This window comes from Chromobacterium haemolyticum DSM 19808 (genome assembly GCF_000711885.1).
Taxonomy (GTDB): domain Bacteria; phylum Pseudomonadota; class Gammaproteobacteria; order Burkholderiales; family Chromobacteriaceae; genus Chromobacterium; species Chromobacterium haemolyticum.
In genome coordinates this window covers 1-80,919 of the sequence record NZ_JONK01000028.1, presented here as the reverse complement: position 1 = coordinate 80,919, position 80,919 = coordinate 1, and the positions used below count along the sequence as shown (strand labels likewise).

88 protein-coding genes are annotated in these 80,919 nt (G+C 64.0%); 55 read left to right on the top strand and 33 right to left on the bottom strand.

The genetic code is table 11. The annotated features are described in order from the left end of the window. On the top strand, nt 1-642 hold a 642-nt coding region (locus BR71_RS15605; protein WP_043639458.1), incomplete at its 5' end, for a TolC family protein. A gap of 67 nt (nt 643-709) precedes the next feature. Here BR71_RS15605 and BR71_RS15600 read toward each other — a convergent pair. The 12 genes from BR71_RS15600 to BR71_RS15545 all read right to left on the bottom strand — a co-directional run bounded on the left by BR71_RS15600 (nt 710) and on the right by BR71_RS15545 (nt 10,064). Continuing rightward, on the bottom strand, nt 710-946 hold the full coding sequence (locus BR71_RS15600; RefSeq protein ID WP_052370667.1) for a tail fiber assembly protein: 237 nt from the start codon (nt 944-946) through the stop codon (nt 710-712). A gap of 2 nt (nt 947-948) precedes the next feature. Beyond that, nucleotides 949-1,587, bottom strand: coding sequence for a hypothetical protein (locus BR71_RS15595; RefSeq protein WP_043639455.1), 639 nt, complete (start codon nt 1,585-1,587; stop codon nt 949-951). 252 nt (nt 1,588-1,839) lie between these two features. Continuing rightward, a complete protein-coding gene (locus BR71_RS15590; protein ID WP_205422962.1) occupies nt 1,840-2,112 on the bottom strand; it encodes a hypothetical protein in 273 nt (90 codons plus the stop codon). A gap of 13 nt (nt 2,113-2,125) precedes the next feature. Next, nucleotides 2,126-2,926 (bottom strand): hypothetical protein, encoded by an 801-nt coding sequence (locus BR71_RS15585; protein WP_043639452.1) that lies wholly within the window; start codon nt 2,924-2,926, stop codon nt 2,126-2,128. 194 nt (nt 2,927-3,120) lie between these two features. Then, complete coding sequence (locus BR71_RS15580) at nt 3,121-3,807, bottom strand: phage tail-collar fiber domain-containing protein (RefSeq protein ID WP_043639449.1); 687 nt, start codon at nt 3,805-3,807, stop codon at nt 3,121-3,123. After that, complete coding sequence (locus BR71_RS15575; RefSeq protein WP_052051867.1) at nt 3,804-4,460, bottom strand: phage tail protein I; 657 nt, start codon at nt 4,458-4,460, stop codon at nt 3,804-3,806. The genes BR71_RS15580 and BR71_RS15575 overlap by 4 nt, the downstream gene beginning before the upstream one ends. Then, the gene (locus BR71_RS15570; RefSeq protein ID WP_043639445.1) at nt 4,453-5,598 is read right to left on the bottom strand and encodes a baseplate assembly protein; all 1,146 of its coding nucleotides are present in this window, start codon (nt 5,596-5,598) and stop codon (nt 4,453-4,455) included. The genes BR71_RS15575 and BR71_RS15570 overlap by 8 nt, the downstream gene beginning before the upstream one ends. Nucleotides 5,599-5,704: 106 nt before the next feature. Next, entirely contained in the window at nt 5,705-6,292 is a 588-nt protein-coding gene (locus tag BR71_RS15565; RefSeq protein WP_156039003.1) for a hypothetical protein, read from the bottom strand. A gap of 29 nt (nt 6,293-6,321) precedes the next feature. Next, nucleotides 6,322-7,878: a phage tail protein gene (locus BR71_RS23030; RefSeq protein ID WP_052370664.1), complete on the bottom strand. Its 1,557-nt coding sequence runs from the start codon at nt 7,876-7,878 to the stop codon at nt 6,322-6,324. A gap of 30 nt (nt 7,879-7,908) precedes the next feature. Then, nucleotides 7,909-8,538, bottom strand: a complete 630-nt coding sequence (locus BR71_RS15555; RefSeq protein WP_043639442.1) for a phage tail protein I — start codon at nt 8,536-8,538, stop codon at nt 7,909-7,911. Beyond that, complete coding sequence (locus BR71_RS15550; protein ID WP_043589406.1) at nt 8,535-8,918, bottom strand: GPW/gp25 family protein; 384 nt, start codon at nt 8,916-8,918, stop codon at nt 8,535-8,537. The genes BR71_RS15555 and BR71_RS15550 overlap by 4 nt, the downstream gene beginning before the upstream one ends. Before the next feature lie 333 nt (nt 8,919-9,251). Further along, nucleotides 9,252-10,064: a nucleotidyltransferase domain-containing protein gene (locus BR71_RS15545; RefSeq protein ID WP_052370662.1), complete on the bottom strand. Its 813-nt coding sequence runs from the start codon at nt 10,062-10,064 to the stop codon at nt 9,252-9,254. Nucleotides 10,065-10,279: 215 nt separating this feature from the next. Between BR71_RS15545 and BR71_RS15540 the strand changes: the two genes are divergently transcribed. From BR71_RS15540 to BR71_RS15490, 11 genes are all read left to right on the top strand, one after another. Continuing rightward, nucleotides 10,280-12,262, top strand: a complete 1,983-nt coding sequence (locus BR71_RS15540; protein WP_052370660.1) for a methyl-accepting chemotaxis protein — start codon at nt 10,280-10,282, stop codon at nt 12,260-12,262. 148 nt (nt 12,263-12,410) lie between these two features. Further along, nucleotides 12,411-12,788: a DoxX family protein gene (locus tag BR71_RS15535; RefSeq protein WP_043639439.1), complete on the top strand. Its 378-nt coding sequence runs from the start codon at nt 12,411-12,413 to the stop codon at nt 12,786-12,788. A 110-nt stretch (nt 12,789-12,898) separates the two neighbouring features. Beyond that, on the top strand, nt 12,899-13,378 hold the full coding sequence (locus BR71_RS15530; RefSeq protein ID WP_043639436.1) for a nuclear transport factor 2 family protein: 480 nt from the start codon (nt 12,899-12,901) through the stop codon (nt 13,376-13,378). Nucleotides 13,379-13,473: 95 nt separating this feature from the next. Further along, complete coding sequence (locus BR71_RS15525) at nt 13,474-14,124, top strand: MBL fold metallo-hydrolase (RefSeq protein ID WP_043639433.1); 651 nt, start codon at nt 13,474-13,476, stop codon at nt 14,122-14,124. Nucleotides 14,125-14,130: 6 nt separating this feature from the next. Beyond that, a complete protein-coding gene (locus BR71_RS15520) occupies nt 14,131-14,463 on the top strand; it encodes an MGMT family protein (RefSeq protein ID WP_043639430.1) in 333 nt (110 codons plus the stop codon). Between the two features lie 191 nt (nt 14,464-14,654). Then, nucleotides 14,655-15,437 carry an outer membrane protein OmpK gene (locus tag BR71_RS15515; RefSeq protein WP_052370659.1) on the top strand — a complete coding sequence of 261 codons (783 nt, stop codon included), beginning with the start codon at nt 14,655-14,657 and terminating at the stop codon, nt 15,435-15,437. 230 nt (nt 15,438-15,667) lie between these two features. Beyond that, the gene (locus BR71_RS15510) at nt 15,668-17,689 is read left to right on the top strand and encodes an NADPH-dependent 2,4-dienoyl-CoA reductase (protein WP_043639427.1); all 2,022 of its coding nucleotides are present in this window, start codon (nt 15,668-15,670) and stop codon (nt 17,687-17,689) included. Between the two features lie 384 nt (nt 17,690-18,073). Then, a complete protein-coding gene (locus BR71_RS15505; RefSeq protein WP_196783821.1) occupies nt 18,074-18,808 on the top strand; it encodes a GntR family transcriptional regulator in 735 nt (244 codons plus the stop codon). A gap of 76 nt (nt 18,809-18,884) precedes the next feature. Next, entirely contained in the window at nt 18,885-20,153 is a 1,269-nt protein-coding gene (locus BR71_RS15500; protein WP_052370657.1) for an MFS transporter, read from the top strand. Between the two features lie 39 nt (nt 20,154-20,192). Continuing rightward, nucleotides 20,193-20,456: a hypothetical protein gene (locus BR71_RS15495; RefSeq protein WP_043639420.1), complete on the top strand. Its 264-nt coding sequence runs from the start codon at nt 20,193-20,195 to the stop codon at nt 20,454-20,456. 11 nt (nt 20,457-20,467) lie between these two features. Beyond that, nucleotides 20,468-21,322, top strand: coding sequence for an amidohydrolase family protein (locus BR71_RS15490; protein ID WP_052370655.1), 855 nt, complete (start codon nt 20,468-20,470; stop codon nt 21,320-21,322). On the opposite strand, the gene BR71_RS15485 is transcribed toward BR71_RS15490, so the two are convergent. Continuing rightward, on the bottom strand, nt 21,276-21,647 hold the full coding sequence (locus tag BR71_RS15485; RefSeq protein WP_043639416.1) for a cupin domain-containing protein: 372 nt from the start codon (nt 21,645-21,647) through the stop codon (nt 21,276-21,278). The two genes, BR71_RS15490 and BR71_RS15485, sit on opposite strands and share 47 nt — an antisense overlap. Before the next feature lie 391 nt (nt 21,648-22,038). Here BR71_RS15485 and BR71_RS15480 point away from each other — a divergent pair, with 391 nt between their 5' ends. Further along, on the top strand, nt 22,039-22,836 hold the full coding sequence (locus BR71_RS15480) for a hypothetical protein (protein WP_043639413.1): 798 nt from the start codon (nt 22,039-22,041) through the stop codon (nt 22,834-22,836). 390 nt (nt 22,837-23,226) lie between these two features. Next, a complete protein-coding gene (locus BR71_RS15470) occupies nt 23,227-23,511 on the top strand; it encodes a hypothetical protein (RefSeq protein WP_143330286.1) in 285 nt (94 codons plus the stop codon). Between the two features lie 71 nt (nt 23,512-23,582). Here BR71_RS15470 and thiE read toward each other — a convergent pair whose 3' ends face one another. Continuing rightward, nucleotides 23,583-24,209: a thiamine phosphate synthase gene (gene thiE, locus BR71_RS15465; RefSeq protein WP_043639405.1), complete on the bottom strand. Its 627-nt coding sequence runs from the start codon at nt 24,207-24,209 to the stop codon at nt 23,583-23,585. Then, nucleotides 24,193-25,035, bottom strand: a complete 843-nt coding sequence (gene thiD / locus BR71_RS15460) for a bifunctional hydroxymethylpyrimidine kinase/phosphomethylpyrimidine kinase (protein WP_043639402.1) — start codon at nt 25,033-25,035, stop codon at nt 24,193-24,195. The genes thiE and thiD overlap by 17 nt, the downstream gene beginning before the upstream one ends. Nucleotides 25,036-25,143: 108 nt before the next feature. Between thiD and BR71_RS15455 the strand changes: the two genes are divergently transcribed. The 10 genes from BR71_RS15455 to BR71_RS15410 all read left to right on the top strand — a co-directional run bounded on the left by BR71_RS15455 (nt 25,144) and on the right by BR71_RS15410 (nt 33,542). After that, nucleotides 25,144-25,308 carry a rubredoxin gene (locus BR71_RS15455; RefSeq protein WP_039756174.1) on the top strand — a complete coding sequence of 55 codons (165 nt, stop codon included), beginning with the start codon at nt 25,144-25,146 and terminating at the stop codon, nt 25,306-25,308. 88 nt (nt 25,309-25,396) lie between these two features. Further along, on the top strand, nt 25,397-26,215 hold the full coding sequence (locus BR71_RS15450) for a M48 family metallopeptidase (RefSeq protein WP_043639399.1): 819 nt from the start codon (nt 25,397-25,399) through the stop codon (nt 26,213-26,215). Nucleotides 26,216-26,217: 2 nt separating this feature from the next. Continuing rightward, complete coding sequence (locus BR71_RS15445) at nt 26,218-26,574, top strand: MmcQ/YjbR family DNA-binding protein (protein WP_043639396.1); 357 nt, start codon at nt 26,218-26,220, stop codon at nt 26,572-26,574. Between the two features lie 73 nt (nt 26,575-26,647). Beyond that, nucleotides 26,648-27,064 (top strand): CopD family protein, encoded by a 417-nt coding sequence (locus tag BR71_RS15440; RefSeq protein WP_043639393.1) that lies wholly within the window; start codon nt 26,648-26,650, stop codon nt 27,062-27,064. A gap of 13 nt (nt 27,065-27,077) precedes the next feature. Next, entirely contained in the window at nt 27,078-27,548 is a 471-nt protein-coding gene (locus BR71_RS15435; RefSeq protein WP_043639390.1) for a hypothetical protein, read from the top strand. Between the two features lie 67 nt (nt 27,549-27,615). Next, on the top strand, nt 27,616-28,077 hold the full coding sequence (locus tag BR71_RS15430) for a CYTH domain-containing protein (protein ID WP_043639386.1): 462 nt from the start codon (nt 27,616-27,618) through the stop codon (nt 28,075-28,077). 157 nt (nt 28,078-28,234) lie between these two features. After that, complete coding sequence (hemL, locus tag BR71_RS15425) at nt 28,235-29,512, top strand: glutamate-1-semialdehyde 2,1-aminomutase (RefSeq protein ID WP_043639383.1); 1,278 nt, start codon at nt 28,235-28,237, stop codon at nt 29,510-29,512. A 41-nt stretch (nt 29,513-29,553) separates the two neighbouring features. Then, nucleotides 29,554-32,280: a DEAD/DEAH box helicase gene (locus BR71_RS15420; RefSeq protein WP_052370654.1), complete on the top strand. Its 2,727-nt coding sequence runs from the start codon at nt 29,554-29,556 to the stop codon at nt 32,278-32,280. Nucleotides 32,281-32,341: 61 nt separating this feature from the next. Then, nucleotides 32,342-32,800 carry a hypothetical protein gene (locus BR71_RS15415; RefSeq protein WP_043639380.1) on the top strand — a complete coding sequence of 153 codons (459 nt, stop codon included), beginning with the start codon at nt 32,342-32,344 and terminating at the stop codon, nt 32,798-32,800. Next, the gene (locus tag BR71_RS15410) at nt 32,787-33,542 is read left to right on the top strand and encodes a DUF2145 domain-containing protein (protein ID WP_244269649.1); all 756 of its coding nucleotides are present in this window, start codon (nt 32,787-32,789) and stop codon (nt 33,540-33,542) included. The genes BR71_RS15415 and BR71_RS15410 overlap by 14 nt, the downstream gene beginning before the upstream one ends. Before the next feature lie 7 nt (nt 33,543-33,549). Here BR71_RS15410 and BR71_RS15405 read toward each other — a convergent pair whose 3' ends face one another. Then, nucleotides 33,550-34,458, bottom strand: a complete 909-nt coding sequence (locus BR71_RS15405; protein ID WP_043639377.1) for a DMT family transporter — start codon at nt 34,456-34,458, stop codon at nt 33,550-33,552. Between the two features lie 97 nt (nt 34,459-34,555). Between BR71_RS15405 and BR71_RS15400 the strand changes: the two genes are divergently transcribed. Beyond that, complete coding sequence (locus tag BR71_RS15400; RefSeq protein WP_043639374.1) at nt 34,556-35,419, top strand: LysR family transcriptional regulator; 864 nt, start codon at nt 34,556-34,558, stop codon at nt 35,417-35,419. A 31-nt stretch (nt 35,420-35,450) separates the two neighbouring features. Here the strand turns inward: BR71_RS15400 and ppc are convergent, their stop codons facing one another. After that, nucleotides 35,451-38,150 (bottom strand): phosphoenolpyruvate carboxylase, encoded by a 2,700-nt coding sequence (ppc, locus tag BR71_RS15395; RefSeq protein ID WP_043639371.1) that lies wholly within the window; start codon nt 38,148-38,150, stop codon nt 35,451-35,453. A gap of 303 nt (nt 38,151-38,453) precedes the next feature. Between ppc and hemC the strand changes: the two genes are divergently transcribed. Genes hemC through BR71_RS15375 form a run of 4 tightly spaced genes read left to right on the top strand, consistent with a single transcriptional unit; the run spans nt 38,454 to nt 42,359 of the window. Further along, a complete protein-coding gene (hemC, locus tag BR71_RS15390; RefSeq protein WP_043639368.1) occupies nt 38,454-39,383 on the top strand; it encodes a hydroxymethylbilane synthase in 930 nt (309 codons plus the stop codon). Nucleotides 39,384-39,390: 7 nt separating this feature from the next. After that, a complete protein-coding gene (locus tag BR71_RS15385) occupies nt 39,391-40,122 on the top strand; it encodes a uroporphyrinogen-III synthase (RefSeq protein ID WP_043639364.1) in 732 nt (243 codons plus the stop codon). After that, nucleotides 40,119-41,147: a uroporphyrinogen-III C-methyltransferase gene (locus tag BR71_RS15380; protein WP_019103563.1), complete on the top strand. Its 1,029-nt coding sequence runs from the start codon at nt 40,119-40,121 to the stop codon at nt 41,145-41,147. The genes BR71_RS15385 and BR71_RS15380 overlap by 4 nt, the downstream gene beginning before the upstream one ends. A gap of 3 nt (nt 41,148-41,150) precedes the next feature. Beyond that, nucleotides 41,151-42,359 (top strand): heme biosynthesis protein HemY, encoded by a 1,209-nt coding sequence (locus BR71_RS15375; RefSeq protein ID WP_019103564.1) that lies wholly within the window; start codon nt 41,151-41,153, stop codon nt 42,357-42,359. 69 nt (nt 42,360-42,428) lie between these two features. Here BR71_RS15375 and BR71_RS15370 read toward each other — a convergent pair whose 3' ends face one another. Both BR71_RS15370 and cyaY read right to left on the bottom strand, forming a co-directional pair. Beyond that, nucleotides 42,429-42,845 (bottom strand): YqaA family protein, encoded by a 417-nt coding sequence (locus BR71_RS15370; protein ID WP_019103565.1) that lies wholly within the window; start codon nt 42,843-42,845, stop codon nt 42,429-42,431. Next, entirely contained in the window at nt 42,842-43,159 is a 318-nt protein-coding gene (gene cyaY / locus BR71_RS15365) for an iron donor protein CyaY (RefSeq protein ID WP_043589353.1), read from the bottom strand. Before cyaY ends, BR71_RS15370 begins: the two co-directional genes overlap by 4 nt. A 135-nt stretch (nt 43,160-43,294) precedes the next feature. Between cyaY and lptM the strand changes: the two genes are divergently transcribed. Next, nucleotides 43,295-43,501 (top strand): LPS translocon maturation chaperone LptM, encoded by a 207-nt coding sequence (lptM, locus tag BR71_RS15360; protein WP_052370652.1) that lies wholly within the window; start codon nt 43,295-43,297, stop codon nt 43,499-43,501. 137 nt (nt 43,502-43,638) lie between these two features. Beyond that, nucleotides 43,639-44,733 (top strand): pyridoxal phosphate-dependent aminotransferase, encoded by a 1,095-nt coding sequence (locus BR71_RS15355; protein WP_043639361.1) that lies wholly within the window; start codon nt 43,639-43,641, stop codon nt 44,731-44,733. A gap of 204 nt (nt 44,734-44,937) precedes the next feature. Here the strand turns inward: BR71_RS15355 and BR71_RS15350 are convergent, their stop codons facing one another. Beyond that, the gene (locus tag BR71_RS15350) at nt 44,938-45,663 is read right to left on the bottom strand and encodes an MgtC/SapB family protein (RefSeq protein WP_019103569.1); all 726 of its coding nucleotides are present in this window, start codon (nt 45,661-45,663) and stop codon (nt 44,938-44,940) included. Nucleotides 45,664-45,965: 302 nt separating this feature from the next. Here BR71_RS15350 and BR71_RS15345 point away from each other — a divergent pair, with 302 nt between their 5' ends. From BR71_RS15345 to BR71_RS15335, 3 genes are read left to right on the top strand one after another with little or no spacing between them, the layout of a single operon-like run. Further along, nucleotides 45,966-46,334: a VOC family protein gene (locus tag BR71_RS15345; RefSeq protein WP_043639357.1), complete on the top strand. Its 369-nt coding sequence runs from the start codon at nt 45,966-45,968 to the stop codon at nt 46,332-46,334. Further along, nucleotides 46,331-46,783, top strand: a complete 453-nt coding sequence (locus BR71_RS15340; protein WP_043639354.1) for an EVE domain-containing protein — start codon at nt 46,331-46,333, stop codon at nt 46,781-46,783. The genes BR71_RS15345 and BR71_RS15340 overlap by 4 nt, the downstream gene beginning before the upstream one ends. 2 nt (nt 46,784-46,785) lie before the next feature. Further along, entirely contained in the window at nt 46,786-47,499 is a 714-nt protein-coding gene (locus BR71_RS15335; RefSeq protein ID WP_043589350.1) for a helix-turn-helix transcriptional regulator, read from the top strand. A 28-nt stretch (nt 47,500-47,527) separates the two neighbouring features. Here the strand turns inward: BR71_RS15335 and BR71_RS15330 are convergent, their stop codons facing one another. Next, complete coding sequence (locus tag BR71_RS15330) at nt 47,528-48,502, bottom strand: quinone oxidoreductase family protein (protein WP_043639351.1); 975 nt, start codon at nt 48,500-48,502, stop codon at nt 47,528-47,530. A gap of 86 nt (nt 48,503-48,588) precedes the next feature. After that, nucleotides 48,589-49,164 carry a YqiA/YcfP family alpha/beta fold hydrolase gene (locus BR71_RS15325; RefSeq protein ID WP_043589346.1) on the bottom strand — a complete coding sequence of 192 codons (576 nt, stop codon included), beginning with the start codon at nt 49,162-49,164 and terminating at the stop codon, nt 48,589-48,591. Between the two features lie 204 nt (nt 49,165-49,368). Between BR71_RS15325 and BR71_RS15320 the strand changes: the two genes are divergently transcribed. Next, nucleotides 49,369-49,788, top strand: coding sequence for a hypothetical protein (locus tag BR71_RS15320; protein WP_043589344.1), 420 nt, complete (start codon nt 49,369-49,371; stop codon nt 49,786-49,788). Nucleotides 49,789-49,803: 15 nt separating this feature from the next. Here the strand turns inward: BR71_RS15320 and BR71_RS15315 are convergent, their stop codons facing one another. Both BR71_RS15315 and BR71_RS15310 read right to left on the bottom strand, forming a co-directional pair. Then, nucleotides 49,804-50,433: a tetratricopeptide repeat protein gene (locus BR71_RS15315; protein WP_043639348.1), complete on the bottom strand. Its 630-nt coding sequence runs from the start codon at nt 50,431-50,433 to the stop codon at nt 49,804-49,806. A gap of 175 nt (nt 50,434-50,608) precedes the next feature. Continuing rightward, nucleotides 50,609-51,562 carry a LysR family transcriptional regulator gene (locus tag BR71_RS15310; RefSeq protein WP_043639345.1) on the bottom strand — a complete coding sequence of 318 codons (954 nt, stop codon included), beginning with the start codon at nt 51,560-51,562 and terminating at the stop codon, nt 50,609-50,611. 91 nt (nt 51,563-51,653) lie between these two features. On the opposite strand from BR71_RS15310, the gene BR71_RS15305 reads away from it, so the two are divergent. The 3 genes from BR71_RS15305 (at nt 51,654) to BR71_RS15295 (ending at nt 53,398) form a co-directional block, all read left to right on the top strand. Next, nucleotides 51,654-52,103, top strand: a complete 450-nt coding sequence (locus tag BR71_RS15305) for a DMT family transporter (RefSeq protein ID WP_043639342.1) — start codon at nt 51,654-51,656, stop codon at nt 52,101-52,103. Nucleotides 52,104-52,113: 10 nt separating this feature from the next. Then, nucleotides 52,114-52,551, top strand: coding sequence for a DMT family transporter (locus BR71_RS15300; RefSeq protein WP_043639339.1), 438 nt, complete (start codon nt 52,114-52,116; stop codon nt 52,549-52,551). A 67-nt stretch (nt 52,552-52,618) separates the two neighbouring features. Continuing rightward, nucleotides 52,619-53,398 (top strand): EAL domain-containing protein, encoded by a 780-nt coding sequence (locus BR71_RS15295; RefSeq protein ID WP_043639330.1) that lies wholly within the window; start codon nt 52,619-52,621, stop codon nt 53,396-53,398. On the opposite strand, the gene BR71_RS15290 is transcribed toward BR71_RS15295, so the two are convergent. Continuing rightward, nucleotides 53,353-54,552 carry an MFS transporter gene (locus BR71_RS15290; RefSeq protein ID WP_240314981.1) on the bottom strand — a complete coding sequence of 400 codons (1,200 nt, stop codon included), beginning with the start codon at nt 54,550-54,552 and terminating at the stop codon, nt 53,353-53,355. The two genes, BR71_RS15295 and BR71_RS15290, sit on opposite strands and share 46 nt — an antisense overlap. A gap of 117 nt (nt 54,553-54,669) precedes the next feature. Here BR71_RS15290 and BR71_RS15285 point away from each other — a divergent pair, with 117 nt between their 5' ends. Beyond that, on the top strand, nt 54,670-55,551 hold the full coding sequence (locus tag BR71_RS15285; protein WP_043639328.1) for a LysR family transcriptional regulator: 882 nt from the start codon (nt 54,670-54,672) through the stop codon (nt 55,549-55,551). Nucleotides 55,552-55,702: 151 nt separating this feature from the next. Here BR71_RS15285 and BR71_RS15280 read toward each other — a convergent pair whose 3' ends face one another. After that, nucleotides 55,703-56,707, bottom strand: a complete 1,005-nt coding sequence (locus BR71_RS15280) for an extracellular catalytic domain type 2 short-chain-length polyhydroxyalkanoate depolymerase (RefSeq protein ID WP_052370648.1) — start codon at nt 56,705-56,707, stop codon at nt 55,703-55,705. A 199-nt stretch (nt 56,708-56,906) separates the two neighbouring features. Between BR71_RS15280 and BR71_RS15275 the strand changes: the two genes are divergently transcribed. Both BR71_RS15275 and BR71_RS15265 read left to right on the top strand, forming a co-directional pair. Next, entirely contained in the window at nt 56,907-57,725 is an 819-nt protein-coding gene (locus tag BR71_RS15275) for a M949_RS01915 family surface polysaccharide biosynthesis protein (RefSeq protein WP_052370669.1), read from the top strand. Nucleotides 57,726-58,024: 299 nt separating this feature from the next. Beyond that, on the top strand, nt 58,025-58,207 hold the full coding sequence (locus BR71_RS15265; protein WP_043639322.1) for a hypothetical protein: 183 nt from the start codon (nt 58,025-58,027) through the stop codon (nt 58,205-58,207). 559 nt (nt 58,208-58,766) lie between these two features. Here BR71_RS15265 and BR71_RS15260 read toward each other — a convergent pair. The 3 genes from BR71_RS15260 to BR71_RS15250 all read right to left on the bottom strand — a co-directional run bounded on the left by BR71_RS15260 (nt 58,767) and on the right by BR71_RS15250 (nt 61,983). Beyond that, a complete protein-coding gene (locus BR71_RS15260) occupies nt 58,767-59,144 on the bottom strand; it encodes a VOC family protein (RefSeq protein WP_043639320.1) in 378 nt (125 codons plus the stop codon). 170 nt (nt 59,145-59,314) lie between these two features. After that, nucleotides 59,315-60,022, bottom strand: coding sequence for a pseudouridine synthase (locus BR71_RS15255; protein WP_043639318.1), 708 nt, complete (start codon nt 60,020-60,022; stop codon nt 59,315-59,317). 41 nt (nt 60,023-60,063) lie between these two features. Continuing rightward, nucleotides 60,064-61,983 carry a sensor domain-containing diguanylate cyclase gene (locus tag BR71_RS15250; RefSeq protein WP_052370646.1) on the bottom strand — a complete coding sequence of 640 codons (1,920 nt, stop codon included), beginning with the start codon at nt 61,981-61,983 and terminating at the stop codon, nt 60,064-60,066. A gap of 466 nt (nt 61,984-62,449) precedes the next feature. Between BR71_RS15250 and BR71_RS15245 the strand changes: the two genes are divergently transcribed. Continuing rightward, complete coding sequence (locus BR71_RS15245) at nt 62,450-63,037, top strand: TetR/AcrR family transcriptional regulator (protein ID WP_043639315.1); 588 nt, start codon at nt 62,450-62,452, stop codon at nt 63,035-63,037. Between the two features lie 131 nt (nt 63,038-63,168). On the opposite strand, the gene BR71_RS15240 is transcribed toward BR71_RS15245, so the two are convergent. Continuing rightward, complete coding sequence (locus tag BR71_RS15240) at nt 63,169-64,305, bottom strand: PilT/PilU family type 4a pilus ATPase (RefSeq protein ID WP_043639312.1); 1,137 nt, start codon at nt 64,303-64,305, stop codon at nt 63,169-63,171. Nucleotides 64,306-64,350: 45 nt separating this feature from the next. Further along, on the bottom strand, nt 64,351-65,388 hold the full coding sequence (locus tag BR71_RS15235) for a type IV pilus twitching motility protein PilT (RefSeq protein ID WP_043639309.1): 1,038 nt from the start codon (nt 65,386-65,388) through the stop codon (nt 64,351-64,353). 265 nt (nt 65,389-65,653) lie between these two features. On the opposite strand from BR71_RS15235, the gene BR71_RS15230 reads away from it, so the two are divergent. The 6 genes from BR71_RS15230 (at nt 65,654) to aroG (ending at nt 70,178) form a co-directional block, all read left to right on the top strand. Next, on the top strand, nt 65,654-66,346 hold the full coding sequence (locus BR71_RS15230) for a YggS family pyridoxal phosphate-dependent enzyme (RefSeq protein ID WP_043639305.1): 693 nt from the start codon (nt 65,654-65,656) through the stop codon (nt 66,344-66,346). Nucleotides 66,347-66,399: 53 nt separating this feature from the next. After that, nucleotides 66,400-67,203 carry a pyrroline-5-carboxylate reductase gene (gene proC, locus BR71_RS15225; protein ID WP_043639303.1) on the top strand — a complete coding sequence of 268 codons (804 nt, stop codon included), beginning with the start codon at nt 66,400-66,402 and terminating at the stop codon, nt 67,201-67,203. Nucleotides 67,204-67,211: 8 nt separating this feature from the next. Next, the gene (locus BR71_RS15220) at nt 67,212-67,793 is read left to right on the top strand and encodes a YggT family protein (protein WP_043589318.1); all 582 of its coding nucleotides are present in this window, start codon (nt 67,212-67,214) and stop codon (nt 67,791-67,793) included. A 91-nt stretch (nt 67,794-67,884) separates the two neighbouring features. Beyond that, nucleotides 67,885-68,190: a c-type cytochrome gene (locus BR71_RS15215; protein WP_019102525.1), complete on the top strand. Its 306-nt coding sequence runs from the start codon at nt 67,885-67,887 to the stop codon at nt 68,188-68,190. Nucleotides 68,191-68,474: 284 nt separating this feature from the next. Continuing rightward, nucleotides 68,475-68,885, top strand: coding sequence for an RNA polymerase-binding protein DksA (gene dksA, locus BR71_RS15210; protein WP_019102526.1), 411 nt, complete (start codon nt 68,475-68,477; stop codon nt 68,883-68,885). Between the two features lie 231 nt (nt 68,886-69,116). Next, nucleotides 69,117-70,178: a 3-deoxy-7-phosphoheptulonate synthase AroG gene (gene aroG / locus BR71_RS15205; RefSeq protein WP_019102527.1), complete on the top strand. Its 1,062-nt coding sequence runs from the start codon at nt 69,117-69,119 to the stop codon at nt 70,176-70,178. Nucleotides 70,179-70,227: 49 nt separating this feature from the next. On the opposite strand, the gene BR71_RS15200 is transcribed toward aroG, so the two are convergent. Next, on the bottom strand, nt 70,228-71,655 hold the full coding sequence (locus BR71_RS15200; RefSeq protein WP_043639302.1) for an aminotransferase-like domain-containing protein: 1,428 nt from the start codon (nt 71,653-71,655) through the stop codon (nt 70,228-70,230). Between the two features lie 116 nt (nt 71,656-71,771). Between BR71_RS15200 and BR71_RS15195 the strand changes: the two genes are divergently transcribed. From BR71_RS15195 to BR71_RS15175, 5 genes are all read left to right on the top strand, one after another. Further along, a complete protein-coding gene (locus BR71_RS15195; RefSeq protein ID WP_043639299.1) occupies nt 71,772-72,977 on the top strand; it encodes a benzoate/H(+) symporter BenE family transporter in 1,206 nt (401 codons plus the stop codon). Between the two features lie 104 nt (nt 72,978-73,081). After that, nucleotides 73,082-74,470, top strand: a complete 1,389-nt coding sequence (locus BR71_RS15190; RefSeq protein ID WP_043639295.1) for an aminopeptidase P family protein — start codon at nt 73,082-73,084, stop codon at nt 74,468-74,470. Nucleotides 74,471-74,621: 151 nt separating this feature from the next. Next, nucleotides 74,622-76,649 carry a choline BCCT transporter BetT gene (gene betT, locus BR71_RS15185; protein WP_052370644.1) on the top strand — a complete coding sequence of 676 codons (2,028 nt, stop codon included), beginning with the start codon at nt 74,622-74,624 and terminating at the stop codon, nt 76,647-76,649. A gap of 76 nt (nt 76,650-76,725) precedes the next feature. Beyond that, nucleotides 76,726-77,820 (top strand): NAD(P)/FAD-dependent oxidoreductase, encoded by a 1,095-nt coding sequence (locus BR71_RS15180; protein ID WP_043639291.1) that lies wholly within the window; start codon nt 76,726-76,728, stop codon nt 77,818-77,820. 58 nt (nt 77,821-77,878) lie between these two features. Next, complete coding sequence (locus BR71_RS15175; RefSeq protein ID WP_019102532.1) at nt 77,879-78,643, top strand: DeoR/GlpR family DNA-binding transcription regulator; 765 nt, start codon at nt 77,879-77,881, stop codon at nt 78,641-78,643. 153 nt (nt 78,644-78,796) lie between these two features. Here BR71_RS15175 and BR71_RS15170 read toward each other — a convergent pair whose 3' ends face one another. Continuing rightward, nucleotides 78,797-79,519, bottom strand: coding sequence for an SDR family oxidoreductase (locus BR71_RS15170; protein WP_043639288.1), 723 nt, complete (start codon nt 79,517-79,519; stop codon nt 78,797-78,799). Between the two features lie 115 nt (nt 79,520-79,634). Between BR71_RS15170 and BR71_RS15165 the strand changes: the two genes are divergently transcribed. Together BR71_RS15165 and BR71_RS23690 are read left to right on the top strand one after the other, a co-directional pair. Further along, nucleotides 79,635-80,462, top strand: a complete 828-nt coding sequence (locus BR71_RS15165) for a LysR family transcriptional regulator (protein ID WP_043639285.1) — start codon at nt 79,635-79,637, stop codon at nt 80,460-80,462. Nucleotides 80,463-80,622: 160 nt separating this feature from the next. Beyond that, the coding region (locus BR71_RS23690; protein WP_244269650.1) for a transposase at nt 80,623-80,919 on the top strand (297 nt) is incomplete at its 3' end.

Here is an 80,919-nt window from a genome sequence, read left to right as displayed (position 1 = left end):
GGCATCCAGCGCGGCCAAAGCCTGGACGCGCTGTCCGCGCCGCCGGAAGTGCCGGCGGGCCTGTCCTCCAGCTTGCTGGAGCGTCGGCCGGACATCGCCGCCAGCGAGCAGCAGTTGATCGCCGCCAACGCCCGCATCGGCGTGGCGCGCGCGGCTTATTTCCCCAGCATCAGCCTGAGCGGGGCGCTGGGTTCGCAAAGCCTGTCGCTGGACACGCTGTTCACCGGCCCGACGCGGACCTGGAGCTTCGTCGGCAACCTGGCGGCGCCGGTGTTCAACTTTGGCCAGACCGGCTACGCGGTGGACGCGGCCAATGCGCGGCAGAAGCAGGCGCTGGCGCAGTACCAAAAGACGGTGCAGAGCGCGTTCAAGGACGCGCTGGACGCCTTGTCCGGCTACAGCGCGGCGCGGGACATCCAGGCGGCGCAGACCACGCAGTTCCAGGCCTTGAACAAATCGCTGCGCCTGGCGAACCTGCGTTACGACAACGGCTACGCCAGCTATCTGGACGTGCTGGACGCGCAACGCAACAGCTTCCAGGCGGAACTGGGCCTGGCCAGCGCCAAGCTGGACCAACTCAACGCGGTGGTGGGCCTGTACAAGGCGCTGGGCGGCGGTTGGGAAACACCGGCCAAGTCTTGATCCGCGGCAGCAAACGACAAACCCCGCCTTGGCGGGGTTTTTTTGTTACCTATCTATCTCGCTAAGCTCAGGCTGGCCGTACCGGCCAAGTAACATGCTTGATATCCGTAATGGCTTCCGGCAAATCTCTCAACTTTTGACGATACGCTTGCCATGCAGCCTTTTGCTCGGAGCTCAGTGCCGCATCCTGCATTTGCGTCCAATCACACTCTCGCAACAGCATAGTACGCCGCATGCGTAAGTCCATCAGCAAACCCCGCTCAATATACTGCATTACTACTTGATCCAATTGAACCTGTTCCATTGTCACGCACCTCGCAAATAACCGTTAGCAACCATAGCTCCAGACACTCCTTGGAGAGCATCCAGCCTCACTACATACTGTGGACTGGGATGGTCATACACGACATTTCCTGTCTCTTGGCTAAACACTTCAATGATCGCAGGCACGGAAGTCGTCACATTATAATGACGCGCTCCCAACAGCCAGACAACAGCCTTCATGTCATGCGCCGTAATTCCGAAATCAGCAACAGGAGGCAATTTTTCGAATAACCCGGCTTTATAAGAGTATGCCTGAGGATACAATAGAGGAGGAATGCCGCCCCACTCACCATTGACGCCACACAGGTGTAGAAACATCGCCCCATTAAATTTTTCGTATTTATCGCTATCTTCATGAGTATAGCGCGCGATAAATATATCCATTGCCTTGCGGCTTGGCAGACTGATTACAACTGGATACCAGTGATCTGCCACCCCTCCCACTGCAATCGTCTGAGTTGCAATACTTGCAAACTCTTGCCGCGCACCATTTCGCCAATCTTCCATTTGCTGAATCTTGACATCAACACGCCGATCAATATCGGCGATCTTACCGTTCACCGTACCGGTCAGCGCGTTCGACGCTTTTACCAGTTCCGCGATATTGCTTTCCAAGCTCATCATGCTCTCCAATGGTTCATCACAGAGTGGATTGAATTAAATTCAACCATGTATTCATTCACCGCCCTTCCGGCGTGAACGGCTTCAGCGCTGACATGGAGAGATTGTGTCAGTTATGGAAAGCAAGGGCTTTTAAACCGCGTTAGCAAAAAAAGCGAAAACCGCGCCCATGATGTGGAAGCGCGGTTCATTCTGACTTAGCCAAGCCATTTGCTTAGCTCGGCATACCGTGCACGGCACGCCGGCTTAATATTATGGCTTGATTTTTTCCAGCTCAGCACTAGTAGCTGAGCTTTGATTGCTCCAAGCTCGGCAGGCATCGATGAAAGCACTCATTTTCTTGCGTTCATCTTCCGAGCCGGTCCGCAACACATTCAACTGCACATGCACGGGGTAATGACGATGAATATAAGCGGCGCAAGTATCGCGAGCCCAGACCACGGCTGGCCGTTCCAGCCCTTTCTCCGTCACGATCAAGCCAATATCGTCCTGCACATCGGAATAAAATTTCATTTCAGTACTCATATCACCTCCTGATTTAACGATTGCTGTTATTGATATTGGCAAATACGCCGCCGAGACCGCTGATCGTGCTATTACCGATCACATCTATGACCGGATCAAAAATATTATAGAGTTGCGGCAAACGAAGCTCGGGATTCCATACCCCCGGAATAATTTGTGGCAATGCCAGATAAAGCTGATCACCTACTTGAGCATTGGACAAAGCAATATCGACATGGGTATAAGCCCCAGCGTGAGCTGATAGAAAATGATGAGTAGCCTGATTCCAAACTCCTTTTTTACTGTTATCCATCCAGTTCCAGTCTCCTTGACCAATCACCTTGTGATACAGCGCCACACTGGTAAAAGCCCCCATCTTGACGTGCTGATAGGGAACAAAAAAAACATAGGGACCGAAGCCATCGCTAACTTTCTTCACAGTCAAATGCAGGATATTGAAACTGCCGGAAAAGTGCCGGTCATCGCTCTTCATATACTGCAATAACTCGCGAACGATGGGCGGGCGGGATGTCGGTTCCTCTCCCGAATTCACTGGAATCAAGGCCGCATCAAACTTGCCCCAAAAATCTCCGCCAGCATGAACACCCAGGGCCAGCGGTAATTTCTTGTCGCCCTCACCGCCCACAGCCGTCATCTTGGCGTTGAAGTTCACGGCGATAGCCGGATGCTCATTCCAATGACTGGTTCTCCAATTATTCAGCTCGGTGATTTTCTGACCGACTTTCTGATCGATTTCACCGATCTTTCCATGAACGGCATCGGTCAAACCATTGGCCGACTTCACCAACTCGGCGATATTGCTCTCCAAACTCATAACGCTCTCCTTAAGGTCTTACCGCGATACATGGCCTTGACGGCCATTCAAAACAAGACGTCCCCAGGCCTCAGCCTAGAAACGGAAACACATAGAAATGGGGAAGTGCCGGAAGCGGCGCGGGAAATACAGGAGTGACTACGGGGACGACCATGTCGGCCAGGGGAAATGGGGCTGCGACGCAGCCCCGGCACTCAAGCGCCCAGACGTTGTTTGACGAACAAATGCTGCATGCTGACGATGGCCGCGGCATTGGCGGTGGCCAGCTCCAGACCGGAGCGTTTATCGGCGGCATGCTCCTGTTCCAGCGCTTGGCTGCGGTTTTGCAAGGTGGCCACTTGCGGCTCCAGCGCCTGCAAACGCGCGTCCTGCGCGCGGATGCGCTCGTCGCGCCCCAGGCCGCGGTTGGCTTCGCCGATCTGAGCCGCCGCCAGTTCCGCCAGTTCGCTGGCCAGGCTCAGATTGAGGCCGGCGCCGCTGGACTGGATGGTGACGCTGTCCGGTGGCAACGCGTTCAAGGCCAGGTCATAGGCCAGCAGCAATTGCACATCGGCGGCCTTGTAGGCCAGCGCCGCCTTCGGGTCGGACCAGACCGCCAGCAAGGTGCCGTCCGCCAGGATGAAACCGATCTCGCGCACCCAGAACGCCTTGACGTCGTCGGCGATGGCGGTCAGGTGGATCTGGGTATTGCCCAGCCGTTCACCACCGGCGATGGGGTAGCGCGCCTGTTCGCTGCGCAAGGCGGTCTGGCCCTGAGTCGGCGCGTAAGCACCGTCGCCCAAGGCGATGTGGGTGATCTGCGCGGACACGCCGTCATTGCTGGCGCGCCAGATTGCGGCCAGGCCGGCCGCGGTGATAAGAGGTGCTAAGGGGGTGCTCACAACGATGCCTCCATGGTGACGTGAACCACGCTATAAATTTGCGCGGCGGATGAAAGAGCCAGCGGCTGCAACGGCGCCAGCCGCATCGGCGCGGCCTCGGCGCTACGGCGGATCAACGCACGCGCCTGAGCGGCCGATGCCAAGCCCAAGCGGCCGTTGAAACGCGCGCCCAATTTGAAGCGGTAGGTACTCCGCGCCGGCTTGGCCAGTTCCACCATGCGCCGCAAGCGGCGATAGAGATCGGGGTTGAGTAAGGCCTGGCCGGGCAGCAAATTGTCGTTCGCCCAAGCGGTCAGCTCGAAGGTGTAGGGCGCGGCCGGCGGCTGACGCTGCCACCACTCCTCCAGTTCCACCGTCACGCCGAGGATGCGGAACACTTCGCGCAATGCCCAGGGCGTGCCCTTGTGGCGATGCAGTTCTATGCTCTGCTTGATCAGATCTCGGCGTTGCTGTTCGCTCTGGGTCAGCAGCCAACCTTCGTCGCCGTCAATATGGAATTGCTCGGCGAGCAAGGGCAGCAGCTCCGGCTTGGCCGCGTCCACTAGATAAACCAACAGGCCGCCTGGATCGATATCGCCCAGCCGTTCGCTCAGCCGGGCCAGCGGACCAAAACGCGCGTCGCGCGCCAGCAGATTAGGGGTCACGTCAGCCATCCTGGCCTCCCGTCATTTCCAGTTGGATGTCGGTACAGTGCGACCAGCCCTGTGGCGGCACCACTTGGGTGGCGGCCGGCTCCAGCAGGGTCACTTGGTAAACGCCGGGCACCGATAGGGTAGCGATCAGCTGCGACGGCACGATGTCGCGGCCCAGCCGCTCCGCCTGCGCCTGCACGAAGGCGCCGACAGCCGCCTGCGCCTGCTGCTGCACGGTTTTAGGATCGACATCGCGATACGGCGTCAGCCGCGCGCGTACCCGGTAGCCATAATCCTCCGGCGCCAGCACCTCCACCAGATCCGTCAGCGGCCGCACCCGGTCTGCGCTGCACGCGGCGGCCACCACGCTGAGCAGACTGTCAGGCGGCATGCCGGTCTTGGTCAGCGGGTACAAGCGCACCACGCCGGGCGGCACCTGGTTGGCACTTTTCAGTTCGCCGTTCTGCTGTTGCAGACTGGCGCTGATCACCGCCACATCGGCGATGTCCTGATGAGCGCGCAACGCGTGGTGACGATAGGAGGCGGCGCTGCCGGCCACGCTGAAGGACTCCGGCGCCAGTCGGATCCGCGCGCGCAAGCGCTCGTCGTCCTCCGCGTCGGCGCCGCCGGCGCTGGTATCGATATTGACCACGCTAGCGTCCACCTCCAGTTCATCCACCAAAGTGTTGATCTGGCCCGGCACGAAGCCATTGCCCGCGGCCCCCGCCTCCGTCGCGCTGACAGGCAGGTCAATACTGGTGCTGCCGGCCGGCGCGATCTGGCTGGCCAGGGTCTGGAACTGCACGCCGCCGCCGGCCACCAGGGTCTGCGCCGGGATCACCTGCGCCAGCGCCAGCGGCTGGGCGAAAGCAATGCGCACCGTACAGCGCGCGTGCTGGGCCGGCAGCCGGCTGACGCCGACCAGCTCGCCCAGGTAGTCCAGCATCGGCGCGCGGGCGAAAGCCACCAGGTTTTGGCGGCCGGCATCGTTGAAAGCGGCTCGAACCACGCTTTCGCGATAGGCGATCAGATCGATCAGCAAACGCTCCACCTGGCCGGGGTAGAGCGTCTTGCCGCTCATTTTCTGGTAGGCGTCGATCAGCTCGGCGGTGACGAGATGCGGGTCGTCATCGATGAACTTGGGCAAGTCTGGGGTCATGGGAGAACGTCCTTGAATGGAGCGCGGCGGCCTGGCGCGGCCGTCGCGGGGCGCAGAAGAGAAAGCGGATGACGACATGATCCGCCATCATGCCGCCGGCCGGCTTTTAAAGCCGTTTGGAAAAGAACTTGAACAGACCGCCGGCGCGGCCGGCTTCGGCCTCCGGCGCAGCAGCGGCAAAGTCTCCCGCAGCCAGTTGCAGCAGTTGGGACACCGCCTCGTAGGTAGCCGTGCGCGCCGCCGTCTCGTCCGAAGCCTGACGCACCGCTTCCTTGCCCTTCAGTCGCGCGTCGCGGATTGCGTACAACGCCTGTTCGCAGGCCGCCGCCTTGGCCAGAATGCTGTCCGCCGCCTGCTGGCCGTCCCAGCCCTTGGCCTCGGCCCAGGAACGCACCGCCGGCGGCGCCTCGCCCTTGTAGCCGGCGTCCTTGAACGCCTGCGCCTCGGCGGCGGCGCGCTGGTATTCGGCTAGGTTAGGCTCACTGCCCAAGGTTACGCTGCGGGTGGTATCTGCAGCGGCATCAATCTCTCGCAGCAACTGTTCTTGCAACTCCGCCAGTGAAAATTGCGGTGTCGGTTGATTGCCTTGCTGCAGCCAGAGTTCATACTCATCCCACCAGCGGTGACCTTTAGGAATATAGGCCCCATCGACAACTCGAATCACTCCATCCGACTGCTTGGTTAAACGATACATGGCATTCACTTTCACCCCCTATCGATTAATTAAATCTCAGCATCCGCCACCCAATGACAGGCAATCCAATTAATACTTGGACTAACTGGGGGAATCACATTTACAAACCTGGTAGAACTGGATTTAACCGCCGGAATCACGCCATTTCCATTACTCGTAGTCATTCTATCAACCGCACCTAAACCGTCATAAATCACAATAGCCGGCTCAATCCGTTTCTCTACCATAAACGGGATAGTCATATTAATTTGCTTGTCACCCAAATTGCCGACATTCAAATGAAACATCTTGCTAAAGATAGCCGGCGCGAAAGCGGAATCGGCCCCATAGTTTTTAGCGGGAAAGTCATTTAACGGATAGCTTTTCTCAAAATACCGCTGACACAAAGTCAACTCCTCGCCAAAGCCACGGTACTCGAACGGCGTCGCCACTGGGCTCTCCTCCAACTGCACCTGCGCAATATCGAAAATGCCGGTTTGCGCGCCGGTCATCGCATTCAGGGCCGGGTAGGCATCGCTGTACGACACCCCAAGAAAAACTGCCAGAGAGGCCTCGTTCCCCGGTTCGCGCCCCTGCAAGCTAGGAGAGGAAAAAGAGAAGACAAAGCGTTGCCAACGGGTCGTCAACTCCACCGGGCTTGCCTCCAGCGCCCTGATCTTGTCGGATGCGGCTGGCGGCCTCTTCAACCACTGTTCAACATAGGCCACCATCTTGCGCGGCTGATCCGCCTTGGCCCAGAAGCTCAGCGTCATACGCTTGCCGGTGAAACGCCGCAGGTTTTCCACCGGCTGACACACCTGGCAGTACTCGTTGGCCTTGCTGGCCGGCGGCTTGCTCAGCGTCAGACGCATGAAGTTCGTCGTCGCTCCCAAGGTTTCGGTCTCGGCGATACTGGCCGCCATCCGCGACAAGGTCGCGCCGCCAAGCGGGCCGCCGCCCAAATCCAGAAGCCAACGGTCCACCGAGCCATAACCGCCCACTGTCTGACTGGCGCCGCGCTGCCACACGTCGAAACCTCCATTGATCAGCACATTGCGTCGGTAGGCCTGAGCCGGAAAGGTTTGCAGAGGGTGGAAATCACGCGGCTTGGCATCCCGCTTCGCCAGCTCCTCTGCGATGCGCTGATCCACCGCGGAGCGCGTCGCCAATACCACGCTGGGGTCCACCAGCAGCGTCACCGCCGCGGTGTTGGACACTTCCAGAATCATCCGGACATAAAGCTGCTTGTTTGAACCGGCCGCCAGCAGCGGCTTGTAGCTCTCCGGGAATTTGCCGATGGCGATCAGATCGCCGCGGCTATCGAACAGACCCACCTCGCGGATGTAAAAGCCGCCCACGGTATCCGGCAACACCGCTTCCGCCACCACCCAGTTGGGGTTGTTCGGATCCACCGCCAAGTGGTTGAGCGCGCCGCGCCAGGTTTCATGTTTGAGCGCGGTCTGGCTCTCGCTGGGCGTGTAATACCCGCCGTTGTCGCCGTCGCCCACCGCCATCTGGCTGATCTGCAGCGGCGCGCCGTTTGCTTGCGCCGCCGCCAGCTTGGCCTTGCCGCTGGCGGTGAGAAGCGTGAAAAACTCATTAGCCATCGATTGCTCCTGGGAAAGGTTCTAAGGGGCTCATGCTGCGGGATAAAGCGTGACCGTCTCCACGCTGGCATGCGCCAGCGCCGCGTTCAAACTGGCGCGCTGTTGAAGTGATTCGGGCTGAAACGGATAAACTGTGGCCAGTTCGCCCACCTGAGTGGCCAGCGCCAACATTGGCACAGCGCTGCGGTTGCTCAGCACCAGTGCCAGCCGTTCCAGCACCGAGCGGGCGTTCTTGTATTCGTTGATCATCGCCTCCAGCGCCGTTAGCGTGGCGGCGTCGATGCCGCGCGCGGCCAGATCGATCCGGATCTTGAAGTGATAAGGTTTTCCGGCGTATTCGAACCATTCGCTGATCTGACCAGACAGCGCCAGCGTGGCCAGCACCTGCTGCAAAGACCAGCGCGTGCCCTTGCTGCGGTGCAGATGGATGGACTGCTTGATCAGCTCGCGCTGCTGGCGCTCACCCTGGCTCAGCCGCCAGCCTTCGTCGCCGGCGACGTGGAACTGCTCGGCCAGCGCCGGCAGCCAGCCGGCATCCACCTGATCCACCAGGTAGACCAGCAGCGTGCTCAAATCGGCGTCGCCCAAACGGGTAGTGAGCTGTGCCAGGTGGCCGAAACGCTCGTCATTGGCCAGGATATTGGGCGCCGTCCCGCTCATAGCCGCAGCTCCGTTTCGCGGATCACGCCGTCGGCCAGACGCCACTGCACGGTGAGCCGCGCGTCGCCGTTGCCGCCTACGCTGTAGAGCACCCGCGCCACGGCGACGCGCGGTTCGCCGTACAAGGGGTGGCTAATCGCCTCCACCGCCTCGCGCACCACATGCGGCCGGGCGCGGTCTACCGGGTAGTCCAGGTAACGGAACAAATCGCTGCCAAACTCCGGCCGCAGCGGATCGCTGCCCTTGGGCGTGCCCAGGATGATGCGCAAGGCCTGATGGATGTCGTCGAGGTTCTCGACGATGTCAGCGGGGGATGCCTGATCGCGGGCCTGCAAGGCCGGCTGCCAGTGCAAGGAGGAGATGTCGGATATGCGGGTCATGGGCCTATGATGCCGCAGGGCCCGCCACAGGGCTTTTAAAGCAGGTGAGGGAAACAATTGAATGGCAAGGAAAAATCATCCGCCACCGCCAAATGCGGCGCAAACCTTGCCTCCCTCGACCCGCTCGGCAACAATCGCCACGTTGCCGCACACGGGATTGGCGTCTGCTGATCTACTTAGCCATTTGGCAGGCGCATGGTGGACTATACGCGCCACTCTCTTTTGTAGGGCGGGGCGCAGTCAGACGCGGCCACCCCCTCACGGCCTTTAGAACCTATTCAAAGTCTGCTGCGCGTCGGAGACACGGCGCCGAAAACCAAGGCCTCCGCCGATTCAAACACCGCAAGCCAAACGTACTTGCTCCAGTAAAGCGTCCGCCCGCGCCCAGTCGCTGTGGCGGTTCGGTCGCGCCGCGGCTTCGTAAGCCCTCATTTCCCGCTCAATATAATCGTGCAGGCCCGGCGTGGCCGGGCCGTACTCGGGCGCGCCGCCGGCGGACTTCAAAGCCAACAAGCCGGCCAACTCGTCACGCAACCGGATGTCATCCAAAGTCTGGTCGGCCAGTTCCCCCAGCCGCAGCGGCGGCATGCTGCGCCAGCGCAGCAGCCATTGCGCCGCCAGCAGGGGCCGCAGCACGTACAAGTATTTTTTCAGCCGCAGTTGCTGTTCGCGCTTGCGGCCGCGATAGTTCTTGCGCGCCGCCGACAGATAATGCCAGTAGGCGGCATCGCCGGCGAAGTGCTCTTGGCCCAGATTTCGCAAAAGCCGACAGGCCGCCGGGTGCTGGCGGTAGACCTGCGGCGAGGCCAGCCACTCCATCAACGCGGCGTTGCCGCCCAGAGTCAGCCGCAACGCCTTGCGCAGCTCCCAGCCGCTAATATCCAAGCCGTCGGCCAGCGGCAGTTCGATCACGTCGCGCTGGCCGCCTGCCTCGTACCACTCCGCCGCTTGCAGGTAGACGAAGCGCACGTCGTAATCGCTGTCCGGCGCGTTGTAGCCCCAGCAGCGGCTGCCGCCTTCGGCCGCGTAAAGGATGCGCACGCCGTGCTGCGCCTCCACTTGTTCCAGCCGCGCCAGGGCTAGCCTCCGCGGAGCCTCCGCCTGACGCTCCGCGCGTTCCGGGCGGGCGTGTGCTTCCGTCGGCACTGTTCAACTCTCCCCATATCGTCGCGGCGCGCCAGGCTGCGGCCCGCCGATTACAAAATTTCCCTTTACCCCGCGGAAGCTATTTAATACAAAGGCGGTATGCCGTTGGAAACCGACGCCGCCGGCGGGCCCACACCATAATAACCGGGCCGGGAGCCGGCGTCCGCTCGCAATGGCTTTTGGGGAAGAACACATATGAAGCGATGGGGACAACCATGATCACCACCATCAAGGGCAAGATTCTGGCCAGTTCCGGCCTGCTGATCCTGATCGGTTTTTGCGTGCTGGCCGGCGTCAATATCTACGCGAGTTATCAAAACGCGGAGAAAGCGGTGCTGGACAACGCCAAACTGCTGGCCGAAAGCGAGGCCGGCCAGGTGCAGCGCTTGCTGGGCAAGACTTACGATTCGGCCCAGGTCGTGGCCGAATCCGCAGTGGCGGTCAAACACAATCTGCCACCCAACGCCCGCCAACTGCTATCCGACATCGTGAAGGGCCAATTGCCCAATAACCCGGACGCGGTCGGCTACTGGGCCATCTGGGAGCCCAACGCGCTGGACGGCCGCGATGCGGAGCTGGCCGGCAAGGAGCATAACGACAAGACCGGGCGCAGCGGCGTCTACTGGTATCGCAAGAGCGGCAAGATAGACGTGGTGTGGGGCGGCGAGGGGGTGGACGACAGCGCCTACTACACCGAGCCGCGCAAGACCGGCAAGCCGATGTTGACCGAGCCTTACGTGGACCCGGACATCAAGATCCTGATGGGCACCATTTCCTTTCCCCTTCTGGTCAACGGCAAGGTGCTGGGCGTGGCCGGTTGCGATATCGCGCTTGGTCATTTGCAGGAGCTGGCGGCCAAGGTCAAGCCTTACCAGAGCGGCTTCATGAGCTTGTATTCCAACAGCGGCGTTCAACTGGCCGGCCGCGATCCGGCGTTGAACGGCAAGGCGGACGCCGGCCTGCCGGCCACGGCCAAGACGGCGATCAAAAGCGGTCAGCCGGCGGAGTACGACAGCGACGACGGCTTCCGCCACTTCATCATGCCCATCACCGTGGGCGAGGCCGGCATGCCGTGGGCGGTGCGGATTTCCATACCTCTGAGCGAAGCTTTCGCCCCAGTACGCGCCGCCAGTTGGCAGTCGGCCTTGATCAGCCTGGGCATTCTGGCGCTGATCCTGTTGCTGCTGGGCGCCACGCTCAGTCAGTTGCTGCGCCCGTTGGGCCGGCTACAGTCCGCAATGAGCGAGCTGGCCTCCGGCAGCGGCGATCTGACCCGCGCGCTGCCCATCGCCAGCCGCGACGAAATCGGCCTGGCCGCCGGTGCCTTCAATACCTTCACCGGCTCGCTGCGCACGATGATGCTGGACGTGCGCCGCCACGCCGGCGATGTGCTGGGTTCGGTGCGTCAGCTGTCCGGCGATGTGGATCAGATTCGAGGCAGCTCCGCGCGGCAGTCCGAGGCGGCTAATGCCACCGCCGCCAGCGTGGAGCAGATGTCGGTCAGCGTCAGCCACATCGCGGAGTCGGCGCGAGTGGCGGAACAACGCGCGCGCGAGGCGGGCTCGCTGTCCAGCGAGGCCTCGGCCAATGTCGACGCCACGGTGCGCGAGATCGGCCGCATTTCCCAGACGGTGCGCGAGCTGGCCGAGGTGCTGGGCGGCATGCAGCAACGCTCGGACCAGATCAGCGGCATCGTGTCGGTGATCCGCGACATCGCCGACCAAACCAATCTCTTGGCCTTGAACGCGGCGATCGAGGCCGCGCGCGCCGGCGAGATGGGCCGCGGCTTCGCCGTGGTGGCCGATGAAGTGCGCAAGCTGGCCGAGCGCACCTCGCAGGCCACGCTGGAAATCTCCGGCGTGATCCAGACCATGCAGCAGGACACCGCCAAAGCCTCCGACAGCATGGACGGCGCGCTGCGCCAAGTGGACCAGGGGGTAAAACTGGCCGAGGAATCCGCGCAATCGATCCAGCAGATCAGCGGCCACGCCCAGCAAGTGGTGGAATCCGTGGGCGACATCGCCTCCTCCACCGCCGAACAGTCCAGCGCCAGTCAGGAAATCGCCCGCCATATCGAGAGCATTCACGGTATGTTGCTGCAGACCGACGAATCCATCAGCCAGGCGCAGCAGGCCACCGCCTTGCTCGCGCGCTTGGGCGATGAACTGGATTCGCTGATCGGGAAGTTCAAGCTGTAGCCGCGGCTTGATCGGATTTTTTGATCGACTCTTGCGGTTTTTTGCGCTTTTTTCGCGCCGCGCCTATCCGTATAGTCCGTTCATGGCCAGCCGCCCTCCGCGGCCGGCGTCATCAACCAAAGCCGGCGCGCCGGCAGGAGAACGCAAGATGGATAAATGGATCACATTGCTTGCCCGCGTGCTGCTGGCGCAGGTGTTCTTTCTGGCCGGCATCGGCAAGCTAGGCGCGGGCTATGCCGCCACTCAGGGTTATATGGCCGCGATGGGCGTGCCCGGATTTTTGCTGCCGCTGGTGATCGCCTTGGAAATCGGCGGCGGCTTGGCCTTGGCGCTAGGCGTGAAAGCGCGCTGGGTAGCGCTGCTGCTAGCGGGTTTCTCCGTCGCCTCGGCGCTGCTCTTCCACCTGGAGCCGGGCAATAGCCAGCAAATGATCCAGCTGACCAAGAACCTGGCCATGGCCGGCGGCTTGCTGATGGTGTTCGCCCATGGCGCGGGCAAACTGTCCTGGGACGGCCGAAAAGGCTAACCGCCGCGGCTTAAGCCCCAAACGCGGCGCAGCTCGCGCCTGCGTCGCCACATTCAAAATTCATACAATCCAAGCCGATCTCCACCTTCGCCCAAGGGAAATCCATCTCGATGAAACCGCACTGGATGATAAGCGGCCTCGCCGCTCTGAGCTTCAGCCTAAGCGCCGCGTTGAGTTATTCCACGCCGCTCGTCGCCCCCGCCGTCGCAATGCAGCGGGCAAGCAGCAATAAGCAACTGGTGGTCGATTTCTACAACCAGTTTTTCAACCAGCACGACTTGAGCGCGGCGGACCGCTATATCGGCGACCGGTACATTCAACACAACCCCAGCGTCAAAGACGGCAAGCAAGCTTTTGTCGATACATTCGCTGATCGCTTCAAACAAGCGCCTGAGCGCCGCAGCACCATCATCCGCGCCATTGCCGAAGACGATCTGGTGGTGCTGCATGTGCACAGCGTCAACGACGCCAAAGACCGAGGCCGAGCGCTGGTCGACATCTTCCGCGTGGAGAACAACAAGATTGTGGAGCACTGGGACGTGATCCAGCCGGTACCGGACACAAGCGCCAGCGGCAACAGCATGTTCTGACACCGCCCGGAGGCCCGCGCCATCATGGCCGGACCTCTCCTCATCCGCGCCGACTCATGCCACAATCCAGGCATCCCCATTGAACCGAGCGCGCCATGTCCCTGCACTTCCACGTGATTCCAGTCACGCCGTTTGCCCAGAACTGTTCCATCCTGTGGTGCGACGCCAGCGGTCGCGCCGCCGTGGTGGACGCCGGCGGCGATATCGAGCGCATCGCCGACTGGATCTCCCGCCAAAACCTGACGGTGGAAAAACTGCTGCTGACCCACGGCCACATCGACCACGCCGGCGGAGCCGCGCGGCTGGCGGAACAACTGGGCGTAAAGATAGAAGGCCCGCAACGCGCGGAAAGCTTCTGGCTGGACCAATTGCCGCAGCAAGGCCATATGTTCGGCTTTCCGCGCAGCGAGGCGCTGACGCCGGATCGCTGGCTGGAGGAAGGCGACACCGTCAGCGTGGGCGAGGAAACGCTGAATGTGATCCACTGCCCCGGCCACACGCCGGGCCACGTGGTGTTCCACAGCGCCGGTGCGCGGCTGCTGATTGCCGGCGATGTGCTGTTCCAAGGTTCGATCGGCCGCACCGACTTTCCAATGGGCAATCACCAACAGTTGATCGATGCCATTCAGCAAAAGCTGTTCCTGTTGCCGGACGACACCACCGTGGTGCCTGGCCACGGTCCCTTGACCACCATCGGCGAGGAAAAGCGCAGTAACCCCTATGTCGCCAACCCTCGCTACCGCTGAATCTCGATGCCGCCCGACTTTGATCGCAGGGTGATCGCGCTGTTGCTGGCGCTGCCGCCAGGCCGGGTCACCACCTACGGCGCCTTGGCGGAACAGGCCGGCTATCCTCGCCATTCGCGCCATGTCGGCCGCTTGCTCAGCCACCTGCCGGACGGCGTCAGCGTGCCCTGGTTTAGGGTGCTGGGTTCCGGCGGGCGCATCTCGCGGCCCGGCAGCGAGCAGGCCGACTGGCAGCGCTTGTTGCTGGAGGAGGACGGAGTGGAATTGAGCGCCGCCGGCAAGGTGGATTTACGGCGCTACGGCTGGCCGGACACGCACTTTTGTAGCAAAAAACTGTAGTTCCACAACATTTAATGTTTCACGCAAAATATCTACAGCTAAAAATACATCGCATTTACATAAAATGACAAAAATGCGACAAGCGCATTGTAAATACTTTGCAAACGAATATTTCTGAGCTAGTCTGCGCCCGCGCCGACAGGTCTGTCCGCGCGCACTACACGCTACACGCACAATATTCTGGTGAAACAATGAAAACTCGCAATCTGCTGCTGGCCCTGGCTCTGGTGGGCGGCTGTACCGTGGCGCAAGCCGGTGATTACTCCTTCGGCAATGTCAGCTTCAACCAGCTGAACTGGTCGCCGAGCACTCTGGATCGCACGCAAGCCGGCCCCTTCGGCGCTAAGCGCAACTTCCAGTACCTGGAAGCCGAAGGCGGCATCGGCCGTTCCTGGGGCGATGTTTACGGCTTCTTCGATCTGGAAAACTGGAACCGTAACGACAAGGAAATGCCGGCTGGCGATCGTCGCTACACCACCAAGGTAGTTGCGCGTTTCAATTTGGCGGAAGTCGGCGGCGTGCCGGTCAAGCTGTACACCCACGTATACGACACCCGTGGCCACAATTTCTTTGACCAGAACCGCGTAGTGGGCCTGGGCACCGACCTGAGCTTCGGCAAAGTCTGGTTCAAGCCTTTCCTGGGCTTCCATCAGGAACTGAAATATGGTGTCGGCGCCAATATGAACGGCTATATGGCCGGTTATGTCGCCGGTTTCGACTTCACCGCCTTCGGCCAGCCGTTCTCGGTGACCCAATGGCATGAAACCGAATTCGACCGCGCCAAGGAATACACCACCCTGGCCACCCCGAACGGCGTGAGCGAGCGCCGCACCGGCCAGAACGGCGCCATCGGCCTGTGGTGGACCCCGGTCAAATCCATGACCGCCGGTCTGCAGTACCGCTACGCCGTCAACAAGCTGGGCGTGGCCGGCAATGAGAACGCCATCATCTATTCGCTGAAATACAACTTCTAAGCCCTGCTGGCCTGAAGACAAAAGCCACCCTCCGCGGTGGCTTTTTGCATGTCCGTCGCGCTCCGCGCCCACTATGCCCCCAAGGCCGATTGACACCTTACTTACTAGTAAGTATCTTCAACGCCAACACTGGCAAGTCCAAGCAATCAAACACTTGCCCGCCGCGCTGGCGCCGGACGGCGGCCGCGGCCACAATGATCTGCGCGAGAAATCCACACGAGGACGAAAACATGACGGCATACCCGCACCTGCTGGCTCCGCTGGACCTGGGCTTCACCACGCTGAAAAACCGCGTGCTGATGGGCTCGATGCACACCGGCCTGGAAGAAGCCCCGCAAGGTTTTGAGAAGATGGCGGCCTTTTACGCGGAGCGCGCCCGCGGCGGCGTGGGCTTGATCGTGACCGGCGGCGTCGGCCCGAATCCTGAAGGCTGTGTCGCCGAGGGCGCCTCGATGCTGGCCGACGATGCCGAGGTCCCTCACCACAAGCTGGTGACCGACGCCGTGCACGCCGCCGGCGGCAAGATCGCACTGCAGATCCTGCACTCCGGCCGCTACAGCTTCCAGGAAAAATGCGTATCCGCTTCTCCGCTGATCGCGCCGATCAACTTCTACAAGCCGCGCGAGTTGTCCGATGCCGACATCTGGCAAACCATCGCCGATTTCGCCCGTTGCGCGCAGCTGGCGCAACAGGCCGGCTACGACGGCGTCGAAGTGATGGGCTCGGAAGGCTATCTGATCAACCAATTCATCGCCCGCGCGACCAACAAGCGCAGCGACGACTGGGGCGGCAGCTTTGAAAACCGCATCCGCTTCGCCATCGAAACCGTCAAAGCGGTGCGTGCCGCGGTGGGCAGCGACTTCATCATCATCTACCGGCTGTCCATGCTGGACCTGGTGCAGGATGGCAGCTCCTGGGACGAGGTGGCGCAGTTGGCCGGAGAGATCGAAAAGGCCGGCGCCACGCTGATCAACACCGGCATCGGCTGGCATGAGGCGCGGGTGCCCACCATCGCCACCATGGTGCCGCGCGGCGGCTTCGCCTGGGTCACCAAGAAGCTGATGGGCAAGGTGAAGATTCCGCTGATCACCACCAACCGCATCAACACGCCGGAAGTGGCCGAAAAGATCCTGGCCGAGGGCTGCGCCGACATGGTGTCGATGGCGCGTCCCTTCCTGGCGGACCCGGACTTCGTCAACAAGGCCGCAGCCGGCCGCGGCGATGAAATCAACACCTGTATCGGCTGCAACCAGGCCTGTCTGGACCACATATTCCAGGGCAAGCTGACCAGCTGCCTGGTCAATCCGCGCGCCTGCCGCGAAACCGAGCTGAACTACGAGAAAACCGCTCAGGCCAAAAAACTGGCGGTCGTTGGCGCCGGTCCGGCCGGCCTGGCCTTCGCCACCGTCGCGGCGGAACGCGGCCATCAGGTAACGCTGTTTGACGCCGCGGCGGAAATCGGCGGCCAGTTCAATGTGGCCAAGCGCATCCCCGGCAAGGAGGAATTCTACGAAACCCTGCGTTACTTCAAGCGCAAGCTGGAGCAGACCGGGGTGGAACAGCGGCTGAACACCCGCGTGGCGGCGGAGGATCTCGCCGGTTTCGACGAGGTGGTGCTGGCCACCGGCATCGCCCCGCGCACGCCCGAGATTCCCGGCGTGGACCACCCCAAAGTGCTCAACTATCTGGACGTGCTCAAGCACGGCAAACCGGTGGGCAAGCGTGTCGCCATCATCGGCGCCGGCGGCATCGGCTTCGATACCGCGGAATTCCTGACCCACGAGGGCAAGTCCAGCTCGCTGGACACTGCCGCCTTCATGCGCGAATGGGGCGTGGACATGGAAGTGGAGCATCCGGGCGGCCTCAGCCCTCAAGGACCGCAGCCGCACCCCAGCCCGCGCGAGGTGTACCTGTTGCAGCGCAAAACCAGCAAGGTGGGCGAAGGGCTGGGCAAGACCACCGGCTGGATTCACCGCGCCAGCCTGCAGATGAAACGGGTGCGCATGCTGTCCGGCGTCAGCTACGACAAAATAGACGACGCCGGCCTGCACATCACGGTCAAAGGCGAAGCCCAACTGCTGCCGGTGGACAATGTGATCATCTGTGCCGGCCAGGACCCGCTGCGCGAGCTGCAGGCGCCGTTGCAGGCCGCCGGCAAGAGCGTGCATCTGATAGGCGGCGCCGACGTGGCGGCAGAACTGGATGCCAAACGGGCGATTGATCAAGGTTCGCGCCTCGCCGCCAGCATCTGACCGCCCTCCCTCGCCCGGCCCAGCCATGCCATAAAGGCATGGCCGCCGGCGCGCGGCCAGCCACTCAGCAGCCGTTCAAAGTCTGCTGCGCGTCGTGAGGCGTGACACGGTACATGGCATCTTCGAAATGCTCATGTACCCCCAGACATTCCGCTTTCTCAGCCGTTTTCGCCCTGCCTCTCTCTTGCCCACGAGGCTTTGAACAGATTCTCAAGCCCGGCATCGCCGGGACTGTCCGCCGTCTTCCCGTCCCGCCCCCGCGTCTTCACGCAGAAACACCGTCCTTTAGTACAGATTTGGCCTGATAAAACGTTTTAGCTCTTGTTTGGCGTTCATTAATTTGTCATCGTTGCGGCCATCAAATTAATTCATATATATGACCATATGACAGACATGCGTCAGGCGGATCTTCGCCTGCCCCTGTACCAGCAAGTGCGTGACGCTTTGGCCCGCGACATCGCCAACCGGGTGTGGAAACCCGGTGAGGCCATCCCCACCGAAGCGGAGCTGGTGGGACGCTTCCACACGTCCATCGGCACCATCCGCAAAGCGGTGGACCAATTGGTGGCCGACGAGATGGTGGAACGCCGTCAGGGCAAAGGCACCTTTATCAAACCGGCCAACTTCCAATCCTCGCTGCTGCGCTTTTTCCGCTTTCACGACGCGGCGGGCAATTACCGCATCCCTGAAGCAAAGATCCTGCACCGCGAGCAACTGACGCCGCCGCCGGCCATTGCCGACAGTCTGCAACTTTCTCCAGGCGGGCAGGCCATCCATCTGACCCGCTTGCGCTACCTGGACCGCGAGCCGCTGCTGGCCGAATCGATCTGGCTGCCGGCGACGCGATTCCAGGCTCTGCTGGCGATTCCTTTGCCCAGCTTCGGCGACCTGCTGTATCCGCTGTATGAGGATTGCTGTCACCAGGTGGTGGCCTCCGCGCGCGAAACCTTGACCGCGGAAGCCATCGCCCCGCCGCACGCCGAACTGCTGCAACTCGCGCCCGGCACTCCAGCCATCGTGCTGGAACGCCTGGCCAAGGCTTACGACGGCAGCCCGCTGGAATGGCGCAGCGTGCGCGGCCGCGCCGACAAGTTCCGTTACCAGGCGGACATCCGCTGATTCCGCGCCGCCCGCGCCATGGCAGTGGCGCAAGGCGGCGCATCGACAATAAGCAAGAACCATAAAGGGCAGCATCATGTTGCATTGGTATAAGCAGGTCTCGCCGGGCGAACGCAAAACCTTCTGGGGCTGTTTCGGAGGCTGGGCGCTGGACGCGCTGGACGTGCAAATGTTCAGCCTGGCCATTCCGGCGCTGATCGCCGCCTTCAGCCTGAGCAAGGCTGAAGCCGGGATGATAGGCAGCGTGACTCTGGTGGCGTCGGCGCTGGGCGGCTGGATCATGGGCGCGGTATCGGACCGCATCGGCAGAGTGTTGGCGCTGCAAATCACCATTATCTGGTTCTCGCTGTTTACCTTGCTGTCCGGCTTCGCTCAAAACTACGAACAATTGCTGGTGTTCAAGGCGCTGCAGGGCTTCGGCTTCGGCGGCGAGTGGGCCGCCGGCGCGGTCTTGATGGCGGAGATCATTCGGCCGGAGCACCGCGGCAAGGCGATGGCCTCGGTGCAAAGCGCCTGGGCGGTGGGCTGGGGCGCTTCGGTGCTGCTTTACTCGGCGATCTTCCTGCTGTTCCCGGCGGAGATCGCCTGGCGCGTGATGTTCGGCATCGGCATCCTGCCTGCCTTCTTCATCATCTATATCCGCCGCCATATCCCGGAGCCGCCGCGCAGCGAACGCAAGGCCGCGCCCACGGTGCCCCTGCTGGATATTTTCAAGCCAGGCGTGCTGCGCATGACTCTGATTGGAGCCTTGATCGGCGTCGGCGCGCACGGTGGTTACGCCGCGCTGATGACCTGGTTGCCGATGTTCCTCAAGACCGAGCGCCATTTGTCCATTCTCGGCACCAGCGGCTATCTGGCGGTAATCATCGTCGCCTTTTGGTGCGGCTGCATGGCCAGCGCCTACCTGCTGGACCGCATCGGCCGCCGCCTCAACCTGCTGCTGTTCTCAGTCTGCTGCGTGGCCACGGTGCTGATCTACGTGTTTGCGCCGCTGAGCAATCCGATGATGCTGTTTCTGGGCTTCCCGCTGGGTTTCTTCGCCGCCGGCATCCCCTCCAGCCTGGGCGCGCTGTTCAATGAAATCTACCCCACTGGCATGCGCGGCGCCGGCGTGGGCTTCTGCTACAACTTCGGCCGCATCCTCTCCGCCGGTTTTCCCTTGCTGGTGGGTTATCTGAGCGACGGCTGGACCTTGGGCGCCTCCATCGGCGTCAGCGCCGCGATTGCCTATTCCATCGTTGCGCTGGCCGTGTTCTGCCTGCCGGAGACCAAGGGCAAGCCGCTGAATGATGCGCAGCCGGACCCGCGCGGGCCGGAACCCCGCAACGCCCGCGCTCCGGCCTGAACGGCAAACGCGCCATTTCATCGAAATTGTGAGGTCACCATGGCATTAGACGAAATCGCCAACCAGATCACCGATGACGAGTTCGCCCTGGACACCATCCAGGGTGAGCGAGTCATCATCACCTCGCCCATCATCCTGGGCACGGCCGGCAGTGAATGGGAGGGCTCGCCGATTTTCCGGCGCGATTACCTGCTCGCCCTCTTGTCCCACAGCATCCGGCATAAAGTGCTGAACGCCGCCGACATCGACGCGGCGCTGGGCCTGAGCGCGGCGCGCGACGCCGCCTGTCAGGCCTGCGGCTGAACCCGGCGCCGATGATAGACGGGCACGCCCATATCTTCCTGCGCCGGCAGATCGGCGCCGCCCCGCTGCGCTACAAGCCCTACCGGGACGCGCCCTTGCAGGCCTATCTGGCGCAACTGGACCAATTTGGCATAACCGGCGGCGTGCTGGTGCAACCCAGCTTTCTGGGCAACGACAACCGTTATCTGTTGCAGGGCCTACGCGAGAGCGAGGGCCGGCTGCGCGGCATCGCGGTGATAGCGCCGGACTGCCCGCTGCCGGCCATGCGCGCCATGGACGACGCCGGCGTCGTCGGCCTGCGGCTCAATCTGATCGGCCGCCCGCTGCCGGACCTGAATTCACCGGCGTGGCGCCGCTGTCTGGCGCATGCCGCCAGCCTGGACTGGCAAGTGGAGGTGCACCGCGCGGCGCAGGATTGGCCTCTCTTGCTTCCGCCGCTGCTGGACGCCGGGGTCAAGGTGGTCATCGACCACTTCGGCAGGCCGCATCCTGCGCTGGGGGTGGACGATCCCGGCTTCCGGCGCATGCTGGACGCCGGCGCGGCCAGCGGCCGCATCTGGGTCAAAATCTCCGCGGCCTATCGCAACGGCCTGGCCGGACGCGGCGAGGACATCGCACGCGCCGCGCTGCCGTTGCTGGACAGCGCGCTGGGACCGGGGCGCTTGCTGTGGGGCAGCGATTGGCCTCATACCCAGTTCGGCTCCATCCGCTACGCCCGTACATTGGAACTACTGGAACAATGGCTTCCCGACATGGAGCGCCGCCGACGCATCACCCACGACACCCCTGCCGAGCTGTTCCGCTTTGATGCGCCGCCCGCTACAGAAAATGTCGATCGTCCGCTAGGTGGCTGGCCGGACAGCTGAACATCAACACCAGCGGCGCGACGCCGGTATTGCTCAGTTGATGCTGGGTATTGGCCGGCACCACGAAGGAACTCTGCTCCGCAACGGCCTGGGTCCGCGCCGCTCCGGTCGCCACATCCACCAGCCTCATCTCCCCGCGGCCGCTGACGATATGGTAATGCTCGTCGCCGTGGCGATGATAATGTCCGTTGATCGCCACGCCGGGAGCGATTTCGGTTAAATAAGTGCTGAAGCCGGCATCGCCGGCCAATTTCAAAATCTTGATGCCCACGCTCTTGTCGTAAACGCCGTTTTCAAGCTCCAACTTCCAATCAATCACCTTCATGACATTCCTAACAAACTGTAAATTCGGACAAAAGAACGGTTAAACGCGATCAATTATTTCAAATCTGCTCGCATTTCTCTCGGTCTCCGCGCACTTTAATCCTTTAGTACAGTTAATCAAGGCCAAACGGCCATTCGCATTGACACTATCGAAACAAAAAATCTATAAGTGCCCAACTTAGAGCCTGTTCAAAGCTTAGAGAACAAGAGCGAGACAAGGCGAAAACGGCTAAGAAAGCGGCATGCACAGGTAGTACACCAGCATTTCGAAGACGGCACGCATCGCACACGGTCTCTAGCGACTCACAGCAGATCGTAAGGCGCAGCCAACGCGGCAGCGAGGCTAGCGCGGCGCACCCTTACATTACAAACCTCCGCACCAGGCGTACACTATGGACTATCAGCTCGTATCCCCTGAACACTTCTCCGAAGAACAAAGCGAATTCGTGGCTCAGTTCCGCCAATCCGTTTCCCAGATCTCCTGCCAAACCGACATGATCGTCGGCGCAAAAGACGTCAACTCCCGCCATCTGGCATCCAGCGACGCCTACGCCAGGATCGTTGCGCTTAAACGTGGAGATGATGTAGTGGACCGTCTGGATAAGGAAATGCCCTGCGAAGGCACTGCCCAGTTCGCCGATTGCTATGTACAGGAAGACTTGGCTCTGATGAGGGCCTGCGACCCTACACGCAAAGTCTCCATTCTCAACGTGCATGAATACGGGGACGGCCTCAAGGCGCGGGTGTTCTCCAAGCACCTGCTCAAGCACGAGGCGACGCGCTCCATTCTGGGCACCATCTACTACGCTCATGAAATTGAAATCGCCAACTTCATTAATCTGATGCCCAATTACATTTTGGAATTCGGCGCCGGCTGCAGCATAGAGCAAGTACAAGGCGAATTGAAACTGCTTGATGTGGAATTGACGGAGTACGAACAGGAAGTCTGCTTCCTGATGTTGCTGAACTGGGACTTCAAGCAAATAGCCGACTTCATGAACAAATATCGCCCCAAGCCTAAAACCCGTGTGGCGGATTCTATTATCAAGAGCAAGAACTATATTTGCGAAAAACTGGGCTTGCCCACTCAGCGGCGCGCTGAATTATGCGACGCGCTGATTGCCGCCGGCATGCACCGAAAAATGCCGACATCGCTTTTCAGCCGGCTGATCGGCTCCAAGCAATTGTGATCGCCAACGGGGCATTCTCCATTTTTCTGGAGTTACCCCATAAGCATAAAAACGCTATGCTCTGAGCCTGGAGCGGTAAGCCGCGCAACCGGACTGCCATCCCAATACCGGCATCGCCGCTCCAATCACGCGGCACACCTGAGCGGCTGAAGCATCCCGCCAGCCCGCGCTCTCCAGCGCGACGCTGCGGCGCATTATCAAGATGCGGGCCGCTCGACAAAAAAATACTTGAAACGCCGCCAGGCCCCCTGCGCAACACAAACCGCGACTTCCGTCATGCGCGCCGCCTCAAACGGCCGCGCCGGCAACGCGACGCCAGGGAGCTGTCGCGGCGGCCATTTCAGGATCAACGCGGGCCAAAGAGAAACCATGATGCGACAGGAGTCAGCAATGAGCATACGCGCCTTGAATTATGGCAAGCATTCTGCAAGATCGTTATCGGGAATCGCCAGAAACGTGGAAGCCTTCGCGCTGGACACGATAGAAGGCGAACGCGTGATCATCACCCTGCCCGCCATCCAAGGCGCGCAAGGCAGCGAATGGGAAGGTTCCTTGATTTTCCGGCACGACTACTTGCTTGAGCTGTTGGCTTACAGCGTGGAGCACGGCATCATCAAGCCCGGCGAGGTCAGCAAGGCTTTGATTGACGGCAGTTCGCGACCCAGCCAAATCTAAAATCGCGAACAGGCACCAAACCAGAACCAGAGCATTATCAAACCGCCGCGCCATGCGCGGCGGTTTTGCTTTCAGCGTCCGCTCCGGCGGCAAATTTCCGCCAGTTCCAAGGCGGCTCCAGCCGGATCCGCCGCGCCGAACACGCCGCTTATCACCGCGATCGCGTCCGCGCCGGCCGCCAGCACCTGTCCAGCGTTGCCCGCATCAATGCCTCCTATCGCCACCAAGGGCGCGCCCAAGCCTCGCGCCTCGGCAAACAGCCGCAGCCCCGCGCGCGTCGCGTCCGGCTTGGTGCCGGACGGAAACACCGCGCCGAAGGCGACGTAACTGGCGCCGGCCGCCACCGCCCGCCGCGCCCGCTCCAGGCTGTCGTAGCAAGACGCGCCTATCAACGCGCCTGCGCCCAACCGCCGCCGCGCCGCGCTCAAGGCGGCATCGTCTCGTCCCAGGTGCACGCCATCCGCGCCAACGCGCGCCGCCAGCTCCACATCGTCGTTGACGATGAAAACCACGCCGTGGCGCCGACACAGCTCGGCCAGCGCCCGCGCCTGCTCCAGACGCAAAGCCGCGTTAGGACTCTTGTTGCGGTATTGCAGAATATCGATGTGCGGCGCAGCCGCCTGCGCCAGGCTCAACAGCCGCGCGCTGTCCTCGGTGTCCGGCGTGATCGCGTACAGTCCCTTAAGCCTGGCCGGCATCGTCATCCTCGTCGTCGCCGCGCGCCCAGAACATGCGGTCCGGCAAGAACTGCCCCATGCCGGGCCGGAAGCCGTTCAGCAAGGCTTGATAGGTGTACTCCTGCGCTTCTCTCACCGCTTCCGGCAACAACAGGCCGGTGGCCAGCATGCCCGCAATGGCCGAGGCCAGCGTGCAACCGGAGCCATGGTAACTGCCCGGCAATCGTTCCCAGGAATCGGAACGCACCAGGCCGCCGGGGCCGTACAGCTGGTTGACCACTTCCTTGGTGTTTTCGTGAGTGCCGGTGATCAGCAGATGCGGGCAACCCAGCGCCAGGATGCGCTGCGCGCACTGTTCCAAGGTCAGGTCTTCGTCCTCGTCCGCGTCGTTGCTGGCGATGCGCCGCGCTTCAATGCTGTTGGGCGTCAGGATGGACACCTGCGGAATCAACATGTCGCGCATCGCCGCGATCAAGTCCTCGTCGGCCAACTCGTGGCCGCCGCCGCTGGCCAGCACCGGGTCCAATACCACCGGGATGTCAGGGTAGTCGGCAATCAGCTGCGCCACTACCGCCACGTTCTCCACACTGCCCAGCATGCCTATCTTGAAAGCGGTGACCGGGATGTCTTCCATCAGAAAACGCGCTTGGTCATTGACCCAGTCCGCGTCCAACACCATAAAGTCATTGATGCCGACGGTATCCTGCACCGTAATCGCGGTGATCACCGACAAAGGATGGCATCCCAGGCTGGCTAGCGTCAGAATGTCGGCCTGGATGCCGGCGCCGCCGGAAGGGTCCGAGCCCGCCAGGGTAAGGACCACGGGAGGAGTGGGCTGAGTGGTCAAGACTGAAACCTCTTAGTTCTGTATAGGGTCGGAGCGGCCGGCGGGCGCATTGTCAGTCTCGCGGACCACTCTTAGAATAACTGTTTTACTCGATCACAAGGTGATGCGATGCGTACTTGGATGTGTCTGATCTGCGGCTTTATCTACGACGAGGAAGCCGGCCGTCCGGAGGATGGTATCCCGCCGGGCACCAAGTGGGAAGACATTCCGCCCAACTGGACTTGCCCCGATTGCGACGCGCGCAAGGACGATTTCGAAATGGTGGAAATCTGAGCCGGCTCAACCCGTGCCCGCCGCGATATCCCGCCGCGCCGCCGCTCGCCAGTCAAACGGAGCCGGGCGCTCAAGAGGCCATACCGCAATGAAAAGTTTCTGGAGTAAAACCCTGGCCGGCCTGCTGGCCGCTGCCGCCCTCGCCGGCTGTGCCCAGGTCAACACCACCCAGGGCGGCGCCGTCGGCGTCAGCCGCGGCCAAACCATGCTGCTGTCCAGCCAGGAAGTGGAGCAGATGTCGGCCAAGTCCTACGCCCAGCAGTTGGGCAAGGCGCGCGCCGCCGGCCAGCTCAACACCGACGCGGCGATGACAGCGCGGGTGCGCAAGATCTCCCAGCGCCTGATCGCCCAAGCGCCGGTATTCCGCCCCGACGCCGCCAAATGGCGCTGGGAAGTCAATGTGATGCGCAATGACGAACCCAACGCCTACGCGATGGCAGGCGGCAAGATCATGGTCTACTCCGGTCTGATCACCAAGCTCAAGCTGAGCGACGCCGAACTGGCCGCCGTCATCGGCCACGAAATCTCGCACGCGCTGCGCGAGCACTCGCGCGAGAGCATGAGCCAGGCCTACGCGCAGCAAGTGGGCCTGTCCCTGGTGGGCGCGGTGGCCGGGCTCAAGCAGAACCAGATGGACATGGCCGCGATGGCCGCCGACGTGGCGCTGTCAAAACCCAACAGCCGCACCATGGAGTCCGAAGCCGACATCATGGGCCTGGAATTGATGGCGCGCGCCGGCTACGACCCCAACGCCGCGGTGAATGTCTGGAACAAGATGATGGCGGCGGGCAATAGCGGCGGCGCCGAATTCCTGTCCACCCACCCGTCCGGCCCCACCCGCATCCGCGACCTGCAACAGCGCATTCCGCAAGTGATGCCGCTGTATCAGGCGGCTAAAAAAACCTGAACATGGCCTTGCGCAAAGAGGATGTGGACGCCCTGCTGGCCCAGGCCCGCGCCTTGCCGGGCGCGGAGTTCGACATCAAGTGGGAAACCCGGCGCGTGCTCAGCCTGGAACGCAAGATGTTCGCCCTGTTCCACGAGGATAACGTGATGTACAAAGTGGCCGCCGACGATTTTCTGGTCCTCAGCGGCCTGCCCGGCGTGCGGCCGGCGCCGTATCTGGCGCGGGCGCGCTGGATAGAAGTGTCGTCGCTGGAAGCGCTGAGCCTGGAACAGTTGCACGCGGGCATCGCCGATGCGCGCCGGCTGGTGCTGGCCAAGCTGCCCAAGGCCGTCAGACAACGCTACGAGGCCTCGGCGTGAACGCGCCCGGCCAAGCCCGGCTCCGCGCCGTCCATCGGTCCGCGAAAGCCCCCACTTCAGCGACAAAAACACCGTGAGCTACCTTTACCTGAAAGCCTTCCACATTTTCTTCGTGGTGTCCTGGTTCGCCGGGCTGTTTTACCTGCCGCGCCTCTATGTCAATCTGGCACTGGCGGAGCAGGATGCCGAATACCAGCGCCTGCTGCTGATGGCGCGCAAGCTCTATCGCTTCATGACCCCGCTGGGCGCGCTGGCGCTGGCCACCGGCCTTGGCCTGTGGCTGGGCTTCGGCATAGGCGGCGGCTGGCTGCACGCCAAGCTGACCTTGGTCTTGCTGCTGGTCGGCTATCACGGCTGGTGCGGCAAGCTCTACCGCGACTTCGCCGCCAAAACCAACCGCCGCAGCCATACCTGGTTCCGCGTGTTCAACGAACTGCCGGTGCTGGTATTGCTGGCGGTGGTGATTCTGGTGGTGGTCAAACCATTCTGAGGAGAGGGATCGCATGTGCAAATGGATTGCATTGTGGCTGGGCTGCCTGCCCGCTTGGGCCGCCACCCCGCTGCCGCCCAAACCGGCGCTGCCGCCGGAAGTGGTGGCCACGCTGCGCCGCGACGGCGCGGAGCTGCTGCGGCTGCCGATGTGCGTGGACGCCAAGGGCGCCTTCTCCGGGCAGCGCGAGGTGGGTGACGCCCTGCTCAGCATCGGCGGCACCGTCGCCGCGGTGCGCGCCCAGCACAAGCCGCTGCTGAACGCCAGCGTCAGCTGGAGCGATCAGGAGGGCAAGCGCGTGGTCAGCGCCCAGACCCTGATCGGGACGCAGCCGGAATTGGTGGGAAGCTGGCCACAGCGCAGCTCGCCTTACGGGCAAGCCAGCGGCGTCGAACAACAGCGCAGCAGCTTGTCGCTGTATCTGCAGATCTCGCCTCGGGCGGAAGCCTGCGGTAAACCCAAAGGCGAACAGATCGCCCATTAGAACCGGTTCAATGCCTGCCGCGCTTTGGCGATACGGCGTTGAACCGGCTCCTAGGAGTACGCATAAAATGGCAGTGGAAATCGAACGCCGCTTCATCGTCGTCGGCAACGACTGGCGCGGCCTGGCCCCCGGCGTGCAATACCGCCAGGGTTATCTATCGGTGGAAAAAGAGCGCACCGTGCGCGTGCGCGTGGTCGGCGATCAGGCTTGGCTGACGCTGAAAAGCAATATCAGCAACGTCAGCCGCCACGAATTCGAATACCCGGTACCGCTGGCCGACGCGCAAACCATCATGGGGGCGATGTGTCCGATGGTGGTGGACAAGCTGCGCCACCGCATCGAACACGGCGGCTTCATCTGGGAAGTGGACGAGTTCTTCGGCGACAACGCCGGACTGGTGCTGGCGGAAATAGAGCTGCCGGATGAGAGCACTCCCTTCGACAAGCCCGCTTGGATAGGCGAGGAAGTCACCGAGGACGGCCGCTACACCAACGCCTATCTGTCCAAGACCCCCTATAGCCGCTGGTAGCCTCCCCCAATCTTATCCACAGCACTCAGGCCGAGGTTTGACTTATCCACACCCTCCCGCCGTCGGCCTCGGTTAAAATAGCGGCTAAGCACGGGCTCCGCGCCCGCCCCAATCCGAACCTACATCCGCGGCCGCGGCCGCCCACAAGGAAACGCACATGTCCCGCAATCTGGAGCTGTTTGAACGTGGCAAGAAATCCATCCCCGGCGGCGTCAACTCGCCGGTGCGGGCCTTCGGCCAGGTCGGCGGCACGCCGCGCTTCGTCAAGCGCGCCGAAGGCGCCTATTTCTGGGACGCCGACGACAAACAGTATTTGGACTACGTCGGCTCCTGGGGTCCTGCCATCGTCGGCCACGCCCACCCGGACGTGGTGCGCGCGGTGCAGGAAGCGGCCGTCGGCGGCCTGTCCTTCGGCGCGCCCACCGAGGGCGAGGTGCTGATCGCCGAGGAAATCCGCAAGCTGCTGCCCTCGGTCGAGCAAGTTCGCCTGGTGTCCTCCGGCACCGAGGCCACCATGTCGGCGATCCGCCTGGCCCGCGGCTTCACCGGGCGCGACCTGATCGTCAAGTTCGAAGGCTGCTACCACGGCCACTCCGACAGCCTGTTGGTGAAGGCCGGCTCCGGCCTGCTCACCTTCGGCAACCCATCCTCCGGCGGCGTGCCGGCCGATTGCACCAAGCACACCCTGGTGCTGCAGTACAACGACGTCGAACAGTTGGACAAGACCTTCCGCGAAATCGGCGGCCAGATCGCCTGCGTGATCCTGGAACCGATCGCCGGCAATATGAATTTGATCCAGCCGTCGGCCGAGTTCGTCCAGGCGCTGCGCAGTCTGACCGAACAACACGGCGCGGTGCTGATCTACGACGAAGTGATGACCGGCTTCCGCGTGGCGCTGAACTGCGCCCAGGGCCTGCACGGCGTCAAGCCGGATCTGACCACGCTGGGCAAGGTGGTGGGCGGCGGCATGCCGCTGGCGGCTTTTGGCGGCCGCGCCGACATCATGGCCTGCATCGCGCCGCTGGGCAACGTCTACCAGGCCGGCACCCTGTCCGGCAACCCGCTGTCGGTGGCCGCCGGCCTGGCCACCCTCAAGCTGATCCAGCAGCCGGGCTTCCATGAAACGCTGGGCCGCCGCACCGCGCGCCTGGCCCAGGGCCTGGCCGACGCCGCGCGCGCGGCCGGCGTGACCATGAGCAGCGACAGCGTGGGCGGCATGTTCGGCTTCTACTTCAGCGAGCAAGCGCCCAAGTCCTACGCCGAAGCCACCCGTTGCGACATCGAACGCTTCAAGCGCTTCTTCCACGCGATGCTGGACGAAGGCGTCTACTTGGCGCCGTCCGCCTACGAGGCCGGCTTCGTCTCCAGCGCCCACAGCGAAGAGATCATCGAGCAAACCATTGCCGCCGCCGGCCGCGCGCTGAGCCGCGTTTAAACCTGAAAGCCGCCGCGTTCCGCGCGGCGGCGCCTTCCCGCATGCCCCTCTCCCCCACCCGCCTGGCCTGGCGGCTGCGCGTCGAAGCCTCCGGCGTCGAGCTGCAGCCCTGCGCGCAAACACGAGGCCCCGACGGCTATGGCCGCGGCCGGCGCTTGCCGCTGGCCCGACTGCTGGCGGAGCAAGACAACCTGGACTGGCTCAGCGGCCAGGACCGGCTGATCCTGCCCGCGCTGGCCGCCTTGCAGGCCGACATCGCCGCCGACGGCCATGCGGCGCTGGACGCACTCGCCGCGCTGCCGCTGCTGGTCGGCCACCCGGCGCTGTACTGGGCCGACGCGCCGGAACAGCCGCTGCGGATGGAAGCCGGCCAAGTGGCGCTGGAACTGGAGCGCCAGGGCGAACAGATCACGCTGCGGCTGAGCCCGCCCGGCATCGCCGCCTGTGCCGGCGTGCTGTGGCGCAAGCTCACGCCGGACCGGCTCGCGGTCTACCGGCTGGACGAGGAAGTGCGCCAGATTGCCGCCCTGCTCGGCCACAGTCTGAGCCTGCCCTGGCACGCCCGCAAGAAAGTACTGGACGCCATCCGCGACATCGCGCCGGACTTGCCCTTGCACGACGTCAGCGCCAGCTTCGACGACAGCCTGCCCAGCCAGCCGGCCGACGCCACGCTGCGCGCGCTGCTGCGGCTGGACGACGCCGGCCTGCGGCTGCAGCTGAAAGTGCGCCCGCACCCGGCCAGCGCACTGTACGCGCCCGGCCGCGGCGCGCCCGGCCTGGTGGTTAGCGTGGACGGCGCCGCGCAGCAGCTCAAGCGCGACCTTGCCGCCGAACGCGCCCGCCAGCGCAGGGTTCACGCCGCCTGCCCAACCCTGGCCGCCGCCCGCCGCGACGGCGACGAATGGGTGGTGGACGGCCAGCAGACGGCGCTGGACCTGTTGGCCGAATTGCAGACGCTGGACGCCGACACCCTGCAATGCGAATGGCCGTCCGGCCAGCGCCAGCGCATCCGCGCCGGCGTCGGCCTGCCGCAACTGAAACTAAGCGCCAAACGCAAGGGCGGCTGGCTGGAAGTGGACGGCGAACTGGGGCTGGACGATGGCAACATTCTGGCGCTGCGCCACCTGCTGGAGGCGCTGGCCGGCCAATCCGGCCGCTACCTGCGCCTATCCGACGGCGACTGGCTGGCGCTGTCCGACTCCCTGGCCGCCCGCCTGCGGCAACTGACGCTGCTGGCCGACCACGCCGGGCCCGGCGGCCTGCGCCTGAGCCCGCTGGCCGCGCCCCGGCTGGGCGAACTGGCGGCCGAGGCCGGCGCCTTCGACGGCGACGCGGGCTGGAATGAACAATGGCGGCGGCTGCAATCGCTGCAAAACTTCGAACCCGAAGTGCCGGCCGGCTTGCGCGCCACGCTGCGGCCTTACCAGCTGCAAGGCTACAACTGGCTGGCGCGGCTGGCCCACTGGGGCGCCGGCGCCTGCCTCGCCGACGATATGGGCCTGGGCAAGACGGTGCAGACGCTGGCGCTCCTGCTCAGTCGCGCCGCGCTCGGCCCGCAGTTGGTGGTAGCGCCCACTTCAGTGGCGCTGAACTGGCTGGCCGAAGCCGCCCGCTTCGCGCCCGGGCTGCGGCTGCTCCCCTACCAACAACACAGACGGCTGGACGCCGCCGGCCCCGGCGATCTGGTGGTCGCCAGCTACGGTCTGCTGCAGCGCGACGCCGACGCCTTCGCCGACTTGCGCTGGGCCAGCGTGGTGCTGGACGAGGCGCAGGCGATCAAAAACGCCGCCAGCCAGCGCGCGCAGGCCGCCCACGCGCTCTACGCCGATTTCCGCCTGGCCGCCAGCGGCACCCCGGTGGAAAACCATCTGGGCGAATTGTGGAGCCTGTTCCGCTTCGTCGCGCCCGGCCTGCTGGGCAGCGAGGACAAATTCCAGCAGCGCTTCGCCCAACCCATCGCCGACGGCGACGAGGACGCCCGCGAAGCGCTGAAAGCGCTGATCCGCCCCTATCTGCTGCGCCGCACCAAGCAACAGGTACTGACCGAGCTGCCGCCGCGCACCGACATCACCCGCGCCATCCCGCTGAGCGAGGCGGAAATGGAGGTTTACGAGGCGATGCGCCAGCAGGCGCTGGACAAGCTGGGCCAGCCGGGCGAAGCCGAGGGCGGCGCGATGCAGGTGCTGGCCGAACTGACCCGGCTGCGCCGCTTCTGCTGCCACCCGACGCTGACCCAGCCGGACAGCGCCTTGCCCTCCTCCAAGCAGGCGCTGTTCCGCGAACTGATGCTGGAACTACTGGACAACGGCCACAAGGCGCTGGTGTTCAGCCAATTCGTCGACCACCTCGCCATCGTCCGCCAGTGGCTGGACGAACAGGGCATCCGCTACCAATACCTGGACGGCGCGGTGCCCGGCGCGCAACGCAAGGCGCGCATGGACGCGTTCCAGGCCGGCGACGGCGACGTATTCCTGATCAGCCTGAAAGCCGGCGGCACCGGCCTCAACCTGACCGCCGCCGACTACGTGATCCACCTCGATCCGTGGTGGAACCCGGCGGTGGAGGATCAAGCCAGCGACCGCGCCTACCGCATGGGCCAGCAGCGGCCGGTCACGGTGTACCGGCTAGTGGCCCAGCACACCATAGAAGAAAAAATCGTGGCGCTGCATGCCAGCAAGCGCGAGCTGGCCGACAGCCTGCTGGACGGCGGCGATCTCAGCGCGCGGCTGGACGGCGCGGCGCTGTTGGCACTATTGCGCCAAAGCTGAGCATTGCCCTTTCGTCATAAAATGGGCAAGCTGGCGTCATTTCCGTGATCCAGGATTATCCATGCTCAAAGCCCTCCTGCTATCCAGCCTGCTGCTGTCCGCGCTGCCCGCCTGGGCCGGCCTGTCCCAGACTGACACCGCCTCCGAGAAAATCTCCGTCGGCACCCTGTCCATCGTCACCGCCCCGGCAATCAGCGTGGCCGGCAGCGCCCAGGGCAAGGGCGAATCGCTGCTGGCTCCGGTGCTGGCGGTCACCGGCAGCGCCTATGTGATCACCGGCCTGGCCCAAGGCGCCGGCGACACCGTCAAGATGTCGCTGGACGCGGTGCAAGGCGGCGCCAAGCTGGTGGTGGAATTATCCGGCAAGGCGCTGAAAGCCACCGGCGCGGCGGTCGGCGCCTCGGTGCAAGTGAGCGCGGTGGCCAGCGGCACCATGCTGGTCACCTCCGGCAAAGTGCTGGCCTTCATCCCCAACAAGCTGGGCGAGACCCTTCTGGAGCACAACCGTGTCCCGTCCTGACGCTCTGCCCGCCCGTCTCGCCGGCCTCGGCCTGGCGCTCTGCCTGCTGCTGCCGCAAGCCGCTCTGGCCGGCCGCAGCTGCGAGGAGCAAACCATCACCCCGGCCACCTTCGGCAAGGCGATGGCCGCCGCCGAACAACTGCGGCAAAAGCTGGACGCCAGCGGCGGCGACGTTGCGGTGATCGGCCGCGTCGGCCAGGACCTGTCGCGCTTCAAGCTGCGCTACACCCATGTCGGCATTGCTTACCGCCAAGCGGAAGGCCGCTGGCGCGTCGCCCACCTGCTCAACGACTGCGGCAGCGCCAGCTCCGACCTGTGGTACGAGGGCCTGGGCAACTTCTTCCTCGACGATATGCATTCCTTCGAGTCGGTGGCGCTGCTGCGCGAACTGCACACCCCGCAGTACAGCCTGCTGGCCTATCCCTTCGCCACCCGCTACGAAAACTCCAACACCTGGGTGCTGGAAACGCTGGCGGCCTCGGCCAGCCAGGAAGCCCGCATCGCCAACCGCGCACAGGCGCAGATGTGGCTGAAGCTCAACGGCTACGCGCCCTCGGAACTCAAGCTGGGGCCGCTGACGCGGCTGGGGGGGCGCATGTTCAAGGCCAATGTCGCCTTCGACGACCACCCCAACGAGATGCGCTACGCCGACCGCATCCAGACCGTGACCGTGGATTCGGTGATGAACTTCCTGCAGGCCCGCAACGAAGGCTGGCAGGTGCTGGAAATCCCCGCGCCCTGAATGGAGCTCAGCGCGCGCCGCACGCCGCCGGCACCGCCTCCGCGACGGCGGCCGGCTGGCGCGCCGCCAGCCACGCGCCCAGGCTGACGCATGCCAGGCCGGCGGCCAGATAGCCGGTCAGCGGCTCATTCAACAAGGACGCCGCCAGCAAGCCGGCCAAGACCGGAATCAAGGCGAACAACATCCCCACCCGCACCGCCCCCAGCGCCGCGATCGCGCGCAGATACAGCAGCATCGCCACAATGGCCGCCGCCCCGCCCTGATAGGCGGCCTGGAACAGCAGAGTCGGCCAAGACGCCGCCGCCAGATGTTTGGGCAGCCACAGCAGATAGACGGGCAGATAAATCAGCGCCGCCATGATGGTGATCGCCCGCGTCAGCGGCCAGGCCGGATAAGCCCAACGCCGCGCCAGCACCCCGAAAGCCGCCCAGCTCACAGAAGCCAGCAATAGCAGCAGATCGCCCTTCCAACTGTCGCCGCCGGCGCCGCTGAACAGGGGCCGCGCGCTCAAGGCCAGGCCGGCGCCTATCAACGCGTAACCGGGCAGCTTGTGGCGCTGCAGGCGCTCCCCGGCCAGCAGCCAGGCGAACAAGGCCACCAGGAAGGGCTGCATGCCCGGCAGCAACAGGCCGCCATGCGCCGCCGGCGCGTATTTGAAGCCGCTGTAGGCGAACAGGCTGACGCCCAGGCCGCCCAGCAGGGTCAGCAGCCACAGCCGTGCATCGCGCAAGGCGCCGCGTGGCAGACCGCCGCACAGCAGCAGGATCAGCGCGGCGACACCGACGCGCAGCGCCAGCATGTCGGTGCCGGCCAGCGCGCTCTTGCCGCCAAGGCGCGACACCAGGTTGAAGCCGGTCCAGATGGCGACGGCGCCGAAGGCGGCCAGATAGCCCTGGCGCAGGGAAAGGGTGGACATGTTCACGCTCCGGGAATGGGAATGCTTGCATGCTAGCCCGCGCACGTCATTCTAAAAAATGAATTATTATGATTCAGATAATCTCTTGGAGAGAACGATGGAATTGGACGAACTGCGCATTTTCCAGGCGGTGCTGCAAGAAGACGGCGTGACGCGCGCCGCCGCCCGGCTACACCGGGTGCAATCCAATGTCACCACCCGGCTTCGGCAGCTGGAGGACAAGCTGGGCGTGCCGCTGTTCCTGCGAGAAGGCAAGAAGCTGATCCCCACCGAGGCCGGCCGCCGGCTGGGCGACTACGCCGAGCGGCTGCTGAGCCTAGCCGAAGAAGCGCGCCAGGCGGTGGCCAGCGCGGAGCCGGCCGGCAGCCTGCGGCTGGGCGCGATGGAAAGCACCGCCGCCTCGCGGCTGGCGCCGGTGCTGGCCGCCTACCACCGCCGCTATCCGGCGGTGCAGCTGGAACTGCAGGCCGGCGTTTCCAACGACTTGCGGCGCGCGGTGCTGGAAGGCCGGCTGGACGCGGCGCTGATCAGCGGCCCGGCCGGCGACGAACGTCTGGACGAAGCATTGGTGTTCGAGGAAACCATCGTGCTGGTGGCCGCCGCCGGCCAGCGCGAGCTGTCGCTGCGCCTGTTGGGCGAGACCACGCTGCTAACCTTCGGCCACGGCTGCGCCTATCGCCAGCGGCTGGAAGCCTGGATGCAGCGCCAGGGCGTACAGCCGCGCCGCCTGGTGGAGCTGGGCTCCTACCACGCCATGCTCAGCTGCGTCGCCAGCGGCATGGGGCTGGCGCTGCTGCCGCAAAGCCTGCTGGACAGCATGCCGCTGATGGCGGCCCAGGTGTCCACCCATCCGCTGCCGGCGGACCTGGGCCAGGCCCAGACCACGCTGATCCGCCGCCGCGGACTGCGCCAGCCGGCGCTGGACGCCCTGCAACGGCTGCTGTTGGGCTTGGAAAGCTAGAGCGGCACGCTGCGCGGCGACGGGCCTGGCCTCAGCCGCTGTTGCGCAGGCCGGCCGAAGTGCCGTTGATGGTCAGGTGGATTGCGTACAAGGCCTCGGCGTCGTCCGGCTGGTGGCGCAGCCGGCTCAGCAGCTCCGCCTGCAACAGGCCCAGCGCGTCCAGATACGGCAAGCGCGTTTCCAGGCTGCGATGCAGCGTCGGGTTCTTTTCCAGCAACGCGCTCTGGCCGGTAATGGCGTAGAAAGCGTCCAGCGTAGCCTGCCACTCCGCCTGGATGCGGCCGAACAGGGCCTCGGCCAATGCGCGGTCCTCCACTAGGCCGGCAAAGCGGCGAGCGATGCCCAGGTCGGCCTTGGCCAGCACCTGCTCCATATTGGACAGCACCACCTGAAAGAACGGCGAACTGCGGTACAGGCTTTGCAGACGGGCGCGTCCGGCTTCGCCGTGACGCTCGATAAAAGCGCGCACCGCCGAGCCGACACCGAACCAGCCGGGCAGCATCACCCGCGATTGCGACCAGGAGAACACCCAGGGAATGGCGCGCAGGTCTTTGATCGAGGCCAGGCTTTTGCGCGACGCCGGCCGGCTGCCGATGTTGAGCTTGGCGATGGCGTTGATCGGCGTCGCCTCCAGGAAGTACTGCATGAAGCCCGGCGCTTCCACCAGTTCGCGGTAGGCGCGATAGGCTGCGTCCGACAACTCGTCAAACACGGTCTCGTCGGTCTCGCAGCTGGCGCAGCCGCTAAGGCTGGCTTCCAGCGTCGCCGCCACCAGGGCTTCCAGGTTGCGGCCGCCGATGGCCGGGTCCGAATACTTGGACGCGATCACCTCGCCCTGCTCGGTGATGCGGATACGCCCGGCCACGCTGCCGGCCGGCTGCGCCATGATGGCCTCGAACGAGGGGCCGCCGCCGCGGCCCACCGAGCCGCCGCGGCCATGGAACAAGCGCAGCTTGACCCGGCCGTCGGCAAAGCAGCGCACCAAACGCTTCTCTGCCTGATAGAGCTGCCATTGGCTGGTCAGATAGCCGCCGTCCTTGTTGCTGTCGGAATAGCCCAGCATCACTTCCTGCATGCGGCCGCGGCTGTCCAGCAACTGCTGATACCACGGCAAGGCGAACAGGGCCGTCATCACCTGGGCGCTTCGGTCCAGGTCGGCAATGGTTTCGAACAAAGGCACCAGGTTGACGCTGGAGCGCGGCTGCCCGTCCACCAGCCGGATCATGCCGGCTTCTTTCAACAGCAGCGCCAGCGCCAGCATGTCGCTGACCTGAGCGCAGTTGGAGATGATGCTCTGGCCGATGGCGTCGGCGCCGAACTGCCGCTGGATCAAGGCCGCCTCGCGGAAGATCGCCAGTTCCTTCTCGGTTTCGGCGCTGTAGTCCAGATAGGGCGAATACAGCAGCCGCGGCGTGGCCAGCTCGCGCAGCAACACGCGGCTTCGCGCCGCCTCGTCCAGCGCGGCGAACTCCTCCAGCCCGGCGCGGGCGAACAGCTCGCCCACCACCGCTTCGTGGCTGCCGGCGAACTGGCGCAGGTCCAACGGCATCAGGAAGAAACCGAACACGTCCACCGCGCGAATCAGCTCCGCCAGCCGACCGTCGGCCAGCGCCGCGCTGCCGTGTTCGCGCAGCGAAGCGTCCAGCAAGGCGAGGTCAGCCTGGAATTCGGCCTGGTCGGCATAAGGCCTGCCAGCCGGCCAACGGCCGCTCAGGCTCACGCCCAGCTGCAGGCCGGTGGCCAACACCCGCGACTCCATCGCCGCCAGCGCGCGCCGATACGGCTCTTCGCGGCGGCTTTCCTCCTGATCCGGGGTCAGCGCCGCCAAGGCGACCAAGGCCGGGCTGACGCCGACCAGGCGTTGCGACAGCGACAGTTCGCGGTACAGCGCCGCCAGTTCGTACAGATAATGTTCAAACGCCACCTGAGCCTGGCGCGTCACCGCGTGGCGCAGCACCGCGGCGTCGACATTGGGGTTGCCGTCGCGGTCGCCGCCTATCCAACTACCGACGCGAATGAAGGACGACAGCGGCGTTGTCTGGCCCCAGGTGGCTTCGATCTGCCGGTCCAAGCGCTGATACAGCGCCGGCAAGGCCTGGAAGAAGGTCAGCGGGTGATAGGCGACGCCGTTTTCGATCTCATCCTTGACCGCCAGCTTGAAGTGGCGGATTTCCGAGGTCTGCCACAGCGCCACGATCACGCGCTTGAGCTTGGCCTCCAGTTCCTCCTCCTCTTCCGGCGTCAGGTCCGCCGCCGCCAGCTTGCCCAGAAAACGGCGCACCGCGCGGTGGCCGTCCAGCACGCTCTGGCGCTGCACCTCGGTGGGATGCGCGGTGAGGATGGCGCCGACATAGGCGTCGCGCAGGGTGTCGGCCAGCATGGCGATGCTGACGCCGTCGGCCTTCAACTTGCCCAGCGCGCGCGACAGGCTGCCCTGCTGCGGCGCGGAGCCGGCCTGCCGGTGGGCCCGGCGGCGGCGCACATGGTGCAGGTCCTCTGCGATGTTGAACAGTTGGGCGTACAGGCCGCAGGCGCGCACCAGCGCCATCGCCGCAGCCGGGCTCAACTCCGCCGCCAAGGGCTGGCTGCGTTCCTCGGCGCTGCGGCCGGCGATGGCGCGCACTTCGGCGTAGACCTCGGGGCCGGCCTGTTCGCTCAACACCTCGGCCAGCGCGCGGTCCAGGCGGGCCAAATCGGCGCGCAGCGGCAGGTCCTTGTCTAAATCGCTCATTCGGTATTCCTTGATGGTGACGGGCGGCTTGGCCGCTCCCGGTTTTTGAATCGGCTCAAGGCAACGCGGCCGCTGGCGTCGCTGGCTTCAGGCGATTCGTTTCGCATGCAAAACATCATAGGCAGGCTTGCCGCTGTAGTGGCAACACTACTGTCATTTAACCCTTTAGATCTTGACCTGAGTGCGCATTGCGCAACATCAAGCTTTGCGCCGCCGCCCCGGCGACGCCGCGGCGCTGTGCGCCGGGCGGGCATGCTAGAATGCCCGCCATCCAAGCACATAGTCCGATCGGGAACCGGTTTCATGGACAAAATCGTCATCGCCAGCCGCGAGAGCCGGCTGGCCATGTGGCAGGCCGAACACATCCAGGCCCGGCTGCAAGCGCTCTATCCCCACCTCAGCGTGGACATCCTGGGCATGACCACCCAGGGCGACCAGATTCTGGACAAGACCCTGTCCAAAATCGGCGGCAAAGGCCTGTTCGTCAAAGAATTGGAAGTAGCGCTGGCCGAAGGCCGCGCGGACCTGGCGGTACATTCAATCAAGGATGTGCCGATGGTGCTGCCGGAAGGCTTCGCGCTGGCGGCGATATGCGAGCGCGAAGATCCGCGCGACGCGCTGGTGTCCGCCCGCTACGCGGACCTGTCGGAACTGCCGGACGGCGCGGTGGTGGGCACCTCCAGCCTGCGCCGCGAATCGCAGATCCGCGCCCGCTATCCGCGGCTGGTGGTCAAGCCGCTGCGCGGCAACGTGCAAACCCGGCTGCGCAAGCTGGATGACGGCGAGTACGACGCCATCATCCTGGCCGCCGCCGGCCTCAAGCGCCTGGGCCTCTCCGAGCGCATCCGCAAGGAGCTGCCGCCGTCGGAAAGCCTGCCGGCCGCCGGACAAGGCGCGCTGGGCATCGAGATCCGCGCCGACCGCGCCGACCTGATGCAGCTGCTCGCGCCGCTGAACCACGCCGCCACTCACTCCTGTGTCAGCGCCGAACGCGCGCTGGCGCGCGAGCTGGGCGGCAGTTGCCAAGTGCCGCTGGGCGCCTTCGCCACCCTCAACGAGGGCACGCTGGCGCTGGGCGGCTTCGTCGCCAGCCCGGACGGTTCCGTGATGTTGACCGCCAGCGCCAGCGCCCCGGCCGATTACGCCGACGCGCTGGGCCGCGCTGTGGCCAAAAAGCTGCTGGACGACGGCGCCGGCCCGCTGATTGAAGCGGTGCTGGCCGACCCGCGCTGAGACGACGATGCCGCGCGTCCTGGTCGCCCGCCCGCAAGCGCAAAGCGCCGAGCTGCTGCGTCTGCTCGCCGCAGCGGGTTTCGACGCCGGCCATCTGCCGCTGATGGAAATCGCGCCGCAGCCAGACGCGCTGGCCGCTTTGCCTGGGCAAGCGACGGCGGCGAGTTGCCTGATTTTCGTCAGCCCCAGCGCCATAGACCAGGCCTGGCCGGCGCTGCAAACGCTGGACCTAGCCGATAAGCGGCTGGTTTGCGTCGGCCGCGCCAGCGCCGCCAAATTGGCCGCGCTCAGCGGCAGGCCGGTGCTGCACCCAACCGAGGGCAGCGACAGCGAAGCCTTGCTGGCCTTGCCTGAACTGGCCGATATGCGCGGGCAACGTACGCTCATCGTGCGCGGCGTCGGCGGCAGGCCCCTACTGGCGCAAAGCCTGGCCGCGCGGGGCGCGGCGGTGGAGTTCGCCGAGATCTACCGCCGACTGGACGGCGCGCCGGACTGGGCGGCCTTCGACCGCGCGCCTCCGGACGCCGTGATCGTCACTTCCGGCGAAATCGTAGAGCAATTGTTCCGTCTCGCTGGCCCCAGTCGAATCAGGACGTTACAATGCTTGCTGTATTGCGTGCCGCATCCGCGCGTTGCCGACCGGCTCGCCGCGCAAGGCGCGACGCGCATCATGACAACCCGGGCCGAAGACAGCGCACTGGTCGCCGGCCTTAAAAAATGGTTCTGTCGTCACCCATGAGCGAATCCCAGATCACCGAAACCGCCAAACCCGAGTCCAAGAAATCGCTGAGTCCGGCCCTGCTGATCGCCATCGCCGCGCTGGGCGTGTCCGGCTGGCAGTACTTCAGCACCCAGCAGGAACTGACCGCCGCCCGCCAGGAACTGGCGCGCCGGCTGGCCGAAGGCAGCGGATCCGCTAAGGAACTGCGCGCGATGACCGAGCAGGCGATCAGCGCCAACCGCGCCACCGAAGGCCGTCTGGCGTTGATGGAGGCCCGCGTCAACGAATCCGCCGGCCAATACGCGACGCTGAACGGCATGTACCAGGAACTGACCAAGAACCGCACCGACTGGTTGCTGTCCGAGGTGGAGCACACCCTGGCCATCGCCAGCCAGCAGCTGCAACTGGCCGGTAACGTGCCGGCCGCCGTGTCCGCGCTGGAGATGGTGGACGCGCGCCTGGCCAAATTCGACCGCCCGCAATTGATCGGCGTGAAAAAAGCGGTGGCCACCGACCTGGAAAAACTCAAGGCCCTGCCCTATCTGGACAGCGTCGGGCTCACCGTGAAGCTGGACCGGCTGATGCTGTCCTCCGACAGCCTGCCGCTGGCGGTGGACGCTCACCGGCTGGCCAGCCAGAAGCCGCAGGCCAAGGCGGCGACGGCGGCCAGCGCGCCGCTGTGGGAGCGCCTGGTGGCCGACGTCAGCAAGAGCCTGGGCGAGCTGATCCACATCCGCCGCATGGACAAGCCGGAAGCGCTGTTGCTGTCGCCGGAGCAGGCTTTCTTCCTGCGGGAAAACTTGAAAATGCGTCTGCTGGACGCTCGTCTGGCGTTGATCCAGCGCGACGGCAAGACCTTCGCCGCCGACATCGTGGCCGCGCGCAGCTATGTGCAGCGCTACTTCGACCGCGACGCGCCGGCCGTCACCCAATGGCTGGGCACGCTGGGCGAACTGGAAAGCGCGCCGCTGGACGTGGCGCTGCCGGATATGAACGCCAGCCTCAAATCGGTGCGCGACGCCCAAGGCGCGGCAGGAGAATAAACCGTGAAATTCGCCTTGTGGATTACCGGGCTATTTGCCCTCGCGGTGCTGGTCGGCCTGGCCGCCACCCTGAACACCGGCTACGCCATCCTGTTTCTGCCGCCGTATCGGATGGAGGTGTCGTTCAACCTGCTGATCGTATCGGTGGTGGTGCTGATTTTCGTGGTGCATCTGGTGCTGCGCATGGTGGCGGTGGCCGCCAATCTGCCAGCGGAAGTGCGCCGCTTCCAACGCCAGAAGAAGCTGAAAGCCTCCCGCCACGCGCTGCGTGAAGCCGGCATCTCCTACTTTGAAGGCCGCTTCCAGAAAGCCGAGCGCGAAGCCAGCAAGTCGCTGGACGACGAATACTCGCCGGAAAACAAGGCCCTGGCCCTGCTGATCGCCGCCCGCTCCGCCGGCGCCGCCGGCGACCTGGACAAACGCGACGGCTATCTGGCGCAGCTGGACGCCATGCCGCCGCGGCTGCAACTGGCGCGCCATATGCTGGACGCCGAGCTGAAGCTGGAAGCCAAGGACCCGCTGGGCGCCTTGGCCGCCATCGAACGCGCGCGCGCGCTGTCGCCCAATCTGACCAACGCCTTGCGGCTGGAATTGAAAGTCCGCTTGCTGCAGAAACAGCCGGAAGCGGTGCTGGCGCTGACCGAGAAACTGCTCAAGGCCGACGCGCTGGAGCCGGAACAGGCGCGGCGTTATCGCTTGGCCGCCTATCAGCAACAGCTGGTCACCCTGCTGGGCGGCCAGGAAATCCGCGACTGGCTGCGCCGCATCCCGGAAGCCGAGCGCAGCAATCCACAGTTGATGGACCAAGTGGTGGCGCGGCTGATCGTGTTGCAGGACTACGATTACGCCGCCACCCTGCTGGCCGGCGCGCTGGCCAACGACGATCACGACACCCCGGAGCTGTCCCGCGAGTTGGGCAAGCTGGCCGAGCACCTGAGCGAGGATAAACGCCTGGAGCTGCTGAAAACCGCGGAAAACTGGCTGAAGAAGCGGCCGCGCGACCACTGGCTGCTGATGGCCTTGGGCCGGCTGGCCTTGTGCCAGCAGCTTTGGGGCAAGGCGCAAAGCTATCTGGAAGCAAGCGCTTCGATCTCGCCGACGCTGTGCGCCCACGCCGAACTGGCGCGGCTGTTCGAAGCCACCGGCAAGGAAGAGCTGGCGGCTCAGCATTACAACAAGAGCCTGGAACTGGCGCTGAAGCAGGGCTGCTGATTCCGCACGCTTGATACAAAAAAGGACATGCTCCCGCATGTCCTTTTTTTATTGCCTTGTTATGCCCTCTCAACTCGACAGCAGCAGCACGCCCCAGGCCAGCGCCAGATAGCGCGCCGCCTTGCCAAGGGTCAACCACAAAATGCTGGACCACCAGGGCAGACGCAGCCAACCCGCGGCCAGCGGAATCGCGTCGCCAACCACCGGCAGCCAGGACAAGACCAGCACCGCCGGGCCGAAGCGCTGGAACCAGCCGGCCAGCCTCGGCGGCAACTCCTTGCGCGGCGCCAACCTCCCCAGCCACAGGCTAGTGACGCTGCCGGCGGTATTGGCCACCGTGGCCACCAGCAGGGCCGGCCACAGCCAGTCCGGCCATTTGTACAGAAAAGCGGACAACGCCAGCTCGGAATTACCGGGCAAAATGGTGGACGAGGTGAAGGCAGACACCGCCAACCCGCCCAGCCCCAGCCACACCAAGTGGCTCATTCATCAAACTCTATGGTTTCGCCGCAGGCGGCGGCGATGGCGGCACTGAGGGTGGAGAAGAATTCCGAGCCGTCGCGCGCGGCGATCCAGCGGCCGTCGCGGAAGGCGAAGTGGTAGCCGCCGCTCTTGGCCGCTATCCACAATTCCTGATTGGCGGTGTGGCGGTTGACGATGATCTTGGCGCCGTCGCTGAACTCGATATCCAGCACATTGCCGGACACCAGATAGTCGGCGTCCAGATCATTGTCGTCGATGGCGGCTTCGATGCGCGTGAAGATGGCGTCGGTGTGCCGCAGAAATTCGGTTTCGTTCATTGCGCTTTCCCGTTGAATGACGGCCTGGACGCCGTCTTGGCGCGGCTCAGGCCTTGATCGCCGGGCGCAACGTAATCACACGGCGCGCCGCAGCTTTGCTAGTATCGGGATTTTGCCACATTGGAACTCATTCGTATGCGCACCTTGCTGGCTTGTGCAAGCCTGACCCTGTTCTTGGCCGCCTGCGGCTTCAAAGGCCCGCTGTATTTGCCCGCCCCCGCAGCCAAGCCGGCCGCCGCCGCGCCCGCCGCCAAACCCGCGGTCAAGGCCGACGCCTCCTCCCCTCGCGCCGCGGCAGAGTCCGCCTCTCCCGCCTCTCCCGCCTCTCCCGCCTCTCGCTGACGGCTCCCGCCGCGCTTCCGGGCGGTGCGGCGACAGCGTAAAATGCTGAAGACATATTGATATTCCCACGCGGTTTCCTGCACATCAGTCATATCCTTTACACTCAAAGGCTGTATCTGCAGATAAAGGAGCCGCCGATGTCTCACTTCGCCCGTCACCTGGAACATCACACCATCGTCAACCCCTTCCCCGGCATCGTGAAGCTGGAGGCGGCGTTGGGCCACCGCATCGGCGCGCGCATCGGTTCCAATGAAAGCATGGCCAAGCCGGCCTCTCCGCTAACGGCGGAGTTCGGCGAGATGATGACGGAACTGGCCCGGCTCTACCCTGACCCTTACGCGCACGGACTGCGTCAGCGCGCGGCGGCCCACAACCGCGTGGACGCGAGCCAGGTACTGTTCGACACCGGCGCCGACAGCCTGATCCTGTTGGCCTTGCGTCTGGCCTGTAATGTCGGCGACGCGGTGGTATGCACCGCCGGCACCTATCCCACCTTCCGTTATTTCGCCGAAGGCGTGGGGGCGCGCATTCTGGAAGTGCCCTACCAGCAACAAGGCGACCGGCTGCAGGCCGATCTGCCGCGGCTGGCGGAAGTGGCTCGCGCCGAGCGTGCCGCCGTGCTCTATCTCGCCAACCCGGATAATCCCAGCGGCCACTACTGGAGCGCGGACGATATCCTGGCGCTGCGCGAAACCCTGCCTTCGTCCACGCTGTTGATCCTGGACGAGGCCTATGTCGATTTCTGCGTGGACGCGCAGGACGCGCCGCCGCAGGGCGCGCTGCCCAACACCCTGCGTTTGCGCACGCTGTCCAAGGCCTATGCGCTGGCCGGTCTGCGGGTGGGCTACGCCATAGGTCCGCAACACATCGTCGCCAAGGCGGACCAGATTCGGCCGCAATTCGCGCTGTCCAGCTTCGCCCAACTGGCGGCGCAAATCGTGCTGGACGATCCCGACTATTCCCGTCAGTTGATCGCCGCCACCATCCATCTGCGCGACAAACTATCCGACGCCTTGCGCGCGCGCGACCTCGTGGTGATGCCCTCGCACACCAACTTCGTCTGCATCGCCTATCGCGACGCCGCCAGCAGCGAGGCCATCCATCGCCAGCTGCTGTCCGACGGCATCGCCGTGCACCGCCCGCCGCACCCGGCGGTACGCCACTTGCTGCGCGTCACCGCGCAACCGCAGGCGCTGTCGGCCAAAGTGATGGCGGCGCTGGCGGAAGGTTAAGAAGCGGTTCAAAGCCCGCTGCGCGTCAGCGGGATGGATAGATGGGTTGAAACCCGCTTTGAAACGCTCATGTACCACGCGTACATTCTGCTTTCTCAGCGGGTTTCGTCTTGTCTTGCTCTCAAGACTTTGAACAGGCTCTCCCGCCCATAAAAAAGCCCTGGACCGGCAAGCGGCCCAGGGCTTGATCTTTCCCCATCCTTCTCACTCCGAAGTACTGGGATTCCAATACGCCTGACTGATGAAAGGCTGGGCCACCAGCTTGGCGGCGATCTCCTCCAGCTCCTCCCACTCCACCGAGGTGGACAGCAAGGTGGCGGTCATCTCCACCTCGTCGTCGCCGAAGGGCTCCACGTCCAGATCCCCCACCGGATACTTGGACTCCTCAAGCAGGTCGCTGAGCAAGGCCATTGCGTGTTTCTGGCCGGAACGGCTGGAGATCACGCACAACTGGTAAGTGACTTCGCTGGTTTCGTCGTCGATAGGCTTGCGGTTGATCGAGTTCACCACCGGACGCAGCAAGGTGTTGCTGGCCAACACGAACAGCGTGATCAGAAAAGCCTGGGGAATCTGACCCGCGCCGGCGCTGGCGCCGACTGCCGCCGAGCCCCACAAGGTCGCCGCGGTGTTCAAACCGCGCACGTTCAAGCCCTCTTTCATGATGGTGCCGGCGCCGAGAAAACCAACGCCGGACACCACGTAGGACGCCACCCGCGCCGCGCCGCCGGTGCCGTCCAGCTGCAGCGCCATGTCGACAAAGGCCGCCGCGCCCACCGCCACCAGGGTATTGGTGCGCAGGCCAGCGGTGCGCTGACGGAACTGGCGCTCGTAGCCTATGGCCGAGCCCAGAATGAAAGCCGTCAACAGGCTGAGCAAGGTTTGCAGCAGACCAGACCCGTTGAAGCCCAGAAACTGCAGTAAGGTTTCCACTTGTTATTCCTCCTGCGGTCGATTGAAAAAACAGCCGTCCCGGCGCGCCGGGAAACAGTCTGGCAGTTTGCCACATCCACGTGACCGGGTCGTGTCCGGCCTAGCGGTTTTTACTCGCCCGGCAACCGGCAAAGTTGCCCAAGCCCAAAAAAATCGCAAACGCGGCGCGCCTGCTGACAACACGCTGTCAGCAGGGGGGCCGCACACTGCCCTCCATGGCCGCGACGCCGCCTCCGCCCCGTTGAACGCGAGGCAGCAACGCTCGCGGCCGGATCGCTCAAAACCCCTTTAAGGAGTGTGCCATGTCCCCTGTATTACACTGGTTTGAAATTCCCGTGCTCCAGTTCGAACGCGCCGTCGCCTTCTATCAGCAGGCATTGCAGCTAGAACTGCACGAGGAAAGCTTCGACAACGCCCGCATGGCGCTGTTTCCCAAAACCGGCGACAGTTGCGGCGGCGCGCTGCTGAGCTGCCCGCAAGCCCGCCCCCACGTAGACGGCGTGCGCGTCTATCTGGATGGCGGCGCCGATCTGGACGCCACGCTGGAACGGGTCAAAACCGCCGGCGGCATCGTGGTGCAGCCCAAGACCCGCTTGCCGGAAACCTGGGGGCACATCGCACTGTTTTCCGATCTGGAAGGCAATCTGATCGGCCTGCACAGCGCCGCATGAGCCGTCGCTACTGGATAGGCGTGGCCAGCCGCGACCATGTGCGGCGCGGGCTGGCCGGCAGCTTCGCCCAGCTCTGCCATGGCAAGGCCGCGCCGCTCAAGCGGATGGCGGCCGGCGACGGCCTGATCTATTACTCGCCGGTGCTCAGCCTGGAAGGGCGCGAGCCCTGCCAGCGCTTCACCGCCATCGGCCAGGCGATGGGCGACCGAGTCTACCCGTTCCGGGTCAGCGCCGATTTCGAGCCCTACCGGCGGAACATCGCGTTCTGGCCGGCAGAGGACGCCGAAATCCGGCCGCTGCTCGGCCAATTGATCTTCATCGCGGATCCGGCGCGCTGGGGCTACGCCTTTCGCTTCGGCCACCTGGAAATCGGCCGCGCCGATTTCCTGTTGATCGCGCGCGCGATGCGGGCGACACTGCCGCCATCCATGCTGCGGGAACCCGACTAAATATGCGCCGAGCCGACCGACTGGTTCAAATCCTCTTGCTGCTGCGCGGCCGCCGCCGCACCACTGCCCGGCAGTTGGCCGAATGGCTGGAAGTGACGCCGCGCACTGTCTACCGCGATATGGCGGATCTGATGGCCAGCGGCGCGCCGCTCAACGGCGAAGCCGGCGAGGGCTATTGGCTGGAAGCCGGCTTCACGCCGCCGGCGGTGGCGTTTTCCGCGCGCGAACTGGCGGCGCTGGAAGTGGGCGCGCGCATGCTGGCGGCCTGGGCGGACCGGGACACCGCCGCCGCGGCGCAATCGGCGCTGGGCCGCATCCACGCGGTGCTGGGGTCCTCCGGCCTGCCGCCGGAGCCGCTGTACGCGCCCACTGCGGGCAATTACCCGCGCGAGCGGCTGGCGCCGCTGCGCGACGCCATCGTCTCCCGCCAAGCGCTTTGGGTGGATTACCGCGACGAAAGCGGCCGCGATAGCCAACGCGCGCTGTTGCCGCTGGCTCTGTTTTTCTGGGGCGACCGCTGGCTGCTGGCGGCCTGGTGCGGCCTGCGCCTGGACTACCGCAGCTTCCGCGTGGACCGGCTGCAAAGCTGGCGCGACACCAACCTGAGCTGCCCGCCCGACGTCAGCCTGGCCGGCTATCTGGGCCATGTCGACAGCGACGGCCGGGCGTTGGCTTGGCTGGAGCGACACCAGCGCCAGCCCTGGCACCAAGAATAAGCGATGCCTGACTGGCGTCGCTGCCCGTTCAAGGCAGCAGGATAATAGAGCCGCTAGTCTTGCGCCCTTCCAGATCGCGGTGCGCCTGCGCGGCCTCCGCCAAGGGATAACGATGCGATGGCGCCACCTTGACCCTGCCGTCCGCCACCCGATCAAACAAGGCTTGGGCCGAGGCCTCCAGCTCCGCGCGGCTGGCGATGTAATCGGCCAGCTTGGGCCGGGTAAAGAACAGCGAGCCGCGACTGGTCAGCTCCAAAGGCGCGAACGGCGGCACCGCGCCGGACGCGTTGCCAAAGCTGACCAACATGCCGCGCGGACTCAAGCAAGCCAGCGATATCTGGAAAGTATCCTTGCCGACCGAGTCATAGACCACCGGCACGCCCTGTCCGCCGGTGATCTCGCTGACTCGCGCCACCACGTCTTCGCGGCTGTAATTGATCACATGCTGGCAGCCCAGGCCGCGCACGATGTCGGCCTTGGCGTCGGAACCAACAGTGCCTATCACCGTCGCGCCCAGCGCCGTCAGCCACTGCACCGCGATCTGTCCCACTCCGCCGGCGGCCGCGTGCCACAAGATGGTTTGGCCCGGCCTCACCGGGTAGGTGCGTTGCACCAGATACTCCACAGTCATGCCCTGCAACATCATGCAGGCGGCGGATTCGTCGCTGATGCCGTCGGGAATCTTCACCAGCACCGCCGCCGGCAGCAAGCGCTCGGTGCTATAAGCGCCCAGCGGGCCTCCGGCGTAAGCGACGCGGTCTCCCACCGCCAGACCGGACACCCCCGGCCCCAACGCTTCCACCACCCCGGCCGCCTCCTGGCCCAGGCCGGACGGCAGCGGCAACGGATACAGACCACTGCGCTGATAGGTATCGATGAAGTTGACGCCGATGGCGGTATGACGCACCCGCGCCTGACCCGGTCCCGGAGCGGTCAGCTCCTGGCTTTGCAGACCGAGCACTTCCGGCCCGCCGGTGTGGGAGAAAACGATGGCTTGAGTCATGGCAGCCTCCTAGGCTCAAAAAATCCAGTGTGCGACGGCGGAGCCGTCCCAGGCAAGCCGCTGTCGCAGAACAGGCTGTTTCTACATCAAACCAAGCATTGTCCGCGCCCCCAAGCCAGCACTTCCGGCAGGATGCGCGGCCAGGCTTCAAGTCTATGGTCATCGCCGTTGAACACTGTCTGGCGGCAGTCCAGATACAGCGCCGCCGCTTCACGCCAATCCAGCACCTCGTCGCAACTGCCCAACAGCAGCCAGTAACGGCGCGCGGACGGCTGGGGCACGCGCAGCCCCAGCAAGGCGTGCATATCAGCGTCGCTCAAGGTGTAGACCACGCCGGTGTAGGGGTTGGTCTGCTCGCCGATGAAACGCGCCAAATCGTCGTAAGGCCGCACCGCCGGATTGATCAGCACCGCCGGGCGTTGATGGCGCTCGGCCAAAAAGGTAGCGTAATAACCGCCGAGCGAACTGCCGATCAGCAAGGTGTCGGCCGGCAAGGACGCCACCAGAGCGGACGCCTGCTCGATCGCCTCGGCCGGATGGGGGGACAGCTGCGGACAATGCAAGGTCGCATCGAACGCGTTCTGTTGCAAATAAGCGGCGGTTTCGTTCGCCTTCAGCGATTGAGGACCGGAATTGAAGCCGTGCAGGTAGACAATATGCATGCGGATGGGAACAAACAGTCAATAAAGCGTTCATTCTAAATGGCCATCGTCCCAAGAAAAACCCTGGCAGCCGCGGCTGGCAACCGTCCTTTCGACGGGCTTGCCAATACATTCGCATGAATGATACAAAAACGCGGAAAAAATAATAAAACCGACGATTTATGCCACTTAAGCGCGGTTTACAAAGATAACAGGAGAACATAAATGCTTGCCACCTTGCCGGACAACGCCCTCGTCGCCGACGCCACCACCACCAAACCCTACTCCGTAGCCAGCCTGATCATGGCGTGCGGCTTTCTGCACCACAGCGCGCAGGCTTTTCTAGACGACGTGCGCGCGGACCAGGCGCTGATCCGTTCCGGCTTCTGTCCGCGCCACCATGTTCACGTGGACCGCGACGGCCAGGCCACGGTGGACGGCTTCGTCCATGAACAGGTGGGCTTGCTGCTTCAGCACAATGCCTCCCTGCATTTCGCCTTGCATGAAATGCTGATGCAGTTCGGCCCGGACGCCTGCAACGACACTCTGGCCGGCATCATCGTGCGCGGCCTGCGCGGCGTTCAGGATTGGCAGGCCGCCTGCCAGTGCCTGGCGGCGATGCGCCGCGGCCCGGCCCGCGCCTGAGCAGGTTTCAAGCCGTCATGCCGGCGGCTTGGCCCGCTTGGCCAGGTCCAAGGCCTTGAGCCTGGCGCCGACATCGCCCTGCGCGGCCGCCTTGGCGTACCAGCGGATCGCCGCCGGCAAGTCCCGCTCCACCCCGTCGCCATGCTCGTACATGCTGGCGATCAGATACTGCGCGCCCACGTCGCCCTGCCGGGCGGCCTTCTCGTACCAATACGCCGCCAGCCGGTAATCCTTGGCCACGCCGCGACCGAGGAAGTACTGAGTGCCCAGATCCAGCTCTGCCGGCAGATAGCCTTGATCTGCGGCCAACCGGAACCAACGCGTCGCCTCGGCTTGCGACTTGGCCACCTGCTGGCCGTTTTCGTACAACACTCCCAAGGCGTGCTGCGCCTGCGGCAGACCTGCGTCGGCTGCGCGACGCAACCAGCGCTCTCCCTGCATCCGGTCAGGCGCGCCGCCCTCTCCTCTCCAATGCATCATCGCCAGATCGAAAGCAGCCACCCGGTCGCCCGCCTGGGCCGCCTGCTCGAACTGCCTTCGCGCGGCGGCGTAGTCCCCATGCTGATAACTGGCCCAGCCGGCCACCTCCGTAGCCAGCGACGCCAAGGCCCACATCGCCAATATCCCGCCTGCCCACACTTTCATCGCCGCTCTCCCCACCAGCCTGTCCTGAGAACCTGTTCAAAGTCTCGCGAGCAAGAGCGAGACAAGGCGAAAACGGCTGAGAAAGCGGAATGTACATGGGGTACATGAGCATTTCGAAGCCGGTTTCAACGCGGTATCGCCGATGCGTAGCAGACGATGAACAGGTTATGAGAGCTTAGTCGGCGGCGGCGGGGGAATCTGTCGGCGCCCGTTCCCACGGCGGCGGCTCGCCGCCCAGCCGTCTATCGATGAACTCCAGAAAAGCGCTCACCTTGGCCGGCACGTGCTTGCGCTCGGGAAACACCGCGTACACCGCGTGCAGCGGCAGAGGGTAGCGCTCCAGCAAGGGCAGCAGCCGCCCGGCGGCCAAATCCGCCCCCACAATGAAGGTGGGCATTTGAGCAATACCGGCGCCGGCCAAAAGCGCGTCGCGCAGGGCCTCGCTGTTGTTGACCAGATAATTGCCGCGCGGCTCCACCGCCACCGGGCCGTCAGAACCTTGCAACGTCCACGCCGCGCCGCCGCGGTAATAGGCATAGCGCAGGCAGTTGTGCCCGGCCAGCTGCGCCGGCGTTTCCGGCCGGCCATGGCGCGCCAGGTAGGCGGGGGCGGCGCAGATCACGCTGCGACAAGGAGCGATACGGCGGGCGATCAAGCTGGACTCCGGCAAATGGCCGATGCGGATCGCCAGGTCGAAGCCGCCTTCCACCAAATCCACCATCCTGTCGTCCATCTGCATGTCCAGCTGCACCCCCGGATAAGCGGCCAGGAAATCCGGCGCCAGCGGCGACAAATGCAGCCGGCCGAACACCATGGGCACGCTGATGCGCAGCAACCCTCGCGGCTGGCTCTGCAAACGAGCGATGGCGTCTTCGCCCTCGCGCGCCAGAACCAGCGCCTGACGCGCGTAAGCATGGTATTGCGCGCCGGCCTCGGTCAGATGCAAGCGCCGGGTAGTACGCTGCAACAGTCGGACTCCCAGCCTCGCCTCCAGCAAGGAAACGCGCTTGCTGACCGCGGATTTGCTCAAGCCTAGTTTGCGGCCGGCGGCGGCAAAGCTCCCGCATTCGATCACCGCGACAAACAAGGGCAGCGCGGCAAAACGTTCGCTCTCGTCCGTATTGTCCACTTTTACTCCACTATCCGTTTCCAACAAGCCGGATTATCGCCTAAAGCGCCACGATATATAGTGTCCGCAATGTCTCATACGGAACAAAGTCATGGACGCAAAACAACTGGACAGCCCGCTGGCGCTCGCCGCCGGCGCGATGCTCGCCTGGATGATTCATTGCAATAGTTTGCTGGCCGCGCACAGCGGCCCGCTGCAAGCCTCGTGGCTGGCGCACGGCCTGGGCGCGCTGACCGCGTTGGCGCTATGGCGCGCGACGACGCGATCGAATCCTGCGCCGGCCTCCTGCCGCCCGCCGCCTCGCTGGGCCTATCTAGGTGGCCTGCCCGGCGCGCTGACGGTGGCGCTGTCCGCTGTCGCGGTCAATAGCCCATTGGCGCTGGCCGGCACCCTGGCCTTGGCCATCGCCGGCCAATTGCTGTTCAGCCTGCTGTGCGAACGCTGCGGCTTTCTCGTCGCGCGGCGCGCGTTAACCCGCCACGACGCGCACGCCGCCTTGCTAGTGCTGAGCGGTTGCGCCGTCCTGATCTCCGCCATCTGAAGGAGGCGACATGACCGCTTACATCCTGCTGGCCCTGCTCAACGGCGTTTGCATCGGCGCCAGCCGCGCCGTCAACGGCCGCATGGCCCAAGAACGCGGCGCTTTCGCCGCCTCCTGGTGGAACCATCTGATAGGCTTCCTGCTGCTTAGCGCGCTGCTGCCAATCCTAAGCGGCGCGCCCGTCGGCGGCCTCGCCAACGCGCCGGCCAGCGCCTATCTGGGTGGCGCGCTAGGCGCGCTGTTCGTAGCCGTCAACAGCCACGTGCTGACGCGGCTAGGCATGATGAAAACCACCTTGCTGGTGATAACCGGTCAAATGCTGACCGGCATCTTGCTGGACCGCCTGACCGGCCTTGAGCGCCCGGCACTGACCCAGTTGCTGGGCGCTGCGCTGCTTCTGGCCGGGTTGTGGCTGGCCAGACGTCCGCGCACCGGCGCGCGCGCCTGAACCGACGCCGAGAATCGCCGCGCAATGCTTGCTATGCTGAAAGTCCACCCCGCGCGGCTAAAAAACCATGGTTCCACCCCAAAACCCTCATCCCGAGCGCCAGCTGTACCGCGACGCGGACGGCCGCTATTGCGCGCGGCTGGGCGGCTATCAATTCAGCAGCGTGTTCCAGCCTCTGTTCTACCGCAGCGGCGGCGTGTTCGGCTATGAAGCGCTGCTGCGCGTGCGCACGCAAGACGGCCAGACGCCGCCCCCCGACGCCTTTTTGTCCGGGTTGCCGCCGGAATTGGCGCTGGAAGCCGACCAACTGGCCCGGCTGATCCACATCCGCAACTTCGCACAAAGCGGCCAGTCCGGCTGTCTGAGCCTGAACCTGTTGGCCCAGACAGCGGTGGTGGACAACCACGGCCGCAGTCACCTTCCCCTGCTGCAAGGCCTGTTGGACTCCTTGGAACTGGACAGCGCCGGCGTGATTTTCGAACTGCCGGAATACGAGGTGGAGCACCACGGCCAACCGTTGATCAACAGCCTGCGCCTGACCGCCGAGGCAGGCTTCGGCCTGTCGGTGGACGACTTTGGCGCAGTGGCCGCGCGTCACGGCAAGGTCAAGTCGCTGTGCCCGGACCTGATCAAGATCGACCGCAGCCTGCTGCTGGACTATATGTCCGGCGAACGCCACCGGCTGCCGGTGCTGCTGGAACTGGGCTGGCAGATAGGCTGCCGCATGGCGGTGGAAGGCATTGAGAGCCGGGAACAACATCTGGCCATGCAGGAGCTGGGCGTAGAGCTCTACCAGGGCTTCTATCTGGGCAAACCGGCCGAGTTGCCGGTGACCTGCCAGCTGTGACCGGCGCGGTCCAGCCCCAGGCTGGCCAACGCCAAAGCGGCCAGAGCCGCGCCCAGCCAAACCGGCGCGCGCAGGCTCCAGCCGGCGTCCAGCAGCGCGCCGCCGCCCCAGGATCCCAACATCAAGCCCAGATTGACCACCGACATGTGAAGGCTGTTCACCATAGGTCCGCTGCCGCCGGCGCGCACTACCCGCGCCACCATCGCCGGATTCATCGGCAAACCAGCCAGGCCCAACAGCAGTACGCAAGCCGCCGCGGCAGCCCGCCATTGCGCCAACAACGCCAGCGCCACCAAAGCCGCCAACAACGTCAGCAAACCAACGCGCAGCACCCAGCGGGTATGACGATCCGCCCACCTGCCGCTGCATAAATTGCCCGCCACTGTCGCCAGCCCATAACCGGCGAACAGCCACGGCAACGTCGTGGCGTCGAAGCCGCTGATCTGGGTAAACAAGGGCGCCAGGTAGGTGAAGGCGGCGAATACCGCGCCTATGATCAGACCGCTGCTCAGATAAGCCGCCCACAAACTGCCACGCGCCAGCCGTCGGCCTTCTTCGCCCAGGCTCAGGGCGCGCGGCGCGGAGCCGGACGGCGTCAGCGCGGCAATGCCCGCCGCGGCCAGCACCACCATCATCGCCACGAGCCAAAAGCTCAAGCGCCAGCCCCAGTGCTGATCTACCCAGGCAGCCAGCGGCAAGCCGGCCACCGAAGCCAGCATCAAGCCATTGAGCACCAGCGCGGCGGCGCGCGCCACCCGATGTTCGCCCACCAACTCCGCCGCCAAGGCCAGCGCCACGCCGAAAAAGGCCGATTGCGCCACGCCGCAGATCAGCCGCGACCACAGCATTTGTTGGTAATCTCCGGCCAACGCCCCCAAAACCTGGCCAGCCAGGAACAAGAGCAACAGACCAATGAGGCTGTGCTTGCGCCGCGCCGCGCGCAGCAGCCAAGTCAGCACCGGCCCGCCCAGCACGACACTGGCGGCGAAGGCCGACACCAGATTGCCCACCGCCGGCAAGCCGACGCCCAAGGCCACCGCCAGCGACGGCATCATCCCTGCCACCATGAACTCCGACGTCGCCATCGCAAAAATGCATAAACCCAGCAGATACACCGTTGCCGGCATCGCCGCCTCGCCGTTTTTGCCCGCCATTCCTCTTCTCCCGTATCGCCATTGAATGAAGGCTTATGCTAGATTTCTTGGCGAAACGGAAAAATAGTCTTTAATTCCTTAGATAACGGAAAAATTTTCTGTAATAGCGAGGTTTGCATGGAGAAAATGAGCGGCATCGAGCTGTTTGCCCACATCGCCCAGCAAGGCAGCCTGGTGGCAGCCGGACGGCAATTGGGCATTTCCGCCTCAGCCGCCGGCAAGGGGCTGGCGCGGCTGGAGGCACGATTGGGCGCCCGCCTGGTTCAGCGAAGCACGCGGCGGCTGACCCTGACCACGGCCGGGGAACAATACTTGCAACGATGCCTGCGCATTCTGGATGAAGTGGAAGCCGCCGAACGCGAGCTGCAACAGGGTCAGGCCGCTCCCCGCGGCCGGCTGAAAGTCGGTCTGCCGCATGAATGCGGGGTGCTGGCCCCACATCTGGCAAGCTTCATGCAAAGCTACCCGGAAATTGAGCTGGACCTGGACTATAGCGACCGCCTGGTGGATGTGATAGGCGAAGGCTTCGATGTAGTGATCCGCGGCGGCGAGCCCGGCGATTCACGCTTGAGCGCTCGCCGGCTGGGCGCTTATCGCATGCGGCTGGTGGCCGCGCCGGCCTACTTCGCCCGCTGCGGGGAGCCGGCGTCGCCGGCAGATCTGGCGCGACACCGCTGCCTGCATTATCGCTACCCTCGCAGCGGCAAGCTGGCGCCGTGGCCGCTGAGCGGCGTCGATGCCCAGACTTTGCCGGTCAACGCCTGCGGCAACACAGGCGACGCGCTGATCCAGTTGGCCGAACAAGGCGCCGGCATCGCCTGCTTGCCGGACTTCACCGTGCGCCGCCAACTGGCGGAAGGACGGTTGCAAGCGCTGCCGGAAGCCTGGGCGGAACGCCGCGGCACCCTCTACCTGCTATGGCCCAGCGCGCCCTATTTGCCTCCGCGGCTGCGCGCCTTCATCGACTTCTTTGCTGAGCGCGGCTTCCCCGGGGGCTGAGAGCGTGTTCAAAGTCTCGCGAGCAAGGGCGAGACAAGGCGAAAACGGCTGAGAAAGCCGGGTGTACGAGGGGTACATGAGCAGTTTGAGCTTGTACTCACCGTGCAACGCTTCACAAAGTGCAGCAGACTTTGAACAAGCTCAGAGAGACTCACGGCGCCGACACCAGCCGGTCCGCCATCGCCTTGATCGCCCGCATTTGCACCCCGCTCTTCCAGGCGAAATTCACGCCGGTGTAGCCAAACCAGTCCCAGCAGCCGTTCGGGTTGCCCGGCGGCATCGCCGTGGTTTGGGGGTACAGCACGATGATGCGGTTGTTGTCCGCCCACTCGTTGTAGCCGGCATGAGCATAATAGGCGTCGCCGACGGCGCCGGCGTATTGCCGGCAACCGTGCAGCGCCACATGCACCTTGCAGGCCTCGCCCTCGGCGCAGACGCGCGGCACATAGACATAGCCCTCGTCCGCCAAGCTGCTGCCTGGCGGCGCGTACGGCTTCTGGTCGAAAACCGTCACTTGGCTGCTCAATTGGGCAGCGCGCGGCTGCAAGGGGCCGTAAATCTGCTTCAGGATCGCGCCCGCCTGATCGTAGCCTTCGCCCTTCCAGTCGCAATGGTTGACGTAAGGCGACTTGGTTTCGCCGCAGTCATTGCCGTAAGTGGGCGTAATCTGGGCATGGCCGGCCGGCAGGCCGCGCGGATATTCAATACGCGCCGCCGGCACCCCCAGCTTGCGGAAATAGCTCTCAGCGCTGTCCACCACCGCCGTCTTCACGGTGTTGTCCTGACTGCCGCTGAACAGATAGACGCGACGCTTGGCCAAATTGGACAAGGGATCGATCTGCCCGCTCAGCGCGAACTGCTGGGTCGCCAATACCAGGCCGCCCACCGCCGGCGGCGGTCCGCTCATGCAGGCCGGCGCGCCCGCCAGCGTGCCCTTGGAACAATAATAGGGCCCGCCCGCCACCACGCCGACGCCGCGCACCGAGGCGGAAAACGCCACCTGGTACTGCACCGCCATGAAGGCCCCGGACGACAGGCCGGATACCGACGACTGCCGAGCGTCGCCGCGATACGCCGGCAGCGGTTCCGCCGCCGCAACCATCTGCGCCAACGTCAACGCCAGCGCCCCTCCCCACCACCAGCCCAGTTTCAGCATAAGTCCTCCTTTCGCGCGAAGCCCGCACTCCGCCTGGATTATGGCGCTGCCCGCCGGCAAAAATCACCCCAATGTCATGTTTAGTCGGCAAATCGGTCAGTCTTTTTCCTACGCCCAAGCCCTTTTACGGCCACCGGCGCTGTCCCGTGCCGCCGCTATTCCGTACTATTCCCGTTTTATCAATGACAAGAAGAACGGCATGCTACCGCTTCCCGCGCCCCCCATCGCCGGCCTGCGCACCTCGCTGCTGATCGGCCTGACGCTAATGCTCGTCGCCTGCAAAGCCGAGCCGCCGCCGCCCGCCACGAGACTTGACACGGCCAGTTCACCGACCGCCGCCGGCCAGGTGCGCCGCTTGAGCGCCTTGCCGGCCGGCGTCGAACTGCGTGGCAAGCTAAGCGCCGCCTACGGCTGGACGGACAACACCGGCGAAAACCTGTTGGTACTGGCGGAGCAACAGGAAGCCCGCGGCCCCGACGGCACCCAAAACGCGACGCTCTACGCCGCGCAATATGTACTGGGCCAAGACAGGCCGCGAAGGCTGTGGATGCTCAGCGACGGAGTAACGCGTTGCGAGTTCGACGCCAGCGCGGCCTTCGATCTAGACGCCATCGGCTTTCCGGACCTTAACCGCGACGGCGCCTTGGAAACCATTGTCGGCTATCGCAGCACCTGCGCCAGCGACGTCAGCCCCAATGACTACAAGCTGATCCTTCATGTGGGCAAAACCAAGTACGGACTGCGCGGTCTGGACCGCCAAGGCGTGCGCTGGCTGGACCCGGACAGCGGCCACTTGACCGGCCTTCCGCTACCCGACGACTGCAGCCCGCAGGGCCAACGGGCGCTGCAAGCCAAAGGTTGGGAAAAAGACTTCGAACCGCCCTACTTGCCCGGCTGCTACACCGACGAGAACGACTTCACCGCAGCGCCGCCGGCCTTTGCCCGTCACATGCGCCAACAGTGGTTCGCACTCATGCGCCAACAGGAAGAAAGCTGGCTCAAACAACAACATGAATGAGCTCAAAGCAGGCTCTGGTGCAGCTGACCATTCGATATACATATTGATAATTCTTGCTGAAATAAAATCGGAGCCATCACACACGCGTATCCTAAGGATTTCCATGGCCTCCGATTTTTCCCTCCCACGGCGCGGCATCCTTCGCTTATGGCTGAGCCTTGCCCTTGCGTTGACCTTGAGCGCCTACGCCGCGCCTGAGCAAAATACCGACGCCTCCGTCGCACTCGCAGACTAGCAATCTGCCCACTTTGCACGCGCCCAAGGGGTCGTTAACACGTGTGGCCAGCAGAGGCTGCATCATGCTGTTCAAGGCCGACGCGCCCATGATGACCAAAGTGTTGGCTAATCCCCTCCTGGCCAACAACGCCGCTGTACGCGACAAACAGGCCTACGCCGCCGGTTTCGACACCTTCCGCCTGGGTTACTTCAGCTCACGCCATCTGCCGGCTCGTCTGGCGCAGCAACACCCAACACAACGCTAAGCCGCGCGGGGGGCGCTGGGTGCCAATCCGCAATCCCCTCCCCTATCACCGCTGCCTCCCCGACGCCCGCGCGCCTGCATTCTCTTGACTCTCACTATGTCCCCCGGTTTCAGCACGCACTCGCACGAAACGTAATTTTTTGCAGTAAATAATAAATGTTATTCATTTTAAAATTTACAATCATGGCAATCGATGCCTTTGTTTTGATAGTTTTGTAAATTTCCATACCCGCCAAAAACCAGGAAAATCCACCTCACGCCACCCCGGTCCGGAACGCAAAAAACCCCAGGGGCGCCACCACGCCATCCTGGGGTTGAATTAAGAACCGCTAACAAAACCTCGCAGAAAAACTGCGCCAAGGCACGCCGACGCGCAGCAAATCGTAAAGAGGTTCCAAGTCGCAGAGCGAACGACTCAATTAAGACTCACAGTACCCAATTTTCGAGACGCCGCGCCTCAATCCACACCTCCGCCTCCCACTCCCTAAGTCATGACAAAAGCAAGTATTGACTGGCCTCACTCAACGGCGTTTGCCATGTTTATTCCGACAATTCGCGTTTCAACCAGCCTGATTAATGACGGCTTCAATGCGGTAGCCATCCGGGTCCACAACGAAGGCCGCGAAATAATGACTCCCATAATGGGGCCGTAAGCCCGGCGCGCCGTTGCAGCGTCCGCCGTGCAGAAGGGCCGCCGCATGAAACGCGCGGACCTGCTCGGGTGTGCCGGCGGCAAAAGCCAGATGAAATCCATCTCCGGGGAGCACGAGCTCCGGCACCCATTTGAGAGACAACTTGTCACCCCCGCCTGCTTTGCCGTATCCCACGGCCGTGTCGTGCTCAAACACCCGGACGTAGCCCAAAGGGGCTAGTGCCGCATCGTAAAAAGCGCCGGAGCGACCCAAATCGTGGACGCCGAAAGAGATGTGGTGGAGCATGTTTTTTTCCAATCGATGAAGTTCATATCAATGGCAAGGCAAGCTACCCAGATCGGCCATACCGCGCGTCATGCGGACTGTCATGCCTCTCCATACGACTCAAAGCCCCACCCACGGCCAAAGCAAAGGCCGCCCGAAGGCGGCCTGTTCTCATGCGGCAGGGTATAGCGTCAAGACCACCCCAGCCCGGCCAATTCCTCCGCGCTCAGATGCCGCCATTCGCCCTGCGGCAGTTCACCCAGCTCAACGCTGCCCAAGCTGATGCGATGCAACTGTTCCACGCGGTTGCTGGCCGCCGCCACCATGCGTTTGACCTGGTGGTACTTGCCCTGAGTGATGGTCAGCAGGATCACGTGGCTGTCCAGCTGTTCAATGCTGTCGGCGGCAAACTCCTCTCCTTCATCATTCAGGTAGACCCCGCTTTGCAGCTTGGCGATGAACTCCTCGCTGGCCGCGTGCTTCAGCGTGACCTGGTAACACTTTGGAACCTGCTTCTTCGGAGAGCTGAGCGCATGCACAAACTGACCGTCGTTGGTCAATAAGATCAGACCGGTGGTGTCCACGTCCAGCCGGCCCACCGCAGTGATGCCCAGATTGCCGAACTGATACGGCAGCAGCCGGTAGATGCCGGGATTATGCTGCGGCTTGTGCGAGGTTTCGTAATTGGGCGGTTTGTGAAACAGCAGGTAAAGCGGGCCGTTCACCACGTCCCAGGGTTTGTCGTCCACCACCAATTGCCGGATCTCGGCCAATTCCACCTGCTGGCGGTAGTTGTCGACGATCTCGCCGTTGAGTTCGACCAGGCCGTACTCAATCAGCTGCTTGCATTCCTTGCGGCCGCCAAAGCCTTGTTGTTGCAGTAGTCGGTAAAGTTCCATCACTGGATGGTAGCACACCGCCCCTGGCGCGCCCTCCGCCGTCAGGACACCAGCGGTTGCGCCGGGTCCGCCACGCACACCCGGTCGCGCCCCTCTTTCTTGGCCCGATACAAGGCCGCGTCGGCGGCAGACACCACGCTGTCGGCATCCGTGCCGTGCAATGGACACAGGGCCAACCCCACCGACAAGGTGACGCGGATGTCGTGGCCGCCGGCTGCGATGGGCAAGGCGCGCACATCGCGGCACAGCTGCTGCGCCTTGACATGGGCGTCATCCAGCGACGCGCCGGGCAGCAAGATGAAAAACTCTTCGCCGCCGTAGCGGCAGACAATGTCGCCACTACGGAAAGCGTCGCTCAGATGCGCCGCCAGCGTCGTCAACACCGCGTCCCCGCACTGATGGCCGTACTGATCGTTGATATGCTTGAAATGATCCGCATCGACCATCAACACCGCAACATCGCGATGCACCGCCAGCATATGGCTGAGAACGCGCGGCAAAATGTCGTCCAGATGGCGGCGGTTGAACAGGCCGGTCAGCGGATCGCGCAGCGTCTGTTCTCGCAAGCCTTGTTGCAGCAGTTCTATTTCGTTCAGATTCTGGCGCAGCGCCTGATTGGCTTGCAGCAAATCCTGCTCCAGCCGTTTGCGCTCGCTAATATCTTTGATACCGTTGATCACGAACCAGCCGTCGTCGGCGCGAACCACGGAACAGGAAATCAGCGCCCAGAACTCCCGGCCGTCCGCGGCGCGCAACCGTACTTCTCGATCCCGCACACAGCCGCCTACGCGCAGCAGCGAGGACACGCGCTCGCGCTCGGCCGGGTCCACGTAGAAGTCCTGCACCTTCAGCGGCTTTCCGGGCGCAAGGCGCTCGCGGAACAGCTCCTCGGCGCGGACATTGGCGTAAATCAGTTCGCCTCCTTGTAAACGGTTCATCGCCAACGGAAACGGCGCGGCGTCCGCCATCAGCCTCAAGCGCGCCTCGCTGTCCGCCAAATCCCGGGTTCTGGCGCGAACCTTGCCCTCCAGCTGGCGGTTGACAACTCGCAGCCTGGCCTCGGTGCGGCGCAGATCCACCGCCAACGCGCCAAACACCAGTAGGGTGGAGGTCTGGATCAGCATCAGCATGCTGAGGGTCAGCAAAGCCTGCTGCCCCCCGTGACCGAAAGCGCCGCGGCCGAATACCGCGCCAACCAAGGCCAGCAGCAAAATGCCCAGCGACAAACCATGCGCCAGCCGCAGCCGCTGACGGAACGCGAACCATAGCAAGGGCAGGCTGAAACAATAAGGCAGCGCGGCGTATCGCCCGGTGCTGTCGTCTATGCCCAACATGGCCAGCCCTGCGGCCAGCAAGGTCATCCAGGCGATCAGACCATCCAGCGTGTTGAGGCCGGCCTGACCTTCGCCGGCTCCCGCTCGTCTAAACAGCAGCAGACTAGGCGCCAGACTGAAAATACCGGCCAAGTCCCCCAGCCACCAGGCGATAAAGTGGCGACCCAGCGGCAATAAGGGCTGCGGCTGGCCATGCAGCAGGGCCACCGTGCCGCCCATGGCGGCGATGGCGGCGGCCAACGCCGCGCCGGCGATGAAGGCCAACACATAAGACAGGCTGCGCAAGGGCAAGCGCCGGCCGCAGCGGTAGCGCACCAGCAAAGCGCCCAGCAAGCTGCCCACCGTGTTGGCGCCGGCAATCAACAAGGCGTCCGCCAGCGGCAGCTGGCGCGACGTCAGGCTGAACAGCAAGGAGCCCGCAGCCAGCCCCACGCCGTAGCGCTGCCCGCCGCGCAAGGCAACCGCCATGGCCAGGCCGGCCGGAAACCAGGCTGGCGTCAGCCAGGTTTCCGCGTCCATGAAACCCGCCATCAATAGCCGCGCCAAGCCCCAATAGGCCGCGGCGACGCCAAACTGACGCCACGCGGCCGCCAGGAAACCCGCGGCGGAACGCCTCCATCGCTGCATGCATGTCTCCACCTTCTCTGCGCGCAGCCGCGGCGGCTGGCGGACGCAGGAGGACTTCTGCCGATCACAAGCCGGCTGTGAGAACCTGTTTACGATCTGCTGCGCATCGTGAGACGCCCCATGGTGAGTACCGCTTCGAAATACTCATGTACCACGCGTACATTCCGCTTTCTCAGCCGTTTTCGCCTTAGCTCGCGAGACCGTCAACACATTCTGAGCGCGGCCGATGCTCCAGACCGCGCCCGGACAGGGACGCGGGACGGGAAACGCCGCTTTTTAGTCAATATAGATATTCCTATGCGATTCCACCGTCATTTATTGGCTTGCCAATTGCGAGCGCGCGACAGCCGGCGCGCTATCTTGCTGATTCACATCGCGATTGAAGAAATGATACTTATCATCTAAAACGGAATCACCGCTTCGTCATTGCGTTGCGCCACCCCGTAGTCGAACAGGAAGGTCAACGATGCGCTACAGCTCAACTCACAAGACCGAAACCCGTCAACGGATCCTGACCATGGCCTCGCTGCGCTTTCGCGCTGAAGGCGTGGCCAATGTCGGCATCGCCAATCTGATGGCGGATCTGGGACTGACCCATGGCGGCTTTTACGCCCACTTCCACAGCAAGGACGACCTAGTGGCGCAATCCTGTCGCCAGGCATTGCTGGATATGAACGAGATTTGGCAGGCTCAATTGGAACAGGCGCCGCGCGGCGCCGGGCTGAAACGGCTTGCCAAGGATTATTTGAGCGCGGCGCACAGGGATTTTCCCGACTCCGGCTGCGCCGCCGCCGCGCTGGCCGGGGAGTTGGCTCGCCACGACAAAGCCACCCGCCAGGCGTTTTCCGAGGGCTTGCAGGCCTTGCTGCACACCTTGCGCCAAGCGCAACAATGCGACACGGCGGCCGGAGCGCGGCCGGCGCTGGCGCCCGAAGCCTGCCTGGCACTGATGGTGGGCGCCTTGCTGCTGTCTCGCGCCATCTCGGACGAAGCGCTCTCCGACCGGTTGCTGAAAAGCGCATCGGCTGCGTTGGCCTTGCAAGCCGGGGGTTAGAGTCTCGCGAACCAAGGCGAGATCGTGGAACAGACTCTAAGAAAGCGGAGCGCACACACGGTACATGAGCATTTCGAAGCGGTACTCACCGTGAGCCGTCTCACGACGCGCAGTAGCGCGTGAACAGGTTATTAGACGATGTCGAGGTGGTCTATGCCTTCCAGCGGGTCGCGCGACTTGGAGCCCTCGCTGTAAAGCTTGATCTTCAGCCTCAGGTCGTTAATGGAGTCGGCGTTGCGCAGGGCGTCCTCGTAGCTGATCAGGTCCGCTTCGTACAACTCGAACAAGGACTGATCGAAGGTTTGCATGCCGTTCTCGCGCGAGCGGCCCATCACTTCCTTCAGGCCGGCGATTTCGCCCTTGAAGATCATGTCGGACACCAGCGGGCTGTTGAGCAGAATTTCCACCGCCGCCACCCTGCCGCGGCCGCTTTTGATCGGCACCAGCCGCTGAGAGATGATGGAGCGCATATTCAGCGACAAATCCATCAACACCTGTTGATGGCGCTCTTCGGGGAAGAAGTTGAGAATGCGGTCCAGCGCCTGGTTGGCGTTGTTGGCATGCAGCGTGGCCAGGCACAAATGGCCGGTTTCGGCGAACTGCAACCCGTAACCCATGGTTTCGCGATCGCGAATCTCGCCCATCAGAATCACGTCCGGCGCCTGGCGCAAGGTGTTCTTCAAGGCAATGTCCCAATCATCGGTGTCCACGCCCACCTCGCGCTGGGTGATGATGGACTTCTTGTGCTGGTGCACGTATTCGATCGGATCTTCGATGGTGATGATGTGATCGTGGTTATGGCTGTTGCGCCAGTCCACCAGCGCGGCCAGCGAGGTGGATTTGCCTGAACCGGTGCCGCCAACGAAGATCACCAGGCCGCGCTTGATCAGCGCGATGTCGCGCAGCACCAGCGGCAGGTTGAGTTGGTCGAAGGTGGGGATTTCAGTGTTGATCTTGCGCAATACCATGCCGGCATGGCCCTGCTGCACATAGGCGCTGACGCGGAAACGCCCCAGACCCGGCGGGTTGATCGCAAAGTTCGCCTCCTTCTTGGATTCGAACTCCTCGGTCTGCCGGTCGTTCATCACCGCGCGCACCAGTTCCTTGGTGTGCTGGGCGGACAGGGGCTGCGGCGCCACCGGAGTGATCTTGCCGTCTATCTTCATCGCCGGCGGGAAATCCGCGGCGATGAAAACGTCGGAGGCGTTCTTGCCGGTGGCGTGCTTCAGCAGATCCAGTATGAACTTGGAAGCCTGGTCTTTTTCCATGATGAGGTCCCGCGGGTCGCCATTTAAGTGTAGAGCAGCGCCCGCTCAGAATTGATCCTTGTTGGCGGCCTTTTGCCTAGCGTCCGCCGGCGACACCATATTGCGCCGCACCAGTTCCTGCAGGCACTGGTCCAGCGTCTGCATCCCATGCTGCTGGCCGGTCTGGATCATGGAGTTGATTTGAGCAATCTTGTTCTCGCGGATCAGGTTGCGGATCGCCGGGGTACCCAGCATGATTTCATGCGCCGCCACCCGCCCGCTGCCGTCCTTGGTTTTGAGCAGGGTCTGGGCGATCACCGCGCGCACGGACTCGGACAGCATGGAGCGCACCATCTCCTTTTCCCCGGCCGGGAACACGTCGACGATGCGGTCTATGGTCTTGGCCGCGGAACTGGTGTGCAGGGTGCCGAACACCAGGTGGCCGGTTTCCGCCGCGGTCAAAGCCAGGCGTATGGTTTCCAGATCGCGCAGTTCGCCCACCAGGATCACATCCGGGTCTTCCCGCAAGGCGGACTTCAAGGCATTGGCGAAGCTGTGTGTCTGCAAACCCAGTTCACGCTGGTTGATCAGGCACTTCTTGCTGTCGTGGACAAACTCGATCGGGTCCTCGACAGTCAGGATGTGGGAGAAGTGGTTGTCGTTGATGAAATCTATCATCGCCGCCAGCGTAGTGGATTTGCCGGAGCCGGTGGGGCCGGTCACCAGCACCAGCCCGCGCGGAAAGGCGGCGATTTCCTGGAAGATCTTGGGCGCGCCCAGCTGTTCCAGCGATAACACCTTGGACGGAATCACCCGAAACACCGCGCCCATGCCGCGGTTCTGTATGAATGAGTTGACGCGGAAACGGGCGATGCCGGGCAGATCGAAGGAAAAGTCGCACTCGAAGGTATCTTCGAAGATTTTGCGCTGGTAATCGTTCATGATGTCGTACACCATGTCGTGCACGTCATGGTGGTCCATCGGCGGCAGGTTGATGCGGCGGATGTCGCCGTTCACCCGGATCATCGGCGGCAGCCCGGCGGACAAGTGCAGGTCGGACGCCTTGTTCTTGACCGTAAAGGCCAAGAGCTCCGAAATTTCCATAATATAATCTCCACGATGACTGCGACGCCGCCATGGTTTCAGCCGCCAGGCGACCACTTAACATAAAGTACCGCCGCGCGCCGGCAACGCGTCCAAACAAGACGCCGGCCCACTTTCGGCATTTCCGGCTCTGGCGCTGATTGTAAGCTCAACTCAGCCATTTGGGATATCGCCGTCACCCCATATTATTAACGATGCGCGGCCATGCTGCTTTGTAGAAACCCCAACAAACCGCACCGCCGGCTGCACACAACTTCTCGACGCCATGACAGATTCCATCTCCCAACCCTTGCAGCAAGTCCGCCAGCGCCTGGCGGACGCGGAACACGCCGCCGGCCGGCCGGCGGGAACGGTGCGCCTGCTGGCCGTCAGCAAGACCTTTCCCGCAGCGGACATCGAGCAAGCCTATCTTGCCGGCCAGCGCGCCTTTGGTGAAAACTACGTACAGGAATTGCAGCAGAAGGCCGAGGCGCTGGCCGGTCTGGAGATTGAATGGCACTTCATCGGCCCGTTGCAATCCAATAAAACCCGCGCGGTGGCGGAATTGGCCCACTGGGCCCATTCGGTGGATCGGCTGAAAATTGCAGAACGGCTGTCCGCGCAGCGGCCAGACTCACTACCGCCTCTGAACGTGTGCATTCAGGTCAACGTGTCCGGCGAGGCGAGCAAAAGCGGCTGCGCGCCGGAACAGGCGCTGGAACTGGCGCGCGCGGTGGCGGCCTTGCCGCGCCTGACCCTGCGCGGACTGATGTGCATCCCGGAGCCTACCGAGGACGCGGCGCGACTGGCGTCTCAGTTCGCCCTGTTGCGCCAATTGCGCGAACAACTGAACTCAGAAGGGCTGACGCTGGACACCTTGTCCATGGGCATGTCCGCCGACATGGCCGTCGCCATCGCTGAGGGCGCCACCATGGTGCGGGTGGGCACCGCCATTTTCGGCGCGCGCCATTATCATTGAATGACATCGGCTTGAAACAGCAGACGTTCAGGCCGGTTTATTAAGGAAAGATCATGCGGATTACCTTCATCGGCGGCGGCAATATGGCCAACGCCATCATCGCCGGCCTGATCAAGCAGGCGGCGCATCGCATCCATGTGGTGGACCCGGACGCGGGCAAGGTGGAGCGGCTGCGTCAGGAATACGACGTCAGCGGCGGCGCGGCGCTGCCGGACGCCTTCGACATTGGCGACATCGTGGTTCTGGCGGTCAAACCGCAGCACCTTCGCGACCTGTGCCTGGAGCTGGAACCCAGACTCAACGGCGCGCTGGTCATCTCCATCGCCGCCGGCATCCGCCTGGACGCGCTGTGCCGCTGGCTGGGCAGCAAGCGCGTAGTGCGGGTAATGCCCAACACCCCGGCGATGATAGGCAAGGGCGTGTCCGGCCTGTTCGCATCGGTGGGCGTCAGCGAAGACGACCGCCAGGACGCCAACACCGTCATGCAGGCGGCGGGCATCACGCTCTGGCTGCAAAACGAGCAACGCATCGACGACATTACCGCTGTTTCGGGCAGCGGCCCGGCCTATGTGTTTTACTTCATCGAAAGCATGATAGAGGCGGCCCAACAGACCGGCTTCTCCGAAGCCGAGGCGCGCCGACTGGTGCTGGCCACCTTTGAAGGCGCGGTGGAGCTGGCCAAGCAAAGCCCGCTGCCGGTCAGCGCACTGCGCACCAATGTGATGTCCAAGGGCGGCACCACCGAGCGCGCCATCGCCCGCTTTGAGGCGGAAGGCGTCAAACAAGCCATCATCGCCGGCATGCTCGACTGCCGCGACCGCTCCATCGAAATGGGCCAACAACTCAGCCAGGACTAAGCCACATCATGTTCTTCGACACTTTGCGCTTTCTGATCCACACCCTTTCCGGCCTGTTCGTGCTGGTGCTGCTGCTGCGCTTCTACCTGCAAGTGGCGCGCGCGCCGTTCAAACACCCGCTGTGCCAGTTCGTGATGGCCGCCACCAACTTCGCGGTGCTGCCCATGCGCAAGCTGGTGCCGGCAATGCGCGGCTACGACAGCGCCACCATGCTGTTGGCCTGGCTGATTTCACTGCTGGCCAATGTGTTGGTCACCCTGCTGAGTTCGGTGCCGGAAGTCTTCACCTTTCCGCAGGTATGGGTGGCTTTGTCTTTGCTGTCGCTGCTGGAAGTGTTCAAACAGTCGCTGACCCTATTGATGGGTAGCGTCATCGTGCAGGCCGTGCTCAGCTGGGTCAGCCCCTACAACCCGCTGATGCCGGTGCTGGATGCGCTGACCCGGCCCTTCCTGCGCCCGTTCCGCAAGGCCAATATCGGCGGCGTGGACCTGTCGCCGCTCGTGCTGTTCCTGATCATCCAGGTGATTTTGATGCTGCCGGTGCGCATGCTTGAAACAAGCTTCTTGACCCAACTCAAGGTAGTACTGTAGCAATTCAGGTTATTTGTCATATTTTTTCGCGGCCGTGCTTTACGGCCGTTCATCTGACAACCGATTTGCATCACCACACAGGAGACTTCCAATGAAAAAAGCCTTGCTCGCCGCCGCCCTGATGAGCGCTGTCGCCGCACCCGCCTTCGCCAATATGCAGCTGGCGCAAAAATACAGCTGCACCGCCTGTCATGCGGTGGACAAGAAGATCGTCGGCCCGGCTTATAAGGACGTGGCCAAGAAATACGCCGGCCAGAAAGGCGCGGAAGCCATGCTGATGGCCAAGGTCAAGAACGGCGGCTCCGGCGTATGGGGCCCGGTGCCGATGACCCCGCATCCGAATATCCCGGACGCGGACCTGCGCGCGCTGGCCAAGTGGGTGTTGTCGCTGAAATAATTCATCCAGACATTGCAGATCCGGCACGCCGCGCGGCGCGCCGGCCCACGGAAAAAGGCGGCGGATTGCCGCCTTTGAACTGTCCGGGACATTTTATGTCCTAGCCTGTTGCGCCAATACCCTTTTAACGATGTCTCAGGCTTGTTACCGGAGTAAAACAACGCTATACCGATTGTCAGCAACAGGGAGTTAATATCACCTAAGCGCCTAAGACAGTTGCAGAAATAGCGGGGCGCCGGTAATCTTCTCCGCCTGTTGCCAACTCTATGCTGGAAGCACCAAATATGGCCAAACTAACCGAACAGGATATCCTCAACTGGACCGGCGACGATTACATGAACGCCGACCATCTTGAGTTTTTCAAAGACCGGTTGTTGCAGATGCAGCAGGAGTTGCTCTCTAACGCAAATGCGACCGCCAACCACCTGCAAGAGCAGGAAGCCACACCGGATCCGGCCGACCGCGCCACGCTGGAAGAGGAATACGCGCTGGAACTGCGCACCCGCGACCGCGAGCGCAAGCTGCTGCAGAAGATCCAGGCCTCGCTGCGCCAGATCGAAGACGGCTCTTACGGCTTCTGCGAAGATACCGGCGAGCCGATCGGCCTGCGCCGCCTGATGGCCCGCCCCACCGCCACATTGTCGGTGGAAGCCCAGGAGCGCCGCGAGCGCATGAAGCGCCAGTACGCCGACTGATTGTTCCGGCTCTCGCCCGCAAAACGCCCTGGCCGCAACCAGGGCGTTTTTCATGCCCGCGTTTCCTCTGTTCAACAAAAACAAGCAGATAAATCAACAGACGATAGCTTGCCTCTAATGATCGTCTAGTATGAATTTAGAGCATTAAAGCAGGCCGGCCGCTTGTCTAGCGTCGTCGAATCCGGTTATCTTGCTGCTATGCAAAAACTGAAATAGCAAGGGACACGCTTTATGCAACGCCAGACCGACGACGTCAGAATCCGCGAAATCAAGGAACTGCTGCCGCCCATCGCCCACCTGTACGAACTGCCAATCACCGAAGCCGCCTCGGAAGTGATCTACGCCACCCGCCGCGATATCTCCGCGTTGCTGCGCGGCGAAGACGACCGCCTGCTGGTGGTGATCGGCCCCTGCTCCATTCACGACACCGAAGCCGCCATCGAGTACGCCAAGAAACTGGCGCCGCTGCGCGACAAGCTGGCGGAAGAGCTGGTGGTGGTGATGCGCGTCTACTTTGAAAAACCTCGCACCACCGTCGGCTGGAAAGGCCTGATCAACGACCCGCTGTTGAACGAATCCTTCGACATCAACAGCGGCCTGCGCATCGCGCGCCGCCTGCTGCTGACCCTGAACGACATGGGGATGCCGGCCGCCACCGAATTCCTGGACATGATCACCCCGCAGTACTTCGCCGACCTGATCAGCTGGGGCGCCATCGGCGCGCGCACCACTGAAAGCCAGGTGCACCGCGAACTGGCCTCCGGCCTGTCCTGCCCGGTGGGCTTCAAGAACGGCACAGACGGCAATCTGAAGATCGCCGTGGACGCCATCCGCTCCTCCAGCGTGCCCCACCATTTCCTGTCCGTGACCAAGACCGGCCACTCCGCCATTGTCTCCACCGGCGGCAACCCGGATTGCCACGTGATCCTGCGCGGCGGCAAGGAGCCCAACTACTCGGCCGAGCATGTCAGCGCCGCGGCGGCGGAACTGGTCTCCGTGGGCCTGCCGCAAAAACTGATGGTGGATTTCAGCCACGCCAACAGCCGCAAGGACTACCGTCGCCAGATGGAAGTGGCCGACGACATCGCCGGCCAATTGGCCGCCGGCAACGCCAACATCTTTGGCGTGATGGTGGAAAGCCACTTAGTGGAAGGCCGCCAGGACCTCAAACCGGGCTGCGAGCTGACCTACGGTCAGAGCGTCACCGATGCCTGCATCGGCTGGGACGACACCGAGAAACTGCTGACCACGCTGGCCGACGCGGTGAAGGCGCGCCGCGCGCGTCAAGACTGAGCCGGCGCCAAGCCGACTGCCTCGCGGCGGAGCATGCGCTCCGCCGTTTTCATTGGCTCAGCTGCTCGCCGGCCAAGCGGCCCAAGGTGGCGATGGCTCTCTCCAACACCGGCGACCACGGCTGGCCGAAGTTCAGCCGCAGACAATGGCCAAAGCGCGGTTCGGCGGAAAACACCAGGCCCGGCGCGAAGCTGATGGATTCGGCCAACGCCCGCTCCAACAGGCGGCCCGTGTCCAGCCCTTCCGGGCACTCCACCCACAACAGCAGGCCGCCCTGCGGCCGCCGCAGCCGCGTACCCTTGGGAAAAGCCGCCAGCACCGCGTCGGCCAGCTGACGCATCTGCCGCGCCAACTGCCGCCGCAAACGCTCGGCGAAACGCGTGTAATCGCCGTTGGCCAACACATCCGCCAGCATGCCCTGATACAAGGCCGAGCTCACCAGGCTGCTGCTATTGCTTAGCCGCGCCAATGCCGCATGATGGCGGCCGCCGGACAGCCAGCCCAGACGGAAGGAAGGCGCGAAGCTTTTGGTGAAGGACGAGCAGTAAATCACTTCGCCGCGGCTGTCCCAGGCTTTCAGCGGCGTTGGATGCTGCTCGCCGAAGTAAAGCTCGCCGAACACATCGTCCTCGATGATGGTCAGGCCATGACGGTAAGCCAGCCGCAGCAATCGCTTCTTGGCGTCGTCCGGCATCAGCGCGCCGGTGGGGTTCTGAAAATTGGTCACCGTTACCAGACAACGCGGCGCAGGTCCGTGGCGCAAAGCGAACTCCAGCGCCTCCAGCGACAGGCCGGCATCCGGCGTGCACGGGATTTCCAGCGCCTTCAACCCCAGTGCTTCCAGGGTTTGCAATAGACCGAAGTACACCGGCGTCTCCACCGCCACAGTGTCGCCGGGCCGGGTCAGCAATCGCAGCGACAGACTGATCGCCTCCGTGATGCCGTGGGTGAACAGGATGGCGTCCGGCTCCAGCGCCAACTGCCACTGCGCCGCCAGTTCGCACACCAGCCGATGCAGCCGGGCCTGCTCGCCGCGCGGCAAGTAGGCGCTTATCAGTTCCGGGCGCTGGTTCAGCGTCTGCTGCAGCCGACGCGCCAACGCCGCCGCCGGATACATGCTGCCATGCGCTTCCGCCATGTGCAGCTGGGTGCCGATGTCCAGGCCGGACCACTCGATCAATTGCGACATGCGACTGTCCACCCGCACCAGGGTCGCGGCCGACGGCAGGCCGTCCACCTCGGCGCTCGCCTGCTGCGCGCGGCTGGGCAAGGCGGCGAAGAAGCCGGCGCGCGGGCGAGCGCTGACGCGTTGCCGACGCTCCAGATGACGGTAGGCCGCCAGCGCGGTCAAGACGTTGACCCCGTGTTCGGCGGCCAGGCGGCGCACCGAGGGCAAACGACTGCCGGGGGGATATTCACCGCTGTCCAATCCTTGCTCGACTTCGGCGGCGATGCGCAAATACAGGGAATCACTCATGGCTGTTATATAGAACAGATTGTGCGCAGCATAAACTGTTTACGCCGGCTGTGGGAAGGCGCGGACCGGCGCTTGCGCTAGGCTGGGCGCTACTTTTCATTGCAAGAAAGCGCATCATGCCGTCCTCATTCTGGCGCGACCTGTCGCCCTCCGCCGCGCTGGCCGCTGTGCTGGCCCTCTTGGTAGGCTACTCCGGCCCCTTCCTCATCATCGTCCACGCCGCGCAGTCCGCCGGCCTGTCCCCGGCCCAGCTCGGGTCCTGGATCTGGGCGGTCTCCATCGGTTCCGGCGTGGCCGGCCTGTGGCTGTCCTGGCGCTGGAAAGCTCCGGTGATCACCGCCTGGAGCACCCCCGGCGCGGCGCTATTGCTGGCCGCCCTGCCCGGAGTGCCCTACGGCGAAGCGGTGGCCGCCTTCCTGGCCGCCGCCGCCATCGTCACCCTGCTGGGCGTCAGCGGCCTGTTCGACCGGCTGATGAAGGTCTTTCCCGCCGCGCTGGCGGCGGCGATGCTGGCCGGCATCCTGTTCCGCTTCGTCGCGGAACTGGCCAGCGCCGCTGGTCACGACCCGCTGCTGGTGGTCAGCATGGCCGCGCTGTTCTTCGTTGGCCGCCGCTTCTTCCCGCGTTACGCGCTGCCGGCCGCCATCCTGCTGGGGCTTGCGCTGGCGGCGGCTCAAGGTCTGTTCCAGGCGCTGCCGGCTCATGGCGGCGACGGCGGTCCGCTGTTCACTCCGCCGCAGTGGTCGTGGAGCGCCTTCTTCAACCTGGCCCTGCCGCTGGCGCTGGTGGCGCTGACCGGCCAGTTCCTACCCGGCATGGCCGTGCTGTCCTCCTCCGGCTACTCCATTCCGGCGCGCTCGCCGGTGTCGCTGCTGGGCGCGGTGTCGATGTTGACCGCCCCCTTCGGCGGCCACGGAGTGGTGCTGGCGGCAATCACCGCCGCCATCTGCACCGGGCCGGAAACCCATCCCGATCCTAAACGCCGTTACGTGGCCGGCGTGATCTGCGGCGCGCTCTATCTGGTGCTGGGCGTGGCCGGCGGCGCGCTGGCCAGCCTGATTCTGACCTTGCCCAAGGCGCTGGTGGCCACCGCCGCCGGCTTGGCGCTGTTCGGCACCCTGGCGTCCTCCCTGAGCGCTGCGCTAGCCGACGAAGGCCGTCGCGAGGCGGCCTTGATCACCTTCGTGGTGGCCGCCTCCGGCGTCAGCATCGCCGGCCTGGGCGCGCCGCTGTGGGCCTTGCTGGCCGGCGGCGCGGTGGCGCTGATCCTGCGCCCGGCCAAGCCCCGGCAGGCCGAAGCCGCCATCGTCCAGCGTGGTTGAACCGGCACTGGCAGCCCGGCGGCGGGCATGATAAGTTAAGGGACTGGATACAATATTCCGCGCGGCGACCGACCGGGCGGACCCTGCCCACCCTCGAGGAAACCATGTTCGCTGCCACCGTATACGCGCAACGCCGCGCCCGTCTGCAAGCGGCCGGCCTGTCCGGCCTGCTGTTGTTTGTCGGCAATGTCGATTCGCCGATGAACTACCACGACAACACCCTGCCCTTCGTCCAGGACTCCAGCTTCCGTTATTTCTTCGGCCTGAACGAGCCGGGCCTGGCCGGCGTCATCGACGCCGACAGCGGCGAAGCGACGCTGTTCGGCAACGACCCGGACGTGGCAGACATCGTCTGGACCGGCCCGCTGCCCAGCCTGGCCGAGCGCGCCGCGCTGGCCGGCCTGGACCGCAGCAACGCCTACGCCAACCTGGCCTCCACGGTAGCCGCCGCGCGCGCCGCCGGCCGCGCCGTGCATTACCTGGCGCCGTACCGCGGCGAAACCCTGATCGAAATGGGCCGCCTGCTGAACGTTCATCCGGCCCAGGTCAAGGAAGGTTTCTCCGCGCCGCTGACCCACGCCGTGGTGGCGCTGCGCGAGATCAAGGGAGACGAGGAAATCGCCGAAATGGAAGCGGCGCTGGCGGTGACCCGCGACATGCACATCGCCGCAATGCGCCACGCCAAACCCGGCGTGATGGAATACGAGGTAGTGGGCGAGATGGAAGGCATCATGCGCCGCCGCGACTGGCAACTAGCCTATCCGTCCATCTTCTCGCGCCGCGGCGAAGTGCTGCACAACCATCACCACGACAACCGTCTGGAAAGCGGCGACTTGGCGCTGAACGACACCGGCTGTACCTCCGGCGGCGGCTACGCCAGCGACATCACCCGCACCTTCCCGGTGGGCGGTAAATTCAGTCCGCGCCAGCGCGAGTTGTACAACATCGTGCTGGACATGCAGCTGGCCGCCATCGAAGCGATGAAGCCGGGCGTGCGCTATCTGGACGTGCACAAGCTGTCCGCGCGCCTGATGGTGGAAAGAATGAGCGCGCTGGGCTTCTTCCGCGGCGACGCCAACGATATCGTCGAATCCGGCGCTTACGCCATCGCCTTCCCGCATGGCCTCGGCCATCAGATCGGCATGGACGTGCACGATATGGAAGGGCTGGGCGAAGATCTGGTGGGCTACGGCGAGGACACCGAGCGCAGCCCGCTGTTCGGCCTTGGCTACCTGCGCCTGGGCAAGCCGCTGAAACAAGGCATGGTGGTGACGGTGGAGCCCGGCATGTACTTCATCCCCGCGCTGATCGAAGCCTGGGCCGCCGAAGGCCGCCACAGCCAGTACATCAACTACGACAAATTCCGCGAATACCGCGACTTCGGCGGCATCCGCATCGAAGACAATGTGCTGGTCACCGCCAACGGCAGCCGCGTGCTGGGCGCGCCGATTCCCAAAACGGTGGAGGAAATCGAAGCCGCGATGGCGGGTTGAGCCGGTCGCCACACAACTCCAAAGCCGCCCACGGGCGGCTTTTTCGCGTCCGGTCGCCTGCGCTCGCCCCCGCGTCGCATTCTGACCAGCCCCCGCCGGTTGCCGATGCTAGTCTCAGCCTTGCCTTGCGCTAGCATCGGGAGACCCCAACATGGCTGCATTACCGGAAACCGGGGCGGCAGATCGCCTCAACCGCACGGTGTTCCTCGGCTCGTCCAGCTGCATTCTTGCGCTGGCGCTGTGGGCGATGCTGGATGCCGACGCCGCCTCCCGCGCCATGGCCTTGATATTGGGCTGGATCACCGAAGGCTTTGGCTGGTACTACTTCCTGGCCGCCACGCTCTATATCTTGTTTGTCCTCGTCATCGCCTGCTCCCGCTTTGGCAACATCAAGCTGGGGCCGACTCACTCTCGGCCGGAATACAACCTGTTCACCTGGGGCGCGATGCTGTTCGCCGCAGGCATCGGCATCGACCTCATGTTTTTCTCGGTGGCGGAACCGGTCACCCATCTGCTGGCCCCGCCCGAGGGCCCGCCCGGCACCCACGCCGCCGCGCGCCAGGCCATGTCCTGGACCCTGTTCCACTACGGCATCACCGGTTGGTCCATGTACGCCTTGATGGGCATGGCCTTGGGCTATTTCAGCTATCGCCATCAATTGCCGCTCAGCATCCGCTCGGCCCTCTATCCCATCTTCGGCCGCCGCATTCACGGCGCGCTAGGCCACGGCGTAGACATCGCCGCCGTGCTCGGCACCATCTTCGGCATCGCCACCTCGCTGGGCATAGGCGTGGTGCAGCTCAATTACGGCCTGCACTTCATGTTCGACATCCCGGAAGGGGTGCTGCCGCAGGCCTTGCTGATCCTGCTGTCGGTGGCGATGGCCACCCTGTCCGTGGTCTCCGGCGTGGACAGGGGCATCCGCCGGCTCTCGGAGCTGAACGTGCTGCTGGCCATCCTGCTGATACTGTTCGTGCTGTTCAGCGGCAATACCGTGTTCCTCCTCAACGGCCTGGTGCTGAACGTGGGCGACTACCTGAACGGCTTCGCCGGCATGACCCTGAACACCTTCGCCTTCCAGCGCCCGGTGGACTGGCTGAATGCCTGGACCCTGTTCTTCTGGGCCTGGTGGGTGGCCTGGGCGCCCTTCGTCGGCCTGTTCCTGGCACGTATCTCGCGCGGCCGCACCCTGCGTCAATTCATCATCGGCACCCTGGTCATCCCCTTCGTGTTCACGCTGATCTGGATTTCCATCTTCGGCAACAGCGCGCTTGAACTGGTGCTGTCCGGCAACCAGGGCTTTGGCAAGACAGCGATGGAAACGCCGGAACGGGCGTTCTATTCGTTGCTGGCGCAATACCCATGGACGGGTTTCAGCGCCCTGCTCGCCACCGTTACCGGCCTGCTGTTCTACGTTACCTCAGCCGACTCCGGCGCGCTGGTGCTGGGCAACTTCACCTCCTTCCTCAAAGACCCGGCCAGCGACGCGCCCAAGTGGCTGCGCATTTTCTGGTCCCTGGCCATCGGCATCCTGACGCTGTCCATGCTGATGGTGGGCGGCGTGCCCACGCTGCAGAACGCCACCATCATCATGGGCTTGCCGTTCTCCTTCGTGATGTTCTTCATCATGGCCGGGCTGTACAAGGCGCTGCGAAGCGAAGGCATGCGCGAAGACAGCCTCCAGGCCAGCCTGGCCGGCTCGCTGTCCGGCCGTACCCGCGTCCACGCCGATCGGCGGCTGAGCCGATGGCAGCAGCGGCTGAGCCGGGCGCTGAGCCATCCGGATCCGGACCGAGCCCGGACCACGCTGGAACACAGCTGCCTCCCGGCCCTGCGCGAGGTGTGCTCCATGCTGCGCCAGTGCGGCGTCAAGGCGCGGCTGGAAGAGGAAACAGACCCGCAGACCGGCCTGCCGCGGCTGGGCCTGTTCATCGACGGCGATGGCGACGCCGCCTTTCGCTACCGCATCCAGGCCGCCGTGGCAGCCACGCCCTCCTTCACCATCCGCGCCGCGCCCGGCCATGACTGCCGGCTGGAAGTGCACCTGCAGGACGGCGGCCAAGTCTATAGCCTGTGGAGCTACCGCAAGGAACAGATCATCGCCGACATTCTGGACCAATACGAACGGCATCTGCACCACCTCCACCTCGGCCGGCAGCCGCAGTCCACCGCCTCATAGGCTTGTGCGCCGCCGGGCTGGACGCCGCCGCCGCGGCGTCGCACCATGCCTTATTCAATCCGGCATGGAGAGCGCGATGGAAACCGTGGAATGCGTGGTGATAGGCGCCGGCGTGATTGGCCTGGCCGTGGCCTGGCAGCTGGCGATGGCCGGCCGCGAAGTCGTCATCGTCGAAGCGGAAAGCGCCATCGGTCAACATACTTCCAGCCGCAACAGCGAAGTCATCCATGCCGGGCTCTACTATCCGCCCGGCAGCTTGAAAGCGCGGCTGTGCGTAGCCGGCCGCCAGCGGCTTTACGACTACTGCGCCCAGCGCGCCATCCCTCACCGCCGCTGTGGCAAACTGATTGTCGCCGTCGACGAGGCCGAGCTGCCGCGTCTGCAAGCCTTGCAACAACGCGCCGCCGCCAACGGCGTGACCGACCTATGCTGGCTGGACGCGGAGCAACTGCAATCCCTGGAGCCGGCTTTGCAAGCCCACGCCGCACTGCTGTCGCCGTCCACCGGCATCCTGGACAGCCACGGCCTGATGCTGGCCCTGCTGGCTGACGCCGAGGCTCATGGCGCGACGCTGGCGCTGAACTCGCCGCTGCACGGCGGCCGTGTAGCGGGCGACGGGCTGGAGCTGGACATCGCCGGCATGCGGCTCCAGGCGCGCTTGGTGGTCAACGCTGCCGGCCTCTGGGCGCCGCGGGTTGCGGCCAGTCTGGCCGGGGTTCCACGTGAAACCATCCCCACCCCCTATTACGCGCGCGGCGCCTATTTCGCGCTGCAGGGCCGTTCGCCGTTCCAGCACCTGATCTATCCGCTGCCCGAGGCCGGCGGCCTGGGCACGCATCTGACGCTGGACCTGGCCGGCCAGGCGCGTTTCGGCCCGGATATGGAATGGGTGGACCGCATAGACTACCAAGTGGACCCAGCCCGCGCCGACCGCTTCTACGCCGGCGTCCGCCGCTGGTGGCCGGCCTTGCCCGAACAGGCGCTGGCCCCGGCCTATGCCGGCATCCGTCCCAAAATCGCCGGCCCTGGAGCGGCGGACGCGGACTTTCTGGTCCAGGGGCCGGCGCAGCACGGCGTGCCTGGCCTGCTCCAGCTCTACGGCATCGAATCCCCCGGCCTCACCGCCAGCCTGGCGCTGGCCGAATACGCGGCGGCAACGCTGACGGCATAGCGCCGGGAGGAGTTGTCCGCTTACAATCGGACGGTCTCAACCCGCCGCCTTGCCGCTTATGCTCATTCTGAATCAACGCCAGCAGGAACTGCTGGCCATGGTCAAACGCGATAGCTACGTCAGCGTGGAAAAGCTGGCCGAACACTTCTCCGTCACCCGGCAGACCATACGCCGCGACATCGCGCTGCTGGCCGAGCACCAGCTGCTGCAACGCTATCACGGCGGCGCCAGCGTGCTGTCCAGCGTGGAAAACGTGGCCTACCAGGCGCGGCAAGTGCTGTGCATAGACGAAAAACGCCGCATCGCCGAATGCCTGGCGCGCCACATCCCGGACAACGCCTCCCTGTTCATCAACCTGGGCACCACCACCGAGGAAGTGGCCAAGGCGCTGCACCAGCACCGCGGCCTGCGGGTGATCACCAATAATCTGCACGTGGCGGACACCATGTGCGACTACCCGGACTGCGAAGTCATCGTGCTGGGCGGCATGCTGCGCAAACGCGACCGCGGCATCACCGGCGAAGCCACGGTGCAGCTGATCCGCCAGTTCCGAGTCGATTACGGCATCATCGGCATTTCCAGCATCGAGCTTGACGGCACGCTGCGCGATTACGACTACCGCGAAGTACGCAGCGCCGAAGCCATCATTCAGCAATCACGCCATGTGTTCCTGGCCGCCGACCACAGCAAGTTCGACCGTCCGGCCCTGGTGGAGCTGGGCCATCTGTCGCAGATAGACGCGCTATTCACCGACCAGCCGCCGCCGCCCGCCGTCGTCGAGCTGATGCGGGAAGCGGAGACTCAGCTGTACGTGGCGGACTGACAGCTTCTCAGAGCCTGTTCAAAGTCTCGCGAGCCAGGGCGAGACAAGGCGAAAACGAGCGAAAAAGCGGAATGGTCGAGGGGTACATGAGTATTTTGAGCTTGTACTCACCGTGCAACGCTCCACGAAGCGCAGCAGACTAGGAACAGGTTCTCAGGGCTGCTGCCGCGTCGCCGCCAGCACGATCTCGCGGATGCACACGTTCCGGGGCTGCTGATAAGCGTAGACGATGGCGCGAGCCACGTCTTCCGCCGCCAGCACGCCGCCCATCTCCTGTTTCCAGGCCTCATAGCCAGCCTTGATCGCCTCGCTGCTGGTATGCGACAGCAGTTCGGTGTCCACCGCGCCCGGCGCAATCGTCACCACCCGCACGCCGTGGTCCGCCACCTCCTCGCGCAAGTTCTCCGACATCGCGTGCACCGCGAACTTGGTGCCGCAGTACGCCACATGATTGGGGAAGGTCTTGCGTCCGGCCACCGAGCTGATATTGATCACCGTGCCGCGCTTGCGCTCCACCATGCCCCCCAGCACCGCATGGATGCCGTTGAGCAGGCCATGCACATTAACGTCGAACATGGTTTTCCACTCTTCCGGCGCTTGTTCGGCCATCTGTCCCAGCAGCATCACGCCGGCGTTATTCACGATGGCGTCTACCGGCCCGAAACGGTCCTCCGCCTCCGCCACCGCGGCGGCCAACTGGGCCCGGTCGGTCACGTCCACCGCGCGACACAGCGTATTCGGCAACGCCAACGCCTCCAGGCGCTCGATCCGGCGCGCCAGCAACAGCAGCGGATGCCCTTGCTGCGACAGCAAGCGGGCGGTGGCGGCGCCGATGCCGGAACTGGCGCCGGTGATGACGATCAAGTCTTGACTCATGACAACACTCCTTAAGCAATAGAAATAACTGATGGCAAACTATTGAGCAGCACTATAATCCGGTCTTAAGTCCGCTAAAAATCGTTTATTCCACTCGCTGTCATCGGTTTAACTTATGGATATTCGCTCGCTAAAAGCCTTTATCGCCGTGTTCGAAGAACGCAACATCACCCAGGCCTCGGCGCGTCTCTATCTGAGCCAGCCTGCGCTGTCCGCCACTATCCGACAACTGGAAGAACAGCTGGGGGCCGTGCTGTTTCAACGCCAGCCGCGCGGCGTGGAGGTGACCGACGCCGCCCGGCTGCTCTATCCGTCGGCACGGCGGCTGGTGGAGGAAGCCGATAGCTTGACGCAGCTGTTTCGCGGCCGGCAGGACTGCCAGCCGCTGATGCTGGGCGTGGCGGCGGACCTGGGGCAGGCCGACGTGGCGCGCGTGCTGGCGGCGGCCTACCGTGCGGTGGATGGCTTGCTGCTGGAACTGGCGGCCGGCTGCGCCGGCGACGCGCGACTGGACGAGGAGACCAACCGTTGCGAGGACGAGTTGTTCCTGCCGTTGTGGGAAGAGGATTATGTGCTGGCGATGCGCTCCGACTCGCCGCTGGCGGCACAGCCCTTGCTGCGGCCGGGACAATTGCTGGGCCAGGACCTGATCGCCTGCCCGGATCACCCCTCGCACCAACGCTTCGCCAGTCTGCTGGGCGTGGCGGCGCGAGAGTTGGCCGTGGCCGCGCGTTGCGCCACCCTGCAACAGGCGACGACGCTGGCCGCGGCCGGCGCCGGCATCGCCTTCGTCCCGCAAGGATTGGCCAAGGACCACCCCGAGCTGGGCTGTGTGCGGCTGGAACAGGCGGAACTCAGCCGCCGCGTCGGCCTGTGCTACGCGCCGGACGCCCTGGCCAAGCCGGCGCTGGCCCGTTTGAAGCAAGCCCTGGCCGCCGACTGAGGGCCTGTTTTAAGAGTGGCTGACAAAACTCCGTTTTACGGCTAAGGCAAGGCGCGCCGACGTAGACAGTACATTAATCGGCGCAACACAACATCAGCGGTTTTGTCTGCCGCTCTTGGTCTTAGAACCTGTTTACGATCTTTTTGTGAGCGATAATGGGCTGGTGAAGAGAAAATCCTACCCAAGCGACATTAGTCGAGAAAAGTTTGCCCAGATAGAGCCGCTACTACGTGGCGTACGGCGTAACACCAAACCGGTACAGCTGGATCTGTATGAAGTGTTCTGCGCAGTGCTCTATGTTCTACGCACAGGTTGTCAGTGGCGCTATCTACCGCCTGACTTTCCCAAGTGGCAGAACGTCTATGCGTATTGGCGCAAATGGACCGAACCTGACTTGCACGGCGTAAGCGTGTTGGAGCTGGCATTAAAAAAATCAGGTTGGCGCGGCCCGAGAGAA

What these genes read in the sequence shown, in the direction of transcription:
- BR71_RS15265 (WP_043639322.1), top strand. Translation starts at nt 58,025, where the DNA reads ATGCTGTTCAAGGCCGACGCGCCCATGATGACCAAAGTGTTGGCTAAT.
- BR71_RS15285 (WP_043639328.1), top strand. Translation starts at nt 54,670, where the DNA reads ATGGAGAAAATGAGCGGCATCGAGCTGTTTGCCCACATCGCCCAGCAA.
- BR71_RS15445 (WP_043639396.1), top strand. Translation starts at nt 26,218, where the DNA reads ATGGCCTTGCGCAAAGAGGATGTGGACGCCCTGCTGGCCCAGGCCCGC.
- BR71_RS15290 (WP_240314981.1), bottom strand. Translation starts at nt 54,552, where the DNA reads ATGGCGGGCAAAAACGGCGAGGCGGCGATGCCGGCAACGGTGTATCTG.
- BR71_RS15595 (WP_043639455.1), bottom strand. Translation starts at nt 1,587, where the DNA reads ATGAGCTTGGAAAGCAATATCGCGGAACTGGTAAAAGCGTCGAACGCG.
- BR71_RS15370 (WP_019103565.1), bottom strand. Translation starts at nt 42,845, where the DNA reads ATGAGCCACTTGGTGTGGCTGGGGCTGGGCGGGTTGGCGGTGTCTGCC.
- BR71_RS15345 (WP_043639357.1), top strand. Translation starts at nt 45,966, where the DNA reads ATGTCCCCTGTATTACACTGGTTTGAAATTCCCGTGCTCCAGTTCGAA.
- BR71_RS15315 (WP_043639348.1), bottom strand. Translation starts at nt 50,433, where the DNA reads ATGAAAGTGTGGGCAGGCGGGATATTGGCGATGTGGGCCTTGGCGTCG.
- BR71_RS15300 (WP_043639339.1), top strand. Translation starts at nt 52,114, where the DNA reads ATGACCGCTTACATCCTGCTGGCCCTGCTCAACGGCGTTTGCATCGGC.
- BR71_RS15400 (WP_043639374.1), top strand. Translation starts at nt 34,556, where the DNA reads ATGGAATTGGACGAACTGCGCATTTTCCAGGCGGTGCTGCAAGAAGAC.
- BR71_RS15435 (WP_043639390.1), top strand. Translation starts at nt 27,078, where the DNA reads ATGTGCAAATGGATTGCATTGTGGCTGGGCTGCCTGCCCGCTTGGGCC.
- BR71_RS15405 (WP_043639377.1), bottom strand. Translation starts at nt 34,458, where the DNA reads ATGTCCACCCTTTCCCTGCGCCAGGGCTATCTGGCCGCCTTCGGCGCC.
- BR71_RS15325 (WP_043589346.1), bottom strand. Translation starts at nt 49,164, where the DNA reads ATGCATATTGTCTACCTGCACGGCTTCAATTCCGGTCCTCAATCGCTG.
- BR71_RS23030 (WP_052370664.1), bottom strand. Translation starts at nt 7,878, where the DNA reads ATGGCTAATGAGTTTTTCACGCTTCTCACCGCCAGCGGCAAGGCCAAG.
- BR71_RS15530 (WP_043639436.1), top strand. Translation starts at nt 12,899, where the DNA reads ATGAAACCGCACTGGATGATAAGCGGCCTCGCCGCTCTGAGCTTCAGC.
- BR71_RS15385 (WP_043639364.1), top strand. Translation starts at nt 39,391, where the DNA reads ATGCCGCGCGTCCTGGTCGCCCGCCCGCAAGCGCAAAGCGCCGAGCTG.
- aroG (WP_019102527.1), top strand. Translation starts at nt 69,117, where the DNA reads ATGCAACGCCAGACCGACGACGTCAGAATCCGCGAAATCAAGGAACTG.
- BR71_RS15200 (WP_043639302.1), bottom strand. Translation starts at nt 71,655, where the DNA reads ATGAGTGATTCCCTGTATTTGCGCATCGCCGCCGAAGTCGAGCAAGGA.
- BR71_RS15500 (WP_052370657.1), top strand. Translation starts at nt 18,885, where the DNA reads ATGTTGCATTGGTATAAGCAGGTCTCGCCGGGCGAACGCAAAACCTTC.
- BR71_RS15430 (WP_043639386.1), top strand. Translation starts at nt 27,616, where the DNA reads ATGGCAGTGGAAATCGAACGCCGCTTCATCGTCGTCGGCAACGACTGG.
- BR71_RS15565 (WP_156039003.1), bottom strand. Translation starts at nt 6,292, where the DNA reads ATGTATCGTTTAACCAAGCAGTCGGATGGAGTGATTCGAGTTGTCGAT.
- BR71_RS15235 (WP_043639309.1), bottom strand. Translation starts at nt 65,388, where the DNA reads ATGGAAATTTCGGAGCTCTTGGCCTTTACGGTCAAGAACAAGGCGTCC.
- BR71_RS15195 (WP_043639299.1), top strand. Translation starts at nt 71,772, where the DNA reads ATGCCGTCCTCATTCTGGCGCGACCTGTCGCCCTCCGCCGCGCTGGCC.
- BR71_RS15515 (WP_052370659.1), top strand. Translation starts at nt 14,655, where the DNA reads ATGAAAACTCGCAATCTGCTGCTGGCCCTGGCTCTGGTGGGCGGCTGT.
- BR71_RS15505 (WP_196783821.1), top strand. Translation starts at nt 18,074, where the DNA reads ATGACAGACATGCGTCAGGCGGATCTTCGCCTGCCCCTGTACCAGCAA.
- BR71_RS15575 (WP_052051867.1), bottom strand. Translation starts at nt 4,460, where the DNA reads ATGGCTGACGTGACCCCTAATCTGCTGGCGCGCGACGCGCGTTTTGGT.
- BR71_RS15480 (WP_043639413.1), top strand. Translation starts at nt 22,039, where the DNA reads ATGGACTATCAGCTCGTATCCCCTGAACACTTCTCCGAAGAACAAAGC.
- BR71_RS15585 (WP_043639452.1), bottom strand. Translation starts at nt 2,926, where the DNA reads ATGAGTTTGGAGAGCAATATCGCCGAGTTGGTGAAGTCGGCCAATGGT.
- BR71_RS15245 (WP_043639315.1), top strand. Translation starts at nt 62,450, where the DNA reads ATGCGCTACAGCTCAACTCACAAGACCGAAACCCGTCAACGGATCCTG.
- BR71_RS15555 (WP_043639442.1), bottom strand. Translation starts at nt 8,538, where the DNA reads ATGAGCGGGACGGCGCCCAATATCCTGGCCAATGACGAGCGTTTCGGC.
- BR71_RS15490 (WP_052370655.1), top strand. Translation starts at nt 20,468, where the DNA reads ATGATAGACGGGCACGCCCATATCTTCCTGCGCCGGCAGATCGGCGCC.
- BR71_RS15240 (WP_043639312.1), bottom strand. Translation starts at nt 64,305, where the DNA reads ATGGAAAAAGACCAGGCTTCCAAGTTCATACTGGATCTGCTGAAGCAC.
- BR71_RS15455 (WP_039756174.1), top strand. Translation starts at nt 25,144, where the DNA reads ATGCGTACTTGGATGTGTCTGATCTGCGGCTTTATCTACGACGAGGAA.
- BR71_RS15320 (WP_043589344.1), top strand. Translation starts at nt 49,369, where the DNA reads ATGCTTGCCACCTTGCCGGACAACGCCCTCGTCGCCGACGCCACCACC.
- BR71_RS15335 (WP_043589350.1), top strand. Translation starts at nt 46,786, where the DNA reads ATGCGCCGAGCCGACCGACTGGTTCAAATCCTCTTGCTGCTGCGCGGC.
- BR71_RS15550 (WP_043589406.1), bottom strand. Translation starts at nt 8,918, where the DNA reads ATGACCCGCATATCCGACATCTCCTCCTTGCACTGGCAGCCGGCCTTG.
- BR71_RS15520 (WP_043639430.1), top strand. Translation starts at nt 14,131, where the DNA reads ATGCCGCCCGACTTTGATCGCAGGGTGATCGCGCTGTTGCTGGCGCTG.
- BR71_RS15250 (WP_052370646.1), bottom strand. Translation starts at nt 61,983, where the DNA reads ATGCAGCGATGGAGGCGTTCCGCCGCGGGTTTCCTGGCGGCCGCGTGG.
- proC (WP_043639303.1), top strand. Translation starts at nt 66,400, where the DNA reads ATGCGGATTACCTTCATCGGCGGCGGCAATATGGCCAACGCCATCATC.
- thiE (WP_043639405.1), bottom strand. Translation starts at nt 24,209, where the DNA reads ATGCCGGCCAGGCTTAAGGGACTGTACGCGATCACGCCGGACACCGAG.
- BR71_RS15420 (WP_052370654.1), top strand. Translation starts at nt 29,554, where the DNA reads ATGCCCCTCTCCCCCACCCGCCTGGCCTGGCGGCTGCGCGTCGAAGCC.
- BR71_RS15295 (WP_043639330.1), top strand. Translation starts at nt 52,619, where the DNA reads ATGGTTCCACCCCAAAACCCTCATCCCGAGCGCCAGCTGTACCGCGAC.
- dksA (WP_019102526.1), top strand. Translation starts at nt 68,475, where the DNA reads ATGGCCAAACTAACCGAACAGGATATCCTCAACTGGACCGGCGACGAT.
- BR71_RS15535 (WP_043639439.1), top strand. Translation starts at nt 12,411, where the DNA reads ATGGATAAATGGATCACATTGCTTGCCCGCGTGCTGCTGGCGCAGGTG.
- BR71_RS15470 (WP_143330286.1), top strand. Translation starts at nt 23,227, where the DNA reads ATGAGCATACGCGCCTTGAATTATGGCAAGCATTCTGCAAGATCGTTA.
- BR71_RS15540 (WP_052370660.1), top strand. Translation starts at nt 10,280, where the DNA reads ATGATCACCACCATCAAGGGCAAGATTCTGGCCAGTTCCGGCCTGCTG.
- BR71_RS15340 (WP_043639354.1), top strand. Translation starts at nt 46,331, where the DNA reads ATGAGCCGTCGCTACTGGATAGGCGTGGCCAGCCGCGACCATGTGCGG.
- BR71_RS15355 (WP_043639361.1), top strand. Translation starts at nt 43,639, where the DNA reads ATGTCTCACTTCGCCCGTCACCTGGAACATCACACCATCGTCAACCCC.
- BR71_RS15485 (WP_043639416.1), bottom strand. Translation starts at nt 21,647, where the DNA reads ATGAAGGTGATTGATTGGAAGTTGGAGCTTGAAAACGGCGTTTACGAC.
- BR71_RS15590 (WP_205422962.1), bottom strand. Translation starts at nt 2,112, where the DNA reads ATGAGTACTGAAATGAAATTTTATTCCGATGTGCAGGACGATATTGGC.
- BR71_RS15260 (WP_043639320.1), bottom strand. Translation starts at nt 59,144, where the DNA reads ATGCTCCACCACATCTCTTTCGGCGTCCACGATTTGGGTCGCTCCGGC.
- BR71_RS15380 (WP_019103563.1), top strand. Translation starts at nt 40,119, where the DNA reads ATGAGCGAATCCCAGATCACCGAAACCGCCAAACCCGAGTCCAAGAAA.
- BR71_RS15330 (WP_043639351.1), bottom strand. Translation starts at nt 48,502, where the DNA reads ATGACTCAAGCCATCGTTTTCTCCCACACCGGCGGGCCGGAAGTGCTC.
- hemC (WP_043639368.1), top strand. Translation starts at nt 38,454, where the DNA reads ATGGACAAAATCGTCATCGCCAGCCGCGAGAGCCGGCTGGCCATGTGG.
- BR71_RS15180 (WP_043639291.1), top strand. Translation starts at nt 76,726, where the DNA reads ATGGAAACCGTGGAATGCGTGGTGATAGGCGCCGGCGTGATTGGCCTG.
- BR71_RS15415 (WP_043639380.1), top strand. Translation starts at nt 32,342, where the DNA reads ATGCTCAAAGCCCTCCTGCTATCCAGCCTGCTGCTGTCCGCGCTGCCC.
- ppc (WP_043639371.1), bottom strand. Translation starts at nt 38,150, where the DNA reads ATGAGCGATTTAGACAAGGACCTGCCGCTGCGCGCCGATTTGGCCCGC.
- BR71_RS15165 (WP_043639285.1), top strand. Translation starts at nt 79,635, where the DNA reads ATGGATATTCGCTCGCTAAAAGCCTTTATCGCCGTGTTCGAAGAACGC.
- betT (WP_052370644.1), top strand. Translation starts at nt 74,622, where the DNA reads ATGGCTGCATTACCGGAAACCGGGGCGGCAGATCGCCTCAACCGCACG.
- BR71_RS15255 (WP_043639318.1), bottom strand. Translation starts at nt 60,022, where the DNA reads ATGGAACTTTACCGACTACTGCAACAACAAGGCTTTGGCGGCCGCAAG.
- BR71_RS15525 (WP_043639433.1), top strand. Translation starts at nt 13,474, where the DNA reads ATGTCCCTGCACTTCCACGTGATTCCAGTCACGCCGTTTGCCCAGAAC.
- BR71_RS15190 (WP_043639295.1), top strand. Translation starts at nt 73,082, where the DNA reads ATGTTCGCTGCCACCGTATACGCGCAACGCCGCGCCCGTCTGCAAGCG.
- cyaY (WP_043589353.1), bottom strand. Translation starts at nt 43,159, where the DNA reads ATGAACGAAACCGAATTTCTGCGGCACACCGACGCCATCTTCACGCGC.
- BR71_RS15600 (WP_052370667.1), bottom strand. Translation starts at nt 946, where the DNA reads ATGGAACAGGTTCAATTGGATCAAGTAGTAATGCAGTATATTGAGCGG.
- BR71_RS15170 (WP_043639288.1), bottom strand. Translation starts at nt 79,519, where the DNA reads ATGAGTCAAGACTTGATCGTCATCACCGGCGCCAGTTCCGGCATCGGC.
- BR71_RS15495 (WP_043639420.1), top strand. Translation starts at nt 20,193, where the DNA reads ATGGCATTAGACGAAATCGCCAACCAGATCACCGATGACGAGTTCGCC.
- BR71_RS15450 (WP_043639399.1), top strand. Translation starts at nt 25,397, where the DNA reads ATGAAAAGTTTCTGGAGTAAAACCCTGGCCGGCCTGCTGGCCGCTGCC.
- BR71_RS15275 (WP_052370669.1), top strand. Translation starts at nt 56,907, where the DNA reads ATGCTACCGCTTCCCGCGCCCCCCATCGCCGGCCTGCGCACCTCGCTG.
- hemL (WP_043639383.1), top strand. Translation starts at nt 28,235, where the DNA reads ATGTCCCGCAATCTGGAGCTGTTTGAACGTGGCAAGAAATCCATCCCC.
- BR71_RS15570 (WP_043639445.1), bottom strand. Translation starts at nt 5,598, where the DNA reads ATGACCCCAGACTTGCCCAAGTTCATCGATGACGACCCGCATCTCGTC.
- BR71_RS15510 (WP_043639427.1), top strand. Translation starts at nt 15,668, where the DNA reads ATGACGGCATACCCGCACCTGCTGGCTCCGCTGGACCTGGGCTTCACC.
- BR71_RS15280 (WP_052370648.1), bottom strand. Translation starts at nt 56,707, where the DNA reads ATGCTGAAACTGGGCTGGTGGTGGGGAGGGGCGCTGGCGTTGACGTTG.
- BR71_RS15230 (WP_043639305.1), top strand. Translation starts at nt 65,654, where the DNA reads ATGACAGATTCCATCTCCCAACCCTTGCAGCAAGTCCGCCAGCGCCTG.
- lptM (WP_052370652.1), top strand. Translation starts at nt 43,295, where the DNA reads ATGCGCACCTTGCTGGCTTGTGCAAGCCTGACCCTGTTCTTGGCCGCC.
- BR71_RS15215 (WP_019102525.1), top strand. Translation starts at nt 67,885, where the DNA reads ATGAAAAAAGCCTTGCTCGCCGCCGCCCTGATGAGCGCTGTCGCCGCA.
- BR71_RS15220 (WP_043589318.1), top strand. Translation starts at nt 67,212, where the DNA reads ATGTTCTTCGACACTTTGCGCTTTCTGATCCACACCCTTTCCGGCCTG.
- BR71_RS15175 (WP_019102532.1), top strand. Translation starts at nt 77,879, where the DNA reads ATGCTCATTCTGAATCAACGCCAGCAGGAACTGCTGGCCATGGTCAAA.
- BR71_RS15305 (WP_043639342.1), top strand. Translation starts at nt 51,654, where the DNA reads ATGGACGCAAAACAACTGGACAGCCCGCTGGCGCTCGCCGCCGGCGCG.